A 115343-nucleotide genomic window follows, 5' to 3' on the forward strand; every position below is an offset into this window, starting at 1 on the left:
GTATTGCAATGATTTCTATTATGACCGCAACGATCATTGTCTCCATCAAAATATTAGCATCAAGATTATTTGCCTTACCGTAAGCCAAAACAATCACTGTGAACATTGCAAATGTGCAAGCTTCAATCAGTTTCGCACAGACTCCCTTGACAACAATGCCAGGAAAATCACGGATAACTTCAACGAGTGGACGTGATTCTTCTGCTTTTGTCTCTCTAATCTGAGCAAAGACAGGTGACTCATCAATTTTTAAGCGGATAAACAGCCCAACAATAACCAGTAACAGACTCAACAGGAACGGTATACGCCACCCGTAATCCATCATTGCCTCTGGAGAAAGTGTGGCATTTAACAACGCAAAGAGTGCTAACGGCAGAAGGAAACCAACCGGGGCACCAATTTGAACCCAACTGGAAAAAAATCCACGATGTTTGGGTTCAGAATATTCAGCAGTCATCAGTACTGCACCGGCTTGCTCTCCTCCGACCCCAAATCCCTGTAATACACGAATAAAAATAAGTAAAGCTGGAGCCCAGACGCCTATTTTCTCATATGTAGGTAATAACCCGATACAGAACGTCCCCAAACCAACAATTAATATGGTAATAACCAGTGCTTTTTTACGCCCAACCTTATCGCCAATATGGCCAAAGACAATTCCTCCTAATGGTCTAGCGAGAAAACCAACAGCATAGGTTGCAAAAGCAGCGAGAGTACTTATTAACGGATCGTCACTTGGGAAAAATAAATGACCAAAAAAGAGTACAGCTGCTGTCCCGTATGCAAAAAAGTCATAATACTCAGCAGCAGTACCAATTGCGGATGCTGAAGCCACTCGACGAATAATGGGCTTATTATCTACGTTATTTTTAATATCGACTGAACTAACCATAAGTTTAACCTTCTGTAGGGTATTGGGTTAATCAACATCTTTCGTACGTAAAAATTACATTTACCAGTTCCACAGCGTGCCATCTTCAAGACGGGCTACCGGCAGATATGCGGGATCGTACGGATATTTCGCTGCAAGTTTTTCGTCAAACTCAATACCGAGCCCTGGTTTGTCTCCTGGGTGCATATAGCCGTTATCAAAGGTCCAGTTATGCGGGAACACTTCCAGCATCTGTTCTGAGTACCCCATATATTCCTGCACCCCGAAGTTTGGTACCCACAGATCGAAATGCAGCGCAGCGGCCATGCAGACTGGCGACAAATCGGAAGGTCCATGAGAACCCGTGCGTACCTGATAAAGTGAAGCAAAATCAGCAATACGACGCATACCGGTGATACCGCCTGCATGGGTAATAGTGGTGCGGATATAGTCAATCAGCTGTTCTTCAATAAGCTGCTTGCAGTCCCAGATACTGTTGAAGACTTCCCCTACGGCAATCGGCGTGACCGTATGCTGGCGGATCAGGCGGAAGCACGCCTGGTTTTCAGCTGGGGTTGGGTCTTCCATCCAAAATAAACGGTATTGTTCAATGCTCTTGCCAAAACGGGCCGCTTCAATTGGCGTCAGGCGGTGATGCATGTCATGCAGAAGATGTTCATCAAAACCAAATTTGTTGCGAACGGCTTCAAACAATTTCGGTGTGAAATCGAGATATTTCTCCGTCGACCACAGTTGTTCTTCCGGCCACTGGCCTTTGGTCGCAGGTTCGTAGGCCAGGCCTTTACCTTTAGACATACCGTAGGTGGTCTTCATCCCCGGTACACCACACTGCACCCGGATCGCTTTAAACCCCATCTCTTTATGACGCGCGTAATCCTCCAGCACATCATCAATGGAATGACCCGTTGTGTGACAATACACCATGACGCCTTCGCGTGATGCGCCACCCAGCAACTGGTACAACGGCATATTCGCCGCCTTCGCTTTGATATCCCACAGGGCCATATCCACCGCAGAAATCGCCGACATCGTTACCGGGCCGCGACGCCAGTAAGCCCCCTTGTAGAAAAACTGCCAGATATCCTCAATTCGATGCGCATCACGCCCAATGAGCTGTGGACACACATGATCTTTCAGGTAGGACGCCACGGATAATTCACGCCCGTTCAGCGTGGCATCCCCTAATCCAGTGATCCCATCGTCTGTCGTGATTTTCAGCGTGACAAAATTACGCCCTGGACAGGTAACAAAAACTTCAGCCCCGACAATCTTCATTTTTTAATCCTTACATCTGTTCTTGTGATGCAGGAAATTTACCCAACTGAGCTACTACCATACAAGTATGAAGATCAAAAAAACGCTCACTGATCACAAAAAAGGCGCTATGCGCGCCCCCATCCGGCCACAATGATCAACATCCCACACAATGCCACTAACGCGCCGGACCAGTCGTACAGGCTCAATTTTACGCCATCGACAATGCGTAACCAGAGCAATGCAGTCACCACATAGACACCACCATACGCGGCATATACCCGCCCGCTCGCCGCCGGATGTAGCGTCAGCAACCAGACGAACAGCGCTAATGACACCCCAGCGGGAACCAGCAGCCAGGCCGTCGCCCCACGCTTAAGCCAGAGCCAGGGTAAAAAGCAGCCAATGATTTCGCATAACGCGGTGACGAAGAAAAGTAATGTTGTCTTAAGCATTGAAGTTATTCAGTTACCTTCGGTTTAACCATGATACGACAGAATATGTCCAACGTATCCATATGCGCCCAGTGGGTATGCCCTGGCGCAGGAATAGTGTAGAATTTAACCCTGTTTTATCGTTTTTTTCCCTTTCTCATTAAAGGAATTCGCCATGAAAATTACACTGACCAAACGCCTGTGCCTGACGGCGATGCTGACGCTGGCGGCGGCTGTGTACACCTCTTCCGCATTTGCTGAAACCAGTAAACTGGTCATAGAGTCCGGGGACAGTGCGCAAAGTCGTCAACAGGCCGCAATGGAAAAGGAACAATGGAACGATACGCGTCAGTTGCGTCAGAAAGTCAACAAGCGTACAGAGAAAGAGTGGGACAAAGCCGACGCTGCTTTTGATAGCCGTGATAAATGCGAACAAAGCGCGAACCTGAATGCGTATTGGGAGCCTAACACCCTGCGTTGTCTCGATCGTCGCACTGGCCGCACCGTTGCCCCATAATCATTGTGCTCACCAAAATATTGAAAGGATACGATATGGCAAGCGCCCTCAGTGTAAAGCTGCGCCCGCTGGAGCGTGAAGATTTACGTTTCGTCCATCAGCTTGATAACAACGCCAGCGTCATGCGCTACTGGTTTGAAGAACCTTACGAAGCGTTTGTGGAGCTGTCAGACCTGTATGACAAACACATTCACGACCAAAGTGAACGCCGTTTTGTGGTCGAGTGTGACGGTGAGAAAGCCGGGCTGGTGGAGCTGGTTGAAATAAACCATGTGCACCGCCGGGCTGAATTTCAGATCATCATTTCCCCGGATTACCAGGGCAAAGGTCTGGCAACGCGCGCGGCAAAGCTGGCGATGGATTACGGTTTTACCGTGCTTAACTTATATAAGCTGTATCTGATCGTTGATAAAGAGAACGAAAAAGCAATTCACATCTACCGCAAACTTGGCTTTATGGTGGAAGGTGAACTGATTCATGAGTTCTTTATTAACGGCCAATACCGTAACACCATTCGCATGTGTATCTTCCAACAGCAATATCTGGCCGACCACAAAACACCGGGTTCCAACCTGTTACAACCTACCGCTCAGTAAAAACGGTTAGTAGTAATCAATGGTGTTTTCAATCGAGTAATGATGCTCAACTGCCGGCTTTACGCTTTCGTCAACGATAACCAGCTGGCAGTTGACCGGATTAGCATACGAATCATACTCACAGGTTTGTTTGACGTTACCTAAAGGGCGATCGTTCAGCATGCTTACTGCCGTGTAATCCAGTTTTTTCAATGGATCGGCTGACGGTTTAGCGTCAACCTGCAGCGTATTGTCCTTACTGATGGTGGTTTTGCCGAGCGGGTAGCCTTCCGCGTCATACCGGTACTGCACCTTCATCTCTTTTCCCGTGGCGGACACAACAAAACCGTTATCGTCGGTATCCCACACTACGCCCGCAGAAGGCAGTTCCGCCAGTTGGCATTTCCCCTGTAAACGGATCCGTTTTTCCAGCGTTTCGGCGTCCCGATAGAAGTTCGCATCCAGCACTAATGCCATTCCCGTATTATTTTCGACATCATGCAATTCCAGCGTATCAAAACAGCCTTCCTGCGAGAGCGTACCTGTGACGCGCTTAGTCACTTCGCCTTTGTCGTTGAGCAGTGTCTGACTAAAATCTTTCACCGGGCCGCGTAACGGATCAAAATCAAATTCATTGGAGAAGCTGGCCATTTCCGGCGTAAAGGACACCAGCCCTTTGGCGTTATCACACCCAACCAACACGATACACAGGAAACCTAACAGGGTCTGTTTCTTCACATTTTTCACCGGGATAAGAAGATAATTCTCAATCATATTAGCAAATACAGTTATTTACACCAGAAATGCTAATCTTAGTTTATGTCGATCACGAAAGGAGTTGATGATGAAATACATAGCAGGAATTGCCGCGAGCTTATTATTGGTCGCTTCCCCGCAGATCCTGGCGGCACCCGCGTCCTGTGAGCGCGTGAAGAGTGATATCGAACAGCGCATTATGAATAATGGTGTCGCGGAATCCAGTTTCACGCTGAATATTGTTCCTAATGACCAGGCCGATCAGCCTGATTCACTGGTGGTCGGTCATTGTGCCAATGATACGCACAAGATCCTCTATACCCGAACCCACAGCGGTAACGCGCCCGCAAACAGTAGCCCTTCTCAGGACGGCCACGTGGCTGAACCGCAATAAATTTTTACCCTCCGTTCGCGGAGGGTCACTCCTGTTTGATATGCATTAATAAGATTTACCTATAAATAGGTAGACTCAACTTCATTGTTAGCAAGCTAGTTATTTCGTTATAAAGCAATATATATAACGACAATTACAATGGAGTGGGTTATGTCTGAAGATGAGCAATATGGAGGTATTAGCCGCAGGACGTTAGTGAAATCCTCGGCTATAGGTTCACTGGCACTTGCTGCCGGAGGCCTGTCACTACCCTTTGGTATTCGTGCCGCTGCTGCTGCCGTACAGCAATCAGTGCAACCTGTTGAAGATAAAGCTGTCTGGAGTTCCTGTACGGTTAACTGCGGCAGCCGTTGCCTTTTACGTCTGCATGTGAAAGATGATGCAGTCTACTGGGTTGAATCTGATACGACCGGCGATGATATCTACGGTAATCACCAGGTTCGCGCCTGCTTGCGCGGTCGTTCGATTCGCCGTCGTATGAACCACCCTGACCGCCTCAAATACCCGATGAAACGCGTTGGTAAACGCGGTGAAGGCAAATTTGAGCGTATCAGTTGGGATGAAGCACTGGATACCGTTGCCGGAAACCTGAAGCGTATTTTGCATGATTACGGTAATGAAGCCGTTCACGTTCTTTACGGTACCGGTGTGGATGGCGGTAATATCACGAACTCCAACGTCCCCTACCGTTTGATGAATTCCTGTGGGGGCTATCTAAGCCGTTACGGGAGTTACAGCACCGCACAAATCAGCGCCGCCATGGGATATATGTTCGGTGCTAACGACGGTAACAGCCCCGACGATATCGCCAACACAAAGCTGGTTGTGATGTTTGGTAATAACCCAGCCGAAACGCGTATGAGCGGCGGTGGCGTAACCTGGTATGTCGAGCAGGCGCGTGAGCGGTCAAATGCCAGAATGATCGTTATCGATCCACGCTACAATGACACCGCCGCAGGTCGTGAAGATGAATGGCTGCCTATTCGCCCAGGGACGGATGCTGCACTGGCCGCCGCAATCGGCTGGGTGCTGATCACAGAAGATCTGATTGATAAACCTTTCCTTGATAAATACTGCGTCGGCTACGATGAAACCACTCTCCCCGCCAGCGCACCGCGTAATGCGCACTACAAGGCCTATATATTAGGTGACGGCCCGGACGGAATTGCCAAAACCCCGCAATGGGCATCTCAGATTACCAGCATCCCCGCAGACAAAATCATCCAGTTAGCGCGTGAAATCGGTTCGGCAAAACCGGCTTACATCTGTCAGGGCTGGGGGCCGCAACGCCATTCCAACGGTGAACAGACAGCCCGAGCAATCACCATGCTCTCTGTTTTAACAGGAAACGTGGGAATTAACGGCGGTAACTCCGGTATGCGTGAAGGGACGTGGGATCTGGGCGTTGAATGGTTCTCCATGTTAGAGAACCCGGTCAAAACACAGATATCGGTGTTCACCTGGACGGATGCTATCGATCATGGCGCAGAAATGACAGCCACCCGCGACGGTGTACGCGGCAAAGATAAACTGGATGTGCCTATCAAGTTTATCTGGTGCTATGCCAGCAATACGCTCATCAACCAGCATGGCAATATTGCTCATACTCATGACGTTTTACAGGATGACAGTAAGTGCGAAATGATTGTCGGCATTGAGCACTTTATGACCGCATCGGCGAAGTACTGCGACATCCTGCTGCCGGATCTGATGCCTACTGAACAAGAAGACCTCATTTCACATGAATCCGCCGGGAATATGGGCTATGTAATCCTCGGACAGCCCGCTACCTCACCTAAATTTGAACGAAAACCCATTTACTGGATGTTAAGTGAAGTCGCGAAACGCCTGGGCCCGGACGTCTATCAAAAATTCACGGAAGGCCGCACCCAGCACGAGTGGGTGAAATATCTGCATGCCAAAACCAAAGAACGTAACCCGGAAATGCCGGATTACGAAGAGATGAAAACAACCGGTATTTTCAAGAAAAAATGCCCGGAAGAACACTATGTCGCCTTCCGTTCATTCCGCGAAGATCCTGCGGCAAACCCGTTGAAAACGCCCTCAGGGAAAATTGAGATTTACTCTGAAAGACTGGCCACCATTGCCGAGACATGGGAACTCAAGCAAGACGAGATTGTGCATCCGCTACCGGCTTATGCGCCAGGCTTTGACGGCTGGGACGACCCCAAACGCAAAACGTATCCGCTACAGCTCACCGGATTCCACTATAAGGCGCGAACTCACTCAAGCTACGGCAACATTGATGTTTTACAACAGGCATGCCCGCAGGAAATCTGGATTAACCCCGTCGATGCCCGTTCACGTGGCATTCATCACGGCGATACGGTACGGGTGTTTAACAGCAATGGTCAGATGCTGATCGCTGCGAAAGTCACACCGCGTATTTTGCCCGGCGTGACAGCCATCGGCCAAGGCGCATGGCTCAATGCTGATATGTTTGGTGACCAGATCGATCACGGTGGCTCTATCAACATTCTCACGTCACATCGCCCTTCTCCGTTAGCGAAGGGGAATCCATCACACAGTAATCTCGTTCAGGTTGAAAAGGCGTAAGGTGTAACCCATGACGACTCAATACGGATTTTTTATCGACTCCGCCCGTTGCACCGGTTGTAAAACTTGCGAACTGGCCTGCAAAGACTTCAAAAACTTAACGCCGGACGTCAGTTTCCGCCGTATTTACGAATACGCCGGCGGTGACTGGCAGGAAGATAACGGCGTCTGGCACCAGAACGTTTTCGCCTACTACCTCTCCATTGCGTGTAACCACTGTGAAGACCCGGCCTGTACCAAGGTGTGTCCGAGCGGCGCGATGCACAAACGTGAAGATGGTTTTGTGGTCGTGGATGAAGATGTGTGCATTGGCTGCCGCTATTGCCACATGGCCTGCCCGTATGGCGCACCGCAATACAATGCTGCCAAAGGGCACATGACCAAGTGCGATGGCTGCCATGAACGCGTTGCTGAGGGTAAGAAACCCATCTGTGTCGAATCCTGCCCGCTGCGTGCGCTGGACTTCGGCCCGATAGAGGAACTGCGTAAAAAACACGGCACCCTGGCCGCGGTTGCGCCGCTCCCTGGCGCGCACTTTACCAAACCAAGCATCGTCATCAAACCAAATGCCAATAGCCGCCCGACCGGGGATACCACGGGTTATCTGGCGAATCCGAAGGAGGTCTAAAATGGGAAGTGGATGGCATGAATGGCCGCTGGTACTGTTCACGGTTCTGGGTCAATGCGTAGCAGGCGCGCTAATCGTCACTGGGCTGGGTTGGTTTACCGCTAAAGACGATGTTGTAAGACAGCGCATTGTTCGCAGTATGTTTTTTCTTTGGCTGGTAATGGGCATCGCATTCCTGGCCTCGGTTATGCATTTGGGGTCTCCGTTACGCGCATTTAACTCGCTGAACAGAATCGGTGAGTCAGCGCTAAGTAATGAAATTGCCAGCGGCTCGCTGTTTTTTGCCGTCGGTGGTTTATGGTGGCTGGTCGCTTTTCTCGGTAAAATGCCTGCTGCATTAGGTAAAATATGGCTGCTGATAAGCATGCTGCTGGGCGTGGTGTTTGTCTGGGCGATGACCAACGTTTACCAGATAGATACCGTACCGACCTGGTATAATGGTTACACTACGGTGGCCTTTTTCATGACCCTGCTACTGAGCGGGCCACTCTTTGCCGCCCTGCTACTGCGTGCTGCTGGTGTTTCTTTTAATGCCAACGTGTTCGCGGGGATCAGTGTGCTGGCGTTGCTGGTTAGCGCGGGTGTGATTGTCCTGCAGGGACTTTCCCTCGGCACAATCCACAGCTCAGTGCAATTCGCCAATGCGCTGGTACCTGACTATGGCCGCTTACAGGTGTGGCGCATCGTCTTGCTGGCCGCAGGTCTTGGGTGCTGGATATGCCCGCTTATTCGCCGCAAAGACCCGCATGCCGCTGGACTGGCGTTAGGTTTACTTTTAGTCCTGGCCGGTGAAATCATTGGTCGTGGTTTGTTTTATGGTTTGCATATGACAGTCGGAATGGCTGTTGCAGGTTAACTCTCGGGTGCGGGGCAACCCGCACTGTTCAGGATTGTTTGCATGACCCATTTTTCACAATGTGACAACTTTTCAACCGCTGCGCGCGTTCTGGGCGCGTTGTTCTACTATGCACCAGATAGCGCTGAAGCATCTGCGATGGTCAGTGCGTTAAAAGCAGATGGCTGGCAAGCACAGTGGCCGCTGCCGGAAGCTACGTTGTCGCCGCTGGCTGCTCAGATGCAGACAGATAGCGATGAAACGCTCCCGCAAGCCTGGCAACGTTTGTTTATCGGCCCCTACGCATTGCCATCCCCGCCCTGGGGTTCGGTCTGGCTGGATCGCGAAAACGTGTTGTTTGGTGATTCCACGCTGGCGTTACGTCAATGGATGCGCGACAACGGCATTCAGTTTGCGCTGCAACAGAATGAGCCAGAAGATCACTTTGGTTCGCTGTTACTGCTAACCGCCTGGCTTGCCGAAAATGGCCGCCACACCGAATGTGAGCAGTTGCTGGCCTGGCACCTACTGCCGTGGTCGGCTCGCTTCCTCGATGTTTTTATCGAGAAGGCAGACCATCCATTCTACCAGGCATTGGGTAAACTGGCACGCCTGACGCTGGCACAATGGCAGTCGCAGTTGTTAGTGCCGGTGGCAGATAAACCACTGTTCCGTTAATGTCACCGACGGGCAGGATATTTCCTGCCCATTTCCCGCTGAGTTTCGCACGCTGAGCTTTTGCTTCTGCGGCTAATTACCCGCAAAATAGACCGTCTGAATTTTCCTGTCTGGCAACCCATGCATCGTTTACATGCTTATCCTGACCTGCGCACTCTGTTTCGGCGTCTACTGATCGCCGCGCTGATTGGTATCCTTGCAGCCCTGGCCGTTGCAGGATTTCGTCATGCGATGCAATTGCTTGAGTGGCTGTTCCTGAGTAACGATACGGGAAGCCTGGTCAACGCCGCGACAAATCTGCCGCCGTTCAGACGCATGCTGACACCTGCGCTCGGGGGGCTGGCGGCTGGACTTTTACTCTGGGGCTGGCAAAAATTTAATCGTTTACGCCCACAGGCTCCTACAGATTATATGGAAGCCCTGCAGACTGACGGACAGTTCGACGTCAGCGCAAGTCTGGTGAAATCACTGGCCTCTTTGGTCGTCGTGGCAAGCGGCAGCGCCATTGGTCGTGAAGGGGCAATGATTTTATTGGCCGCACTGGCGGCTTCGTGCTTCGCACAACGCTTCACACCGCGTTCAGAATGGAAATTATGGATTGCCTGCGGGGCGGCTGCGGGTATGGCTGGTGCGTATCACGCGCCGTTGGCGGGTAGCTTATTTATTGCCGAAGTGCTGTTTGGCACGTTGATCCTCGCCTCATTAGGGCCGGTGGTTGTCTCCGCCGTCGTCGCATTGTTAACCACCAATGCGCTTAGCGACAGCAACGCGCTGCTGTATACCGTTCATCTGACACGGGAACTGCATGTGCTGGAATATGTGATGATTATCAGCACTGGTCTGTTAGCCGGTCTCTGCGGACCTCTTTTTATGTGGCTTATGACCACCAGCCACAACGGTTTTTTGCGCTTAAAACTCGCACCGCCAGGCCAGTTAGCCCTGGGCGGGCTGATCGTTGGCCTGTTGTCGCTACTCACTCCTGCGGTCTGGGGCAACGGCTACAGCGTAGTGCAATCGTATTTACTCTCTCCTCCTTTGCTCGCCGTCATCAGCGGAATTTTCATTTGCAAATTGCTGGCCGTACTCGCCAGTAGCGGGTCAGGGGCACCCGGCGGCGTGTTTACACCAACGCTGTTTGTCGGTTTATCAATCGGTATGTTGCTGGGTCGGGTATGGGGATTCTGGCTTCCGGGGACGGATGACATTGCGGTACTGTTGGGTTTAACAGGAATGGCTACACTGCTGGCGGCGACGACCCATGCCCCCATTATGTCGACATTGATGGTCTGTGAAATGACCGGGGAGTATCGACTGCTCCCCGGCCTGTTGATTGCTTGCGTCGTGGCGTCAGTGCTGTCGCGAACGTTACGCCGTGACTCTATCTACAGACAACACGCTGCCGAGCATTGACAGACGAATGTACTGAGAAAGCTCGCGCTGTTCTGCTCGTGGCAAATAAGGCAATTCACCAATCAACGGTGCCGGTAATTTTTTGCTTAGCACGTCGATGATTTCGGCATAATGCGCCAGCCCCGGGTTAATACGGTTCGCTACCCAGCCAATCAACGGCAGCCCGTCACTGGCAATCGCCTGTGCGGTAAGAATGGCATGGTTAATACAGCCTTCCTGAATACCCACCACCATCAAAACCGGGAGTTGCTCCTGTACCACCCACTCCGATAACGGACGCAGATCGTTCATCAGACTACGCCAGCCGCCTGTGCCTTCAACAACAACGTGATCAACCTTCTCACTCAGGCTTGCCAGTCCATTGGATAACAGGGTGTAGTTAACCGGACCACTATGCGCCACGCTGCTTTCGTCTTCGCTCAGCGCGATAGGGTTAACCGCCTCGTACGGCAATTCGATGGATGACACGCTTTGCAGCACCAGCGCATCTTTATTGCGCATACCTTCCGGTGTCTCTTTGCTGCCTTTGGCGACGGGTTTGTAACCCGCCACACGTTTACCCCCTGACGCTAACGCTTGTAGTAATGCGCGGGAAACCACGGTCTTCCCAACAGAAGTGTCTGTACCTGTAATAAAGAAACGCTTCAGCATCACTAACTCCACCGTATGCTATGAAAATATAAGTCAGGAAAATAAAACAGTGGAGAAAGTCTAAGGTATGACGGCCAGAACCAGCTTGAGATAGCGCAATTTTTCGTACAACAGTTAAAAAATGTTAACCCTGTAATAGACGAATCAACAAAGAACCGTTATACATCGCGTCCTTAACGAGGGCGGCCCCCGCCATCGTCCCCTGATTCGAAAATTGCGTACTTTCGACAACAATGTGCTGGCTGTAGGCCGGAAGCGCCTGTTGACGAATGCTGTCAGCAATGGTCGGGAACAAAATGTCAGCAGCTTTACTGAGTGGGGATCCTATCAATATTTTTTGCGGGTTGAACAAATTCACCATGATGGCCAGGATACGACCGACATGGGTTCCAACGCCGCTAATAATATCTTTCGCCAATAAATCGCCCTGCATGGCCGCCTGACACAGTGCGTCTACCGTCAACGGTTGTCCGTGCAGAGAGGAGCTCATTGACTGCTTCAGTCGCACCTGCGCCAGTTCCAGCACGCTGTCGACGCTGGCGATCGTCTCCAGACACCCATGGTTACCGCAGTAGCAACGTTTGCCGTAAGGGTCCACCTGCGTATGACCTATTTCGACCAGACTGCTGCTGCCTGCATGCAGTAAATGACCATCAGTGATCACCCCGGCACCCACGTTGTGATCGATGACTACCTGAATAACATCACGCGCCCCGCGTGATGCACCAAACAGCGCTTCTGCCATGGTCCAGGCGCTGATATCGTGCTGAATGTACACCGGTACGCCGGTATGCCGCTCCAGCGTTTCGCCGAGCGGCATCTCTTTGACGTCATCATAGAACGGCATGCGATGTACGATACCGTTTTCTGTATCAATAATGCCGGGTAAAGTAATCGCGATAGAGGTCAGGCGCTCGAGTTTTTGCTGGTGACGGATAAAAAACTGATCGACTTGCGCAACAACCCGTTCCAGTAACGGTGTCTCGCTGACCAGCGCCATTTCAAGACAATCCTCGACCACCAGTTTGCTGCTCAGATCGCGCAGCGCCAGGAAAATCTCGCCACGACTAATACGAATAGAAAGGTAATGCCAGGCTTCTGTTTCAACCACCAGCCCTACAGCCGGACGTCCACGGTTACCGGCTTCTTTTATTTCCAGCTCCTGCACCAAATGCGCTTCCAGCATTTCTCGGACAATTTTGGTAATACTGGCAGGTGCCAATTGTGCCAGGCGAGAGAGATCAATACGCGATACCGGTCCCAGCTGATCAATCAGACGATAAACCGCGCCCGCATTGGTCTGCTTAATTTGATCGATATGCCCAGGCTGACTATCAGCAACCACCACTTACTCCCTTTATTTTCGCGCTCCGAAATAATCTGCGGACTATGGTGAAGCACTTCAATGGTTTCCGTCAACTTTTTACTTAGCCTTGTGATTTACTGCACATTTTCGACCATTTTTAAACTAAATTAACCGCGCTGCACCGCGGCTAAAAGCTGCTGGCGAAAACGTTGCGCTGCGTGGCTTTGTTCATGATGCTTCGGCCACACCAACCACATTTCGGAGACCGCATCGTCTTCCGCAATAGGGATCCAACACATTTCATACAATTGCACCCGTTTAAAAGAGGCTGGCAAAATGGAAACCCCCAACCCTGCGGCCACCAGTCCAATGATAGTCATCGCCTCACCGACTTCCTGGGTGATGGTTGGCTTCAGATCATAACGGCGCATCAGGCCGAGAATATCGTCATACAACCCCGTTCCAACATGCGGATCAAAAAAGACAAATGGCTCATTGGCCAGCTCCGCCAGCGTCACCACTGGTTTTTGCGCCAGAGGATGTGCGCGTGGGATCATCGCCATCAGCGGCTCATGCAAAATGACCTCCCGCGCCAATGTGTCCGGAAGTTGCGTATTGCGCAAGAGCCCCAAATCCAGTGCACCCTCGTTGAGCGGGGCAATTTGCTCGCGCGTATTCATTTCACGGGTTTGCATATGCACTGCTGGATAGCATTGGCGAAAAAGAGACAGCGTATCGGACACTGCCTTAATAAACGGGGCTGATGACGTAAAACCGATGCGCAGTTCCCCCACCTCTCCCAGGTGTAATCGTTCGGCACGGGCGGCAGCCTCATTTACCAGCCCCAGAATCTGCCGACTGTCCGCCAGAAACTGTTTTCCGGCAGCGGTAAGCGCTACGCTGCGGTTAGTCCGCGCCAGTAGCCGTGCACCCACCTGCTGTTCGAGGATCTGGATCTGCTGGCTTAGCGGTGGTTGCGAAATGTTTAACCGCGCCGCAGCCCGACCAAAATGCAGTTCTTCGGCAACGGCCACAAAGTAACGTAGGTGACGCAGTTCAATATTCATATTTTTAAGATATTATTTGAGATTATTAATATATTAGACAGAATATTGTGATTTTCATACTCTTGAGGCTGGTCCTGTAGACCCTATGGATTTCACGTCGCATTGCGTGGCTTGAAAAACGCAGGGTATAGATGTAAATGATTGAGCAAGGATTTTAAGTGAGCCGTACAACTACTGTCGATACCGCCCCGGCGGGCGATGTTGATGAACAGATAGTCAATCCGCCGGATGGTTTTATTAAACGCGGTACATCCCCTTTTATGCGCGTCACGCTGGCGCTTTTTTCTGCCGGGCTGGCGACATTTGCCCTTCTCTATTGCGTCCAGCCCATACTGCCCGTGCTGTCGCATGAGTTTGGCGTCTCTCCTGCCAGCAGTAGTATTTCGCTTTCCATCTCAACGGCCATGCTGGCAATCGGCTTACTGTTTACCGGCCCACTTTCCGACGCCATAGGCCGTAAACCGGTCATGGTTACGGCGCTGCTTTTGGCCTCCTGCTGTACGCTACTCTCTACAATGATGACCAGTTGGCACGGTATTTTAATCATGCGTGCTCTTATAGGACTTTCACTGAGCGGCGTCGCGGCCGTGGGAATGACCTATTTGAGTGAAGAAATTCACCCGAGCTTTGTCGCATTCTCAATGGGCTTATACATCAGCGGGAACTCGATTGGTGGTATGAGTGGTCGTTTGATTAGCGGCGTATTTACTGACTTTTTTAACTGGCGAATTGCGCTGGCGGCTATTGGCTGCTTTGCCCTCGCCTCCGCGCTCATGTTCTGGAAGATCTTACCGGAATCACGGCACTTCAGACCGACATCGTTACGGCCTAAAACGTTATTTATCAACTTCCGTTTGCACTGGCGTGACAGAGGACTTCCGCTGTTGTTCGCAGAAGGGTTCTTGCTGATGGGGTCGTTTGTCACACTGTTTAACTACATCGGCTACCGTCTAATGCTGTCTCCGTGGGAACTCAGCCAGGCTGTCGTCGGTTTGTTGTCCGTGGCTTATCTTACCGGCACCTGGAGCTCGCCAAAAGCCGGTTCCATGACCACCCGTTATGGGCGCGGCCCGGTAATGTTGTTCTCGACAGGCGTGATGTTGTTTGGGCTAATAATGACCCTGTTTACCTCGTTATGGCTGATTTTTGCCGGTATGTTGCTTTTTTCAGCCGGGTTCTTTGCCGCGCATTCCGTGGCCAGTAGTTGGATCGGGCCGCGAGCCAAACGTGCTAAAGGCCAGGCCTCTTCACTGTACCTGTTCAGCTATTATCTGGGCTCAAGCATTGCCGGGACACTGGGGGGTATTTTCTGGCACAGCTATGGCTGGAACGGCGTGGGCGGGTTTATCGCACTGATGCTGGTGCTGGCGCTATTGGTTGGTGCCCGTTTGCATCACCGTCTGCACGTATAATCCACGATGCCCAGGTTCCGGGCATCGCCTTCATCACCCTGGCTGTAACGTCTGAGCCGCCATCTGCAGAGCAACAACCGTCCCGTTCATCACTATATGCAGCAAAATTGGCATCAACAGACCGTTGCTTTTCAGTCTGGCCAGGATCAACACCTGCGACACAAGAAACAACATCAGCAACGTGCGTAGATCCACATACTGCGTATGCATGATGGCAAAAATGACCGATACCACCACTGACGACAGCCAGGTTTTATTATTGAACCAGTACTGGAACGCGTTGAATAAACAGCCTCTGAAAACAATTTAATCATAAACTGGCGCGATAAATATCAGGGTCAACGTAGATAACCACAACGCATAACTACTTAAGGATATTTGGCTGGTCACCCACGCTTCAGTTTGCCTGAGACCCAAAATCAATGGCAGGATAAGCTGAATAAACAGCAGCGCCGCGAACAAAATGGCAAACCACCTGGCGTTGAAAATGCCTTTGCCCAGTCCCTCTCTTTTTCTAAAGAAGAAATAATACAGCGGAACCAGCACAACAAATTCCAGCGCAAACAGCAGCGGAAAAAGTAACCCTTTGGCAAGCAGGTCCTGACTCGCGGGGAAAAACAATGGGGAAAATGTGAGGCCGAACATCAACAAAAACATAGAAAAACAGCCAGCCACCGCTTTTGTCCTGGCGATATACAGGTTGTCGGCATCCTGTGACATACGATCTCCTTGGGCTTATCGAAGATAAGTTGATGAATTACCAGAATATGATAAAGATTCCCATTATCACAAGCAACCTACCAACTTTTACGCAATGCCCCGGGTTGCAATGCCAGAAGCGTTATAATCCCTGTATGCCGGAACCTCATCAGCGACGCAGTGACGAATCCGCTAGCGGCAAGGAAAAACGGAAGCAGGCCCCTGCCGTTGAATTAACAAGGCTAATATCTCCCCCATGCAGTTCGAGCATTCTACGCACAATCAGTAAGCCCAGGCCGCCCCGCTCTGCCCGCTGCTCACGGGGAATTAACGCAGTCGGGCGCTGAAATAATACTTCTCGTATTGCCTCATCTACCCCTGGCCCGCTGTCCTGCACTTCGGCTAACAAACGGCCTTCATCACACCAGACTTTTAGCCGCACTTCGCCTCCGTCAGGCGTATGACGGATAGCGTTATCCAGCAAATTCGTCACGACCCTTTCCATCATCGATAAATCCGCATTCACCAGCGGTAACGGCCCCGTTACCTCAAGGTGCAACTGCAAATGACGTGTGGCAACGGGGAGATCAAATTTCTGTGCCACATCCTGGATCAGCTCGCCAATAGCAAATCGTTCACGCTGCGGTTTTATACCACCATGCTCAAGCCTCGCCAGCTCAAACAGCTGTTGTGACAGATGGCGAACCTTATGCCCCTGGCGCAGCGCGATGCTAAGATAATGTCGATTTTCCTCCGGGGTCATCGTATCGGCTTTCAACGACAGCATTTCCAGATAACCCAGCAGTGAAGTCAGCGGTGTACGTAAATCGTGCGAAATATTGGCAATAAACTCTCTGCGCTGACGATCGCTGTCCGCTAATAGATCCCACTGCTGGGCAATTTTCTGCGCTAACTCGATAAACGCATTGTCCAGCAACGCAATTTCATTCGCCGGTCCCGGTTCGGGATTTTTTTGCGCCAGCTGTTTGATGACGCTAATGCTGTCCAGCTCCAGTTTAGCCACCTGTCCGGTAAGCCTTTTCACCGGGTTCGTCACCCATCGCCATACCAGGAATCCTGCGATGGCAGCGGCTAATAAAACCAGGATTAACGTCCAGGCCACAGTATTCCAGAGCGTTTTTTGCCAGGCGGTATTCGCCAGCATATTCAGGTCTTCGCCCTGCAAAATAATGTACAAATAGCCATGCAGCTTGCCGTTAAAGAAAACTGGCGCGGCGCTGAAGACTTTTTGCTGGCTGCTGCGCGGATCGTTGCCGTAGACGGGCAGTTCGTCCGAGTTAAGGAAAACCTGAATCGGCTGCACGCTAATTTTCTGGCGCTGAATATGCCCAGGCGGAGCAGCGTCGGCGAGGATTTCACCTGACGGTGAAACCAGATACAGCTCCACGCTTGGGTTGAGCGTCATCAGGTGATCAAACACCCCCTTTAACGCCTGGCGATTAACCTGCCCACTGGCATCAATAAGTGACTCACTTTTGACAATCTTGCTGGCCAGTTCCAGCGAGAGCCTTTGCACCATGGCGTCGCCATACTGTTTACTGCTGCGGATCTGGACAACGCTGACGGCAACCGCGCAAATCAACATAATGGCGGTAAAGACCAGGGTCAGACGCTGGCTCAGCGACAGGCGATAAATCATGGCTGATGCCCCGCGTTAACCGCAGCAAGCTTATAGCCTCGTCCCCAAACGGTGAGAATAACTTCCGGCTCCGCCGCATCTTTTTCAATTTTGGTCCGCAGGCGATTGATATGGCTGTTCACCGTATGCTCATATCCTTCGTGCTGGTAGCCCCACACCTGATCTAACAGCGCCTGACGCGAAAAGACCTCCCCTGGATGGCGGGCGAAAAAGTAGAGCAGATCGAACTCACGCGGCGTTAAATCAAGGGATTTACCATGCTGGCGGACTTCCCTGGCTAATGGATCAATCTCCACGCCATGGACGGTAATAATCCCCGCCTCCATACGCAAGTTTTGACTCATCGCCGCCTGACGGCGAAACAATGCTTTTACCCGGGCCATCAACTCCAGCACCGAGAAAGGTTTGGCTAAATAATCATCTGCCCCCATTTCCAGCCCCAATACGCGGTGAGTTTCACTGGTGCGGGCGCTGATAATGATGACAGGGAGGTAGAAACTCATTTGGCGAATGCGACGACAAATCTCCAGACCGTCTACGCCCGGTAGCATCAGATCGAGGATAACCGCATCCCAGACATGCTTCTCAAGTCGCTCAAGCGCTCGTGCCCCATCAGCCTCATGAATAATTTCGTACCCCTCATCTTTCAGGCTAAGTTGCAAAAGTGCGGCAATATCGCTGTCATCTTCCACCAAAAATATCTTTTTTGCGCCTGCCATCAGTGTCACCTCCCTCTCGTCGTGCTGAAAGCTTACCTCAGGCAAGGGGCGGAAGTTATCACAAAATTTTTAACTTTTCGTGAGGATCCTGGGATACGCATACGCCCAGTATGTCGCTATACACTCGTCAGGCATCAACAGGGAAACGTCGCTTTGTTGCCCCTAACATGAAAATAAAAAGGAAACGTTATGCAGAAAAAACGTCCACTTCGGGAAGCTGATGTTACAGCCGAGTCCGTATTTTTGATGCAACGACGACAGATCCTTAAAGCACTTGGGATCGGCGCGGCGGCGGCATCGTTGTCTTCCCCGACACAGGCCAGTTTGTTGAATTGGTTTAAAGGCAACGATCGTCCACCTGCGCCGGCGGGCAAACCACTCGGGTTTACAAAGCCCGAGCACTGGCAAAAAAATCTGTCCCTGACGCCGGAAGACAAGGTGACGGGCTACAACAATTTCTATGAATTTGGTCTGGATAAAGCCGATCCAGCCGCCAATGCCGGTAGCCTGAAAACCGATCCCTGGACGCTGACCATCAGCGGTGAGGTGAACAAACCTTTAACGCTGGATCATGATGCGCTAACCACGCGTTTTCCATTAGAAGAGCGTATTTACCGGATGCGTTGCGTTGAGGCCTGGTCGATGGTTGTGCCATGGGTAGGTTTTCCTTTGCATAAATTATTGGCGCTGGTTGAGCCAACCAACCACGCCAAATACGTCGCCTTTGAAACGCGCTACGCCCCTGATGAAATGCCGGGCCAGAAAGATCGCTTCATTGGTGGTGGGTTGAAATATCCCTATGTTGAAGGTCTGCGTTTGGATGAGGCTATGCACCCGCTGACACTGCTGACCGTGGGCGTGTATGGCAAAACGTTACCGCCGCAAAACGGGGCGCCGATACGCCTGACCGTACCCTGGAAGTACGGCTTTAAAGGCATTAAATCGATAGTCAGTATTAAGCTCACGCGCGAGCAGCCGCCAACGACCTGGAATATGTCAGCGCCGAACGAATACGGTTTTTACGCCAATGTAAATCCACAGGTCGATCACCCGCGTTGGTCTCAGGCCACAGAGCGTTTTATTGGTTCGGGTGGCATTCTCGATGTACAGCGACAGCCCACGTTGCCTTTCAATGGTTATGCCGATGAGGTGGCCTCTTTATATCAGGGCATGGACCTAAGGGAGTATTTTTAAGTGAGGTTAACCGCAAAACAGATAGCCGCGCTGAAAGTACTGCTGCATCTCGCCGGTTTTTTACCTCTGCTATGGCTCTTCTGGGCCGCACAACATGGCGGGTTGGGTGCTGACCCGGGAAAAGATATCCAGCACTTTACGGGCATTACCGCGCTGAAGTTTTTTCTGGCTACCCTGCTGGTATCGCCGCTTGCGCGCTATGCAAAGCAGCCTTTGTTGTTTCGCACCCGGCGGTTGTTAGGTTTATGGTGTTTTGCATGGGCCACGCTGCATTTGACCAGCTATGCGCTGCTGGAGCTGGGTATGCAAAACCTGGGATTGTTAGGACGTGAACTGGTTTCACGCCCTTGGCTAACGCTGGGCATGACGGGTTGGGTTATCTTACTCCTGCTAACGCTGACCTCAACGCAAACCGCGCAACGTAAAATGGGCAAACGCTGGCAAACGCTGCACAACTACGTTTACCTGGCCGCCATTTTGCTTCCGCTGCATTACCTGTGGTCGGTAAAAGTGCTATCCCCGTTCCCCATTAGCTACGCCATTTGTTTTGTCGTGCTGCTGGCTTTTCGCTATAAGAAAGCTGTTACAGAAAACCGGGCATAAAGGTGTGTTTATGAAAAGTGAATGAATCACGGTAAACTTCTCACTACCCCTAAGCAGAACGAGAACAAAAAATGAGTAACAATGATAATTACCATCAGCTCACCCGCACGTTCCAGCGTCTCTCTCGCTTCTCCCATCTCTCGGCTATTGCCAGTTGGGACATGTTTACCATGATGCCGCCTGGCGGTAGCAAAGCCCGGGGTGAAGCGCTGGCTGAACTGAGCGTGCTTGAACATCAACTGTTAACCGATGCCAATGTGGCAAAGTGGATCGCCGCTGCACAGCAGGAAGATCTGAACGATGTCGAGCAGGCCAATCTGCGCGAAATGTCACGGCTACATCATCAAGCGTCCTTGCTACCCGAATCGCTGGTCGAAGCGAAATCACTGGCGGGCAGTCGTTGCGAACATGCCTGGCGCAGCCAACGCCCGGCCAATGACTGGGAAGGGTTTGCTGAAAACCTGAAAGAGGTGGTTAAGTACAGCCGCGAAGAAGCCCGACTGCGTGCTGAAGCAAAAGGGTGCTCGCCCTACGACGCATTGCTGGATGTCTTTGAACCAGAGATGACCAGCGCCCGGCTGGATATTCTCTTTGCCGACATCAAAAGCTGGCTACCCGAATTGCTCAATAAGGTGGTGGCCAAACAATCACAACAATCGCTTATCGCCCCCACAGGCCCCTTCCCGACTGCAGTTCAGCGTGAGTTGGGCCTTGAAACCATGGCGCAGTTAGGTTTTGATTTTACCGCAGGACGCCTGGACATCAGTGCACACCCCTTCTGTGGCGGTGTACCGGAAGATGTCCGTATTACCACCCGCTATGATGAAAATGAATTGCTCAGCGCGCTGTTTGGCGTCATTCATGAGACAGGTCATGCGCGTTATGAGCAAAATCTACCTCAGAACTGGTCAGGGCAACCTATTGCCCTGGCACGATCAACCGCCATCCATGAATCTCAGAGCCTGTTCTTTGAAATGCAATTAGGCCGCAGCCCGGCGTTTCTGAAACGGTTAATTCCCGCAGTAACCCGGCATTTTGGCGATCAACCCGCCTTTGAGGAAAGCAATTTCATCGCTTGGAACCAGCAGGTCAAACCAGGCTTTATCCGCGTTGATGCTGACGAGGTTAGCTATCCTGCTCACGTGATCCTGCGTTATGAAATCGAGCGTGCGTTAATTAACGGCGACATTGAGGTCGATGATATTCCTGCCTTGTGGAATGAAAAAATGCAGGCCTGGTTAGGGCTGTCTACAATCGGGAATTACCGTAACGGCTGTATGCAGGATATCCACTGGACCGATGGCGGTTTTGGTTACTTCCCTTCGTACACATTGGGGGCGATGTATGCAGCCCAGCTTTTCAGTGCGGCTAACCGTGCATTGCCAGACTTAAACCACGCCATTGCGCAAGGAAACTTTAGCGCCTTGTTTGACTGGTTGCGCCAGAATATCTGGCAACATGGCAGTCGTTTCACGACCGAGCAGCTCATTACCCAGGCAACCGGAGAACCGCTGAGCAGCCGCTATTTCCGCGCCCATCTGGAAGCCCGCTATCTGTAATCGTATACCGTGAGTCATTGTACAAACGGTTACACGTCGAAACCAATGACTCACGGAAGCCCAGAGATTACAGCGATATAGTTATTTCAACGGCCCCGCAGTGGGGTTGAATGAAAAACCAAATCGAGGGTATGAGAATGAAAAAAGTATTAGCTCTGGTTGTTGCCGCTGCTATGGGTCTGTCTTCCGCTGCATTTGCTGCTGAAACAACTGCGACTACCGCTCCGACTGCTGCTGCGACCACGAAAGCTGCACCGGCAAAAACCACTCATCATAAAAAACAGCACAAAGCAGCGCCGCAGAAAGCACAGGCTGCCAAAAAGCACGCTAAAAAATCCACGACTAAACCGGCTGTAGAACAAAAAGCGCCAGAGCAGAAAGCTCAGGCTGCCAAAAAACACACCAAAAAAGCCGCAACTAAACCAGCTGCAACCAAACCAGCCGCAGAGCAGAAAGCTCAGGCCGCTAAAAAACACACCAAAAAAGCAGTAAAACACGAAACCGCTAAACCTGCTGCTCAACCGGCTGCATAAAACATCTGTAGTAACCATGGCGTCCCCCATGCCATAGCATACGGCGCTAAATCAGTCTGATTTAGCGCCGCCTTTCGGAGGGTAAAATGGTGTCACATTACCGCTTTGAGTTCATTCTTATTACCCTGATAATTTGCGCTCTTATCGCCATGCATTTTTATCTTTCCTGAGTGTAGTTATCTGATTTTACTCCCACTTTCCCGCCGTCCCGTCTATAGTATTAACTGAGGGTTTGCTGTTAATAATCATAATTCCCCACCAGAGTGTGATATGCATAAAACCATTGCGGTATTACTGGGTTCAATTTGTCTATTTCCTGTCGTTGCACATGCGGAGCAGCCTGCAACGACCGCTGCTGAAGCCGATAACATAAAAACGCTGTTTTTTGGTCATGATGATCGTGTGAGGGTGACTGACCCGACACAATCACCGTGGGACGCTATCGGGCAACTGGAAACCGCCAGCGGTAACCTGTGTACGGCTACGCTCATTTCACCTCACCTGGCCCTGACCGCCGGGCACTGCTTACTCACCCCACCGAAAGGCAAGCCGGATAAAGCCGTCGCGCTACGTTTTGTGTCGAAAAAGGGTATCTGGCGCTATGAAATCCACGGCATTGAAGGACGGGTTGATCCCTCTCTCGGCAAGCGCTTAAAAGCAGATGGTGACGGCTGGATTGTCCCACCTTCTGCGGCACCGTGGGATTTTGGTCTGGTGGTGTTACGTTATCCCCCCTCCGGGATCGCGCCGCTACCGTTATTTGACGGTGATAAAGCCGCGTTAACCGCAGCGCTAAAAGCCGCTGACCGTAAAGTGACTCAGTCGGGGTATCCGGAAGATCACCTGGATGACCTGTACACGCATCAGGATTGCGTGGTAACTGGCTGGGCACAAAATACCGTCCTGTCACATCAGTGCGATACGCTCCCTGGCGATAGCGGCTCCCCATTGATGCTAAAGACAGATTCAGGCTGGCAATTGATTGGTGTGCAAAGCTCCGCTCCAGCAGCAAAAGATCGCTGGCGGGCAGATAATCGCGCCATTTCTGTGACGGGGTTTCGCGATAAACTCGAAGCACTGGCGAAGGGATAACACATGCTGCCCACATTTGCGGGCAGCACGAAGATTAGGCAAGTTTGATCATGATCATTCCGGCCAGCAGCAAGGCGACGCCAATCCAGCCTTTGTTATTCAGGCGCTGACCAAAAAGCACCCATCCTGCGGCTAACGTTGCGGCGATCCCGAATCCTCCCCACAGCGCGTAGGCGACAGAAAGATCGATTCCTTTTACCGCCTGGGACAGCGCACTAAATGCCGCTAATACCGCCACCAGCGACAACACGCCATAAGCCTTACGGCGGAAACCATCGGAAAATTTTAAGAAGACGTTAGCAACGATTTCAAGAACGATAGCCATTCCAAGCCAGGCACCGTGAACCCACTCAAACTGCTGCATGGGTCACCTCCCTCCTCGCTTTTGCTGGCTTGCGTGTACCCGATTTGATCAACACAATGCCTAACACCAGCGAGACCAGTCCAGCAACTTTCATCGTGGTCAAGGTTTCGTCGAATAACAGCACGCTAAACAGCGTAATAAATAAAATTCCGATACCTTCCCATAAGGCATAGGCCACACCAAGGGCGATTTTTTTAACGGCAAAACTGAGAAAAATATACGATAAGGCGATCATTACCAGCATTAAAATAAAGCCCGCATTACCATGGCCTACGCTGGCCCATTTCATTGACAGCGTACCGGTAATTTCAGCCGCAATGGCCAGACCTAATAATATCCAGTAAAACATGATGCTTCTCCTGCTTGAGAATATAGTCCTTTGGGCCTACTGCATGCAGTAAACCAAAAAATAGAATCAGATAGCTCAGCGCATAACGCCAGCTCAGGCAGAAGAAGGGACTAAAGCGCGTTGCGCCAGTGTTGCTCACCCGCAAGCAAGAAAGTGGAAGAGGTACGAAGAAGTGTAGGTAAACGCAAAAACATCCTGAACGTATTGTCCATAATATTACAATTATCCGCAGTGTTGCTTCTCATCATCGCGGATGATAATTGTCCTCGGTAGTTAAACACAGATGATTTGTATCATAGGTTCAATGCGAACTCAAAATCTTTTCACTTCTTTACCCGGCTCGTTTGATTTTTGTTATAACGGCTCGAGGCAGATCACATTATTATATAGATAAAAAACTCAGGGATTCACATGGCAAAACCGATCATCACGCTTAACGGCCTAAAAATAGTTATTATGCTTGGCATGTTGGTTATCATTTTAACCGGTATCCGATTTGCCGCCGAAATCATCGTACCGTTTATTCTGGCGTTATTTATCGCCGTCGTGCTTAATCCCGTAGTACAACGCATGGTTAAGCTCCGTATACCGCGTGTATTCGCCGTGTCATTGCTGATTGTTATTATTGTCATGCTAATGGTGCTGCTTCTGGCTTATTTAGGTACCTCCTTAAATGAGCTGGCACGGACACTGCCGCAATATCGTTCGTCCCTGGTTATCCCACTGAAAAATATCGAACCGTGGCTACAACGTGCGGGGATCGGGGTTTCCGTCGACGAGTTGGTGAAATATGTTGACCCGAACGCTGCAATGACGCTGGTCACCAATTTATTAACGCAACTCTCCAATGCGATGTCCTCGATATTTCTACTATTGCTGACCGTGGTTTTTATGCTGCTGGAAGTACCGCAACTCCCCGGCAAACTCAAACAAATGATGAGCCGCCCTCTTGAAGGAATGGCCGCGATCCAACGCGCTATCGACAGTGTCTCGCACTATCTGGTGCTAAAAACCGCCATCAGTATCGTCACCGGACTGGTCGCCTGGGGCATGCTTGCCGCGCTGGATGTCCGCTTCGCGTTTGTCTGGGGACTGCTGGCCTTTGCCCTGAATTATATTCCTAACATCGGTTCGGTGCTGGCAGCGATTCCCCCTATTGCTCAGGTACTGGTATTCAGTGGTTTTTACGACGCGTTGCTCGTGCTGGCAGGTTATCTTGTGATTAACCTGGTGTTCGGCAATATCCTCGAACCACGCATCATGGGGCGAGGGTTGGGGCTTTCTACGCTGGTGGTGTTCCTGTCGCTGATTTTTTGGGGCTGGCTGCTCGGCCCCGTTGGAATGCTGCTTTCAGTACCGCTGACCATCATCGTAAAGATTGCCCTTGAGCAAACAAATGGTGGTCAAAGCATTGCTGTCCTGCTGAGCGATCTTAACAAAGAATAAGTGTATGCCCTGCTCTCGCGGGGCTGTTCAACTACTGTTTGACACGGAATACCAGTGCAGCGCTCATCAGTGTGAATAGCGCAATAATCCAGGCCATGGTCCAGGGGGTGCCGTCACTCAATCTCGCCAGCAGTAAAGACGAGATGATGCCACTGCCATACTGTAATGAACCAATCAGCGCCGAAGCTGAACCGGCGATATTGGGAGCGGCATCCAGCGCGGCGGCCGTCGACGTTGCGGCAATGATTCCATTCATCGAAAACAGCAGAAACACAGTGATGATAATGGCAATAACTCCTCCTATTTCCAGCTTAACCAGCAACGCCAATGCAACAGCAGCCAGTGCCGCCAACATCGTCGCGTACTTCAGCAACTGTTCTAACGCATGCCGTTGCACCAACCGGCGGTTGACCGCACTCATCGCCATAACGCCAACAATATTTAACGCAAATAACCAGCCGTAATGCTGTGGATCGACATGGTAGTAGCGAATATAAACAAATGGCGAACCGGTAATAAACGCATACGCCCCCACATAATAAAAGGTCAGACTCAGGGTGTAGCGCATAAATTGACCATTGGTTAACAGAGTGCGGTAATGACGAAATGCGCCTGCCAGTGAGGCTTTTACGCGTCTTTCTTCAGGGAGTGTTTCCGGCAACCACAGCAGCGAGATAAACATCAGCACGCCAATGACCACCAGCAACCAAAAAATAGAGTGCCAGGTGCTCAGTCGAATAATTTGCCCACCAATCAATGGCCCTGCGATGGGGGCAATCGCCATAACCAGTACCAGGGTAGATAACATTTGCGCCGCACGAGTACGAGCAAAGAGATCACGAATCATGGCACGCGCCAGCATCGGCCCGGTGCAAGCCCCCAGCGCCTGAAAGACCCGCCAGAAAACAATTTGCGTGATATCCGTAGACAGCGCACACCCCGCTGAACCGATGATAAACAGCACCATGCCGATGAACAGCGGTTTACGTCGACCCAGATGATCGCTGATCGGTCCCCAGATCAGCTGCGCAATAGCAAACCCCACCAAAAAACCGGTAACAGTAAGCTCCACATTGCCGTTTAAATCCCCTGCCATGGTCGGCATCGCCGGGAGATAGATATCGGTTGAAAGTGAAGTAAAGGCCATCAAGCCGCTGAGGATAAGAATAAAAGAGAGACCGGTGTGGCTTGCAGTCGCAACCGACGAGCGCTGTTCACGTGTACGCATAGCGTCCTGTTATCTTAGGAAAAGTCAGGTGGCAGTATATACGGGGTGAATGGCAGTGATTAGATAGCGAAAGAAGCATAAGTTTATGAGTATCAATCATGAATCCCCCCCCTTTCTCACCAAATATATGGGACATACCTCGCATACTATCCTGCTAAAAATGAATTTTACTCATAGGTCTATGCTGATTTAACCGACTAATAGTGTGAACAGATTCTTGCTAATCTGCTGCCAATGCAAAAATGATGTTCAGGAGCGTTCCATGAATACAACCGTCTTAAATAATGGTGTTGAGATGCCTCTGCTCGGTTTTGGCGTATACCAAATGACCGACGCTAACGAGTGTGAGCAAGCCGTGCGGGATGCCATCGAAACAGGATATCGCCTGATCGATACCGCCGCCTCCTATCTGAATGAAACTCAGGTCGGCAATGCGCTGCAACAAAGCGGCGTACCTCGCGATGAACTCTTCATCACCACCAAGCTGTGGTTACAAGATACCAGCTACGCCGGCGCGAAAGCTCAGTTTGCGCGTTCGTTGCAGCGCCTTCAGCTTGACTACCTTGACCTGTATTTAATCCACCAGCCCTATGGCGACGTGCACGGCGCCTGGCGTGCTATGGAGGAACTCTACGAGGAAGGGAAAATTCGCGCGATTGGCGTCAGCAATTTTCACCCGGACCGTCTGGCCGATTTGGTGGCCTTCAACCGCATCATCCCGGCGGTGAACCAGATAGAGGTGAATCCCTTCCACCAGCAACCGCATGCCGTAGCCTGGATGCAGAGCCGCAATATTCAACCACAGGCCTGGGCGCCGTTCGCCGAGGGGCGCAACGACCTGTTTCAAAATCCGACACTGGCCACAATTGGTGAGAAGTACGGGAAAAGCATCGGTCAGGTGGTGCTGCGTTGGATTTATCAGCGCGGAATTATTTCTCTGGCGAAAACCGTGCGCAAAGCGCGTATGACAGAGAATATTCAGATACTGGATTTTGCCTTAACGGCTGAAGAAATGACGCAAATCGCCGCCATGGATGCCGGGATCAGCGCATTTTTCTCGCATCGCGATCCGGCTCGTGTGGAATGGATTACCCAGCGTAAACTGGATGTTTAACAAAAAAACGGCCTCCGCAGAGGCCGTCTTACTTTTAAGCACGCATTACAACGCTTTCAGAATCGCATCCACACTGGCTTTGGCATCGCCAAACAGCATATGGGTGTTTTCTTTAAAGAACAGCGGGTTCTGCACGCCTGCATAACCGGTGTTCATTGAGCGTTTGAACACGATAACATTCTGCGCTTTCCACACTTCCAGCACTGGCATTCCGGCAATTGGGCTGCGCGGATCGTCCTGCGCTGCCGGGTTTACCGTATCGTTCGCGCCAATAACCAGCACGGTATCGGTATCGGCGAAATCATCGTTGATCTCATCCATTTCCAACACGATGTCATACGGCACTTTGGCTTCCGCCAGCAGCACGTTCATATGACCAGGCAAGCGTCCTGCTACCGGGTGAATACCAAAACGGACTTTGATACCACGGGCGCGCAGTTTCTCAGTAATTTCCGCCACCGGATACTGCGCCTGCGCCACCGCCATACCGTAGCCCGGGGTGATAATCACGGAATGCGAGTTTTTCAGCATTTCAGCGGTATCTTCGGCATTAATCTCGTGATGTTCACCGGCTTCTTCGGCATCACCGGTTGAGGAGCCGTCAGTGCCAAACCCACCCGCAATAACGCTGACGAAAGAGCGGTTCATTGCCTTACACATAATGTAAGACAGGATCGCACCCGAGGAACCGACCAGCGCACCGGTAACGATCAACAGATCGTTGCTCAGCATAAAGCCTGCCGCTGCTGCTGCCCATCCTGAATAGGAGTTCAGCATAGAGACGACGACTGGCATATCGGCCCCACCGATGGATGCGACCAGGTGCCAGCCAAACGCCAGGGCGATAATGGTCATCACCAACAGCGCCAGGACCTGCAGGCCCAAGCTCTCGGTACGAACAAACACGACCAGCAGCAGGAAAGAAACCACCAGCGCCGCCAGGTTCAGCTTATGGCGGTTCGGCAGCATCAGCGGCTTAGATGAGATCTTGCCGCGCAGTTTACCAAACGCCACGATAGAACCAGTGAAGGTGACTGCACCGATAAAGATGCCGAGGAACACTTCAGTCAGGTGAATGTTCACCAGGATCGGTTCCAGACCGGTATCGTGATACAGATAGCTGTTGAAACCAACCAGTACGGCGGCCAGACCGACGAAGCTGTGCAGAATCGCCACCAGCTCCGGCATCTCGGTCATCTCGACTCTTTTCGCCAGACGAATACCAATTGCGCCACCGATGATCATTGCGACCAGAATCCAGGCGACGTTGCCGGTATCCGGGCCAAAAATCGTGGCAATCAGCGCAATCGCCATCCCGGCGATGCCGTAGTTGTTACCCTGTTGCGACGTTTCGTGTTTGGAAAGCCCCGCCAGACTAAAAATAAACAGGATTGCGGCAACAATGTATGCAGCTGTAACTAATCCTCCAGACATATGTTACCCCTTAGTTTTTCCGGAACATTTTCAGCATGCGCTGAGTCACGGTGAAGCCACCGAAAATATTAATGCTGGCAATAAGCACCGCGATAAAGCTCAGGAAACTCACCCAGCCGCCCTGGCCAATTTGTAATAATGCCCCCACGACGATGATCCCGGAGATAGCGTTAGTCACGGACATCAGCGGGGTATGCAACGCATGCGAGACATTCCACACCACGTAGTAACCTACCACGCAGGAAAGTGCGAACACCGTAAAGTGTCCGAGGAACTCTTTTGGCGCGACATCGGCTAGCCAGCCAAACAGAATCACCACCAGCGCCATCAGCGCATATTTGCGCCATGGGGATGCAGGTTTTTTCTCTACCTGTGGTGCAGGAGCAGCTTTAGGCGCCGCCTGTGGCTGAGCAGAAACCTGGATAGGGGGTGCAGGCCACGTAATTTCACCATCGCGAACCACTGTCACGCCACGCACCACCACATCGTCAAAATCAACGGTGATGTTGCCGTCTTTCTCTTTGCACAACAGTTTCAGCAGGTTGACAAGGTTGGTGCCATACAATTGCGAAGACTGAGTCGGTAAACGACCCGGCAAATCGGTATAGCCAATGACCTTGACGCCGTTCTCGGTGGTGGTCACCTGATTGGCAACGGTATACTCGCAGTTACCCCCGTTTTGCGCGGCGAGATCGACAATCACGCTGCCGGACTTCATCGAATCAACCATCTCTCGCGTGATCAGTTTCGGCGCAGGTTTCCCTGGGATCAGCGCGGTGGTAACGATGATGTCGACGTCTTTTGCCTGCGCGGCGAACAGCTCCATCTCCGCTTTAATAAACGCTTCGGACATCACTTTGGCGTAGCCATCGCCGCTGCCCGCTTCTTCTTTAAAGTCCAGCTCAAGGAACTCAGCGCCCATACTCTGAACTTGTTCTTTTACTTCCGGGCGTGTGTCAAAGGCGCGAACAATCGCCCCGAGGCTGTTTGCCGCACCGATAGCGGCCAATCCCGCCACACCAGCACCGATCACCATCACCTTGGCAGGTGGAACTTTACCCGCCGCGGTAATTTGCCCGGTAAAGAACCGACCGAACTCATGTGCCGCTTCAACAATTGCACGGTACCCGGCAATATTGGCCATCGAGCTTAAGGCATCCAGAGACTGCGCACGCGAAATACGCGGCACAGAATCCATCGCCATGACCGTCACATTTCGCTCAGCGAGTTTTTGCAGTAACTCTGGGTTCTGCGCAGGCCAGAGAAAACTCACCAGCGTGGTACCCGGATTAAGCAACGGAATCTCAAACGCTTCTGGCGCGTTGACCTTCAGGATAATCTCTGACTGCCAGACAGCATTCCCGTCAACAATTTCTGCGCCTGCTTGCACAAACGCCTTATCGTCAAAACTAGCCAGTTGACCTGCGCCGCTTTCAACCGCGACGCTAAAACCCAGCTTCAGCAGCTGCTCAACCGTTTTCGGTGTGGCTGCAACACGGGTTTCATTGGTTAACCGTTCTTTTGGTATGCCAATTCGCATAATGTTCCCTTCCATCTGTATTTTTGATGATGGTTTATCAATGTTCGCAAGAGGCATGCGCACACTCCCGAGAGAGCTCAGTGTTACCTCAATAAAATAAAACAGTAACAAACTCTGTATAACCTACTGAAAATGACGCCTGTGATCTAGCGCCAAAAAACAGTATTTATTATGAAATTTGCAAAACAGGAATGAATTCACTCGCAAGCAGGGATAATGCCCTTTAAATAGCCCGCAAAGGCTGATAATTCGCTCAAGCGAAGCGGCAAAACATGATTAAGCGCCACCGTAGAACAATTGATTAACATTAAATTAACTTATGAAATTCAACTGCTTTATCAGTTTTAGCCGCCAAACGCCGAATTTTTAGACATATCACTAAATGTTATCGATGTTGTTAGCATGGGTGGCACGATGAGTGAAAAATCACGCAGACACTGACACAATTTAAATGCAATAATCAGCCACGTTTCTAGTCAATAACAATACCAGTACCTGGTTTGCGCAAGGCGAAGGATTATTTTTATGAAGCTTAAGAACACTCTCCTGGCGTCCGCTCTTCTTTCTGCGACTGCTTTTTCTGTAAATGCAGCGACAGAATTGACGCCGGAGCAAGCAGCTGCCCTGAAACCCTATGACCGCATTGTGGTTACCGGTCGTTTTAATGCTATCGGTGATGCGGTAGACGCCGTATCCCGTCGTGCAGATAAAGACGGTGCAGCCTCCTTTTATGTTGTTGATACCTCAGATTTTGGCAGTGGCGGTAACTGGCGCGTCGTCGCCGATATCTATAAAGCCGACGCGGAAAAAGCAGAAGTCACCAAAAATCGCGTCATCAACGGCGTTATGGAATTACCCAAAGACCAGGCCGTTCTGATTGAACCTTTCGATACCGTTACGGTTCAGGGTTTCTTCCGCAGCCAGCCTGAAGTAAATGATGCCATCACCAAAGTGGCGAAAGAAAAAGGGGCTTACTCTTTCTATATCGTACGCCAGGTTGATGCCAACCAGGGTGGTAACCAGCGTATTACCGCATTCATCTACAAAGAAGATGCGAAAAAACGTGTTGTTCAAAGCCCTGATGCGATCCCTGCTGATTCTGATGCCGGACGTGCCGCGTTAGCAGCCGGTGGCGAAGCCGCGAAGAAAGTTGAAATTCCTGGCGTGGCAACAACCGCGTCGCCGAGTGCCGAAGTGGGTCGTTTCTTCGAAACTCAGTCAACTAAAGGCGGACGTTACACTGTCACCCTGCCTGACGGTACCAAAGTTGAAGAACTGAACAAAGCTACCGCCGCGATGATGGTGCCGTTCGACAGCATCAAGTTCACCGGTAACTATGGCAACATGACCGAAGTCTCTTACCAGGTTGCTAAACGTGCAGCGAAAAAAGGTGCTAAGTATTACCACATCACCCGCCAGTGGTCGGAACGTGGTAACAACATGACCATCAGCGCCGATCTGTATAAGTAACAGACAATAGTATTAATAAAAGGCGGCTTAATGCCGCCTTTAGCATTTTTAGTCACAAATCTGCCTATCCCCATTGCATGCGCTGTCTTCTCTCCGTAAAATCCCGCGCCTTGAGTCGCTTTCACCATTTTTATGCGATTTGCCAAAATAATTATTCTCTCACTCTCGTTTTTGTAACTGGATACAAATGGAAAAGAAATTGGGTCTGAGCGCACTGACAGCGCTGGTTCTAAGCTCAATGCTTGGCGCTGGTGTTTTCAGCCTGCCACAAAATATGGCTGCAGTAGCCAGCCCGGCAGCGTTATTGATTGGTTGGGCGATTACGGGTGCGGGGATCCTGCTGCTCGCGTTTGCCATGCTGATCCTGACGCGTATCCGCCCGGAACTGGATGGCGGCATCTTTACCTACGCGCGTGAAGGCTTCGGCGAACTGATCGGTTTCTGTTCCGCGTGGGGGTATTGGCTGTGCGCCGTTATCGCTAACGTTTCCTATCTGGTTATCGTCTTTTCCGCACTTAGCTTCTTTACCGATACACCTGCGTTGCGTTTGTTTGGCGACGGGAATACCTGGCAGTCTATTGTCGGTGCATCGGTACTGCTGTGGATCGTGCACTTTCTGGTGTTACGTGGCGTACAGACAGCCGCCAGCATTAATCTGGTGGCGACGCTGGCGAAGTTACTGCCGCTTGGCCTGTTTATCGTTCTGGCATTTATGTTATTTAAGCTCGACACCTTCAGCCTCGACTTTACCGGTGTGAAACTGGGTGTTCCTGTCTGGGAGCAAGTTAAAAACACCATGCTTATCACCCTGTGGGTGTTTATCGGTGTCGAAGGGGCTGTCGTGGTGTCCGCACGGGCGAGGAACAAACGCGATGTCGGACGCGCGACGCTGCTGGCAGTACTTGCCGCGCTTGGCGTCTACCTGTTGGTAACCCTGCTTTCTCTTGGCGTAGTCGCACGCCCGGAACTGGCTGAAATCCGCAACCCATCCATGGCTGGTCTGATGGTTAAAATGATGGGGCCATGGGGCGAAATCATTATCGCCGCGGGTTTGATTGTCTCTGTCTGCGGCGCCTATTTGAGCTGGACGATTATGGCGGCGGAAGTCCCTTTTCTGGCATCCACGCACAAAGCATTCCCGCGTATTTTTGCCCGTCAGAATGCGCAAGGCGCGCCATCGGCATCACTGTGGTTGACTAACATCTGCGTACAGGTCTGTCTGGTGCTGATCTGGCTCACAGGTTCTGACTACAATACGCTGCTGACTATTGCCTCAGAGATGATTCTGGTGCCCTATTTCCTCGTCGGCGCATTTTTGCTGAAAATAGCAACCCGTCCAATTCATCAGGCTGTTGGTGTCGGTGCATGCATTTATGGCTTATGGTTACTGTACGCGTCAGGTCCGATGCACCTGCTGTTGTCCGTGGTGCTGTATGCTCCGGGTTTGCTGGTTTTCCTTTATGCCCGCAAAACTCACGCGCACGACAACGTATTAAAACGCCAGGAAATGGCTTTGATCGGCCTGCTTCTTGTAGCAGCTGTTCCGGCGACCTGGATGCTGATGGGTTAAATAGTTGACCCATCGTTTGCGACTCATGGAGAACTCGATGGGTAAAAAGCCCGCTATGCCAATACTTATCACCGGAGGGGGCCGTCGCATCGGTCTCGCCATCGCGTGGCATTTTCTGAATCAAAAGCAGCCGGTGATCGTCAGCTACCGGACACACTACCCGGCGATTGATGGCCTGCAAGCGGCGGGGGCACAGTGTATTCAGGCTGACTTCGCGACCGACGAAGGTGTCCTCGCTTTTGCCAATGAAGTGAAAGCCCGTACCGAAGGTTTACGCGCTATTGTGCATAATGCCAGCGCCTGGGTTGCTGAAAAACCGGGGCTGCCGCTTTCTGAGGTGCTGTCCAGTATGATGCAGATCCACGTGAATACCCCTTACCTGCTTAATCACGCGCTGGAAGGCCTGCTGCGCGGACATGGGCATGCGGCCAGCGATATTATCCATTTTACTGATTACGTCGTCGAACGCGGCAGCGACAAGCATATTGCGTATGCTGCCAGTAAAGCGGCTCTGGATAATATGACCCGCTCATTCGCCCGCAAACTGGCCCCGGAAGTGAAAGTTAACGCAATCGCCCCCTCGCTAATCCTGTTTAACGAAGGTGACGATGCAGACTATCGCCAGCAGGCGCTGAATAAATCGTTGATGAAAACAGCGCCCGGTGAAAAAGAAGTCATTGATTTAATAGACTACCTGTTTACCAGCTGCTTTGTTACCGGCCGCAGTTTTGCCGTTGATGGTGGTCGTCACCTGCGCTAGTGCAGTTTTATCCAACAAAAGATCAGCAACCACGCGCTCAGGCTCCAGCAAACTACCGAGCCAATGAGCGCGACGGGTAAACGCATAAAACCGGTGAAGTACCACAGTGAAATGAGGTAGACAAAATAGGGAATAATTGACCACATGCTGAATACGATGGTTGTGCGTAATGCCTCTATTCCCCGCTCACTGGCCACAATATAGTGCGCTATCAGCGCAAAGGTCGGGAACAGTGGAATTAACCCCGCAATATAGTAATTCTTTGTTTTAGCCAGTAAACCAATCAGCACCACTACCAGCGCACCCAGCGCCGCTTTTACTACGAGCCCCATCGTTTTGCCTTAACACATCAATAACATCAGCCACTAGCATAACGGAAGCGTTCTCGTTTAGAAAAGATTAATGGAAGGAAAAACGATGGCGGTGTATGTTGGCGTTTTATATTCAAAATGAATGATATGAACACCATCGTATTTGTTGAAGATGATCCTGAAGTAGGTTCGCTGATTGCGGCCTATCTGGCCCGGCATGATATTGAGGTTATCGTTGAACCTCGTGGTGATATGGCCGAAGAGAAAATCCTGCAAGTGCAACCCGATCTGGTGTTGTTAGATATTATGCTTCCAGGTAAAGACGGTATGACTATTTGCCGTGATTTACGTGGGCGCTGGCAAGGTCCAATTGTCCTGCTGACTTCGCTGGACAGCGACATGAACCATATTCTGGCCCTCGAAATGGGTGCCTGCGACTATATCCTGAAAACCACACCACCGGCGGTACTGCTGGCTCGCCTGCGCCTGCATTTACGCCAAAACGAACATTCAGCCCAGGCAAAAGGGATTCAGGCTGCCACCATCACTCCGCACACCACACTGCGTTTTGGCGCACTGACCATTGACCCAACCAATCGGTCTGTGCTGCTCGGCGGTGAACAAGTCGCCCTCTCTACGGCGGATTTTGAGTTACTTTGGGAACTGGCAACCCATGCCGGGCAGATTATGGATCGCGATGCCTTGCTGAAAAACCTGCGCGGCGTAAGTTACGACGGTATGGACCGCAGTGTCGATGTCGCAATCTCCCGACTACGCAAAAAACTGCTCGATAACGCGACTGAACCCTATCGAATCAAAACGGTACGCAACAAAGGTTATCTGTTCGCTCCGCATGCCTGGGACGACGAGCCTCAGAAATAACCCACCGAATGAACCGCATAACCAATCGCGTGGACGCCATCAACGTGACAGTGTCACGTTGAATTGCATATCGATTTTTCTACCTCAACTGAACGTCAGCCCGTCATATTTTTTCCAGCGGTAGTTCAATGCGGAAATAATCCAACAGGCAATAAAGACACCAATAATGGCAAACCCGACGTTGCCCATGTGGTCACTTAAGTTACTGACCGTGTCCCACAGCCCGCCCTGTAGCGAAAACGCATCAGACAGCAGGCTCAATCCCTCCAGTCCGCCGATAAACAGCGCCACAATCACTGAGGTTCCGGTAATGGTCATATTGTAATACAGCTTACGTTGTGGCTTATTGAATGCCCAACCGTAAGCCTCAACCATCAGAATACTGTCGAGACAATCAATCAGCGCCATACCGCAGGTAAACAGCGCCGGGAAGACTAAAATGGACCAGACAGACATCCCGTTGGAGGCGCTTGAAGCCGATATGCCCAACAACGAGATTTCAGTCGCAGTGTCAAAGCCCAGACCAAATAAGAAGCCAACAAAATACATGTGCCAGTCTTTCCCAACCAACCTGAAGGCTGAGCGGAATAGCCAATTCAGCGGACCAGAAACCGTGACATCTTCGGTGGAGAGATCATAAATACCGGTGCGTTTCAGATGACGGAACGCTTTCCAGACCTGACAGAAAATGATGAGGTTGATGGTAGCCAAAATCAGCAGAAATGCGGCAGAAACGGTGGTGCCGATAATGCCACCAATATTCTGAAACCATACCATATGCTGCTTAAACACGCTGGTGGTCAGAGCAATACCCATACTTGCCAGCACGACGATGGTGGAGTGTCCCAGAGAAAACCATGCCCCCGTCGTCAATGCGCGTTTGTTTTGCTGCATGAGCTTTCGCGTCGCACTATCTATGGCCGCAATATGATCGGCATCGACTGCATGACGCAAACCATAACACCACGCGATCAGGCTCAGTGCCAGAAGTGACGTATTATGCCTAAACGCGGTGAATGCCCAGAGCCAGGCGACTATGTTTGCTCCGATGAGAAAAACCACCAGCAATATGAGGTTTGGCCGTTTTTTTATTAATGAAAACAACGAAGTCATTATTTCCGGCCCACTCGTTTTGTAATAAACAACACAACATCACCGCCGTTCACTGATAGATTAATAAAACGTTTATCAGCCTAATGATAACGTTTAAGAATTACCAGCCCAGTGTCTTAGATCAAAGTTGCCTGCTCTCTTCGTCCAGTTCAGCAATCGCTAGCTCCGCGACACGCAAGGTTATCGCCGCATTTTCCCCATCCTCCAGAAACCATGCAGAAGATAAACCACACCATGCGGCTATCCACATCAGCAGTCGCTGTCGTTCAATCCCGGCTATCTCAGAGACAAGTTGCACGCGTTGATTAAAAATATTTGGGTCTGTCGCGATAGCAACGCCGGGATCGGCAAGGTCAGGATTCGTGAATATATTGGCGTAATCAAACCCTCGCTCACCCAATAGCCCCTTGGGATCAATTGCCAGCCAGCCTGCCGGGCCAAAATCGAGGACATTGCCGTGGTGTAAGTCACCATGCAATACGACCTCATCCTGAGGTGAAGAGAACAACTCGTTTGCAATCTCTGCACAGCGCGTCATGACTCCACCATAGATTTTCGCCGCAGGAGCAAGATGGCGAAACCAGTGCCGCAGCGGCGTTAATACCGGTGTCGACGCATTGGCTGGTCGATGGAGTTGTCGGGCGGTATTGCAAAGAATACGGCATGCCCGCGCATCCTCCCCCGTTCGGGACATCGCGGATAACGAATCCGCTCCTGTTGCGCGGACTAGTAGGGTCGCGCCATGATCATGTGCTATCACTTGCGCGGCACCGCTGCCATTCCACCACACCATAAGCTCACCGCCAGTACGCTCATTTTCATCATCGGTGAGCTTAAGCATGGCTTTCCGCCCCTCCTTGATTGTGGTAACGGGTAATAGCGCTGATGTTCGCGTCATAACCGGATTGCCGTCAGGAATGAGCGCCCATTGGCGAAGCCAGGTTTGAAACATGCATTTTTCCACTGTGTTCCCTCATGTTAGCCAGGCGTCTACGCTCTTTTGCTGAATCGATTCTTGTAGTAATATAGCGCACACAGGGGATGGCATTCCCCCTTGAACCGCCATGTGGCTAATGATGCCTGCTTTATATTCCCGGACCGGGAAGAAGCAGGTGTACGTAGTTTTAGCCATGCTGCGCTGTGTATCCGGGATGAAAACCCATCTGAGGATGCGTCAATGCGCTCAAATCACTTTCTGCTCAATAATTCAATAACTGCACTCGGGCAATGGCTTGCCCTGGCTTTGCTCATCGCCGTACTAACCGGCACAGCTTCTGCATTATTCCTGTTTTCTCTTGATTGGGCCACCACGACCCGAGTCAACCACCATTGGCTTATCTGGTTACTTCCTGTCGCCGGCTTCATTGTAGGATGGATTTATCTGTTGTACGGAAGCGCCGTTGAGGGTGGCAATAACCTCGTTCTTGATGAAATCCACCATCCTCACAGCATCATCCGCCTTCGCATGGCGCCGCTGGTCTTTATCAGCACCGTGATTTCTCATCTGTTTGGTGCCTCAGTCGGGCGTGAAGGAACGGCAGTACAAATGGGAGCATCCATCGCCGATCAGTTTACGCGTCTGTTTAGACTGACACCTGACTCCCGGCGTCTTGTTCTGATGGCGGGCATCAGCGCGGGGTTTTCATCCGTATTTGGCACCCCGCTGGCCGGTGCAATCTTTGGTCTTGCGGGTATGGGGTTTGTCGCTGTCTTTGCCGGGGCCGCAAATACGCCTGTCGCTTCAACACTGATGGCCATTGAGTTATTTGGATCAGAAACGGGAATTTATGCCGCACTGGCCTGCGCGGTTGCCTGGCTGATATCTGGTTATACCGGTATTTATCGTTCTCAGCGGGTTGCCTGCCCGAAACACGGTTTTGTCCCGGAAAACATTAAACTGGCGGATATACCGCATTTCCTCGCGGCAAATACCCGCAAACAGGATTAAATCATTTGGCGATAAAAATGGGGGTTGCCCAATAAGGCGCTGGCTTTGTCGTTATCTCTCAGTCGACAAAGCCGCGCCCAGAAATAATGCCAACGTCATCCCACCTGCCGTGAACCGCTGGCATTATAATTAATCATCGTTTTCATAACCCAATAGCTTTCCTAACTTCCCTACCTTTTCTTTTTATGTTTATTGTTTCCCATGCCTTCTCTGAAAGCATCAGCCTGGGTTTCCGCTGCACGCTCGGTTGCGTAGTTAGCATTCACCGAACGCCAGTATTCTTTTTCCTCATGGTAGCAAGTATCACGACTTACGCCTGTTGCTACGCATCTGTCTACTCGTTGTTGTTCAGTCACGCAGCCGGATAGCAAGGATATAGCGGAGGTGAATAAAACCATCATCATTAACTTTTTCAAAATAGATACCTTAGAATTTCCAGCCCGCGCCCAGAACCACACTATTAGCTTGTGAACCAAAGATCTTAGAACCTTCATAGCCCGCATCGATAGTGAAACCTGCAATGGGGGTTAACTGAATACCCGCTCCATATGCAAAGCCAGTAGATGTATCTGTATCACCATCAGCCTTTATTGCTCCCCTTGCGATACCCGCCAATACGTAAGGTTTGAGGACATCGTTTATGCGATAACTTGCCCCCACCAGAGCAGAACCATATCCACGGTCAATATCGTTTTCATTGTCAGCGGAAATAGAGAGCGAGGAGATGACACCCAAATCACTTTCATCGGGCGTGTATCCATACTTCGCATTAAAACCACTAAGGCTTTTTCCTGCTGTTTTGGTATGAACATAACCGCCGGTAATCACATTTTCACCTGCCAGAACAGATGCCGACAATGCCAATACCACAATGAACAAACCACTGTTGAAATTTAACAATCCCATTACCATTCCTATCATCAATAAGTAACAAATCAGAATAATCAACTGAATTTATAATCACATCGCAAAAGTATATTAGGGTAATTTTCCAGCATTCAGAATTATCAAGAAGTAGTATTTCAAATGAAATTTTACATTAAATAAAAATCATAGCGGGTAGCGAAATAGAAAATAATTCAGGTAGATAAAGAATTGTAAATACCGGATTAACATGGCGTGCTAGAGTGCGATTTCCGCCAGAACTGATGAGAGGTTTACGCTATGCAGCAAATTGATTTTTTTATGATAGATGCCTTTACCACTACCACGTTTGGCGGAAACGCTGCCGCAGTATGCCCACTCACAGAATGGTTGCCTGATGAGACACTATTAAAAATGTCAAAGCAGCATAACCAGTCGGAAACCGCTTTTTTCGTCCCGATTCAGAAAGGTTTTGAATTACGCTGGTTTACGACTCAGGGCGAAATCAACCTCTGTGGCCATGCCACACTTGCTGCGGCACATGTCATCTTTGAACACCTTAATTACCCGAACACCATTATTCATTTTGAAACCCGATTTGTCGGCGCACTGACGGTAAGCCGCAATGGCAAATGGCTGACACTTGATTTTCCTGCATGGGAAACTGAATCTATTATCCCGCCGGCATTACTACTGCAAACGTTAGGTATCACGGAATACAAAGAAGTACGCATGGCGCGTGATTATATGGTCGTGATGGACAATCAGCAGCAAGTTGAAGCGGTTAAACCGGATATTAATGCCATGATCCCTCTCGGGAAAATGGTTTGCATAACCGCGCCGGGTGAAGGTGAATACGACTTTGTTAGCCGTTTCTTCTGCCCTGGAGCGGCTGTAGCAGAAGACCCGGTCACCGGCTCAGCGCACACGATGCTCATCCCTTACTGGGCCAGGCAGCTAAACAAAATGCAGATGCTGGCGCACCAGGGATTCGAACGCGGCGGAGAGTTACGCTGCCAGCTCGTTGGCGACCGTGTGTATATAGGCGGACAGGCAACGACCTATATGATTGGAAAGGTGTTTCTGCGCTAGTACCGCGCTAAGTTGCGCCCACGAAGAACTTACAACTGCAAGCAGACGGATGTAAACAGCCGTATCGGTCGGTATGAGTCAAAACTGGGAATACGTTTGGTATCGCCGTTTACAGAAGATGAGATAATGACAGCGTTACATTCGATGGAGAATCTTGAGGCTTTATTCGACACACTCGAATAATGGCCTCTGGCCTCTCTCATTTATCAAGCTGTTCGTTTATTTTCATCACAACCAATCAAAATCAAAAAAAAATTAACCCACTTCTGCTTTTAAATTTTTTAAAGAGGGTCAGTGTTGTTATTTCAGGTCTATATAACCTTATCAGTCAACTCAAAAATAAGTCGCCTGATTGTCGGTGAAAATACCCATATTTATATAAGTGGTTTCGTTTTTGTGTCGGTGCAGGGTATCGTTGTTGTATAAACGAACTGTTTCCACGTATGCAGGCCTATTGAGTTGTTGCTCTTGCGTTGAGTTAGGTCCATTAAATGACGATCCTGTACAGTCGCCTGGTCGCTCATAAGAATGCAGAAATGGTTTATACCGTGTAATCTGCCAGGATAAGTGCGTTGATGGTGGTCGGATTGATATTCCCCCGTGCGTCAGTGGATACAGTGATACCGTCCACCTGCTTCGGGGGCAACTGCACATTAGCTAACCTATTGAGTGTTCGGTGACTTTATGAAAAAGCTGTTTGTGCAGTTTTATCTCTTGTTGTTTGTCTGTTTTCTGGTGATGACCCTGCTGGTTGGCCTGGTGTACAAATTCACCGCCGAACGTGCGGGCAGACAGTCGCTCGACGATTTGATGAAAAGCTCGCTGTATCTGATGCGCAGCGAATTACGCGAAATCCCACCGCGTGACTGGGGGAAAACCCTGAAAGAGATGGATTTAAATCTGTCTTTTGATCTTCGCGTAGAACCGTTGAATAAATACCATCTGGATGCTCCCACTATGCAACGCTTACGGGAAGGCGATATCGTTGCACTCGACGATCAGTACACCTTTATTCAACGAATCCCGCGCAGCCACTATGTTCTTGCCGTCGGCCCGGTACCTTATCTCTATTTCCTGCACCAGATGCGCTTGCTGGACGTCGCGCTGATGGCCTTCATTGCTATTTCATTGGCCTTCCCTGTGCTGATCTGGATGCGCCCACACTGGCAAGAGATGCTGAGACTGGAGGCCGCTGCGCAGCGTTTTGGTGAAGGGCATCTTAATGAGCGGCTGCACTTTGACAGCGGCTCAAGCTTTGAGCGTCTGGGCGTGGCGTTTAACCAAATGGCAGACAATATCAATGCCCTGATTGCCAGTAAAAAACAGCTGATTGACGGCATTGCCCATGAGCTTCGCACACCGCTGGTGCGATTGCGTTACCGCCTGGAGATGAGCGATAACCTTACCGAGCAGGAATCGCAGGCGCTAAACCGCGATATTGGTCAACTGGAAGCGTTAATTGAAGAATTGCTCACCTATGCTCGTCTGGATCGGCCGCAAAATGAGCTAAAACTCAGTGTTCCGGACCTGCCCGTGTGGCTAACAACCCATCTGGAAGATGTACAAAGCGTCAATCCTGATCGTGCGGTACGGCTGCGCCATCTTCAGATCGGAGATTACGGCGCACTGGATATGCGTTTGATGGAGCGTGTGCTGGATAATTTGTTAAACAACGCTCTGCGTTATTGCCAGTCTACGGTTCAAGCCAGCCTGCAACTCAATGGGCGTCAGGCAACGCTGATCGTTGAAGATGATGGACCCGGTATCACGCCAGCTGCGCGCGAGCAAATTTTTGAACCGTTTGTACGTCTGGACCCCAGCCGTGACCGGGCGACAGGTGGCTGCGGGCTCGGCCTCGCCATCGTCCACTCCATCGCTCTGGCTATGGGCGGTACGGTGGTCTGTGATGAAAGTGAACTGGGTGGCGCCCGCTTCTCCTTCAGTTGGCCTGTCTGGCATAACATACCTGAATTTTCAGCTGCCTGACCTACCCTGCTCGGTGGTCAGGCTGAGCGTCTTGTGTTATAAAAAAGTATGTTGTAACTAAAATGGTAAACCTATGGCTCGCTACGATCTCGTTGAACGCTTAAACGGAACCTTTCGCCAGATGGAACAAGAACTGGCACACCTCATCGGGCAATTGCAACAGCAGACGCTGCTGATTGCTCGCGTGTTCTCTTTGCCGGAAGTGGTGAAAGAGGCTGAACACGCGCCACTGGAAACCATTGACGTTAAACAGCACTTGGGTAAAGAGGCGGAAAGCCTGGCACTACGCCACTATCGCCACCTGTTTATTCAACAGCAGTCCGAGAATCGCAGTAGCAAAGCGGCTGTCCGCCTGCCGGGGGTACTCTGCTATCAGGTGGATACCGCCACTCAAGTCGTGCTGGAAGAGCAAATACAACGTATTAATCAGCTTAAAACCACCTTTGAGCGCATTGTCACCGTCGAGTCTGGTCTGCCATCGGCCGCGCGTTTTGAATGGGTGCACCGCCACCTACCGGGGCTGATTACGTTGAACGCCTATCGGACGCTAACGGTCGTCAGAGAACCGGCTACCCTGCGATTTGGCTGGGCCAACAAGCACATTATTAAGAACCTGACGCGTGATGAGGTGCTGCAACAACTGGAAAAGAGCCTGACATCACCGCGCAGCGTGCATCCGTGGACACGCGAAGAGTGGCAGGCCAGGCTTGAGCGCGAATACCAGGACATCGCTGCCCTGCCACAACAGGCAAAATTGAAAATCAAACGCCCGGTCAAAGTACAGCCCATCGCCCGTGTCTGGTACAAAGGGCAGAAAAAACAGGTGCAATATGCCTGCCCGACGCCATTAATTGCGCTGATAAATAACGAAAACGGTATGACGGTGCCGGATATCGGAGGATTACTGAACTACGATGCTGACAATGTTCAGCACCGTTTTAAACCTCAGGCGCAACCGTTAAGACTGATTATCCCACGGCTGCACCTGTATGTAGCGGATTAACGACCCGGTCGCATGCTACCGACCATCAGTTCCGGGCGGACCCAACTGTCGAATTCGGCCTCGGTTAAATATCCCAGCGCCAGGGCTGACGCTTTTAAGGTCAGTCCTTCTTTATGCGCCTTTTTAGCAATCTCAGCCGCTTTATCGTAGCCAATATGGGTGTTTAGCGCGGTTACCAGCATCAGTGACTCGTTGAGCAACTGATCAATGCGTTCACGATTTGGCTCGATCCCTGTCGCACAGTGCTCGTTGAAGCTATCCATGCCATCAGCTAACAGGCGAACCGATTGCAGGAAGTTATAGATAACCATCGGGCGATAGACGTTAAGTTCAAAATTCCCTGACGCCCCACCGATATTAACGGCAACATCGTTACCCATGACCTGACAGCACAGCATAGTCAGGGCTTCACATTGTGTCGGGTTGACCTTACCCGGCATGATGGAACTGCCCGGTTCATTTTCAGGAATAGAAATTTCGCCAATGCCGCAGCGCGGACCGGATGCCAGCCAGCGTACATCATTGGCGATTTTCATCAGCGATGCGGCCAGGCCTTTGAGCGCACCGTGGGCATGTACCAGTGCATCACAGGTGGCTAGCGCTTCGAATTTATTCGACGCGGTGACAAAAGGTGCAGAGGTCAACACCGCCAGTTCATCCGCAACCCGCTCGGCATATTCCGGGTGAGTGTTCAGCCCGGTCCCTACCGCCGTACCGCCCAACGCCAGTTCAGCAACGTGCGGTAGACTATGTTCGATATGCTTCAGGTTATGTTCCAGCATTGCCACCCAGCCGGAGATCTCCTGGCCCAGCGTCAGGGGCGTCGCATCCTGTAAATGGGTTCTGCCGATTTTGACAATGTCGGCGAAGGCATGCGATTTTTCACGTAACGTGGTGGTCAACACCTTCAGTTGAGGGATCAGATGCTCACGCAGAGCCAACAGCGCGGCGACATGCATTGCCGTGGGAAAAACATCATTTGAACTTTGGCTTTTGTTGACGTCATCGTTCGGATGTATTTTTCGCTCCATCCCCCGCACGCCGCCCAACAATTCGCTGGCCCGGTTTGCCAGCACCTCATTCATATTCATATTGCTTTGCGTGCCGGAGCCGGTCTGCCAGATAGCCAGCGGAAACTCATCGCGATGCTTATCTGCCAGCACCTCGTCTGCAGCCTGCATGATGGCGGAGGCTTTCTCCGCAGCCAGCAACCCCAAATCCTGGTTAACCTTCGCAGCGGCCCGCTTAGTCAGCGCCAGCGCGTGGATCAGCGAGACCGGCATTTTCTCTGTTGAAATGCGAAAATGCTCCAGCGATCGTTGAGTTTGCGCGCCCCAGAGTTTATCGGCCGGAACATCGATCGCACCCATTGAATCATTCTCGCGGCGTACCGTTACCATTACCTGCTCCTTATATTAACAATTGATTAGGTTATGTTTCGACATTGCCCACTTGCATTGGTCTTATGAGTATTAACGAGGAAAAAACTGTCGTTTGGTGGTTCGTGCGGTAAAAAAAACCGCCCCGTAGGGCGGCTGACGTTACTTAACGCAGCGTGCGCACTGCGACGTCTGAATTTGCTGGAAGAAATCGTTGCCTTTGTCATCCACCAGGATAAACGCCGGGAAATCTTCCACTTCAATTTTCCAGATGGCTTCCATCCCCAGCTCGGGGTATTCCACGCACTCCAGACTCTTGATACTGCCCTGGGCCAGCACAGCCGCTGGCCCACCAATGCTGCCTAAGTAGAAACCACCATGCTTATGACAAGCGTCAGTAACCTGCTGGCTGCGGTTTCCTTTTGCCAGCATGATCATACTCCCGCCCGCGGCCTGAAGCTGATCAACATAGGAATCCATGCGACCGGCGGTGGTTGGGCCAAGCGAGCCAGATGCATAACCTTCCGGCGTTTTTGCCGGTCCGGCGTAATAGATTGGGTGATCTTTAACATACTGCGGCAAACTTTCGCCGTTATCCAGCCGTTCTTTCAGTTTCGCATGCGCTATGTCACGTCCAACGATGATCGTACCATTCAGCGACAAGCGGGTAGATACCGGATATTGCGACAACTGCGCCAGAATATCTTTCATCGGGCGGTTCAGGTCGACACGCACCGCTTCGCCTTCGCCTGCCTGACGCAGTTCTTCCGGGATATATTTGCCAGGATTGTGTTCCAGTTTTTCGATCCAGATACCTTCGCGGTTGATCTTAGCTTTGATGTTTCTATCAGCTGAGCAAGAAACACCCATACCAACCGGACACGACGCGCCGTGACGCGGCAGGCGGATCACGCGGATGTCATGAGCGAAGTACTTCCCGCCAAACTGCGCGCCCAGTCCCAAATTCTGCGCTTCAATCAGCAGTTCTTTTTCCAGTTCAACATCACGGAATGCCTGACCGTGCTCGTTACCTTCGGTCGGCAGCTCATCGTAGTATTTCGCCGAAGCCAGTTTCACCGTTTTCAGCGTGGCTTCTGCGGACGTTCCGCCAATCACAAACGCGATGTGGTACGGCGGGCAAGCTGCGGTTCCCAGCGTACGCATCTTCTCCACCAGGTAATTTTTTAATTTGCCTGGTGTGAGCAGCGCTTTGGTTTCCTGGTACAGATAGGTTTTGTTCGCTGAACCGCCGCCTTTGGCAATACACAGGAATTTGTATTCATCACCGTCGACGGTATACAAGTCAATCTGTGCTGGCAGATTGGTACCGGTGTTCACCTCTTTGTACATATCCAGCGCAGCGTTTTGTGAATAGCGCAGGTTATCTTCGATGTAGGTGTTATAAACCCCACGCGCCAGCGCCGCTTCGTCACCGCCGCCGGTCCAGACACGCTGTCCTTTTTTACCCACGATTATCGCTGTGCCGGTGTCCTGACATGTCGGCAGAATGCCCTTTGCCGCGATATCAGAGTTACGCAGGAATTGCAGGGCAACATATTTATCGTTTTCGCTGGCCTCCGGGTCGCGCAGAATGTCTGCAACCTGCTGCTGATGTGCAGGACGCAGCATAAACGATGCGTCATGGAACGCCTGGCGCGCCAGCAAAGTTAAGGCCTCTGGCGCAACTTTGACAATCTCCTGCCCTTCAAATTCGGCAACGGAAACATGGTCGCTGGTCAGCAGATAGTATTCGGTATCATCCTTTTTGAGGGGAAAAGGATGCTGATAATGAAAGGGTTTGTTTGACATTGTGCTCTCACTTACTGCTCGGTCTGGTTATTCTCTGGGCAGATGTTCCATTGCCCTGCTTCCCTGGCGCAGATCGGGTTGTAGAAGGTATGGCTTTCTGCAACCTGAATTACTCAGGGTATTAAAAGCGAGTCACCATATCCTACACAATTTTTTAACAAAAACTGAGACTAGTACGACTTTTTGCACGTGCAGGTTACTTCGTCCGGGGTTTCTTGGTTTAATAGCCAGAGATTTTTCAACATTGAAACAGGGCATTGATAATGCAAAAACTGATCAACTCAGTGCAACACTACGCCTGGGGAAGCAAAACTGCGTTAACGGAACTTTATGGCATTGCCAACCCAACCCAGCAGCCAATGGCCGAGCTGTGGATGGGTGCTCATCCGAAAAGCAGCTCTCAGGTTCAAGGGGCCGATGGCCAACCCGTTGCTCTGCGCGATGTTATCGAGCACGATAAATCCGCACTGTTAGGCGATGCCGTAGCAAAACGCTTTGGCGAACTGCCCTTCCTGTTTAAAGTGCTCTGCGCCGCTCAACCGCTTTCTATCCAGGTCCATCCGAACAAGCACAACTCTGAGATAGGATTCGCCAAAGAAAACGCAGCCGGGATCCCAATGGATGCCGCGGAGCGTAACTACAAAGATCCGAACCACAAGCCGGAGCTGGTTTTTGCCCTGACGCCATTCCTGGCGATGAATGCGTTTCGCGAATTCTCTGACATCGTTGCGTTATTACAACCGGTTGCTGGCGCGCATCCTGCCATTGCTCACTTTTTGCAGGAACCCGGTGCCGAACGCCTGAGCTACCTTTTCTCCAGCCTGTTAAATATGCAGGACCAGGAAAAATCGCATGCACTGGCAATACTGAAATCAGCCCTTAACAGCCAGCAAGGCGAACCGTGGCAGACTATTCGCCTTATCGCTGATGTCTACCCGAACGACAGCGGCCTTTTCTCACCACTGCTGCTGAATGTGGTGAAGCTAAATCCTGGCGAAGCGATGTTCCTGTTCGCCGAAACGCCGCACGCCTATCTGCAAGGTGTGGCACTTGAGGTCATGGCAAACTCAGATAACGTGCTGCGTGCTGGGCTGACGCCAAAATATATTGATATTCCGGAGCTGGTGGCCAACGTTAAATTTGTCGCAAAACCGGCGAACCAACTGTTGACCACTCCGGTCAAAACCGGTGGTGAACTCGACTTCCCGATCCCGGTTGATGATTTCGCCTTCTCCCTGCATGAACTGTCTGCCGGGGAAGCCGTAATTAGCCAGCACAGCGCAGCGATTTTGTTCTGCATAGAAGGTGAAGCGCTCCTGAGCAAAGGCGATCAACGTCTGGTACTAAAACCGGGTGAATCCGCATTTATTAGTGCGAATGAATCGCCAATAAGTGTCAGCGGCGTCGGCCGTTTAGCGCGTGTTTACAACAAGCTCTAGCAAGATACTGATATTTTTAACAACTCTTGCTAAGCTAGTAGAGAGTTAAACACATGTCACTCCTCCAGGCGTTCTCAAACGCCTGGTTTTATTTTATGGATATCGAAATGAAAAAATCGCTGGTAGCTGCGGGTGTGGTGGTTGCGCTGGGTATCGTCTGGACGGGCGGCGCCTGGTACACCGGAAAGAAACTGGAAACGCATCTCGCCGAGATGGTGACGCAGGCAAATGATCAGATCAAACGCTACTCACCAGAGGCAGGAATTGAACTGAGTTATCAAAACTATCAGCGCGGCGTGTTCAATAGCCAACTGCAACTGGTAGTGAAACCCATCGCCGGACAGGAAAACGCATGGCTGAAAGCAGGCCAAACTATCGTTCTGGATGAAACGGTGGATCACGGCCCCTTCCCGCTAACCCAGCTTAAGTCATTGAACCTCATTCCTGCTATGGCTTCGGTGAGAACAACGCTGGTGAACAACGATGTCACTAAACCATTGTTTGATATTGCCAAAGGCGAGTCTCCTTTCGTCATCAACTCCCGTATTAGCTATAGTGGTGACACCCGTTCCGATCTCTCCCTCAAACCGTTGAACTACGAGAAAGGCGACGAAAAAGTGGCCTTTAGCGGCGGGGAATTCCAGTTCACCGCAGATAAAGACGGTAACGCGGTTTCCCTGACGGGCGCTGCGCAAAGCGGTCAGGTTAATGCAGTCAACGAATACGACCAGAAGGTGCAAGTTACCTTTAATAACCTGACAACCGAAGGGTCCAGCAGCGTCGCCAGTTTTGGTGAACGCATCGGTGACCAAAAGCTGGCACTCGATAAGCTGTCGATATCGGTCGAAGGCAAAGAGCTGGCCGTGCTGGAAGGCATGGGTATTGATGGTAAATCCGATCTGATTAACGATGGAAAAACCGTGAACAGTCAGCTGGATTACACCCTGAACAGCCTTAAATTACAGGGCCAGGATTTGGGTAGCGGTAAGCTGACGCTGAAAGTGGGTCAGATTGACGGTGAAGCCCTGCATCAGTTCAGCCAACAGTACAGTGCCCAAACCAAGGCGCTGATGTCGCAGATTGATGTCGTCCAAAACCCAGAGCTGTATCAGCAGAAAGTCACGGAAGCATTCTTTAATGCGCTGCCCATTCTGATGAAGGGTGAACCCGTAATCACCATTGCGCCGTTAAGCTGGAAAAATGCGAAAGGCGAAACGACGTTTAACCTGTCGCTGCTGCTCAAAGATCCAACTGCGACCAAAGAAGAGCCACAAACGCTGGCTCAGGAAGTGGATCGCTCCGTCAAATCACTGGACGCGAAGCTGACTATTCCTGTGGATATGGCGACTGAGTTCATGACACAGATAGCCAAAATTGAAGGTTATCAGCAGGAGCAAGCCGCGGGGCTGGCGAAACAGCAGGTCAATGGTCTGGCTGCGATGGGGCAGATGTTCCGCATTACCACGATGCAGGACAACACCATCGGCTCCAGCCTGCAGTACACCAATGGCCAGGTAACGCTCAACGGGCAGAAGATGCCGCTGGATGAGTTTGTTGGTATGTTCGGTATGCCGACCCTTGGCGAACCGGATGCTCCGGCTGTTCCCCAACAGTAATTCTTCTCTGAACCCAGCCCGATAATACCGGTTATCGGGCTTTTGATCTTCGGCAAGCTACTTCTGCGTCACCAGTCGGGCGGAAAGCGTCAGATTGCGGGAATGGCTGTCATCATGACCAATACGCTGCAGTATACGTTCAGCCAGGGTATAACCCATTTCGCGTGCCGGGGTACTGGCCCAGATAATAGGAATGTCATCCAGCGCGTTTTCCGCCACATCCGCAAATCCCGCCAGTGAAACTTGTTGTTCAAAATAGCGATCGACGCCAATTTCACCGCTCTGCCGCCCCGCTCTCATCAGACCAAACCAGGCGCCAACGGCGATGGTTTCGTTGTAACACACAACGGCGCTGATCGTCGGGTTGCGGCGTAACAGTGCAGTAACGGCTTCGGCTGCCTGCTTCTGACTGGATGAACACTCCAGAACCCAATCACTATGAAACGGTAAACCATATTTTAGCAGCGTCGCACAATAGCCGCCGACACGCTCCGCGCGGGTTAAAGAAGAACTCTGTCCACCCAGCCACGCGATTCGCTGGTGACCGTGCCGAATGAGATGCTCAACCAACAATTGCGCTGCCTGCATGTTGTCGGGGCGGACCGTGTCGACGTCATCCAGGTAACTGGCTCGTGAGGCAAATACGACAGGAATCCCTTTTTCTTCAGCCAACTGTCGCAGTGCATCACTGCTGTCAGCGGCACCCGCAATGACTACGCCATCCACGCCCTGATTGAGGAGCATCGCGAAACGCTGCGCCAATTGCTCACCATCTTTACCGCCGTGTAAAAGAAAGACCATCCGACCCTGTGCTTCTAATGCTTCCGTCAGGCCTGCCGTCAGTTCAGCATAAAATGGCGCAGACAGATCGCGTACAATCAGCCCGACCACACCACTCTGACCGCCACGCAGCACCGATGCCTGACGATTACGTACGAACCCCAACTGCTCAATGGCAGCGTTTACCCGCTCCCCGGTTGCGGATGAGATACGCCCTTTTCCACTAAGCACCAATGAGACTGTACTGACCGAAACTCCCGCAGCCAGCGCAACATCATGGATGGTTATTTTTTTGGCTATAGCCATAAAAACAGAAAACTCCCTGATAACGTGACGGATAAAACGTTTTATCAATCGGTTATAGTTATACGCCCTATTATCATTCGATAATGTGATTTATACCGCACTAAAATTAGGTAAAACGTTTTATCTTCTCGCCATCATTTGTCACCAAGCTTTCACGAGGAGCCGTTAGATGACGACGAGAACCACCCCCAAAATAACGTTATGGGAATTTTTCCAGCAGTTGGGCAAAACCTTCATGTTGCCCGTGGCTCTGCTCTCCTTCTGCGGGATCATGTTGGGGATCGGCAGTTCGTTAAGCAGCCATGATGTCTTAACGCTGATCCCCGCATTAGGTAACCCGGTGCTTCAGGCTCTTTTTACCTGGATGAGTAAAGTCGGCTCTTTCGCCTTTAGTTTCTTACCCGTGATGTTCTGTATTGCTATTCCTCTCGGTCTGGCGCGCGAGAACAAAGGTGTGGCGGCATTTGCTGGGTTTGTTGGCTACGCGGTCATGAACCTTGCCGTTAACTTCTGGTTGACGGCGAAAGGGATTTTACCCACCACAGATGCGGCAATCCTGAAGGCCAATAATATCCAAAACATCCTGGGTATCCAGTCGATCGACACCGGGATCCTCGGGGCCGTCATCGCCGGGATCATTGTCTGGATGCTGCATGAGCGCTTCCACAATATCCGTCTGCCGGACGCATTGGCTTTCTTCGGCGGCACCCGTTTTGTCCCCATCATCTCTTCACTAGTCATGGGGCTGGTTGGGTTAGTTATCCCTCTGATCTGGCCTGTATTTGCGATGGGTATTACCGGGCTTGGCAATATCATCAACAGCGCAGGTGAATTTGGTCCGATGCTATTTGGTACCGGCGAACGTCTTCTGCTGCCTTTTGGCCTGCACCATATTCTGGTGGCCCTCATTCGCTTTACTGAAGCGGGCGGTACCCAGGAAGTGTGTGGTCATAGCGTCAGTGGCGCACTCACTATTTTCCAGGCACAGCTAAGTTGCCCAACCACGCAAGGCTTCTCTGAAAGCGCAACCCGCTTCCTGTCTCAGGGCAAAATGCCGGCATTCCTCGGCGGTTTACCGGGTGCAGCATTAGCGATGTATCACTGTGCTCGTCCTGAGAATCGACATAAAATTAAAGGGTTATTAATTTCTGGTCTGATTGCCTGCGTCATTGGCGGTACCACTGAACCACTGGAATTCTTGTTCTTGTTTGTCGCCCCGGTTCTGTACGTGATCCACGCCTTATTGACCGGCCTCGGCTTTACCGTGATGGCGGTGCTCGGTGTGACTATCGGCAACACTAAAGTAAAATACACCTCATTAAGAATTGAGGCGTAAAAACAGCTATACCTGTCGCCCCAATGGATTACCAAGGAGGTGATGACCAATGTCTGCACATGTTACAATCTTAAGAAATACAGTACTTCCAGTGAAATTCAATACCATGAATCGTCCACGCTTATATTCATATATCCGTTACTCCAGCGAACGACAAGGTAAAGGTAGTTCGATTGAGCGTCAGAAGAGCTACATTGCTGAAATGGCAAAACAGATTGCTACTGAGTACGATCTGGAGATTTTCGAGGAATACCAAGATTTAGGGGTATCCGCGTACAAGGGTAAAAACGTTCAGGAAGGAGCTTTATCGGATTTCATAGACCAAGTTGAATCCGGTTTGATCCCAAAGGGGTCTTTCCTCTTGATTGAATCCCTTGATCGCTTCTCACGCCAGAACGCCATGCAAGCGGTTAACCTTTTCACCAGCTTATTACTTAATGGCATCACGGTAATTACCGGGATTGATAAACAGGTTTACAGACAGACTGAAGTAAACACCGAGACATTGCAGCAACTGATGTTTAGCGTGATGTTGTTCAGCCGTGCAAACGAAGAAAGTTCAACCAAATCACACCGCACCATTGCAAGTGCTCTGTCCAAGATCAGACGTCACCAGGAACGGAAACCAGGTGATCCTGTAGTCGCAATTAAAGAGTTAGGCTCGGATAAATGGTGGACAGATTCAAGTACTGGATATGTCAATCCGCATCCAGTCCTGTTCCCCATAGCAAAAAAAATTATCCAGTTAAAACAAGACGGTTGGTCAAATCGGATGATCCTTCAACATCTGAAAAACAACTACGATGGACCGGTTATTGGCAACAAAAAATCAAAAGGTATATGGAATATGCAGCATTGTTCCAGAATCCTTGAACCTGCCATTTATGGACGAAAAGTAATCACTGTAAACAATGCAGAATACGTTCTGGATGATTATTACCCTGCGATCATCAGCAAAGATGAATATGAAGCGTTAAAGCTCCAAGTTGGAAACAAAGGATTTGCCCCGAATCGCGAGAGTAATCCAGAAATACCATTACTTTCCGGTATTGGTATTTTGCACTGTGCGCACTGCTCATGTTACATGGTTAAGGCTAAATCAACCCTTAAAAACCATCCACATGCTTACCGTTACCAATGTGCATCCAGAGATTTACATCAAGATTGTAATAAGTGGGGATTCAGGGCAAGCACCCTTGAAAGGACGATTTTACAACTAATAGCCGATAGAATATTCTTACAGACGAAATATCAACCATCTGGTTTAGAAGGGAAAATAGCGGACATACAATCGCAAATTGAGAACTATGTATTGGCTATAGGTTCAGCTAAAAGCCCTGAGATCATTAATAGCCTCACTTCGCAAATTGATCAACTAGAACAAGAAAAACAAAGTCTGATAGTGGAAAAAAGACTATACGATGAATCAATCGTGCAAATGAACACTGAAGGTTGGGACAAGTTCAGGAAGTTTGACATTGATGACGCACTTAACCCTTTACGCACAAAAATAAGAGCAAACATTAAGACCGTTATTATGCGCGTAGATTGCTCCAGAATAGATAAGAAACACAACTTGTTTACCATCACATACCGCGATCAGCATAAACAGCGTATCGTTATCGAAAACAACTCAGGCTGGAAGAAGGGTAAGATTTATGTTGAAGCGCAGACTATCAACGATATTCAAATTCTTGAATCTGAAGGTTTGATACTGCATGACCATATTGACATATTGATCAACCGAGACAAGTTCATGACGGAAGCGAAAAAACGACTAGATCATCCCCGAACACTGATCGATGAACTGACGGAATAAAGGTAAGTGTTAGTGCCATTGTAAAATTGCCCCACAGAAATGTTAGCGTAATCCATCGCTATATAGCCATGAATCGCTCTGTATCTTGTCAGAGCGATTAAAGCAGACTTCAGGCATCGTTCAATATAAAACCCCCGTAAAACTTGATACAGAGCGTTGTAGAGCAAGGGTTCAAAATTACATCGTATTCATTCTGTCTACGAACTGTACTTATTGCACCGCTCCTTATCGAAACACCTCTATGGTTGCCGGAAACCCCGCACAAAGTAGATTGTTATGTCTTTCAATCGCAGTATTCAAGACTAACCGCTGCCCGCCGCCCGACGTTAACACCAAGCATATGAACCATTTTAAAACCCTTTAAAAACAATACCCTTCGCATCTTCCCCCTCTTCTCCCCATGTTAATCGATCGTTTTTACAGATCAATTATACGATATTGATAGATTTCATAGATCAATGTAAGATCATGATTCTTCGGTTAGTGTTTCTCGTAAACAAGACTCACGGAATGAATACTCTGTCCACGATGGAGTGCGAAAGAAAGAAGGTATCCAGAATGACAATTCTTATTAAAACGTTAAAAATCATGGCGTCAGGTGTTGTTTTCGTTTCAGGTTTAACCACCGCCTCCAGTACCGTGTATTTCTTGCCAGAGGCAAAATCAATGGGTGTCGCCAGCAGCGACAAAAACGCACTGATGTTTCTCGGGATGGACAGGGATGTAAATCTGAAGGGAATATGCTTCGCGATGACAAAGCAATCATCATCAATCGTTCCGCTGGTAGATATCACTGCTACAACTGATAACGGCAGATTCACGATGCACGGGTTACGCCCTAATGTCAGTGATTCTAAAGAAGTCGCTTGTTCCTTCGGGTCCGAAGCTGGTGATTTCTTGACTGCCATTTCGAAGTCAACAACCGTTAACGTGAAGCTGGACTTCAATGGCGAGATCCGCAATTACAGTTTCGACACTACAGAGTTCGGAAAGGTATTGACTGCGAATGGGCAAGCCGTGGGGGAAAAAGCAGCTAAAGACTACGCTCAGGGAGTACGTGCACCCGTTTTCTATAGCAGCGGTAGCGAAGCTCCCAAAAACAATGCAGTAACCTCAAACGTCGATACACACAGTTATAAAGCAAGCGATGAGAAACTTAATTCGGTCTGGAAAAGCCTTAGCCCTGAAACCCGAAAACGATTGCTTCCTTCTCAAAGAGAATGGATAAAGCACAAATCCGGCTGCAATAATGAACAGAAATGTCTTACCGACATGACGAACAATCGCATTCGTGAACTGGAGTCTGAATATGGAAAATAATGCACTGACTTTGGTTTTAAAAAACGATTGGGTAGCATCGTCTTCTGGTAATACCTATACCGGAAAATACACAGTTGGACGGTTTCACCTGACAGATGCGTTCATCGTTGTGTATATGAAGCTGATACATGGAATTGAAATACCCGATTTATGGGTCAGTAGCAGTTTCACTAACATACCAGATACCGATACCCGTAGGGTTATGTATATGGAAGGCTGTGATATGTTATCGAAAGATACAATGAACGAAATCCGTAATGCAGTGAAGTCCCCGCCTGACAAGCTGAAAATATATCGTAATGGAGAGCGTATTGTTAAGATAGAAGTTATGGAAGAACGAAATGAAATCACCCTATGAACGTTATATTAAAATAGCAGTCATAACCGTCGCAATAGCCTACGGCATCAATCTCCTTTACGGGCTGACGCCCCCCCCATATCAGCCTAAAACCCCCGAAGTGAAGGCCAAGGTAAATGCTGATACCGTAACTCAGCAACAACCTGAGCAACCATCCAAACCATCGATAATCGATATACTTCCGCGAATGTATACAACAGGGGAAGTTTATGCGCGGTTTGAACAACATGAATTCAGGGCAACAAATGACTTCAAAAAATGTCAGTTAATGGTAACAGGAAAAATAACTGGTATCGGTACTGTTACTTTCAGAAAAAATCCTGTAGTAACATTGGGTATTCCCGGTTCAGATGAAGGCCTGAAGTTCATATTTGAAGATACGAATTACAATAACGATAAAGTTGCTGCATTGAATATTGGGGATCTGATTATAATCGCCGGGAAGAATGCACGACCTGGAACCTTTGGTGGTATCTTTCTTGATGACTCGAAGATAATGACTGATATGATTTCAAAGAAGAAACGACAAATTTTGGTTGTCAATGGTGGCGTTTACGACCGGGAAATTTGCCAGAAGTAGCGTTGTCCTTGCCCTTGAAATGGAGGGGGAGAATCCCCTCCATCACCCCTTCAACAGGTATTGGCGCAAGCAGGAATCGAGTTTGAAGGGAGCTGCATTGCAAATTGTTTTGCGAAGCATCGCCAGTAAGATGGTACACGAATTGTGCTTCATAACATTAAAGCAGGGCCTGCCCTGCAAAATGACCAATCCCCATAGACAAAAGCATAGCCATGGTACTCCAGAACGTAATTCTTATGATCGCCCTGACAGGAGAGGCTTTACTCAAAACCGAAGATATATAGCCAAGGACCGCCAGTGAAAAAAGGGTGGAAAGGATTATCAACAAAAAAGCCAGTTTCAGAGGGGAGAGCCATGCCACGATTAAGGGTAACACCGCACCAGCGGAAAAACTCAGGGCAGAAAAGACAGCTGCCTGTAGGGGCTGTGCAGAATTTATATCCGTCAACCCCAGTTCTTCACGGGCATGAGCATCCAGGGCATCTTTGACCATAAGTTGCTCCGCAACCTGCCGGGCAAGCTCTGGCTCCAGTCCACGTTGCATATAAAGTGAAGTCAGTTCCCGCACCTCTCCCTGATAATCAGTTTCCAGCTCCCTTTTTTCCTGGGCAAGTGCTGCGTTTTCGGTATCCGCCTGAGATGAGACGGAAACATATTCCCCTGTAGCCATTGACATAGCTCCGGCAACCAGTCCTGCAACACCTGCAAGTAAAACACCGGAAGGACTGCTATTTGCAGATGCAACCCCAAGAACAAGGCTCGCTGTCGAAACAATTCCGTCATTTGCCCCCAGTACAGCTGCCCTCAGCCATCCCACTTTTTCGATACTATGTCGTTCAAGATGCATATATTTTTTCCTTCAAATACGCATACTCATCGGAATTACGGATAAATAGAAAATGCATTGACGGATAAATGCGCGGTTATAGTCTGTTTTAGCCAACCATTACAGGGCATCTTATCCATCATAAACCTACAGCACTATTCGGTAACGGGATTTTTCCTTTGGCTACGAACGGTGAGGAAGATATGCAGCAACCCCATCGCACCATGTGCCCAGAAATAGGTTTCAATAAATACAGTCAGAAACTTATGCACATGCAGGACGGTTTCTGTCAGCACAGGTGACGTGCCAAGAGCAGTATTGAGAGCAAACCAGAATCCACCACATAATGCAACGCCCAATAGTGCAAGTACACCAAGCCCCTGAACCAGAGCAGCAATCCCACCAGCATGAGCTTCAGGAAGACGGAATGATATCAGCATTTTGATATCTTCAACCACACCTCGAAAATCAAGGACCACCCAGGCAAAATAGTAACGAAATCCTCGTTGTGTCAGCATCCATGCAAGCATGACAAACCCAAGGACAATCAGTGATAACCCAGTGATAACATGGAACCATGTTACGAACCCAGTGAGAGTATAGTCACTAAGCGCATCGCTTTCGGTAAGGTTTGAATTAATAATCTGCAATAAAATCAATACAGCTACGATGATATGCAGCACACGTAGAAATGGTGTGTTTTTGTGAGGAAGAGCATTACGTAAATTTTCGTTCATAATTTAGCCACTTTTTTAAGGTTGGTTGACCACTCAATATTATGCCTTTTTATTAATGATAACCTTAACTTCTCAAAACCAAGATGCACTCAGTAATATCCAAACCATGTTCAAAGGCCCAGTACTCGACAGGTAAATTCAGGTTCCTGAGTGGTTCTTATCGTCGCCAGATAGCCACGAAACAACGCAATGCTGTACAGAATGCTTATATCTGAACGCTTGAAATTCCAAAAGCGACGTGGATCGTACGGCACTTAATCCGACGACCGATGAAGAGTGCAGCCATGACAAAATCCATTCACCAAGCCACATTAGGTGACGTCGGAAATGATCTTCTTACGGCAAAGCACATGGCTTAGAATCCCTGTTCCAGCCTCGAAGAGGATACTGATGATTTATTTGCCGGAAAAAAGCATCTTAATGAGGGTCTCATACCGATGATGAAGACATTACGGGCATCAGTGTGTTAATCAACGGGGAGCAGGTCATCATGACCAACAAACAAAACACAGACTGACGCGTGACCACCAAATATAATTTGGCCCCCTGAATCCACCCCGCGCAACACCAATAGGTACTTAACTTATGTTGAGGCAACAAACTAAAATATGTAGCATTGATAATGCATGTTTGTTACCCCAACATTTTTATATGTATTTTGCAGATAAGATAACGTTGTGAAATTTCCTCACCAGTGCATAGCTATCTGCTTGATTACAGGCACGTGTATCATGTCAGTTCAGGGATATCTTTCCAGCATATCTACCTTCACCGAATAATTCCCGGTCTCAGTCAACACCTAGTTTATTGTGGTATTTTCTCATCAGACTGCCTAGTTTCTGTGCTGCAATTTTCCCGGCGTCAAGACCTTCCTTCTCAGCGGTACTTTCAACGGCAGTTACCTCATCAATTAGAAGTGACATGCCTGCAACATACGTTTCCCTGTCATACCCTTCTACAGGGCTGTTCAGGATGGACTCTGCTGTTGCTTTCAGTTCCCGCATATCTTTCCTGAAGGATGTAACGTCCTCCTCCTTAAGTGCTGCGCGGTAGCTTTTATTCATCATCTTCATGGCATGTTCAACACCGTCAGAACCAGCCATTACACAGGGGGATAAAAGAAGGGTGGCTCCTATCACAACAGTACGCATAATTTTTCTCATAATAGCCTCCATATTGTTTACTCTCGTTTTCACAGTCAGAAGGGGTAATATTGCGCAAAAAAATAATCCCTTCCCAATCCTCTCAAAAAACAGCAGCATTCATATTATTTTTCAGGATTATTTGCCCCCGCAACCAGGACTATTATCACCTTTAAAATAAGGGTCAACATGTGTCATAACATTTAAAACATGATGATTATCTAAAACTGATTTCCTGGCCAAAACAGCAATGTCATGTCCTACTTTCACTGATAAATCACCATCAATTTCCAGATGAACATCAACCACAACAAGGTCCCCCATTTTTCTGGTCTTGAGGTCATGGATGCCTTCGACCCCAGGCGTGGACAATAATGTTGTTTTTATACTATTTTCAGTTTCAATATCCACGGCCCTGTCCATCAAGTCATGAAGCGAATCTGACATAAATGAATATCCCATTCTGGTCACAATCAGTCCCACAACCAGTGCAGCTACCGGATCAAGCAATTTAAACCCTGATAAACTACCAATAATACCAATAGCCACCACCAAAGATGAGGCGGCATCAGAGCGGGCATGCCAGGCATTGGCAACCAGCATAGTGGATTTTACTCGGGTTGCTACTGCCAGCATATAGCGAAAAAGAAGCTCTTTGATAACCAGTGCGGCTAAGGCCACCCACAGAGCAACAATATGTACCTGAGGAATATCATCTGGTTGTTGCATTTTATTTGCTGCTGACCATAACATCCCGATGCCAACAATGAATAAAATTGTCCCCAGAATTAATGATGCACCATTTTCATAACGATGATGCCCGTAGTGATGGTCATCATCGGGATTTTTTTTACTTTTATGATTAGCAATAAGCACCACAAAGTCTGAAACTAAATCAGACAGAGAATGGATACCATCCGCAATAAGCCCCTGAGATCCGGAAAATACGCCAGTAATCACTTGCCCGGATGTCAGAAAACAATTAACAAGCACACTAACCCATGTGCTTTTACGGGCCGCGAGGAAACGCTCATGAGAACTAATATCAATATCATCCGTAAGTTTGTTTACCTGCACCTGAAACTCCTAATAACAGCATCTACAGTTAATACTAAGCAGCCAATACTACCCGGCCAAGTTCAGTTTTGGTATATGAAATTTTGAGGTACTGTGGTGAAAATATAAAAATGGTGAGATTTATTCCTGTAAAGACCGCGCCATGGTGGCGATAACATCTATTTATCATAACGCCTGAACATTAATTTATTCTGAACAGAAGAGAGAAGAAAAGTTGACAGTTATCACAACTATACACTTACGCCCAGTGTGGATGGGTTCAACAAACTAAAATTGCAAACCCGATTAACTGAGGAATTGAGCGCTCTCGAAGAGGAGTTGCTTTCGGGTAGCTGTCAACCATTGCAAAATGGTAAACAACATCCTTTGGGTCCCCAACTGTGTGGCCACTGTAGTGACTGTGGTGGGTGATAGAACTGGTCACATTGATGCCAGACTTTTTCGTGCCGCATGTATGGCACACTGAATTTGATTAAGACCTGCTGAAATGAAACCGGAGTGCTTCAGCTACAGAAACTGACCAAATCGTATACCCCAAGCAAGATCTGAATACCATCCGAACAATATCTCTTTTAGGTATACCTGATAAAGACCATGATAAGAAGTCTCAATACAATCAAATTCAACCCTATTGACTACAAAACAATGTAATGTATCATATGGGTATTGATTTGATACTTAAAAGAGAATACATAATGAATGTCCGTATCTACTGCCGTGCATCTACCGAAGGCCAACATGCTGATCGTGCATTAGTTAGCCTGCGCGAATTTGCGCAAAGCAAAAACTGGCAAGTAGCCGGAGAATACATTGAGAATGCCAGCGGTGCGAAGCTGGAGCGTGTGGAACTAATGCATCTTCTTGAAGAAGCACAACCTGGCGATCTGCTTCTTATTGAAGCGATTGACCGTCTCAGTCGTCTTCAACATGAAGAATGGGCTGAACTCAAAGCTACGCTGAACAGTAAAGGGCTGGTTATTGTATCAATGGATTTGCCAACAAGCTGGCAGATGGTTGAAATGTCTGGTAGTGACCTAACCAGCGGCATTTTGAGAGCAGTTAATGCCATGCTGATCGATATCCTCGCGACAATGGCACGACAAGATTATGAAACCCGGCGTAAACGCCAGGCACAAGGGATCGCAAAAGCAAAACAGGCAGGTTTGTATACGGGGAAAGAAAAAGATATGCAAGCCCGTGAAGTGGTTCGGGAAATGCTGGCACAGAACGTTAAACCAGCCCACATCATGAAAGCAGCAGATATCAGTCGCGCCACTTTTTACCGAATCAAGAAGGAGTTAGTAAGCTAATTATATTCGATTCTGACCGGATGAATGCGCAGACAGAACGTACTCGAATCTGACCATCCGTCCTGAGCGAAGAGGACGTTCGTTGTTTATTACTACCGGATCCACTTTGATAAAATCTGCGTATTTAATTGACAGCGAGCAGGCCAACCTGCGGAACGTTCAGGCTGATACGACTGTAAGAAGGAAAAAAATCTTTCATTTTAGCTTCATCATATTTTGTGTGAGCACCTCGAAAGGTACAACATCACCAATTGTGTAATTGAGTTGAAAATATTGCCTAAGCTCAACGCCCCCCATAATGCGGGGTGAACCAGACTGATTGGCAGTTCGGTTAATCATTGCCGTGATGGAAGACATGCCATCATGAAGAACAATCTTGATGTTCTCACCGTCTTTACCAAACTTTTGAGAACTTACTACCGGCACATTAAAGAATCCTCTTCGCCAGTACGTATCTGTCATGTTGAAAGTGAATTGTTTAATACTGCTATGTGTGATGATTTCAGCTTCAGTTGATATTACTTCCTCACTCTTCAGTTCTGGCCTCTGAATTCCATTCCATTCAGGGTTAATGGCACTAATGATGGAATCCTCAAGACCAGCAGCAAGATTTAAGTGAAATTGCCCGTAGTGCATAAGTCCCGAATCTGGAAGCACTAAGATATCAACGGCAACATTATTAGATAGCATCTCAATGATGTTAGCGTTATTTTTTATATTCGTAGATTGGGAAGGGCCTGGACGTGAATAATGGTACATCCTGTTACGTAGTAGACGAGTGGTTTTACCAACGTATTTTACCTCACCATCACAAACAAATGCATAGAGGTTGTTCTTAACATCTGTGAATCTGTCATCGAGATGGTACTTCAGGCTACCGTCTATAATCTGCCAGAATCCCACCTTGATAAAACCAATCTCAGTCAAACGATTCATGTTAGGGTTCCATATGGAATAGTAAAAGCATTATACATGCTGAACTCCTCACTGTAGCTTAACAAAATTTGATGTCAGTAATGTCCGCTCTTGACTCGGAGCGGAATGTCAAATTGGGTCCGGCTTTGTGACAAATGTTACCAACGGTGCAAATCTGAGCTAATACATTTTATTATTCGGTTCTGACCGTACAGTGATCATTGAACAAAACATTCTGCGGGTTGTGAATTCATAACACACTCACTACGTTCGTGTCCTTCGCTTCAAATGTTGAAGTAATACCCTGAATTACGAGCGAAGCGAGTTCCGTCAAGCGAAGCGAAGACGGATAGTTTACATTTGGTTAAAAACCAGCCCAAAAACTACATTTTTCTCTATATATAAAATATAATAATATAATTATGTAGTTTAGCTGTTAACACTCACTTCGTTCGTGTCCCTCGCTTCGCTCGGAATTTTGAAGTAATGTATACTTCTATAAGCAAAGCAATTATCATTCAGTAATCAAACACATGACCGAAGCAACAAGTTAATCATGTATTGATCATGCCCTCAAATGTCCTGAGTGCGATTCTAAGCGCTTTTCATGACATGGGTAATGCAATCGTATAACTTACAAAGAAAAACGCACTACGGGCTTCCTGTGCGATATTTACGAATCCAGTGCTTTACGACTCAACTTTGATGTTGAATACAAGCGCGTTCCCTTCCCTGTTTGCGACTTCCCGCGTTCTTTTGCCAGGTAAGAAAGCCAAAATATCGGACCTTCGAGTGATGAAGGATCGTCAAGATGAATGACGTAGTGATCGCGATAGTCCTTCGTAGCTTTAGACAAGTTTACCAGCGTTGCTTCACCACCTGTCAGTTTCATCCAGATCTCAGTAATAATACCAGCGATCCCTCTTTCTGGCGTTCCAAACCATCTTACCAGACGATGTGGAAGCGCAATCCAGCAATGGTAATGTGGCTGTAATGCCTTTTCCTGCTCGCAAACCCAACCGTAAGCAAAATCGATGATAGGTTTCGATAAGCCGTTATTCCCAGACTCCAGGCGGGCACGTAATCGTTTGAACAGTTTGCGTATGTATTTGTTACCCGCTTCAACAGAAGTCAACGCAGGGAGGTGAAGATCAAAACGGGTAAGGAACACTCGACTGTAGCGCTTCTGGATTGCTTTCAGTTCGTTGATTGTTGACATAAGTATGTCATGCCGAACACCAGAACCGATTCTGGTGTTAATACGGTATTCGTGGCCATCATGAACAAAGGAGTTGCCATTAATTGTTTTGTAACGTCCGTGTTCATGGTAGACGGTACGAAAACTTGTTGCCGATAAAACCGACGATTCGAATAGGGTTTGTGATTGTTGCATCATTGTTAAATTAACCTTTTTGTACTCAGAAAGAGATCACACCCCCTACATAGTTACTACCTAAAACCACGGTAAAACGATGGCATTTGCGATAGCGCAAAGCCGCCTTGCATCTGACGTTGGGGATGTTTTCGAGGAGAGAAATACTACGGAACAAAGTTTACGGAAATATTTATAATAACTCATTATCATATCAGAAGGAGTGAAAGGGGGCAACGGAAATCATGCCTTGATAAAAGAGGGATGATGATAGTGTGGGGTGTTGGTAACAACGGAGAAATTCAAAGGGATTTACAATCTTGTCTTTGGCTTCCTTCCGGCATACACAGTTGAGTGGGAGCTGTAATTTTCAACATTGCAGTAACCTGATTGTTCACAGTGTACATCGGCAAATATCAATTATACCCATTACACTTCAGTGAACACAGACGGTAACCTGATTGACTTCGTGGTGTTCGGTATCCTGCACGGATTGTCCACCAAGTGGTACCTGGTCCCTGTTGTCGCGGCCATCTGGTTTGCGGTGTACTACGTTATCTTCCGCTTCGCGATCACCCGCTTTAATCTGAAGACACCGGGCCGTGATGTCGAAGTTGCCAGCAATATAGAGAAAGTGATGGCAGGCACCCCCGGTAAATCTGGCTACAATGTCCCGGCAATTCTGGCGGCACTGGGTGGCGCAGAGAATATCGTTAGTCTGGACAACTGCATTACGCGTTTGCGTTTGTCGGTCAAAGATATGTCACGCGTCAATGTCCAGGCACTGAAAGACAACCGGGCCATTGGCGTGGTACAGCTCAATCAGCATAACCTTCAGGTCGTTATTGGCCCGCAGGTCCAGTCAGTGAAAGACGAAATCGCGGTTCTGATGAATACAGTACAGGCGTGAGGACAACGACATGTTTGATTTTTCAAAGGTTGTGAACAGGCAGGGAACATGGTGCACCCAGTGGGATTATGTCGCTGACCGTTTTGGCACTGCCGATCTGCTGCCGTTCACCATCTCTGATATGGATTTTGCTACGGCCCCTTGCATTTTGGAGGCGCTGACCCAGCGCCTGTCACACGGTGTATTAGGATACAGCCGCTGGAAAAATGACGAATTTCTGGCGGCCATTAGCCACTGGTTTCAAACTCGTCACCATACCCGGATCGACACTCAATCGCTGGTATATGGCCCCTCAGTTATCTATATGGTCTCTGAACTCATACGTCAGTGGTCGTCTGTTGGCGACGCGGTCGTTGTCCATACGCCAGCTTACGATGCATTCTACAAGGCTATCGAAGGCAACCAGCGCACAGTGCTCCCCGTCGCTCTGGAAAAGCGGAGCGACGGTTGGTATTGCGACATGGCAAAGCTGGAGGCAGCTCTTTCACGACCCGAGAGTAAAATTCTTCTGCTGTGCAGCCCACAAAATCCAACGGGCAAAGTGTGGACGCGCGAGGAACTGGAAACCATGGCTGACTTATGCCAGCGATATGGTGTCAACGTCATTTCCGATGAAATCCATATGGATATGGTTTGGGGAGACCAACCGCATATCCCGTGGATCAATGTTGCACGCGGTGACTGGGCGCTACTCACCTCCGGCTCCAAGAGTTTCAATATCCCGGCATTAACCGGCGCGTATGGGATCATCGAAGACGCTAATAGCCGCAACAATTATCTCAGTGTGCTAAAGGGACGCGACGGACTGTCTTCTCCTGCGGTGCTGGCACTCACCGCACATATTGCCGCCTATCAGCAAGGTGAGCGCTGGTTGGATGCCTTACGAGATTATCTTGCCGGCAACCTGCATTACGTTGCTGATGAACTTAATACCGCATTCCCTGAACTTAACTGGCAGATCCCACAATCCACCTATCTGGCCTGGATAGACTTACGTCCGCTCAAGGTTGATGACCAGGCGTTACAAAATGCGCTTATCCACCAGCAAAAAGTGGCGATCATGCCGGGATCGACTTACGGAGAGGAAGGGTGCGGTTTTGTACGCCTGAATACCGGATGCCCCCGTTCAAAACTTGAGAAAGGCGTTCAGGGATTAATTAACGCCCTGCGCTCTCTGCGCTAACTAAAGTTGCGCAATGAAATTAATCATTGCGCAACATAGCTTTTTATCCCGATTTATTCTTATAATACTGCGCACTTTACCTAAAAACATGAGTGCGACCATGATTGATACTTCCCTTCCATTAACCGACGTCCATCGCCACCTTGATGGGAACATCCGTGCCCAAACGATCCTGGATCTTGGTCGTCAGTTTAATTTAACGCTTCCTGCTCAAACACTTGAAACGCTGATCCCTCACGTGCAGGTAACATCGACTGAGCCTGATTTGGTCAGTTTTTTGTCAAAGCTTGACTGGGGTGTGAAAGTGCTGGCATCGCTGGATGCCTGTCGTCGCGTCGCATTTGAAAATATTGAGGATGCCGCCCGTAATGGTCTGCATTACGTTGAACTACGCTTTTCTCCAGGCTACATGGCTATGGCGCATCAACTCCCCGTTGCAGGTGTGGTTGAAGCCGTTATTGCCGGCGTACGCGAGGGCTGTAAGGCTTTCGGCGTTGAAGCCCGTTTAATAGGTATCATGAGCCGTACCTTCGGCGAAGCAGCCTGTCTGCAGGAACTGGATGCACTGTTAGCGCACCGTGATCACATCACGGCACTGGATTTGGCCGGCGATGAACTCGGTTTCCCGGGGAGTTTGTTCCTGTCCCATTTCAACCGTGCGCGCGACGCAGGTTGGCATATCACGGTTCATGCAGGTGAAGCGGCAGGCCCGGAAAGCATCTGGCAAGCTATCAGAGAACTGGGAGCAGAGCGTATTGGCCACGGCGTAAAAGCCGTCGAAGATCGCGCCCTGATGGATTTTCTCGCCGAGCAGCGTATCGGCATTGAATCCTGCCTGACATCGAATATTCAAACCAGTACCGTCGCCTCACTGACGACGCATCCGCTGAAAACATTCCTTGAGCACGGAGTGCTGGCGAGTCTGAATACGGACGATCCGGCGGTTCAGGGCGTGGATATTATTCACGAATACACCGTAGCCGCTCCGGCTGCAGGATTGACGCGTGAACAGATTCGCCAGGCGCAAATCAATGGTCTGGAAATGGCGTTTCTGAGCAATGTAGAGAAACAAGCACTGCGTGAGAAAGTCGCCGCAGCGTAGTGGTTTTATTGCCGGATGGCGCTAACGCTTATCCGGCCTACGTTACAATGTAGACCGGATAAGATGCCTGGACATTATCAGGCAAGGCACAGCGTCGATCGGTGTTTCGCTGATTCAATGCCCAGCTCAATCAGTTCCATGATTTGAATGGCTTGTCTGGCTGGAACCGGGTTCTCGCCATTACCATTCAGCGCATCACGGATACCCGCATAGTACGCCGGATAATTGCCTGGCACGGTTAACCAGGTTTCTTCCACCTGCTCATCACCTTCCATGCGTGTCAGTACACCATCACGCATGTCATAACCCCAGTCTTCCTGCGGCAGGCGCTCACCATTTTTAAGCCGTTCCTCTTGTGGGTCCAGACCATACTTCACATAGCTGCCACGCGATCCGTGAACGATATAACGAGCAGACTCAGCGGCTGCCAGCATCGTTCCGTGCAGAATCACCCGACGCTGCGGATACGTCAGGATGGCATGGAAGTAATCTGTCGACTGCGCCCCCGGGCGGAGCTGTGCCAGATCGACCGTCAGACTCACGGGTAAGCCAAACAGGTTAATTGCCTGATCTAAAAGATGCGGCGCTAAGTCATACCAGATACCACTTCCCGGGCCACCCTGTTCACGCCAGCGGTCACGGACCTGCGGACGGAAGCGATCGAAATGAGATTCAAAATAAGCCACCTCACCCAACGCGCCATCCGCCAGCAAGGCTTTCAGCGTCAGAAAATCGCTGTCCCAGCGACGGTTATGGAAGACAGAAAGCAGGCGACCTACGCTTCTGGCCAGCGCATCCAGCTCGCGTGCTTGTGACAGTGTCACAGTAAAAGGTTTATCAACAACCACGTGCTTACCTGCTTCCAGCGCCGCTTTCGCCAGCGGGAAGTGTGTATCATTGGGTGTAGGGATCACAATCAGGTCGATACTCGGATCGTTAAACAGGTGTTTGGGCTCAGTAACAACTGCCACTGAAGGCCAGTCCGCCTTCACTTTTGTTTCATCACTACTGGACACCGCAACCAGTTCCAGACCCGGAGTGCCCACGATCAGGGGGGCATGGAAAGTTTTACTGGCATAACCGTAACCGATTAGCCCAACGCGGATGTTGTCACTCATGTTTTTGCCTCTCAATTCAGATCTGGCTATTTCACACCATAGACAGTAGCGCCACAATAGTTTAATAACCTTTGCGCTACAAAGGTTGTTGCTTAACTTAAGTCAAACATATGCCACTTAGAGTTAACTTGCCGCGAAAAAGTCATCGAAATCGTTCCCAATGCTCTTGCTGTATTATTTATTGATAAGTAACATTTGCTCCCTGTGTTTATGGATAAATCAAAGCAAATGTCGTCAGTAATGAATCGTCTTATTGAGTTAACAGGTTGGATTGTTCTCGTGGTCTCCGTGATCCTGTTGGGTGTTGCCAATCATATTGACAACTACCAACCACCGGAACCCGTCGCTGCAGTACAGAAAAAATAAATATACGCAGCCCGTTATAACCTGGCAGTTAACTCCGCGATGGTTGCTGGGTAAGGCTGTAAAAGATCAGTTTTTATCAAAAAAAAGCGAATTATGCCGCATCCCGCTCCAGCGCGTATTGCCTGCGATCGTGAAGCGCGTTACCCTTTCCACAGGCGCGAATAGCGCCTGGTTTCCCACAGGGTTGAAAACTCTTCTTACATTTGCGCGCAAGTTCGCGTTTACCTGTACAACGTTGGTTGTTTTTTAATATTTACTACTCCGTTAGTATTAATTTATTAATATGGATTGCCTTTTATGACTGTTCAGGATTACTTATTAAAATTCCGCAAAATCAGTTCGCTAGAAAGTCTGGAAAAATTGTTCGATCATCTTAACTACACACTGACTGACGATAGCGACATTATCAATATGTATCGCGCTGCAGACCACCGCCGTGCCGAGCTCATTTCGGGAGGCCGCCTGTTCGATGTCGGTCAGGTACCCAAATCCGTCTGGCATTACGTGCAATAAACAAGAAAGTAGCGCCTGGCGTTAAAAGCTTTATAATAATCGCCCCAAAATGAACGGCATGTCTGTTCGCGCGCGTAAACCTGGAGATGAAATGACTACAACACCGGCACAACGTATCGGAGGCTGGCTACTTGGGCCATTGGCCTGGCTGTTAGTCGCGTTGTTAAGTGCTTCGCTGGCGTTACTGCTGTATGTCACTGCGTTGGCTACACCGCAGACATTCCACACGCTGAGCGAGCAAAGCACGACGAATTTGCTGCTATGGGGCGTCTCCTTTATTACCGCTATCGCCATGTGGTACTACACGCTGTGGCTAACCATCGCGTTTTTCAAACGCAGAGTCTGTGTGCCAAAGCACTATATTATATGGCTGCTGATCTCCGTGTTGCTGGCGATTAAAGCGTTTGCATTCTCTCCTGTTCCGGATGCGTTTGCCGTACGTCAGCTGCTGTTCCCATTGTTGGCGGCTGCGCTGCTGGTGCCCTATTTCAAACGCTCGCAACGCGTTAAGACAACGTTTGTGAACCCGTAATAACCCTACAGTTAACCTGTTGTCGCCTGTTGTAGATTGTCAGATAATAGGCGGCTTTTTTATTTCAGGCCGAAAAATGACTGATTACCTGCTGCTGTTTGTCGGAACTGTACTGGTCAATAACTTTGTACTGGTCAAGTTTCTGGGCTTATGCCCCTTTATGGGCGTTTCCAAAAAACTGGAAACCGCAATGGGTATGGGCCTCGCCACGACCTTTGTAATGACGCTGGCATCCATTTGCGCATGGCTGATTGACACCTGGATCCTCATCCCGCTCGATCTCATCTACCTGCGCACGCTGGCCTTTATTCTGGTCATCGCCGTGGTGGTGCAATTTACCGAGATGGTTGTACGCAAAACCAGCCCTGCGTTGTATCGCCTGCTGGGGATCTTCTTACCGCTGATCACCACTAACTGCGCGGTATTAGGTGTAGCGTTGCTGAACATCAACCTCGGGCACAATTTTTTACAGTCGGCGCTGTACGGTTTTTCCGCCGCCGTCGGCTTCTCACTGGTGATGGTTCTGTTCGCCGCAATTCGCGAACGCCTCGCCGTGGCAGACGTTCCTGCCCCGTTCCGCGGTAATGCGATTGCGCTGATTACCGCTGGTTTAATGTCTTTGGCCTTTATGGGCTTTAGTGGTTTGGTGAAGTTGTAATGAATGCTATCTGGATTGCCGTTGCCGCAGTGAGTCTGCTGGGTCTGGCGTTCGGCGCTATTTTGGGTTATGCCTCTCGTCGATTTGCCGTCGAGGATGACCCGGTCGTGGAGAAAATTGATGAAATTCTCCCGCAAAGCCAGTGTGGACAGTGCGGTTACCCGGGCTGCCGTCCTTATGCTGAAGCGATTGGCTGTCAGGGCGAAAAAATCAACCGTTGCGCCCCTGGTGGCGAAGCGGTGATGCTAAAAATTGCGACCCTGTTGAACGTCGATCCGCAACCTATTGATGGTGATGAGCAGGATGCTACCCCCGTTCGTATGCTGGCGGTCATTGATGAAAATAACTGTATCGGCTGCACGAAATGTATTCAGGCCTGCCCGGTCGATGCCATCGTGGGCGCGACGCGTGCCATGCACACGGTGATGAGCGATCTGTGCACCGGATGCAATTTGTGCGTTGATCCGTGTCCGACCCAATGTATCGAATTACGCCCGGTCGCCGAGACACCTGACAGCTGGAAGTGGGATTTAAACACTATTCCTGTGCGCATCATTCCTGTGGAACAACATGCTTAAGTTATTCTCCGCATTCAGAAAAAATAAAATCTGGGACTTTGATGGCGGCATTCACCCACCAGAAATGAAGACCCAGTCTAACGGGACACCGCTGCGGCAGGTTCCGCTGGCTCCGCGCTTTATTATTCCGTTGAAGCAGCATATTGGCGCTGAAGGTGAACTGTGTGTCAATGTGGGCGATACCGTGCTGCGTGGTCAGGCGCTAACCCGTGGGCGCGGCAGAATGCTGCCCGTGCACGCCCCAACCTCCGGCACCGTTGTTGCCATTGCCCCGCACTCCACCGCGCATCCTTCGGCTTTAGCTGAACTTAGCGTCATCATTGATGCGGACGGTGAAGATCGCTGGATTGAGCGTGACGGTTGGGCAAATTATCGTGCCCACAGCCGCGAGGAGCTCATAGCCCGTATTCACCAATTCGGTGTTGCCGGACTCGGCGGCGCCGGTTTTCCAACTGGCGTCAAATTGCAAGGTGGCGGTGATAAAATTGAAACACTGATCATCAACGCCGCTGAATGTGAACCCTACATCACCGCCGATGACCGCTTAATGCAAGATTGCGCGGCTCAGGTAGTCGAAGGTATCCGCATACTCGCTCATATTCTTCAACCGCGTGAAGTCCTGCTGGGCATTGAAGATAACAAACCACAAGCCATCTCCATGCTGCGCGCTGTGTTGGCTGATTCTCACGATATCAGCTTACGTGTCATCCCCACCAAATACCCGTCAGGCGGCGCCAAGCAACTGACGCAAATCCTGACCGGGAAGCAGGTGCCTCACGGTGGACGTTCCTCCGATATCGGGGTGCTGATGCAAAACGTGGGGACTGCCTATGCTGTCAAGCGGGCCGTTATTGACGGCGAGCCAATCACCGAGCGAGTGGTCACGCTAACGGGCGAAGCAGTCAGCCGCCCGGGCAACGTTTGGGCGCGATTGGGTACACCTGTTCGTCACCTGCTTAACGATGCAGGTTTCTGTCCTTCTGCTGACCAGATGGTGATCATGGGCGGTCCGCTGATGGGCTTTACCCTGCCCTGGCTGGATGTTCCCATCGTGAAGATCAGCAACTGCCTGCTTACGCCCTCTGCCAGTGAAATGGGTGAACCGCAGGAAGAAAAAGGCTGTATTCGCTGTAGCGCCTGTGCCGATGCCTGCCCTGCCGATCTTCTGCCGCAGCAACTTTACTGGTTCAGTAAAGGCCAGCAGCATGATAAAGCGACAACCCACAACATTGCTGACTGCATTGAATGCGGGGCATGTGCATGGGTATGTCCAAGCAATATCCCGCTGGTACAGTACTTCCGCCAGGAAAAGGCGGAGATTTACGCCATCAGTCAGGAAGAAAAACGTGCTGCAGAAGCAAAAGCCCGCTTTGAGGCCCGACAAGCCCGACTTGAGCGTGAAAAAGCGGCACGTCTTGAACGGCATAAAAGCGCAGCTGTACAACCTGCAGCGAAAGATCATGATGCCATCGCTGCGGCACTGGCTCGCGTGAAAGAGAAACAGGCTCAGGCTATGCAGCCGGTTGTCATCCAGGCGGGTGAAAAACCTGATAACAGCGCAGTGATTGCCGCACGTGAAGCGCGAAAAGCGCAGGCCCGCGCCGCACGCAGTGAAAATCCGTCAAAAGATGAGAACAGCAGCGCGGGGACGGACCCACGCAAAGCCGCCGTCGAAGCTGCGATTGCCCGCGCCAAAGCCCGCAAACTTGAGCAACAAGCCGCCACGGAACCCGCCGAGCCGGTTGACCCGCGCAAAGCCGCCGTCGAAGCCGCAATTGCCCGCGCCAAAGCCCGCAAGCTTGAGCAACAAGCCACCACGGAACCCGCCGAGCCGGTTGACCCGCGCAAAGCTGCCGTCGAAGCCGCAATTGCCCGCGCCAAAGCCCGCAAGCTTGAGCAACAAGCCGCCACGGAATCTGTCGAACCGGTTGACTCGCGCAAAGCGGCCGTTGCCGCCGCTATTGCACGCGCTCAGGCCAAGAAAGCCGCACAGCAGCAGGTTGTAAACGAGGAATAAATGGTATTCAGAATAGCTAGCTCCCCTTATACCCATAACCAGCGTCAGACATCGCGTATCATGATGCTGGTTCTGATTGCTGCATTACCAGGGATTGCCGCTCAATGGTGGTTCTTCGGCTGGGGTACATTGTTCCAGATAGCACTGGCATCGGTCAGTGCCATCGCCGCCGAAGCGGGCGTGCTTAAATTACGTAAACAGCCCGTTGCCGCGATCCTGAAAGACAACTCCGCCCTGCTTACAGGGTTGCTGCTTGCCGTCAGTATTCCCCCTCTGGCTCCGTGGTGGATGGTGATCCTGGGTACCGTCTTCGCCGTTATCATTACCAAGCAACTGTATGGCGGTCTTGGGCAGAATCCATTTAACCCGGCAATGATTGGTTATGTCGTGCTGTTGATCTCATTCCCGGTGCAGATGACAAGCTGGCTGCCACCGCATGAAATTGCCGCTACGGTGCCCGGATTTTTTGATGCTTTAAACGTTATCTTTAGCGGACATACCGCTGGCGGCGGCGATATGAACACGCTACGCATGGGCATCGATGGTATTAGTCAGGCAACACCGCTGGACACCTTTAAGACCTCCCTGCACGCGGGACACACTGTTGAACAGGTGATGCAGTATCCGATTTACAGCGGCATGCTCGCGGGCGCAGGCTGGCAGTGGGTAAACCTTGCCTGGCTGGCGGGTGGTATCATACTGTTATGGCAGAAAGCGATTCGCTGGCATATCCCGGTTAGTTTTCTGCTGTCACTTGCCGTTTGTTCAACGTTAGGCTGGTTTTTCTCTCCGGCGTCGCTGGCATCACCGCAGTTGCATCTGCTTTCCGGCGCCACCATGCTGGGCGCATTCTTTATTCTTACCGATCCCGTTACGGCATCAACAACCAACCGGGGTCGCCTGATTTTTGGCGCGCTTGCGGGTCTGTTGGTCTGGCTGATTCGTAGTTTTGGTGGATATCCTGATGGCGTGGCCTTTGCCGTGTTACTGGCAAATATCACCGTTCCACTGATTGATTATTACACCCGTCCTCGTGTGTACGGACATCGCTAAGGACAACATATGCTGAAAACGATTCGTAAACACGGCATCACTCTGGCACTGTTTGCCGCGGGCTCTACAGGGTTAACGGCGGCGATTAATCAGTTAACCAAGTCTACCATTGATGAGCAAGCGGCCCTGCAGCAAAAGGCGTTGTTTGATCAGGTACTGCCTGGCGATCGCTACAATAACAATCTGCCAGAAAGTTGCTATCTGGTGAATGCTCAGGCATTAGGCAAAGGTACACATCGTGTCTATATTGCTCGCCAGGACGACCGTCCGGTTGCGGCAATTCTGGAGGCCACGGCCCCCGATGGTTATTCCGGTGCAATTCAACTGCTGGTTGGTGTAGATTTCACGGGTACCGTGTTGGGTACACGGGTTACCGAACACCATGAAACGCCGGGGCTGGGCGATAAAATCGAACTGCGCCTGTCCGACTGGATCACCCATTTTAGCGGCAAAACAATTTCTGCGGATAACGACTCTCACTGGGCGGTGAAAAAAGATGGCGGCGACTTTGACCAGTTTACCGGCGCGACCATTACGCCCCGGGCAGTGGTTAATGCTGTGAAACGTGCAGGCCTGTTTGCGCAGACGCTGCCTGCGCAACTTCCTCAACTTAGCGCCTGTGGAGAATAACCATGAGCGAAATTAAAGACGTCATTGTTCAGGGGCTTTGGAAAAATAACTCCGCCCTTGTCCAGCTACTCGGTATGTGCCCGTTGCTGGCCGTTACCTCTACCGCAACCAATGCGTTAGGTCTGGGGCTTGCGACTACGCTGGTGTTGACCCTGACAAACCTGACTATTTCAGCGCTGCGCCGCTGGACACCGCCCGAAATCCGTATTCCCATTTATGTCATGATCATCGCCTCCGTAGTAAGTGCGGTACAAATGCTTATCAATGCCTACGCCTTTGGCCTGTATCAATCACTGGGTATCTTTATCCCCTTGATTGTGACCAACTGCATTGTTGTGGGCCGTGCTGAAGCCTTTGCCGCGAAAAAGGGCCCTGCTTTATCCGCGCTCGATGGTTTTTCTATTGGCATGGGGGCGACCGGCGCCATGTTTGTTCTCGGATCGCTGCGTGAAATAATAGGTAACGGTACATTGTTCGACGGCGCAGACGGGCTGCTGGGCAATTGGGCCAAAGTCCTGCGCGTGGAGATCTTCCATACTGACACACCATTTCTGCTGGCCATGCTACCGCCGGGTGCATTCATTGGCCTGGGGCTGATGCTGGCGGTTAAATATCTGATTGATGAAAAGATGAAGAAGCGCCGTGCCGAGGCCGCAATGGCAGCAGACCCGGCGGGTGAAACAGGGAATGTGTAATGAACAAAACGAAACGGCTGGAAATACTGACACGCCTGCGTGATAACAATCCGCATCCGACAACCGAACTTAATTTTACATCACCGTTTGAACTGCTGATTTCGGTCTTGCTCTCCGCGCAGGCCACCGATGTCAGCGTCAATAAAGCGACGGCTAAGCTATACCCCGTCGCCAATACCCCTGCAGCCATGCTCGAGCTCGGTGTTGAGGGGGTTAAGTCGTATATCAAGACGATTGGTCTGTTCAACAGTAAAGCAGAGAACGTGATTAAGACCTGTCGTATCCTGCTGGAGCAGCATAATGGCGAAGTACCCGAAGACAGGGAGGCACTGGAAGCGCTGCCCGGCGTTGGTCGTAAAACGGCCAATGTGGTATTGAATACCGCCTTCGGCTGGCCAACGATTGCCGTAGATACCCATATTTTTCGGGTCTGTAATCGTACACAATTCGCCCCAGGTAAAAACGTCGAACAGGTCGAAGAGAAGCTGCTGAAAGTTGTCCCCAGTGAATTTAAAGTCGATTGTCACCACTGGTTAATTCTTCATGGTCGCTACACCTGCATAGCCAGAAAACCACGCTGCGGCTCCTGTATTATCGAAGATCTGTGCGAATTCAAAGAAAAAGTCGATATCTGACAGTATGGGCCATAACGTTGGCCCCTCTTGCATAACGATTAGTTATGCACTTCTCAATCGTTCATTTCCCGACAATGATGCCGTACCTTCCGGCATATCTAATGTAATATTCTTGTGAACTAACACCTGAGCAGGTTAATCGTTTTTTTAATAGTAGAAATTTCTATCCATCCGTGATCAAGATCACCCTGATAACATTATGTAAAATATTTATTATTTTGCAGTTAAAATGACAATCAGATGACCTGACGGGTTCGTTTCGATACAAAACATTACACTGGCTATTTTTCAGATAATGGACCATATCACTACCTTCAAGGCAAAATAGCAGAACATATCGCCACATTCCCATTTTAACCCCATCCTGACAGTGTAAAAATCTGCCATTCTTCAAATGAAGAAATTTAACGCTGGATAACATTTCTCAGCCCCGACGATTTCACCATCAGAGTTATATGTAACAGATTATTACAAACCCCTTGTCTGAATGGTCAAGATAGTGAACATTACTTGCCGTTTCCCCTCCCACTATAACAATCGGACGGATGAACTTGACTCATCACGTACCAGAACACCCCCGTTGATATGGGATGTAAAAAAAGAGGTAAAAGTGTCTACTGCAAACAATAAACCAACAGAAAGCGTCAGTTTAAACGCCTTCAAACAACCAAAAGCGTTCTATCTCATTTTCTCAATTGAGCTGTGGGAACGTTTTGGTTATTACGGCCTGCAAGGGATTATGGCCGTCTACCTGGTGAAGCAACTGGGTATGTCAGAAGCGGATTCCATCACTCTTTTCTCCTCCTTTAGCGCCCTGGTGTATGGCCTTGTTGCCATTGGTGGCTGGTTAGGTGATAAAGTTCTGGGCACAAAGCGTGTGATTATGTTGGGTGCCGTTGTCCTGGCCATCGGTTATGCACTGGTTGCATGGTCTGGTCATGATGCGGGTATCGTTTATATGGGTATGGCGGCCATCGCGGTCGGCAACGGCCTGTTTAAAGCAAACCCATCTTCCCTGCTTTCTACCTGCTATGCCAAAGATGACCCGCGTCTTGATGGTGCATTCACCATGTACTACATGTCCGTCAACATCGGTTCATTCTTCTCTATGCTGGCAACACCGTGGCTGGCAGCGCGTTACGGTTGGAGCACCGCGTTCGCCCTGAGCGTCGTGGGTATGCTGATTACCGTTGTTAACTTCGCCTTCTGCCAGCGCTGGGTTAAACAGTACGGTTCCAAACCTGACTTTGAACCTATCAACTTCCGCAACCTGCTGCTGACCATTGTTGGGGTTGTGGTGCTTATCGCTATCGCAACATGGCTGCTGCACAACCAGGGCATCGCACGTATGGTTCTGGGTGTTATCGCCATGGGTATCGTGGTTATCTTTGCGAAAGAAGCGTTCTCCATGCAGGGTGCTGCGCGTCGTAAGATGATCGTCGCCTTTATTCTGATGCTGGAAGCCATTATCTTCTTCGTGCTGTACAGCCAGATGCCGACGTCCCTGAACTTCTTTGCGATTCGTAACGTTGAACACTCTATTCTGGGTATTGCTTTCGAACCAGAACAGTATCAGGCACTGAACCCGTTCTGGATCATCATCGGTAGCCCAATTCTTGCCGCTATCTATAACAAGATGGGTGACACTCTGCCGATGCCGACCAAGTTCGCTATCGGTATGGTGCTGTGCTCCGGCGCATTCCTGATCCTGCCGCTGGGTGCGAAATTCGCGACCGATGCAGGTATCGTTTCGGTTAACTGGCTGATCATCTGCTACGGTCTGCAAAGTATCGGTGAGCTGATGATTTCTGGTCTGGGTCTGGCGATGGTGGCACAGTTGGTTCCACAGCGTCTGATGGGCTTCATCATGGGTAGCTGGTTCCTGACCACTGCCGGTGCAAACATCATCGGTGGTTACGTGGCTAACATGATGGCGGTTCCGGAGAATGTGACCGATCCGTTGATGTCCCTTGAAGTCTACGGTCGCGTGTTCCTGCAGATTGGTGTTGCTACCGCAGTTATCGCCGTACTGATGCTGCTGACGGCGCCGAAACTGAACCGCATGACGCAAGATGACGACGTCAGTGAGAAAGCCGCTAAGGCCGCAACAGCGTAATTCTCAGGGAAACTTAATTTCAGGCCGCTAACTGTTGTTAGCGGCTTTTTTTTTGCTCCAGGTAGCACTACCATACGGTATACCTCAGCCAAAAGGAGTTACCGATGAAACTGTTCTACAAACCGGGCGCTTGTTCTCTTGCTTCCCACATCACACTTCGTGAGAGCGGTAAAGATTTCACGCTGGATGGTGTTGATCTGATGAAGAAACGTCTGGAAAACGGCGACGATTTTTTCGCGGTAAACCCGAAAGGACAAGTTCCCGCACTGTTGCTGGATGACGGTACACTACTGACCGAAGGCGTCGCCATCATGCAATATCTGGCAGATACCGTTCCAGACCGTCATCTCCTGGCCCCTACCAGCAGTCTCTCCCGCTACAAAACTATCGAATGGCTTAACTATATCGCTACAGAGCTACATAAAGGTTTTACCCCACTGTTCCGCCCGGATACGCCAGAGGAGTACAAACCAACCGTTCGCGCATTGCTTGAGAAAAAAATGCAGTATGTGAACGAATCGCTGAAAGACAACCCGTGGATTTGCGGCGCACGCTTCAGCATTGCTGATGCCTATCTGTTTACCGTGCTGCGTTGGGCGTATGCGGTTAAGTTGAATATGGCAGGATTAAGCCATATCGAGGCGTATATGACGCGCATGGCGGAGCGTCCGGCAGTTGCCGCAGCGCTTAAAGCGGAAGGATTAAATTAATTGCCGTTACCGGGTAGCGCTTGCGCTTACCCGGCCTACCGACAAACGTAGGCCCGATAAGCGTGAGCACCATTGCACATTGATTACAGCTGAGTGGCGCTAAAGTAGTGTTCTGGTTTCGCGATACGATCCTGTGCGGCCACCACCTGCAGTTCATACTCCTGCATCTCTTTGGTGGCGATCATAATTTCGTACACCGCCGCAGTCACATGCTCCAGCGCCTGCTGCAATGAAGCCCCCTGCAACAGTTTAACCAACAGCAAGCCACTGGTGACGTCACCAACGCCGACCGGTTGACGTGCGCCAAAATCAACAAGCGGACGGCTGATATGCCACGCCTGATCGGCGGTGACTAACAACATCTCAAAGCGATCTGCGCTGATACCTGCACGGGCAAGATGCTTAACCAGCACAATTTCCGGCCCCTGAGCAATCAGTTCACGGGCAGCCATCACCGCCTCATCAACATTGTTAACCGCATGCTCGCACAGAATTTCGAGCTCAATCAGATTTGGCGCGATAATGTCGCTGGCCGGAAGTGCGTGACGAACATGAAATTCCGCAACGCCGGGCGCCACGATGCACCCTTTTTCAGGATGCCCCATCACTGGATCGCAAAAGAATTTCGCCTGAGGATTTGCCGCTTTCACTTTGCGCACAATACCCAGAATATGCTCGCCCTGCTCTGCGGAACCCAGATAACCACTCAGCACCGCATCACAGGTCTGAAGTTTATCGATATCAGCAATGCCCTGAACAATTTCTGTCAGGTGGCTGGGCGGCATAACACAGCCGGTCCATTTACCGTACTGCGTGTGATTAGAAAACTGAACGGTGTTGAGCGGCCAGACGTTCGCGCCAAGACGACGCATCGGAAATTCGGCAGCACTGTTGCCGGCATGGCCAAAAACAACGTGGGACTGGATGGCGAGGATATTCTTCATTTTACTTACCACAACCCTAAAAAAATAAAGGGGCGTAGTTCCCCACGCCCCTGCTGACTTTTACTTATTTCCAGCAAATCAGACAGTAGTTCTTTTTGCCACGGCGCAGTAAGGTGTAGCGGCCGAACAAAATATCACTGTCCTGGAAGAAATATTCCGGGTCAGATTGTTTCTCACCATTAATGGTGACCGCATTAGACGCAATGGTCTTACGCGCCTGACCGCGAGAAGGCTGCAGCTCAGAATCCACCAGCGCCTGCATCAGGTCGGCACCCTTGTCCATTTCGATCATCGGTACACCATCCTGCGCCAGCTGTTCGAAGTCCGCTTCGCTCAGGTCGCTCAGGTTACCATTGAACAGGCTTTCGGTAATGCGTTTCGCCGCCACTAAACCTTCTTCGCCGTGAACCAGACGCGTTACCTGCTCAGCCAGAACATACTGGGCACGCGGCGCTTTTCCGCTGTTCTTATCTTCTTCTTCCAGCGCATTGATCTCTTCAATGTCCATAAAGGTGAAGAATTTCAGGAAGCGATAAACGTCCGCATCAGCCGTGTTGATCCAGAACTGGTAGAACTTGTATGGGCTGGTTTTCTTCGGATCCAGCCAAACTGCGCCACCTTCCGTTTTACCGAATTTGGTACCGTCAGCTTTAGTGATCAACGGAACCGTCAGACCAAATACCTGATTCTGATGCAGGCGGCGGGTCAGATCGATACCAGAAGTAATGTTACCCCACTGGTCAGAACCACCAATTTGCAATGCCACGCCATGCAGTTTATTCAGGCAGGCAAAATCATAACCTTGCAGCAGGTTGTAAGAAAACTCGGTAAAGGAGATCCCCTGATCGTCACGGTTCAGACGCTGCTTAACCGCTTCTTTGTTGATCATCTGGTTTACGGAGAAGTGTTTGCCGATATCACGCAGGAAAGTCAGTACGTTCATACCGCCAAACCAGTCGTAGTTGTTCGCAGCAATCGCCGAGTTGTCGCCACAGTCGAAATCGAGGAACGGTGCAACCTGTTTGCGGATTTTATCCACCCACTCTTGCACGGTATCTTCAGTATTCAGTTTACGCTCGGCGGCTTTAAAGCTCGGATCGCCAATCAGACCCGTTGCACCACCCACCAACGCAACAGGCTTATGGCCTGCCTGCTGGAAGCGTTTCAGGCATAACAATGGAACCAGATGCCCCAAATGCAAGCTGTCAGCGGTAGGATCGAAGCCGCAATAGAGCGCGATCGGGCCTTGCGCCAGTCGCTCTGCTAACGCTTCCTCGTCCGTCACCTGGGCCACCAGCCCCCGCTCTTGCAATTGTTTAATCAAGTTACTGCTTGCCATCAAAATCTCCATGTATAAAACGACTGCACCTTTGCCGGTACACGACTTTTCGCCTGATGCGAAAGAGACATAGAATAAAGCGCCGGATTCATCAGCACCAGCGCTTAAAACAAGAATTTTGCATCTTTAGGGGGCCAGACGGTCAATTTTCCACGCGTCATCTTCACGTTGGTATAAAAAACGGTCGTGCAGACGGTTTTCGCCACCCTGCCAGAACTCCATTTGTTCAATGCTCACGCGAAAGCCGCCCCAGAAACTTGGCAACGGCACTTCCCCTTGCTGAAACTTCTGCTTCAGCTCAAGAAATTTACTTTCCAGAATTCCACGTGCGGAGATCCGACTGGACTGCTTAGAAACCCAGGCGCCAATCTGGCTATCGCGCGGGCGACTGTGGAAATATTTTACCACCTCAAGCGTGGACAAGCGTTCGGCCTTGCCGATGACCATCACCTGCCGTTCCAGCGTATGCCAGGGGAATAACAGACTGATGCGCGGGTTGTTCTCAATCTGGTGCGCCTTACGGCTGCCCATGTTGGTATAAAACACCAGCCCTTTGTCATCATAATGTTTGAGCAACACGATTCGCTGGTACGGCTGACCGTGTTCATCGACTGTTGCGACGACCATCGCGGTAGGGTCTGCCAGTTTGGCATCACAGGCTTGCCCCAGCCAGCGCTCAAACAGCGCGAGGGGTTCGGCGGGAAGATCGCGGCGGCGAAGACCGCCTTTCGTGTATTCACGGCGCAGATGCGCGATTTGCTGCAATTCGTCGTTATCAGACATGATGTTGGGCTACGGATTGTCAGTGGGTGACGCTATTGTGCGCCGCCCAGGTGAAAATCTCAACGCTTCGGGTTCTGTAACTGACAGTTATTCAGCACAATTCTGTCTCGTTTATAGACCGTCGCATTGTCTCCTTTAGACCAGAAGACGTAGATACCATCTGTGTAGCGTGCACCCGATGCCGACACGCCCTGTTTGAGATTCAATAGTTGATTATCATAAACAAAGCTCGCCACCTGCCGGGTATTATTCAATTTTACGGTAAGCGGTTTTTCATCACAGCGATATTCGAGCGTATCCGTTTGCATACGCTCGACAAATTGGTTGTACACACTACAACCGGTAAGCAATACGGGCAGACACACTAATAACAGTTTTTTCATAGCCATATCCTGAAGACTTTCCTGGTCCCGGAGGGCAAAAACACCCTCCCTAACATCCCTAGTTTATCGGTATAGCGCGTGGAATAATTTCAGTTAACTCTGAGTTCGTGGATTCGCGGGGAAAATAGCCCCTAAAACGCTGGGCTCAGATGCGCCGGTCACCGAAGGCAGGTTCCCCGGCAGTCCCGCAAGTGTACGCCACGCAAGCCAGGCAAAGGCTAACGCTTCCATATCATCACCACTGATCCCGGCTTCATCGGTGGAGGTCACTTCCGTACCCGGCAACAGCGCCGCCAGACGCATCATAAGAAGTGGATTACGGCTTCCGCCGCCACATACCATCAACCGTTCACACCCTCCGCTCAACAGAACCTGCTCGGAAATCGTCACGGCCGTCAGTTCAGCCAACGTCGCCTGTACGTCTCGTGGGCAAATACCCGGAAACTGGGTCAGATGGCGTTCAATCCAGCCATAATTGAAATATTCGCGCCCCGTACTCTTTGGCGCTGGTGCGGAAAAATACGGGTCGTTAAGCATCGTTTGTAACAGCGGCAGAATCACTGTACCCGAACAGGCCCACTGCGCATCTTTATCATAAGGTTGGCCACATTGCCGCCAAACCCACGCATCCATCAGCATATTGCCCGGACCGGTGTCATATCCCCGAACCGGTTGTTTTGGAATGAGCAGTGACAGATTGGCAATACCACCAATATTTAACACCATCCGGCGTTCCGTTGGATGCGCCAGCAACGCCTGGTGAAAAGCAGGAACCAGCGGTGCCCCCTGTCCGCCTAACGCCATATCGCGCCGACGAAAATCACCGACCACCGTTACCCCGGTACGCGCAACAATCTGGTTGTTATCACCAATTTGTAGAGTATGTGGCGCAATTCCTGTCGGTTCATGCCACACGGTTTGCCCATGACAGCCGATCGCGACAATATCCTGTGGTTTCAATTTTTCCTGCTGCAGCAACGCATTCACTGCATCGGCGAACAAACGCCCCAACTGCGTGTCCAGTTGACCGTATTGGGAAAGCGTCAGTTGCTGCCCCTGACAGATATCCAGAATGGCCTGTTTTACATGAACGGGGATGGGCCATGTCAGACTTGCCTGCTGCGCAACCATCGTTTCATCTATCGCCGCCAGCACAACATCCACACCATCAAGGCTGGTTCCAGACATCACTCCGATAAAACGGCCCGATTTCATACGTCATCCTTTTAAGCAAATTAGCCTTGACACTCCACCATAAAGTGTCGACTAATTCCATGCTTCCTTGATGATTTTTGCGGGTTAATCTTCCCAGTAACCCCTAAATTCCATTAACGTGATGAATGATTCGTTTATACTCGGTTAACCCGATTTCGGTTAAGATTTTCATATTGTTCCAGTAGAACATGTGACCTTAGACTCACAAATGCCATATAATTTAGCCATGAGGAGTGCTTTATTAGCGTTTCGTGGTGACAAAGGAGATTTGTAAATGATTAAACGTGTGCTGATTGTTTCATTAATGGGCGTATCTTTAGCGGGCTGCGTTAACAATGATAGCCTTTCAGGTGACGTGTATACCGCATCCGAAGCGAAACAAGTTCAGAACGTGACCTACGGTACGATTGTTCATGTTCGTCCGGTGCAAATCCAGGGTGGTGACGACGCAAACGTGATTGGCGCTATTGGTGGTGCTGTGCTGGGTGGGTTCCTCGGTAACACCGTAGGCGGCGGTACCGGTCGTTCATTAGCGACAGCTGCGGGTGCGGTTGCCGGCGGCGTAGCAGGCCAGGGCGTACAAGGTGCGATGAATAAAACCCAGGGCGTAGAACTGGAAATTCGTAAGGATGACGGTAATACCATCATGGTGGTTCAGAAGCAGGGTGCGACCAAATTCTCTGCGGGTCAACGCGTTGTTATGGCTAACAATGGTAGCCAGGTTACCGTGTCTCCACGTTAATCGAATTCACGTGTGGTCAGCCTCTGGCCACACGTCGTTTTGATCGCTTTAGCCCTGCGACTGCAGTTCAATGATATTGTGTTCCAGTCTGGCGACCAGTTTTATCAGCAGATCAATTTCCTCAGCTGAAATCCCTTCCAAAATTTCGCCGCGCGTTTTGTTGATAACGGCTTCCATATCAGCAATCAGCGGTTCGGCCTTCTCCGTTAATTTGATTCTCTTTGCCCGACGATCGCTGGCGCAAGTCTGTCGTGAAATGAGTCCCTTTTCTTCTAACTGGTCGAGCGTACGCACCAATGAAGGCTGCTCAATACCAATCGCTTTAGCCAGCTGAATCTGTGATTGATCCGGTGGCAACTGATGAATGTTGTGCAGCGTAACCCAATGCGTCTGCGTCAACTCCAGAGGTTTCAGGCGATGGTCAATCAGAGCACGCCAAATGCGCACCAACCGTGCCAGATCAGAACCTAATGGCGATTCCAATTTCATCTCCTTATAATTAGCTTGCTAAGTTATTGTGCTGATTTTAGAATAGTGTGCAGCATTTGTATTCCCAAAACAAATGTATTGCCAAATTTGCTTACCGGTTGACATTTTTTCAGACATTATGCCTTACAGAGACACATTGTCCCTTTTTTTGCTAAACCTATAGCAACGCTCTTTTCGCCAAGGATTTTGCCCGTGAAGTTTATGTTTAATGCAACAGGATTGCCCCTACAAGATTTAATGATCGGAGCATCTGTCTACTTCCCCCCTATTTTCAAGGCGTTTGTTGCAGGATTTATCCTCTGGCTAGTTGTTCATCGCCTGCTTCGCGACGGGATCTATTCTGGCGAAATCTGGCATCCCCTGCTAATGGATCTGTCCCTCTTTACGCTTTGCGTGTGTCTGGCCTTTGTCATGTTGATTGCGTGGTGATTATGTCGCTTAAAACCATTAAATACTTCTCCACTATTATAGTCGCTGTTATCGCCGTCCTCGCCGGGTGGTGGATGTGGAATTACTATATGCAATCGCCATGGACGCGTGACGGAAAAGTCCGCGCTGAACAGGTCAGCATCACACCGCAAATCTCTGGCAGCATTAGTGAACTCAACATTAAAGATAATCAACTGGTTAACAAAGGCGATGTTCTTTTTGTTATCGACAAGACCCCTTTCCAGATTGCTGAGCTGAACGCACAGGCTCAGTTGGCCAAAGCGCAGTCCGATCTGACCAAAGCCAGTAATGAAGCCAAACGTCGCCGCAATTTGTCGCAAAATTTCATCTCGGCCGAAGATTTGGACAGCGCACTGCTCAATGTTAAAGCCATGCAGGCGACCGTTGCTGCAGCCCAGGCCAGTTTGCGCCATGCTCAGTGGCAACTGGCGCAAACGGTAGTCAAAGCCCCGGTCACAGGCTGGGTCACCAATCTATCAACCCGTACCGGGGACTACGCCTCAACGGGTAAACCTCTGTTTGCCCTGGTCGACAGCCACTCTTTTTATGTCATGGGCTATTTCGAAGAAACCAAGCTACGCCATATTCAAGACGGGGCACCTGCTCTTATCACGCTCTACAGCGGCAACATTAAGTTACAGGGTCACGTTTCCGGCATTGGTCGCGCCATTTATGATCAGAGTGTGGAAAGCAATTCCGGTCTGGTTCCTGACATCAAACCAAACGTTCCGTGGGTTCGTCTGGCGCAGCGGGTTCCCGTTCGTATCGAATTTGATACCCTTCCGCACGATGTTACGCTGGTTTCGGGGACAACCTGTAGCGTGTCCATCGGTCAGCAAAAATGAAACTGCCCCGCCTGACACCCGCCAGTCTGCCATGGTTTAAAGCCACGAGCGGACAGTGGCGTTACGCGCTGCGTAATACTATTGCGATGTGTCTGGCGTTAACCTTCGCCTATTACCTCAATCTGGATGAACCCTACTGGGCGATGACATCAGCAGCGGTAGTCAGTTTTCCAACCGTTGGAGGCGTGATCAGCAAAAGCCTGGGGCGTATCGCGGGCAGTTTACTCGGTGCGACGGCCGCATTGATTATAGCCGGCCATACCCTCAATGAACCCTGGCTGTTTCTGTTGAGCATGTCAGTCTGGATCGGTTTTTGTACCTGGGCGTGTGCACATTTCACCAACAACGTGGCCTACGCTTTTCAACTGGCAGGCTATACCGCGGCGATTATTGCCTTTCCAATGGTGCATATTACAGAGGTTACGCAGCTGTGGGATATCGCCCAGGCACGCGTGTGCGAAGTCATCGTCGGGATCCTCTGTGGCGGCCTGATGATGATGATCCTGCCCAGTACATCCGATGGCACCACGCTGCTGAGCGCATTGAAAAATATGCATGCACGTTTGCTGGAGCATGCCAGTTTACTCTGGCAGCCAGAAACCACAGATGCCATCCGCACCGCCCATGAAGGGGTGATCGGTCAAATCCTGACAATGAATCTGCTGCGAATTCAGGCGTTCTGGAGCCACTACCGTTTTCGCCGTCAAAATACCTTACTCAATGCGTTGTTACACCAACAGTTGCGGTTGACCAGCGTTATTTCCAGTCTGCGGCGGATGCTACTGAACTGGCCTAATCCTCCGGCTAATACCCGGGATATCATCGAGCAGTTGCTGACCGCGTTAGTCAAACCTGATACCGACAGCTACGCCGTCGCGCGGATTATCGCCCCGCTGTGCCCCGTCGATCAGCATGACTATCGGCACGTCGCCTTCTGGCAGCGTCTGCGCTATTTTTGCCGTATCTATCTGCAAAGCAGCCATTATCTGCGCTTACTGGAAAAGGGTGTCACGGTCGATCGTATCAATATTGAGCGCACGCCGGGTCTTGCCCGTCATACCGATAGCGCGGAGGCTCTCTGGAGCGGATTGCGCACCTTTATTACGCTGATGGCAATCGGCGCGTGGAGCATTGGCGCACAATGGGAGTCAGGCTCCGGGGCTCTGACGCTTGCCGCTATCAGTTGCGTGTTGTACTCCGCCGTAGCGGCCCCCTTCAAATCACTCTCTTTGCTGATGCGCACGCTGGTCCTGCTGTCGCTGTTCAGTTTTGCGGTGAAATTCGGTCTGATGGTCCAAATTACCGATCTCTGGCAGTTCATTCTGTTTCTCTTCCCGCTGCTTGCCACCATGCAGTTGTTAAAACTACAGATTCCGAAACTGGCGGGACTTTGGGGACAGCTGATCGTCTTTATGGGATCGTTTATCGCGGTGACCAATCCTCCCGTCTATGATTTTGCAGGTTTTTTGAATGACAATACGGCGAAAATCACTGGCGTCGCGCTGTCGTGGCTGGCTTTTGCCATTCTGCGGCCAGGTTCTGATGCGAGAAAAAGCCGCCGCCATATTCGCGCGTTACGGCGTAACTTCGTCGATCAACTTAGCCGCCACCCTTCACTCAGTGAAAACGAGTTTGAGTCACTGACCTATCATCATGTCAGCCAGCTCAGCAACAGCCAGGATGCACTGGCGCGACGTTGGTTGCTACGCTGGGGAGTGGTGCTACTGAACTGCTCACACGTAGTGTGGCAACTTCGCGTCTGGGAGGCACGCTCAGATCCGCTGGCGCGCGTCAGGGATGTGTGTATCTCACTGCTACGCGATGTAATGAGTGAGCGTGGCGTGCAGCAACGTCCGCTGAATGCCACGCTTAATGAACTCCAGCGCATCTGTGATGCACTGGCCCATCATCATCAGCCCGCTGCGCAGGAGTTATCGGCCCTTATCTGGCGACTACACTGCTCACTTTCACAACTTGAGCAAGCGCCGCCACCGGGCACGCTGAGTCGCTGATTACTTGATAACACCGCAGGCGTAGCGCGCCCCGCCGCCGCCAAGTGGTTTCGGCTGATCGGACATATTATCGCCGCCAACATGGATCATCAGCGCTTTACCTTTAATTTCATCAAGTGATTTCAACCGGGGGGCTGTCACTGCCGTCGTGGCATTCCCTTCATTATTTACCACCAGCAAAGGCAGGTCGCCCATGTGGCCTGCACCTTCCGGACCTTCATGCTTGCCGGTTTTATGCGGGTCGTAATGACCGCCAGCCGATTCTGCTGCCGAGGCTTTCCCCTCTTTAATCGCGGGCTGGCAACTGCCGTTAGCATGCACATGAAAACCATGTTCACCCGGCGGCAGTGCTTTAAGATCAGGCGTAAACTCCAGCCCTTTTGCGGATTCGGCAATAGTGACAGTACCAATTTCCTGGCCAACGCCCTGCGACGTCACCAGATTCATCACCACTTTCTCACTGGCAGCCTGTGCACCAGCACAGGCCAGTAACGTGATGATGGCTAAACTCAAACGCTTCATACAACCTCCGTCATCCAGGTGTCTGACTGATAAGTGTAATCCAGTGACACAAATTTGAACGACGGAACGCTGAATACGTGATTAAGGCACGTCGTAACCGAGCGCCGCTTTACGAATACGGAACCACTGCTGGCGAGACATGTTCAATGACTCTGATTCAATTGCAGCACGCACACGTTCGATTTTACCCGAGCCAATAATCGGCAGCGGCTGCGACGGCAGACGCAGGATCCACGCATACACCACCTGTTCTATGGACTGCGCATTCAGTTCTTCTGCTATCACGGCCAGTTCATTGCGCAGCGGCTGGAAGGCGTCATCATTGAACAGACGCCCACCTCCCAGGCAAGACCAGGCCATTGGGCGGATACGCAGCTGTTGCAGTTGATCTAACGTCCCATCCAACAGGAGAGGTTGATGCACCGGTGAAATTTCGACCTGATTGGTTGCCAGGGTAAAGGGTAATCGTGATTGCAGCAGTGAAAACTGTGCTGGCGTGAAGTTAGAGACACCAAAATGGCGCACCTTACCGCTATGATGTAATGTCTTGAAAGCTTCCGCCACATCGTCTGCATCCATTAACGGATCGGGGCGGTGGATCAACAGCAGATCAAGGCGATCGGTTGCCAGCAGCTTCAGCGATTGTTCGGCACTGGCAATAATGTGGGCGCTGTCAGTGATGTAATGACCCAGCGCGTTTTCCTCTTTCGCCGTCGTGGCAATACCGCATTTGGTAACAATCTGCATTTTTTCACGCAGGTGCGGCGCCAGTTTCATCGCCTCGCCAAACGCCGCCTCACACTGGTATCCGCCATAAATATCCGCGTGATCGACAGTCGTGACACCCAGATCGAGATGTTCCTCAATAAAGCTGACTAGCTGACGCGCGGACATATTCCAGTCCATCAGGCGCCAGTACCCCATCACAAAGCGCGAAAATTCCGGACCTTGCGGCGCAATTGTAATACGCTGAACCATAGCAGCTTCCTTATAAGTGAATGTGCATCGAGTATACGCAATTACGCTTTTAAAAGAGTGAAGGTTGTTGCGGTTCTTCCGGCGGGTTGGATTTGTTTGCACGTAATTTACGCATCAGGCGCTGGCGACAAAGCCGCAGTACCTCCTGCTTTTGGGCATCGCTCATTTTCTGCCAGTTAAAACGCTCATCCCGACTGCGAAAACATCCACGACAAAAACCGCGATCGTCAGACTGACATATACCGCGGCATGGGCTCTGGACGGGGAAAAACTCCAGCTGTTCGGCCACATCCCCTCCTTTTGTAAGATTGATATACCTATTGAAGACGGTAACTGAAAATCTGGCAAGCGCTATTGCATTAGACCGACTGGTCTATTACACTCCCCGACATGAACAAAGTAACTGAACACGATACACGCGAACATCTTTTGGCGACCGGCGAACGACTGTGTATGCAGCGCGGTTTCACCGGTATGGGTTTAAGCGAGCTACTGAAAACCGCTGAGGTTCCCAAGGGTTCGTTTTATCACTATTTTCGCTCAAAAGAAGCGTTCGGTGTGGCGATGCTGGAGCGTCATTACGCGGCCTATCATCAGCGACTGGCTACGCATTTTGAGACGGGCGCAGGGAACTACCGTGACCGTATTCTGGCCTACTATCAGGAAACTCTGAACCAGTTTAGCCAGCACGGCATCATCAGTGGCTGTTTAACCGTTAAATTGTCCGCCGAAGTGTGCGATCTTTCCGAAGATATGCGTACAGCAATGGACAAAGGCGCCCGACACATTATTACGCTGCTGGCGCAGGCGCTGGAAAAAGGTCAGGCGAACCATTGTCTGTCATTTGTTGGCGAACCTTTGCAGCAGGCGCAGGTGTTGTATGCACTGTGGCTGGGAGCCAACCTGCAGGCCAAAATGTCGCGTAGTGCCACGCCGCTGGAAAACGCGCTGGCTCACGTCAAAACCATCATTGCAGCGCCTGTCGTTTAACAGGCGTTTTTATTTAATTTATCACTAGACGACCGGTCTATTCAGGAGTGTAACATGTCATCTGAAAAACTCTTTTCCCCGCTGAAGGTGGGTGCGATCACCGCGGCAAATCGCGTGTTTATGGCCCCACTGACCCGTTTGCGCAGCATCGAGCCTGGCGACATCCCTACTCCGCTGATGGCCGAGTACTATCGTCAACGCGCCAGTGCGGGTCTGATCATTAGCGAAGCGACACAGATTTCTGCCCAGGCGAAAGGTTATGCCGGAGCGCCAGGTTTGCACAGTGATGCACAAATTGCTGCGTGGAAAAAGATTACGGCGGCTGTACACGCTGAGCAGGGCCATATCGCCGTTCAGCTGTGGCATACCGGACGTATCTCCCACTCCAGCCTGCAGCCAAACGGTCAGGCTCCGGTTGCGCCGTCCGCCATCAGTGCCGGAACCCGAACGTCTCTGCGCGATGAAAATGGACTGGCCACACGTGCCGATACCTCAATGCCGCGTGCGCTGGAAACCGAAGAAATCCCGGGCATCGTGAATGATTTCCGCCAGGCGATTGCCAATGCGCGTGAAGCCGGTTTTGACCTGGTAGAGCTGCACTCTGCTCACGGTTACTTACTGCACCAGTTCTTATCGCCAACCTCGAACCAGCGTACCGATCAATACGGCGGTAGCGTTGAAAACCGCGCCCGTCTGGTACTGGAAGTCGTCGATGCAGGTATTAAAGAATGGGGTGCCGATCGCATTGGTATCCGTGTTTCCCCTATCGGCTCGTTCCAGAACGTCGACAATGGTCCAAATGAAGAGGCTGATGCTCTGTACCTGATCGAACAACTGGGCAAGCGCGGCATTGCTTATCTGCATATGTCCGAGCCAGACTGGGCTGGTGGCGAACCGTATTCAGACGCGTTTCGCGAGAAAGTTCGCGCGCGCTTCCACGGTCCTATCATTGGTGCTGGCGCCTACACCCCTGAAAAAGCAGAAGCGCTGATCGAGAAAGGTCTGATCGACGCCGTTGCTTTTGGTCGCGCCTATATTGCTAACCCGGATCTGGTGGCGCGTCTGCAACGTAAAGCGGAACTGAATCCACAACGTGCCGAGAGCTTCTACGGCGGCGGCGCGGAAGGTTACACCGACTATCCTACCCTCTAACGTCACAATCTCCGTTCTGCCATTGATAGCGGCGTAACAACGCCGCTATACTAAAACAACATTTTGAATGTATTAGCCATTTTTGAAGGGGAAGAAAGATGCGTTTACTTCATACCATGCTGCGCGTGGGTGACCTGCAGCGTTCCATCGAGTTTTATACCAACGTGTTGGGCATGAAGCTGCTACGTACCAGCGAAAACCCTGAATATAAGTACTCTCTGGCATTCGTCGGATACGGCCCTGAAACCAGCGAAGCTGTGATCGAACTGACCTATAACTGGGGCGTTGATAAGTATGAACTGGGTACCGCATATGGTCACATTGCCCTGAGCGTAGATAACGCGGCAGAGGCCTGTGAACGTATTCGTCAAAACTGCGGGAACGTGACGCGTGAAGCAGGTCCGGTAAAAGGCGGTACGACGGTCATCGCGTTTGTTGAAGATCCAGATGGCTATAAAATTGAACTGATCGAAGAAAAAGACGCCGGCCGCGGTCTGGGCGACTAATCTCTCCTCGGGCGCAGATCGTCTGTGCCCGTAGTTTTATACTCATCATTTTGCCATAATACGCGCTGCAATTTTCCCGTATTAAGAGACCCAGATGTCCGATAACGCTCAACTTTCCGGTCTGTGTGACCGTTTTCGTGGTTTTTATCCTGTCGTCATTGATGTCGAAACAGCAGGATTTAACGCCAAAACCGATGCGCTGCTTGAAATTGCCGCCATCACACTGAAAATGGATGAACAGGGCTGGCTGATGCCGGACATGACGTTACATTTCCACGTTGAACCGTTTGAAGGGGCGAATTTACAACCCGAAGCGCTGGCATTTAACGGCATCGACCCGAGCAACCCGTTGCGTGGCGCCGTCAGCGAGTACGACGCGCTGCATGCCATCTTTAAAATGGTACGTAAAGGTATCAAAGATAGCGGCTGTAATCGGGCGATCATGGTGGCGCACAATGCGACATTTGATCACAGTTTTATGATGGCTGCGGCAGAACGCGCCTCACTGAAACGTAATCCGTTTCACCCCTTCGTCACCTTTGATACGGCAGCATTAAGCGGCCTGTCATTGGGGCAAACCGTACTGTCAAAAGCCTGTCTGGCTGCAGGTATGGAGTTTGATGGGACTCAGGCGCACTCGGCGCTGTATGACACAGAACGAACAGCCGTTCTGTTCTGCGAGATTGTTAACCGCTGGAAACGTCTCGGCGGCTGGCCTCTGCCAGTGCCCGAAGAGGCGTAACGGCGGCATAAAAAAAGCGACCTGCTGAGGTCGCTTTTTTATTTTTGCTGGTTACTCAGCGTCCGGCTCTTCGGTTTTGTATTTCGCTGCAGTTTCTTTAATCAACTGCTGCAACTCACCGCGCTGGTACATTTCAATTAAAATGTCACAGCCGCCTACCAGTTCACCATCAACCCACAGCTGTGGGAAAGTCGGCCAGTTGGCATATTTCGGCAGCTCGGCGCGAATATCCGGGTTCTGCAGAATATCAACATAAGCAAAACGTTCGCCACAGGCGGACAACGCCTGCACAGCCTGAGCAGAGAAACCACAGCTTGGCAGTTTTGGGGAACCTTTCATGTACAGGAGAATCGGGTTTTCAGCGATCTGGCGCTGGATTTTTTCGATAGTGGTGCTCATTATCTTGCTTCCTTAAACTTCTTTTACGGCAGTAGTCTGACATTGTAGCGGGTCAGGCAGGCAACGGAAAATAACATTTTCATTACGCGATATTATTTTATCGCCTGTCGTTAAAAGTTGCATTCACAATCTCACTTATCCGCGTAAAGCCTGGGGATTTGATTATCTGTTCACCAATTACGCCTTGAATTGCTGTTTTTTTTTGCGGTCGGTTACGAAACGTAGTTTTAAACGAAAAAAGCTATTAACTTTCCCTCTTTCTATAGATTAGAATCGTCAAGTTTTGAAAATCACACGCAGGCGCGATAGACCTGCCTTACCAGAGGACTGCTCAGTGGCGCGGATAAACCGAATCTCGATCACGCTCTGTGCTTTACTTTTTACCACACTGCCTTTTACGCCTATGGCTCATGCTTCCAAGCAGGCCAGGACGACACCTACCGCTTCCCACACTGTCAAGACGGTAGATAAAAAGAAAAGCGCAACAACCAGCCAGAAAGCAACAAAAACCAACAAGAAAACGGCGACAAAAAACACCAGTAAAACCAGTACGAAAACGGCCTCCTCCTCCAAAAAACGCACAGCGACTCCGGCAAAATCGACGAAAACAGCAAACCGTCGCAGTAAAACAGCGGCAATACAAACCCCCGCCGTCACCTGGACTGAAAAATGTACCCCGCGCAAAGGTCATAAGCCACGTTGTGTAAAAGTGAAGACGACTGCGCCAACAGCCGTTGCGGATGTGCATAAAGTGAAAGTACAGAAAGCGACCAAAACCGCCATGTCTACCCTGATGAACCAAATCGGTAAACCTTACCGTTGGGGGGGCACCTCACCCAGAACCGGTTTTGATTGCAGCGGGCTGGTTTATTACGCATACAAAGATCTGGTGAAGTTCCGCATTCCACGTACCGCCAATGAAATGTATCACCTGCGCGACGCTGCGCCGATTGAACGTGGTGAACTGAAAAACGGTGATCTGGTCTTCTTCCGCACGCAAGGTCGCGGTACCGCCGACCACGTTGGCGTCTATGTCGGCAATGGTAAATTTATCCAGTCCCCACGCAGCGGTCAGGAAATTCAAATCACCTCTCTGAGCGAAGATTACTGGCAACGCCACTACGTGGGCGCTCGCCGTGTGATGACGCCGAAAACAATTCGCTAAAAACTTACCCTACAGAATATGCTGTAGGGTAAGTTCTTCTTTTGCATAACCTTTCAATTTGCTACCCTATCCTTACTCACAATGAGGCTATTGTGTGTACTCACTATAAATAATAAGGAGAGAAGCAATGTCGTTCGAATTACCTGCATTACCGTATGCCAAAGATGCTCTGGCACCGCACATTTCTGCCGAAACGCTGGAATATCACTATGGCAAACACCATCAAACCTACGTGACCAATCTGAATAACCTGATTAAAGGCACCGCGTTTGAAGGTAAATCACTGGAAGAGATCGTACGTAGCTCTGAAGGTGGTGTATTCAATAACGCAGCACAGGTATGGAACCACACGTTCTACTGGAACTGCCTGGCACCAAACGCTGGTGGCGAGCCGACCGGTAAACTGGCCGAAGCGATTGCCGCCTCCTTTGGCAGCTTTGCAGACTTCAAAGCACAATTCACCGATGCCGCTATCAAGAATTTCGGTTCTGGCTGGACCTGGCTGGTAAAAGGAACGGATGGCAAACTGGCTATCGTGTCCACCTCCAACGCAGGTACGCCGCTGACGACTGACGCGACGCCGCTGATGACCGTTGACGTGTGGGAACATGCTTACTACATCGATTATCGTAATGCCCGTCCTGGCTACCTGGAACACTTCTGGGCACTGGTGAACTGGGAATTTGTTGCGAAAAACTTCGCAGCATAAAATGACAACGCAGAAGGAGTTCCCTTCTGCGTTTTTTTGTTTTTAGTTCGTTGCGTTGCAGACGTCTTCCGCTTGTTTCCTTGCCGAGACAAAGACCAGCAGTAGCGCAAGTCCCGCCACAATCGCCCCCATTACCGGGACGAAACTGTAGCCCAACCCTCCGGAGATTACCGCCCCACCAGCCGCCGCTCCCAGGGCATTCCCCAGATTAAACGCGCCAATATTGACTGACGATGACAATCCAGGTGCTTCGCTGGCAACGCGCATCACACGCATCTGCAGCGGCGGAACCACCGCAAACGTTGCAGCACCCCATACCACCATACTCACGGCCGCACCCAGCTCATTACGAGCAAGGAAAGGTATCGCCAGCATAATAACCATCAGCAGCAGTAAAAAGCCTTTCAGCGTACCGTTAACCGAACGGTCAGCCAGTTTACCCCCCAGATAGTTACCGATAGAGAACCCAACGCCAATCAGCACCAGCATACCGGTGACAAACGCCGGCGTAGCATGAGTAATGCTATGCAGCACGGGTGAGATGTAGGTATAAAGCGTAAACATCGCCCCGGCCCCCAGAACGGTCGTCAGTAAAGCTGACACCACTTGTGGACGCATTAACACCGCCAGTTCTTTGCGCACATCAGGGCGCTCACCTGCCCCGCCTTTCGGTAATGAGAAGTACAGACTGACCATCGCGATAACACCCAGTCCCGCCGTCGCCATAAAGGACATACGCCAGCCGATGGTTTCCCCAAGCCAGGTTGCCGCGGGAACACCGCCAATATTCGCGATAGTTAACCCCATAAACATAGTCGCAACGGCGCTGGCCTGTTTATGTTTAGGGACAACGCTTGCCGCCACAACCGAACCGAGGCCAAAAAATGCCCCGTGGTTAAGACTGGTCAAAATGCGCGACAGCATCAGCGTCGTGTAATCCGGAGATATCGCCGAAAGCACATTACCCAACGTAAAAATGGCCATCAGAAAGATAAGCGCATTGCGACGCGCACGATGGGACAGCAGTAAGGTCATCAGCGGTGCGCCAACCATCACGCCTACCGCATACGCGCTGATTAACATCCCTGCGGCCGGAATGGAAACATCCACGCCTTTGGCAATGACGGGTAGCAATCCCATGGGAGAGAATTCGGTCGTTCCAATGCCAAACGCACCTATCGCCAGCGCCAGTAAAGGATAATTTATTTTCATCTATCGACTCCGTAACGTCGAGCCTTGGCACGACACATCATAAGAGTCAAAAGCATGACATTGATCGCAAAATTAATAAAGTTAACAAAACTGCAAAAGACTTTTGCTTATTTGCAAAAAATAGGAAGGGAAAGACAAGCAGGAAGGATGAGGGAGAGCGAACTCCCTCGGGGGAAATCAGTGCAGTGCTGCAGTCAGGCCACCCGCAACAATCAGGCCCAGAACAATTATGGTCGTCACTAACGAAAATTTCAGATCGGTGCTCATCAAGTTTTCTCCTTTTTATTCCCACACAAAAAGTGATATTGCGCATTTTTACACACTTGAAAGCAAAAATCTCTCACGATTTATATTGATAACTGCTTTTAACTCTTCCCCTTTTCGTTAAGATCAGACAAAATTCCACGCTTACTTGATTAGCGTACCGGCCATTGACCCCTTCCTGACGTTCCGTGTCGTTTTCCCGGCGTGCCGCAACCCTGACGTTGCGTTGAGGGTGTGTGAAGGCAAACGTTTACCTGGAGTATTCTCAGGAGCTTAGGATATGGTCTGGAGTGAGATGTAATGGCAACTATTAAAGATGTAGCGAAGCGAGCAAACGTTTCCACTACAACCGTATCACACGTAATTAACAAAACGCGCTTTGTCGCAGAAGAAACGCGCAACGCTGTCTGGGCAGCGATTAAAGAACTGCACTACTCCCCTAGCGCAGTTGCGCGTAGCCTGAAGGTGAATCACACCAAATCGATCGGTTTGTTGGCAACCAGCAGTGAAGCTGCCTATTTCGCCGAAATTATCGAGGCTGTTGAGAAGAATTGTTTCCAGAAAGGCTATACGCTGATTCTGGGCAACGCCTGGAACAGTCTTGAAAAACAGCAGGCCTACCTGTCTATGATGGCGCAAAAGCGCGTAGATGGCCTGTTGGTAATGTGTTCAGAGTACCCGGAATCACTGCTTTCCATGCTCGAAGAGTATCGCCATATTCCAATGGTGGTCATGGACTGGGGCGAGGCAAAAGCCGACTTTACCGATACCGTCATTGATAACGCTTTTGAAGGTGGTTACATGGCAGGCCGGTATCTGATTGAACGCGGTCATCGTGAGATCGGCGTAATCCCGGGCCCCATGGAGCGTAATACCGGCGCAGGCCGCCTGGCTGGCTTCATGAAAGCAATGGAGGAAGCGCTGATTAAAGTTCCCGAAAACTGGATTGTCCAGGGTGATTTCGAACCTGAATCCGGCTATCGCGCTATGCAGCAAATCCTCTCCCAGTCGCATCGCCCAACCGCCGTATTCTGTGGTGGCGATATTATGGCGATGGGTGCGCTGTGTGCCGCAGACGAGATGGGACTGCGCGTGCCGCAGGATATCTCAGTTATCGGTTACGACAACGTGCGCAACGCCCGTTACTTCACCCCTGCGCTGACAACCATCCATCAGCCAAAAGATTCACTGGGTGAAACGGCCTTCAACATGCTGTTAGACCGAATCGTGAATAAACGTGAAGAATCGCAGTCTATCGAGGTGCACCCACGCCTGGTAGAACGTCGTTCCGTTGCCGACGGTCCATTCCGCGATTATCGTCGTTAAGCCTGTTGTGCGGGAGCCTCATCCGGCTCCCGCAGCCACTCTTTATTCAGCGTCTCACTATCCCCTAAGTAGTCCAGTAACCAGCTCAGTGCTGGCGACGTATCGTTCTGCTGCCAGGTCAGGCAACAAGCGGCATCCGGGAACGGATTTTCCAGCTGTAACGCCACCCATTTTCCGCTATCGATCCACGGTTTGGCAAAATGCGTCGGTACCATCCCGACACAAAGCCCGGCTGACAAGCAGGTGGCCGAGGATTCCCAGTCAGGAACCACAACGCGTTTTTGGTTGTCCAGTAACCATGTAATACGCTTCGGCAGTGTGCGGGAGGTGTCTTCGCGTACCAGCGATGGCCAGTTGCGCAACATATCGTCACTGAGCGGTCCCGGCATCGCCGCCAACGGATGATGACTGGCTACCACGCAACTCCAGCTCAGCATTCCCATGTCGCGGAACGTATAGCGTCCCCCTACCGGAATGGCCTGCGTTGCGCCGATAGCTAACTCCACGCGACCGTCCGACAGCGCGTCCCAGACGCCATTAAACACCTCCTGAAAGACCAGAAGTTCCACATCATCGAAATGGCGGTAGAAATCCACAATCATCTGCCGGGTCCGTTCTGGACGCACAATGTTATCTACCGCTATCGCCAGTTGTCCTCGCCAGCCATTGGCAATTTGTTGACATTGCTGACGGGTGATCTGCATTTTTTTGATAACAGACCGGCCTTCTTTTAAAAACCACGCGCCAGCAGGCGTTAATTCCACGTCCCGATGACGACGTTCAAAAAGAGGCACAGCCAGCCACTCTTCCAGTTGGCGCACAGTGTAGCTTACCGCCGAAGGTACGCGGTGCAACTCCTGAGCAGCGGAGCTAAAGCTACCGTTACGCGCCACCGCATCAACCACCTCAAGTGAATATTCCGACCACATATTCTGCCTGCAAAAAATTTGAAATCAGTAAGCAAATATTAGCGTTTCACAGCGAGAATTACACTCACTACACTCAGCGGCAATGTTCTATTGCTAAAAAGAGAAACGATAATGCAACCAGGAAAAGGGTTTTTAGTCTGGCTGGCAGGTCTTAGCGTGCTGGGTTTTCTGGCAACCGATATGTATTTGCCCGCCTTTGCGGCTATTCAGGCCGATTTACAGACACCCGCCTCCGCCGTGAGTGCCAGCCTTAGTTTGTTCTTAGCGGGTTTTGCCGTTGCACAACTTTTGTGGGGGCCACTCTCCGACCACTATGGTCGTAAACCGATTTTGATGCTGGGCTTATCCATCTTCGCGCTGGGCAGCCTGGGCATGTTGTGGGTAGAAAACGCCACCGGCTTACTGGTGCTGCGCTTTATTCAGGCCGTTGGTGTCTGTGCGGCTTCGGTTATCTGGCAGGCGCTGGTTACCGATTATTATCCTTCACAAAAAGTAAACCGCATCTTTGCCACCATTATGCCGCTGGTCGGATTGTCTCCTGCTCTTGCACCATTATTAGGCAGTTGGATCCTGGTACATTTTTCCTGGCAGGCCATTTTTGCCACCCTTTTTGCAATTACCCTGGTCCTGATACTGCCGGCCCTGCGCTTAAAACCAACGGCAAAAGCGCGCGATGACAGCCAGGATAAATTGACGTTCGCTACGCTGCTGCGCTCCAAAGCATACCGTGGAAATGTACTGATTTACGCAGCATGTTCTGCGAGCTTCTTCGCATGGCTGACGGGTTCACCGTTTATCCTTAGCGAAATGGGCTACAGCCCGGCGGTGATTGGTCTGAGCTATGTCCCGCAAACTATTGCATTTTTGATCGGTGGTTACGGCTGCCGTGCGGCACTGCAAAAATGGCAAGGTCGCCAGCTTCTGCCGTGGTTACTTATCCTGTATGCCATTAGCGTTATCGCCACCTGGGCTACTGGCTTTATTCACCACGTTGCGTTGGCTGAAATCCTGATCCCATTCTGTGTGATGGCCATTGCGAACGGGGCAATCTACCCTATCGTTGTCGCCCAGGCGCTGCGTCCATTCCCGCAGGCAACAGGGCGTGCCGCTGCGCTGCAGAACACGCTGCAACTGGGGTTATGCTTCCTGGCAAGCCTGGTCGTTTCGTGGTTAATCAGCACGCCGCTGCTCACCACCACCAGCGTTATGCTGACGACAGTGCTGCTGGCCGCGCTAGGTTACAAAATGCAGTCACAGACTGACAACACATCATTGCCGGATGAGAGCGCGCAAATTGCCCACGGTGAGTCACATTAATCATTGTTGCGGGCATTTAGTTAGCCCGCTAACAATTATCGGTTGAATAGCCAAAAATTCAGGCCTATACTGATTTTCGGTTGTTAATAAAACGATAAGATTTATAGAGTAACGGGAACAAGCAGGTTCCCGTTTTTCCATGGATGGCCTTTTCGGCAAGGGTTCCTCCCTTCCTCTGTTCTACGTCGGATTATAGATTCGCGGATTAATTCCGTGAGATTTCTCACAAAGCCCAAAAAAGCGTCTACGCTGTTTTAAGGTTCTGATCACCGACCAGTGATGGAGAAGCTATGAGTTCATCATGTATAGAAGACGTCAGCGTACCGGATGATGACTGGTACCGAATCACCAATGAGTTATTGAGCCGTGCAGGCATTACCATTAATGGCCCGGCACCGGCAGATATTCGCGTTAAAAACCCCGACTTTTTCAAACGCGTGTTGCAGGAAGGATCGTTGGGTTTAGGTGAAAGTTATATGGACGGCTGGTGGGAATGCGATCGGCTGGATATGTTTTTTAACAAAGTCCTGCGTGCAGGTCTTGAAAGCCAACTCCCCCGCCACTTCAGAGATACGCTACGTATCGCAACAGCCCGTCTGTTTAATTTACAAACCAAAAAACGTGCATGGGTCGTCGGCAAAGAACACTACGATCTTGGCAACGATCTCTTTACCCGCATGCTTGATCCCTACATGCAATATTCCTGCGCCTACTGGAAAGATGCCGATACCCTGGAATCTGCCCAGCAGGCGAAGCTAAAAATGATTGCCGAGAAATTGCAATTGAAGCCAGGTATGCGCGTACTCGATATTGGCTGCGGCTGGGGAGGCTTGTCCCAGTTCATGGCGTCACAATACGGGGTGAGCGTGACTGGCGTGACGATTTCAGCAGAACAGCAAAAAATGGCGCAGACGCGCTGTGAAGGGCTGGATGTCACGATTTTGCTGCAGGACTACCGCGACCTGAATGACCGGTTTGACCGTATCGTTTCCGTCGGTATGTTTGAGCATGTGGGACCGAAAAACTACAACACCTATTTTGACGTAGTTGACCGCAATTTAAAGCAAGATGGTCTTTTTTTACTGCATACCATCGGCTCTAAAAAAACCGACAATAATGTTGATCCGTGGATCAATAAGTACATCTTCCCGAACGGCTGTTTACCGTCAGTTCGCCAGATTGCCAACGCCAGCGAGCCACATTTCGTGATGGAAGACTGGCATAACTTTGGGGCGGATTACGATACCACCTTGATGGCCTGGCATGCGCGTTTCATGACCGCCTGGCCAGAAATTGCCGGCAACTATAGTGAACGCTTTAAACGGATGTTCAGTTATTACCTGAATGCGTGTGCTGGCGCATTTCGCGCGCGCGACATTCAGCTTTGGCAGGTGGTGTTCTCTCGTGGCGTTGAACACGGGCTCCGCGTTCCTCGTTAGACAGTATCGCCCCCGAACGACCGGGGGCTTTTTATTCCGACTTAAACGCCCGCTTCGCCAGTAACGTTACTTATAGCGCTTTCACGCGCGGCCAGTACACGTTCAACCGTATCAACAACGGCCTGTGTTTGCGGATCAATTTCGATATTGACTCGTGCACCCAGTTTTTTCTTGCCCAGCGTCGTACGTTCCAGCGTTTCCGGAATCAAATGCACGCAAAAGCGTGTCGGTGTTACTTCGCCTACCGTCAGGCTAATACCGTCAATACCGATAAATCCTTTGTACAGGATATATTTCATCAGCGACGGATCCTGAACTTTAAACCATACCTGACGATTATTTTCAGAGGTCAGAATCTTGGATACTTCAGCGGTAGTCATAATATGGCCTGACATCAGATGTCCGCCGATCTCATCGCTGAATTTTGCCGCACGTTCAACGTTGACCAGATCCCCGACTTTCAGGTCACCCAGATTGGTGATTCGCAGCGTCTCTTTCATCAGATCGAAGCTTATCTGGTTACCGTTAATTTCGGTCACTGTCAGACAACAGCCGTTGTGTGCCACCGATGCGCCGGTCTCCAGCCCATCCAACATGTATTCAGGTAACTCCACTACATGTGTGCGAAAATTCGGTTTTTCATCAATCGACACCAGTTTCGCGGTGCCCTGCACAATACCCGTAAACATACCTGTAACTCCTGAACTCAATTAAGACATCTCTGCTGTGCACAATAGCAGGTGGAAAATCAGGTTGCCAGCAATGCGCCACTCCCGCCTATTTTTTCACTGGAGAAATACGGATTCCTCGCTACAATAGACTGAAATTTCCCCTGCATTTTCTTCTTGCTGCCATATAAGGCGGCTTTTTTAGTCTCTCAAATAACAACAATATAGTGGTGTACACGTGCAAAAGTATGTAAGTGAAGCGCGTCAGTTATTAGCTCTGGCAATTCCGGTGATTCTTGCGCAAATCGCTCAAACCGCAATGGGATTCGTCGATACCGTGATGGCCGGCGGATACAGCGCGACGGACATGGCAGCCGTTGCTATCGGTACGTCCATCTGGCTACCCGCAATTCTGTTTGGTCACGGGCTGTTGCTGGCGCTGACGCCAGTGATTGCGCAACTTAACGGTTCCGGGCGCCGCGATCGTATTGCTCATCAAATACGTCAGGGTTTCTGGCTGGCGGGGATGGTATCCGTTCTGATTATGATTGTGCTTTGGAATGCGGGGCACATTATCCGCTCTATGCATAACATTGATCCTGCACTGGCCGACAAAGCCGTTGGCTATCTGCGTGCGCTGCTATGGGGTGCGCCCGGATATTTATTCTTCCAGGTTGCCCGTAACCAGTGCGAAGGTCTGGCCAAGACCAAACCGGCAATGGTAATGGGTTTTCTCGGCCTGCTGGTGAACATTCCGGTTAACTATGTTTTCATCTATGGCCATTTGGGTATGCCAGAACTGGGCGGCGTCGGCTGCGGTGTGGCAACGGCGGCGGTGTATTGGGTGATGTTTGCCGCCATGCTTTCTTACGTAAAACGCGCCCGATCAATGCGTGATATCCGTAATGCGCGTGGCTTCCAGAAACCTGACACCGCGGTGATGAAACGCCTGGTACAGCTGGGTTTGCCCATTGCGCTGGCATTATTTTTTGAAGTCACGCTGTTTGCCGTGGTGGCGCTGTTGGTCTCCCCACTGGGGATTGTCGACGTCGCCGGACACCAAATCGCACTGAACTTCAGCTCACTCATGTTTGTCTTGCCGATGTCTTTGGCTGCTGCCGTCACCATTCGTGTGGGATACCGCCTGGGTCAGGGATCAACGCTGGATGCACAGACCGCAGCCAGAACCGGCTTAGGTGTCGGCGTGTGTATGGCGGTGATGACCGCCATTTTCACCGTCACATTGCGCGAGCACATCGCCCTGCTCTACAACAATAATCCTGAAGTTGTCACACTGGCAGCACAGCTGATGTTACTGGCTGCCGTGTACCAGATATCGGACTCAATTCAGGTTATTGGCAGCGGGATCCTGCGTGGCTATAAAGATACCCGTTCCATTTTCTTTATCACCTTCACCGCGTACTGGGTGCTGGGTTTGCCAAGTGGATATATTCTTGCGCTCACCGATCTGGTCGTCGACCGCATGGGGCCAGCGGGCTTCTGGATGGGCTTTATTATTGGCCTGACCTCTGCCGCGGTGTTGATGATGCTGCGGATGCGTTTTCTGCAACGCCAACCGTCAGCCGTCATTCTGCAACGTGCAGCACGATAACACCGTCATAGCCGCCGGGTTAAAATGGGCTGGCATGGCAGACGTTGATGTGTTCTTTACTGATGGGATGTACCAGACGCAGTTCGCTGGCGTGTAACATCAGCCGTGACGTCTGCTCCGTGCCAGGCCACTCACGTCCACCATAAAGATCGCAGCCGCAGATCGGATGACCCAAATGCTGACAGTGAAGACGTAGCTGATGGGTTCGTCCGGTCTCCGGCATCAGTTGTACCCGCGTCAGGGGCAGTGATCTTCCATCCTTCAGTCGCTGATTGAAGCGCTCAATCACCCGAAAACGGGAACGTGCAGGTTTACCGCTAATGGCACTAATCGACATCAACGGAAACAGTGCGGGATCTTTGACAATGGGAGCATCAATCACACCGTCATCCTGTTTCAGGTGTCCACATAACAATGCGCTGTACACCTTAGTCACCGAGCGCTGGCTAAACTGCTGACAGAGCGCAGCATTGATTGCTTTATTGCGTGCAACGACCATCAGACCCGATGTACCAAAATCAAGCCGGTGCACCAGCGTACAGCCCGGGAATATCTGTACCAGGCGATAGTGCACCGAATCAAAATTTTGCGGATTTTTCCCCGACAGACTCAGCAACCCACTGGGTTTATTGATAAGCAGCAGATGTTCATCCTGGTAAAGGATCTCTATTTCGTCATGGCACGGCGGAGCAACAAAGGTATCGAGAATCGTAGACATCAGACAACCAGACTAAAAAGTGGGGGTGGATCATAACGAATTTTCAACCGGCTGGCGAATCAAGCCAACCCTGCGTCACAATACATATGAACAACCTGGTTATATCGTCCAACATCCATAGTTGGTAATTCTGCTGAACAGTTCTATAGTCGAGACTGCTTCTCAGTTACAGGATTCACTAATGCGATTTAACGGACTGACTAAAGGTTTCTTCATTTTCATTCTTGCCCTCGTAACATGGGCGTTTTTCGATGTGTTGTCCCCCTACTTCTCTGCAATCTTGTGGGCCGCAATTCTGACAACTATCTTTAATCCGGTAAAAAACAAACTGCGCAGCGCGCTTGGACAACGTAACGGTCTGGCATCGTTCATCACTATCGGGATTATCTGTTTGATTGTTTTTATTCCTCTGATGGTGATCCTGTCGTCGTTGGCAATCGAACTGAATGTGGTTTACACCAAGTTGCAGCAAAACGATACGCAGTTTCCGGAAGTGGTCAGTTCTATTCTTTCTTATCTTCCTGACTGGGCCAGAGGGTTCCTCGCAGAACACAATCTGGATGATGTCGCGCAGATCCAGAAAAAACTCTCCGACATTGCGCTGCAGGGCGGGCAGTACCTCGCAGGCAGTGCTTTCCTGATTGGTAAAGGGACCTTCGGCTTCGCCATCAGCTTTGGCATCATGCTGTACCTGCTGTTTTTCCTGTTGAAGGATGGACCGTATCTGGTGCGTCAGATTCTGGACTCCTTACCGCTGTCTGATTTTGCCAAACAGCACCTGTTTGCCAAATTCGTGGGTGTCACGCGGGCGACTGTCAAAGGCACCGCGGTTGTCGCTGTCGTACAGGGCACGCTGGGCGGCATTGCTTTCGCCATTGTCGACATCGATGGCAGCATCTTGTGGGGCGCACTAATGGCATTCCTCTCGCTGGTACCAGCGGTTGGCTCGGCGATAGTCTGGGTCCCTGCGGCTATTTTCCTCTTTGCCACCCACCAGCTGTGGCAAGGGCTGTTTATTGTCGGATTCTTCGTCATTATTGTCGGACTGGTAGACAATATCCTGCGCCCGCTACTGGTAGGGAAAGACACCAAAATGCCGGACTACCTGATATTGATTACCACCCTCGGCGGGATGGAGATTTACGGTATCAACGGCTTTGTGATTGGCCCGCTGATTGCCGCACTGTTTTTGGCCAGCTGGAATCTGTTCTCCGGACGTGACCATGAGGGCAACGTAGAAGGCATCGATGAAGCCTTCATGGAAGAAGGAAAAACCCCTCCAGATTTATGATGGCATGACGATAACAAGGGGCGGCCGCGGGTCGCCTTTTGTTTTTACGCAAAATCATACGTTTCCTATAATTTCAATCATGCTTATTCATTAATCGTCGCAGAAGGAACGAAAAAGTGCGAATAGCCACAATCACCAACTGGGCTTACAGTGCGACGGTATGCCTGACCATTGCCTCCGGCGTTGTTATGCTGATGGCATCCGGAGCAGACAATACTGAACGTCAGGTGGTAGAGCAGCGATATAAATTTGATCAGCTCACCGAAGAGGTGGAGCTCGATGCCTGGTCATTGTCCGATTTAGCTCGCGAGTACGTGATCGCTAAAGATCCCGAGGCGCTGAACGCCTACCAGCAGAAGGCGTCGTCGCTACAAGAGGTCGAGCAGCGGTTAACAAAATTAAAAGACGTCGGCGCGACAGGTGAAGAGCTGGCGCTGCTGCATGAAGGATTACAAATTGTCGATGCGCTACAGGAAGAGCAAGCAATGGCGCTCGCCAGTATGACCCGCGGAGAAACGTCACAGGCAATCGCCCTGCTCTACGGCAAAGCCTATGAACAGGAGCTGGAACGGGCGCAGGTGCGGATAGATCATTTTCGGCAGTTGCTCGATAACCGTGTACGTAACAGCATTGATGATGCCACCAGGACATCCCGCATACTGCGTACGCTCTCTGAAGTTATGGTCGGATTAACCGCGCTGCTGTTTTTGTTTGTCCTCGGCTTTATTTTGAAACGCCGCGTACTGCGTCCGGTTGTGCGTCTGAGCGACGTGGTTCACCGTCTCGCATCGCAGGATTATGCCGTAGAAACGCCTAACTTTAATCAGATTGATGAGATTGGCGATATGGCGCAAGCCATTCGCATTTTTCGCGAGAACGGCCTGGCACGGCAGCGACTGGAGAAAGAGCGGGATGCCGACTGGGCAATCCGCGAACTGTTGGCTCGTATGACCCAGCGTTTACAGGGCTGCGAAAACTTTGCCGATGTTATCAATGTCGCACAGCTTTTTGCCCCGAACATTGCCCCAGGCGTTGCCGGACGGCTCTACATTCTTGATCGGGAAGCCTGGCACATGCGCTGTGCCGCCGAGTGGCTCTCACCGCAAGGCAAAGCTGCCCCTTTCCATCCGGATGAATGCTGGGCTGTGCGCCGTGGACAAAGTCATCCTCCCGTGCAAGGTGAGCCGGATATCACCTGCTACCACCTGCCTGAGTCGTGTCAGGATCATACGCTGTGTATACCACTGATCGCCCAGGGGGAAGCCATCGGCCTGCTCTCATTCCAGAATCTCAGCGACAATTCTGCCCCTTCACGTGCTTATCTGGAACTGATGGCCGAAGCACTTGGACTGGCATTAGCCAACCAACGTCTGCGCGATGCACTACTGGAAAAAGCGCTTTATGATCCTCTGACCGGTCTGCGCAATCGCCATCACCTTGAAGACACTCTGCGCACCCAGATGAGTCAGGCTATCCACAACCAGGAACCGATCAGTTGCCTGATGATCGATATCGATCACTTCAAAAGCATCAACGACCGTTTTGGTCATGAGGCAGGTGATGGGGTAATAAAAAGTATCGCAGCAATTATTCAGCGCGTTGTTCACGACCACGGAATGGCCTTCCGCTACGGTGGTGAAGAGTTTCTGGTTCTGCTTGCCGGTATGGATGAAGAAGCGGCCAATCGCTTTGCGACGGACATTTACAACGGCGTGCGCGAGTTGACGCTCAGCTTTGGCGTCTCTGATATCGGTCACGTTGATGTGTCTATTGGTGTCGCCAGCTACCCGCAGCACGCCCAGAGCGATAACCTGTTACGTGCCGCGGATGTCGCGTTGTATCGTGCAAAAGAGCTGGGGCGTTCGCGCATAGTGAGCTTTGGGATGCTGGAAGCGAGCTAAAAAGCGGGGCGTAAGCCCAGACGGGTACTTCCTAAACTATCCCCCGAGGAAGTCTCCCGTTAATTGGTATATTCATCGATAAGTGACTGGTGAGTTTTCTGGATTACATCCTGAATATAGGCAGTTGCCTGCTCACCTGGCACACCTGCAGAAGAGAATTTTATACAGGAGTCAAGACTGGCGTAACTGTCTTTTTTATACTGGCACCAAAGTTTCAAATTATTAGCACGTAAGCGTCTAAATTTAACTAACTGAATTCGGCCTGGCGGTGAAACTTTGTGTATGCTTCTTATTCTGCGCAGACCTGAAAGTGCCGTGTTTCTAATTAGTGCACGCTGGGCGCAATATATCATCTGACTGGCGCTAAATTGAAGCGTTGCACTCGCCTGATCCCAGGCAGCAATGTCGACAAGGGGAATATCTCCGGACCAATAGTGATGTTTATGCTCATATACATTTTGTAGTAAGCGGCAGCCATATTTAAACATTATCGCGTAACGCTGTAATTTCTCGACGTATTCATATTCATGCCACTGTTCTGCCAGCGCTATCTGCTCAGCAAACTGGCGATCCATAGCTTCGGCATTCTTAATGTGCGGTGTAATAATCCAGGTGTATGCTTCTTGTAGAGCGCGCTCTGCACCCTTCATACTTACGGTGATTTTATCGTATACGTCGCGATTGCTTATCATCGCACGCAAAAAAGGATCGCTACTCCGTTTTTGATAAGGCGTCCCGTAGCCATAGGTCCCGGGCAGCAGACTACCGGCATCGACAAACGCATCGGTAACCACGGTTAATCGGCATTCTGGCAATAAAAAATCATTTGGCGAAACGGTGTGCGGATCACGTCCATCGGTAAACAGTTCCAGACCGAGTCTGGAAAAAAATGTAGCGACAAGCTCAGAACAAAATGCGCCTCGCGTTCCGTTATCAAAACGACAGGACTCGATTGCTTGCGCAACATGTTTTGCCAGTAAATTTGGAAAATCTGGTAACGTTATGGCCTCAAGAAGTCTCGGTACAGCAGAGTAGGTTTTATAAAAATCATTTTCTTGTAGATCTTTCGAAGCCTGAATCATCCTGGAGAGATCAATATTTTCGCATTCAGGATGGCGCAATAAAATCCATTCTCTCGGATTTTCGGGGATGCAAATAACCCTTTCTGCAGTGGACTGTCCACCGGGATACAGACTCATTGGCAATAAAAAAGTAAATCCAACTCCCGATGTATCCGATTCGGCAAGATATAGACTTTCAATGCCTGAATCACCACCATGAATCCAGATAGCGGCATGAGAGTATGGTCCGCCGCTCGCTTTCACAATTAGTGAACTGAATGGACTGTTTCCACAAACTAACAAAACGTCACCTGGACGCAGCTTTTTCTCCCACAGCAATGGTCCACTACTTTGCAGTGCCGCGAGATCGCGTTTCACAGGAACGTCTTTATGCATTGTACTTCCTTGTCGAAAATTATCGCCATGATTACAAGGGGACTTCCAAACATAACAATGGATGCCCTACCCGTAAAGCCAAAATGACGTTGCCCACCCCAACCGGGCAGAGCATTACTTTACCTCAGCTCCTTGCAGTGATATGTTGATCAGATGAATATAAAACACGATTGCAACGGTTTTAATCACAAGCGTTGGTGGCTGCCTTCTTAAAGGCGGTCAGAATGTGTTTATCCATTTTTAAATAACCGCCGAAAGGCGGTTATTTGCATTTTGAGACCCCTTTCGGTTTTATGCTTAAGGAGTCTTCTATGTACAACAAATCCATCATCCTTACCGGCGACCGTCCTACTGGGCCATTGCATCTTGGCCACTATGTAGGTTCCCTGCGCCAACGTGCGATACTGCAACACGATTATCAGCAGTTTGTGCTGGTCGCAGACCTGCAAGGTCTGACCGATAACGGCAGCAATCCACAAAAGATCCAAGATAACATACCCGAAGTGCTGGCCGATTATCTCGCTGCAGGTATTGATCCCTCACTCACCACCTTTTGTTTACAATCGGCACTACCTGCCCTTGCCGAACTCACCGCACTGTATATGAATATCGTTACCGTGGCTCGCATCGAGCGTAACCCAACGGTCAAAAATGAAATTGCGCAAAAAGGTTTCGCCCGTTCGCTTCCGGTCGGTTTCCTGGTTTACCCGATCAGCCAGGCAGCAGATATTACGGCGTTCAAAGCCAGCCTGGTCCCCGTCGGCGACGATCAGTTGCCGATGATTGAGCAAACTAATGAAATCGTGCACAAGATGAACAGCCTGTTACCGGCCCCCGTTCTGCATCACTGTAAAGCTATGTTAAGCGAAACCAGTCGTCTTCCGGGTATCGACGGCAACGCCAAAATGTCGAAATCACTTGGCAATACGCTGCTCCTGTCGGCAAGTGAAGAGACTATCCATCGCGCCGTCGGCGCAATGTACACTGATCCTAACCACCTAAAAGTGTCCGATCCGGGGCAAATTGAGGGCAATGTCGTGTTCACCTACCTGGATGCTTTTCACCCGGATAAGGCCAAAATCGCAGCAATGAAAGTGCATTATCAGCAAGGAGGATTGGGTGATCGGGCATGCAAAAATGAGCTGGAGATGTGCCTGCAAGAACTCATCGCACCTATGCGTGAGCGTCGGGCAACCTATATTCAGGATAAAGGTATGCTGATGGCGATGCTTAAAAAAGGCAGCGAGCAGGCCTACGACATCACCCAGCAAACGCTAAGAGAAGTAAAACAAGGATTGGGATTGTCGGTATTTTAATCTGAATTGGTGTCCCTCCCGGCGGATAATAACCACCGGGAGGGTTGACTGTGTTTAGGTATATTTCCGTTATATTTTTACCAACACTACGCGATAATACTTAGCTGTGATTAAATTTCGCCCTGCCAAATGTAAAATAGCGTTCCTAACTATTTACATGATCTGCACATAGCACAAATACATAATCAAAGAGGATGAGTAATCTCTATCCTTCCTCGCCTTTTCCACCCTTATAAAGTCGATTATATAACCTTAGCGAGTTTTAAAATGATTAACCGTAAAGCCACTGCATTATCTCTGACTGCGATTAGCATTTTATTTTCATCCGCTGTCTTTGCAGATGATTCAGGCAGTGTTAGCGACCAAATGACGGTAAAACTGACCGTAGAAAAATCCTGCAAGGTCAGCGTTGATGATATGGATTTTGGTTCTCATGGCAGTAATGATGGGGCGGTTACCGCTTCAGCCAAAGCTTATGTCACTTGTACTAACGGCACCGGATATAGGCTCGGAACGGATAAAACGCATGATTTCGAAATGAGTTCTAACGACACCGCCGATACCACAAAAGTAGCCTACACCCTGTCCACCGACCATCCAGGGGGCACCTCCCTGGTGGATAATGGCATTTCAGGCATTGGTACCGGTGAACAACAGGCACTGCCCATCTTCGGGAAAGTAACGGCAAATGCCCTGAAACAGGCCCCGGCTGGGGACTATACCGATACCGTAACCTTAACCGTAACGTATTGATTCATTCTTAAAGGTGCAGCATATGAAACGATTTTTTTTATGGGGCGGTATTAGCGTCTTGAGCCTGGCCTGCGCAATAAATTCATATGCTGCCACCCTGCAGGTATACCCGGTAACGCTGGGGTTCTGTGGAAAAGAATCAGCTCAGGCTATCTATGTACGAAACACCGGTAGCGCCGCTATCGGGGCGCAGATCCGCGTCTATGCGTGGAACCAGCAAAATAATAAAGACAATCTGGCCGAGACCCCGGACGTAATGGTTAGCCCTCCTATGACCACAATCCCAGTCTCCCGCCAGCAATTGATCCGGGTTATCTTAGCAACGCCGGGCAGTGGTGATACCGAGCAGGCCTATCGTATTATCGTTGATGAACTCCCGAGTGAAAATAATATGGCTGATAAAGATGGGGTACGTTTCCTGCTGCGTTATTCCATTCCCGTATTTGTCAATTGTAAAGATACCCAACCCATCAGTAGCCAACTGGCTATATCAATCGATCGTTCTGCCCATCCATTAATGTTAAAAATAAAAAACAATGGTGCCCAGCATGTTAAATTAAGCGATGTTTTCCTTGTTTCGGGCACAAAAAATGTTGCCATGAGCAAAGGATTACTCGGTTATGTATTACCGCATAGTGAAAAGGAATGGCCGTTACCGAATGGAATAACTACTGCGTCATCTTTATCACTTAATTTGAATGACAATGCTAAAACGCAGATCGTTAAAATTATACCTTAAATCCGTTATTGTTTTTTTATTGGTATGTCCCACAGTCCAGGCTGCGGAAAATGAGACGCTGTATCTGACTGCAACGATAAATGAGCAACCGATTAAGGGGTTTATTAAGGCCAGGAACATCAATAACAAACTCTATATTGCTGGTCAGGATATGGATAAACTTAACCTGAAAGTGTCATCTCTGCCGGAGCAAAAAGGGTATTTTGATATCAGTTCACAGGATGGCCTCAGTGTTACTTTCGACAACCTGAATCAAAGCCTGACCATTACCGCCAGTAAAAACTGGCTCGACAAAGAAAGCCATCTTTCCAGCAGCAATGGTTCGCGCCTTATCCGTACGTCCGAGTTGTCACCCGAAGTGCGGGGGCTCGCGTTAAATTACGATTTATTTGCCAGCAACGAAGATGGCGTACAAGAGACTTCAGCCTATAGCGAATTTCGCACCTTTGGCGTTGGTCCTGGTTTTTTCTCCACATCCTTCAATACGCAAGAGTCGAGCAGCAGCAACGAAGCGCAAACGGGAACACATCGCCTGATGAGCAGCTGGAACTACGAAAACGTGGATAAACTGCTCACATTCAGGCTCGGGGATGGTTATACATCCGCACAATCATGGACGAATAGCGTCCGTTTTGGTGGCATTAGCCTTGCGCATAACTACAGTACTCAACCCAACTTTAACACCTCATCGCAGGATATTCTGACCGATAGCGTCGTGCTACCGTCCACCGTTGATCTGTACGTCAAAGGAATCAGAACCTCCTCACAGAAGGTTCAGCCCGGGCAATTTACGCTTAATACAGCACCGGTTTTTACTGGCAGCGAAGGCGCGCAAGTGGTAATTACCGATGTGAATGGTAAACAACGTGTGGTGGATTTGAATCTCTACGGCACCAATCAACTCCTTTCGGATGGGCTAACAACCTGGGGTATGAGCCTAGGCTGGGTACGGGAAGATTACACTTACCGTTCTTTTGGCTATGATCCTCAGTTGGTCGGCGTGGGCGACTGGCGTCACGGACTGAACGACACCACCACCGTCGGCATGCATACCGAGCAGAGTGGCAGTCTGCATAATCAGGGGGTAGGTTGGGATTATTTGCTCTCTCCGTCGCTCGGTACACTTCATGCTAATGCAGCCGCCAGCCGTTATCAGGCGAACAGTGGCAACCAATGGGGTTCCGGCTGGCAGTGGAACAATCAGATTTTTAATTTCTCGCTCTCACACTCGCAGGCGAGTCGAGGGTTTCGCGACATTTCATCCATAGCGGATAACGACATTGCCACCCGTGAAGATTCTGCCTTTGCCAGCATATCGTTTGATAAGACGGGTACTTTCGGTGCTAGCTGGGTCAGCCAGACATTCCCCGAGTATGCGGAACGCTATCTGGGAATTTCCTGGTCAAAAAGTTTTGAAAACCAGGTCAATCTTTCATCCAGCATCACACAATCACTTGGCGACGAACACAACACCACCGTGTACGTCACATTCAGTATTCCGCTATTTCGTCATCAGGATTACCTCTCACTGCAGAATAATCATGATAAAGACGGAGATTCCGTGCAGGCCAACCTGTCGCACTCGCTGGAATCCAATAAACCGGGCTGGGGCTGGAATCTTTCTGCGCAACAAGGCAAGAATCAAAACATCCATGCCAGCCTCCAGCGCCGCAACACCTGGAGCGATCTGGCGTTAGGCTACAATCGCGATGAACAACACAATAACGACTACGGCTCAATGACCGGTGCCGTAGGTCTGTTTATGGGGCACTTTTACGCCACTCGCGAATTGGGTGGCGCCTTCGCCCTCGTCGATACGGCGAACGTAGCCAATGTACCGGTTTATCTGGAGCATCGCCCGGTTGGTCATACTGATAATAATGGCATGCTGTTCCTGAATAACCTGAATCCGTATCAGGCAAACCATATCGATATCGACCCTCTCGGTCTCGATGAAGACTATCGCGCGCCCTACACCAATGAAATCCTGATCCCACAAACCGGACGCGGCGCCGTCGCCAGCTTTAACATTTATCGCACGCATGCCGTTCTACTGAGCGTCACGACACCCGATGGCAAAAATGTGCCCTTCTCCGCACAAGTTAACGTGCAGGATAGTCATGGACAGGCACCTGCTCTGGGCACTGCGCAATCCATTGTCGGCTATGAAGGTAAAATTTATCTGGAAGATCCCCCTGCTGGCGGAGCGCTGCGCATTCAATGGGCATCTTCTTCTTGTTCGCTAAAACTGCCGACGCAATTTAGCGCCTCTCGCGCAGTGGAGAAAATAAACGCACTATGTCAGTAATTCGTTCACTCTGGTTTCTCATCCTTTTCGTGGTACTGATATTTACATTCAGTCCAGTCGCCGTAGCCGCTAATTGCTGGAACGGCAGCCCCGCAGGACTGGATTTTGGTACCGTAACCGCCGGACAAACTGGCACCACCGCAACCCGTCTTTCGTTTACCTGCAATAACTACGATGGTCAGGCTGAGTATGTCCGCGCCTGTCTGAAGGTTATGGCGAACAACCCGCTGGCGATGAGCCAGAACGAACCTTCAAGTACCCCGCTCTATTTTTCGGTTTACTCGATTTACGATCAGCATTCGCCGCTAAGTCAAAATAATAACGTCTATGCTCAAATCGATTTTGCCTTGTCGGCAGGCGGGACGGCTGAACATGATATACCGCTTATCGGCAAGATAAATCCCGGTCAGACGAATGTCAGCGCCGGGATGTACTATGACTACGCCACGGCAACACAAATTGCCTACACCTCAGCCAGTTCATTACAAGCGCTCCCGGCCTGTGGCGCCCTGAATGGGACAACCATTACAGACCAGATTCGCGCCTCTGCTACGGTGAAAAATGGCTGTGAGGTGGTCAGCGTGGACGATATGGCATTCGGCAGCAAAAGCCCCGCTCAGGGCGATCTGCTTCAGGCGACATCCACAGCGAATATTACCGTCCAGTGCCCAACCGGGACGGACTATTCCGTCAGCATCGGTCATGGTCTGCACCCCGAGGGGAACCAACGCGCACTGTGCCATAACGGTGAGTGCGTAAGCTATGCCCTGTATCAGGATGCTGCCCATTCTATAACGTGGACGCCGGACAACCCGGAAAAGCAGTATTCCGGTGATGGGCAAGCGCAGAGCCTGGTGGTTTACGGTTCAGTC

112 protein-coding genes, 5 pseudogenes and 1 riboswitch (2 of these 118 cut by a window edge) are annotated in these 115343 nt (G+C 50.3%); of the genes and pseudogenes, 69 read left to right on the top strand and 48 right to left on the bottom strand.

All coding sequences use genetic code 11. The annotated features are described in order from the left end of the window. From HV261_RS14890 to HV261_RS14900, 3 genes are all read right to left on the bottom strand, one after another. Positions 1–892 carry the 5' portion of an MFS transporter gene (locus tag HV261_RS14890; protein ID WP_048211708.1) on the bottom strand. Its footprint begins 443 nt before the window's first position, so only the first 892 of its 1335 coding nucleotides appear in the window; the start codon lies at positions 890–892; the stop codon falls past the left edge of the window. 60 nt (positions 893–952) lie between these two features. Continuing rightward, positions 953–2167, bottom strand: coding sequence for a starvation-sensing protein RspA (rspA, locus tag HV261_RS14895; RefSeq protein ID WP_005121148.1), 1215 nt, complete (start codon positions 2165–2167; stop codon positions 953–955). A 107-nt stretch (positions 2168–2274) separates the two neighbouring features. Beyond that, a complete protein-coding gene (locus tag HV261_RS14900; RefSeq protein WP_005121149.1) occupies positions 2275–2601 on the bottom strand; it encodes a YnfA family protein in 327 nt (108 codons plus the stop codon). Positions 2602–2755: 154 nt separating this feature from the next. Here HV261_RS14900 and HV261_RS14905 point away from each other — a divergent pair, with 154 nt between their 5' ends. Further along, positions 2756–3097, top strand: coding sequence for a DUF1283 family protein (locus HV261_RS14905; RefSeq protein WP_137383113.1), 342 nt, complete (start codon positions 2756–2758; stop codon positions 3095–3097). 35 nt (positions 3098–3132) lie between these two features. Beyond that, entirely contained in the window at positions 3133–3693 is a 561-nt protein-coding gene (gene speG / locus HV261_RS14910) for a spermidine N1-acetyltransferase (RefSeq protein ID WP_101743063.1), read from the top strand. A gap of 6 nt (positions 3694–3699) precedes the next feature. Here the strand turns inward: speG and HV261_RS14915 are convergent, their stop codons facing one another. Then, the gene (locus tag HV261_RS14915; RefSeq protein WP_271440534.1) at positions 3700–4410 is read right to left on the bottom strand and encodes a YnfC family lipoprotein; all 711 of its coding nucleotides are present in this window, start codon (positions 4408–4410) and stop codon (positions 3700–3702) included. A gap of 106 nt (positions 4411–4516) precedes the next feature. Between HV261_RS14915 and HV261_RS14920 the strand changes: the two genes are divergently transcribed. The 6 genes from HV261_RS14920 to clcB all read left to right on the top strand — a co-directional run bounded on the left by HV261_RS14920 (position 4517) and on the right by clcB (position 10950). After that, positions 4517–4822, top strand: a complete 306-nt coding sequence (locus HV261_RS14920) for a DUF1161 domain-containing protein (protein ID WP_137383118.1) — start codon at positions 4517–4519, stop codon at positions 4820–4822. Between the two features lie 138 nt (positions 4823–4960). Beyond that, the gene (gene ynfF / locus HV261_RS14925; protein ID WP_137383115.1) at positions 4961–7399 is read left to right on the top strand and encodes a selenate/tellurate reductase subunit YnfF; all 2439 of its coding nucleotides are present in this window, start codon (positions 4961–4963) and stop codon (positions 7397–7399) included. A gap of 10 nt (positions 7400–7409) precedes the next feature. Next, on the top strand, positions 7410–8027 hold the full coding sequence (locus HV261_RS14930; protein ID WP_048211714.1) for a DMSO/selenate family reductase complex B subunit: 618 nt from the start codon (positions 7410–7412) through the stop codon (positions 8025–8027). Between the two features lies 1 nt (position 8028). Further along, positions 8029–8883: a dimethyl sulfoxide reductase anchor subunit family protein gene (locus tag HV261_RS14935; protein WP_202038687.1), complete on the top strand. Its 855-nt coding sequence runs from the start codon at positions 8029–8031 to the stop codon at positions 8881–8883. A 42-nt stretch (positions 8884–8925) separates the two neighbouring features. After that, positions 8926–9540 carry a Tat proofreading chaperone DmsD gene (gene dmsD / locus HV261_RS14940; protein ID WP_202038688.1) on the top strand — a complete coding sequence of 205 codons (615 nt, stop codon included), beginning with the start codon at positions 8926–8928 and terminating at the stop codon, positions 9538–9540. 120 nt (positions 9541–9660) lie between these two features. Next, positions 9661–10950, top strand: coding sequence for a voltage-gated ClC-type chloride channel ClcB (gene clcB, locus HV261_RS14945; RefSeq protein WP_202038689.1), 1290 nt, complete (start codon positions 9661–9663; stop codon positions 10948–10950). On the opposite strand, the gene bioD is transcribed toward clcB, so the two are convergent. The 3 genes from bioD to ynfL form a co-directional block, all read right to left on the bottom strand. Then, positions 10906–11601, bottom strand: coding sequence for a dethiobiotin synthase (bioD, locus tag HV261_RS14950; RefSeq protein WP_137381230.1), 696 nt, complete (start codon positions 11599–11601; stop codon positions 10906–10908). The two genes, clcB and bioD, sit on opposite strands and share 45 nt — an antisense overlap. A gap of 124 nt (positions 11602–11725) precedes the next feature. Continuing rightward, positions 11726–12946 (bottom strand): sugar metabolism global transcriptional regulator Mlc, encoded by a 1221-nt coding sequence (gene mlc, locus HV261_RS14955; protein ID WP_137381231.1) that lies wholly within the window; start codon positions 12944–12946, stop codon positions 11726–11728. 128 nt (positions 12947–13074) lie between these two features. Continuing rightward, a complete protein-coding gene (ynfL, locus tag HV261_RS14960; RefSeq protein ID WP_202038690.1) occupies positions 13075–13974 on the bottom strand; it encodes a multidrug efflux transcriptional activator YnfL/SxtR(Kp) in 900 nt (299 codons plus the stop codon). 158 nt (positions 13975–14132) lie between these two features. Here ynfL and ynfM point away from each other — a divergent pair, with 158 nt between their 5' ends. After that, positions 14133–15386 (top strand): multidrug efflux MFS transporter YnfM/SxtP(Kp), encoded by a 1254-nt coding sequence (gene ynfM, locus HV261_RS14965; RefSeq protein ID WP_137381233.1) that lies wholly within the window; start codon positions 14133–14135, stop codon positions 15384–15386. 33 nt (positions 15387–15419) lie between these two features. Here ynfM and HV261_RS14970 read toward each other — a convergent pair. From HV261_RS14970 to HV261_RS14980, 3 genes and pseudogenes are all read right to left on the bottom strand, one after another. Beyond that, a pseudogene (locus tag HV261_RS14970) lies at positions 15420–16106 on the bottom strand (CPBP family intramembrane glutamic endopeptidase). Between the two features lie 148 nt (positions 16107–16254). Beyond that, positions 16255–17745, bottom strand: coding sequence for a sensor histidine kinase (locus tag HV261_RS14975; RefSeq protein ID WP_202038691.1), 1491 nt, complete (start codon positions 17743–17745; stop codon positions 16255–16257). Further along, the gene (locus HV261_RS14980) at positions 17742–18464 is read right to left on the bottom strand and encodes a winged helix-turn-helix domain-containing protein (RefSeq protein WP_202038692.1); all 723 of its coding nucleotides are present in this window, start codon (positions 18462–18464) and stop codon (positions 17742–17744) included. Before HV261_RS14980 ends, HV261_RS14975 begins: the two co-directional genes overlap by 4 nt. Before the next feature lie 189 nt (positions 18465–18653). Here HV261_RS14980 and msrP point away from each other — a divergent pair, with 189 nt between their 5' ends. From msrP to HV261_RS15005, 6 genes are all read left to right on the top strand, one after another. Then, positions 18654–19658: a protein-methionine-sulfoxide reductase catalytic subunit MsrP gene (gene msrP, locus HV261_RS14985; protein WP_202038693.1), complete on the top strand. Its 1005-nt coding sequence runs from the start codon at positions 18654–18656 to the stop codon at positions 19656–19658. Further along, positions 19659–20261 carry a protein-methionine-sulfoxide reductase heme-binding subunit MsrQ gene (gene msrQ / locus HV261_RS14990; protein WP_202038694.1) on the top strand — a complete coding sequence of 201 codons (603 nt, stop codon included), beginning with the start codon at positions 19659–19661 and terminating at the stop codon, positions 20259–20261. A 71-nt stretch (positions 20262–20332) separates the two neighbouring features. Further along, positions 20333–21820, top strand: a complete 1488-nt coding sequence (locus tag HV261_RS14995; RefSeq protein ID WP_202038695.1) for a carboxypeptidase M32 — start codon at positions 20333–20335, stop codon at positions 21818–21820. A 137-nt stretch (positions 21821–21957) separates the two neighbouring features. Further along, on the top strand, positions 21958–22353 hold the full coding sequence (asr, locus tag HV261_RS15000; protein ID WP_202038696.1) for an acid resistance repetitive basic protein Asr: 396 nt from the start codon (positions 21958–21960) through the stop codon (positions 22351–22353). Positions 22354–22439: 86 nt separating this feature from the next. After that, a complete protein-coding gene (gene ydgU, locus HV261_RS28090; RefSeq protein WP_049259791.1) occupies positions 22440–22523 on the top strand; it encodes a small membrane protein YdgU in 84 nt (27 codons plus the stop codon). Between the two features lie 100 nt (positions 22524–22623). Then, entirely contained in the window at positions 22624–23445 is an 822-nt protein-coding gene (locus HV261_RS15005; protein ID WP_202038697.1) for a trypsin-like serine peptidase, read from the top strand. A gap of 34 nt (positions 23446–23479) precedes the next feature. Here the strand turns inward: HV261_RS15005 and mdtI are convergent, their stop codons facing one another. The 3 genes from mdtI to HV261_RS28000 all read right to left on the bottom strand — a co-directional run bounded on the left by mdtI (position 23480) and on the right by HV261_RS28000 (position 24439). Next, the gene (gene mdtI, locus HV261_RS15010; protein WP_040233868.1) at positions 23480–23809 is read right to left on the bottom strand and encodes a multidrug/spermidine efflux SMR transporter subunit MdtI; all 330 of its coding nucleotides are present in this window, start codon (positions 23807–23809) and stop codon (positions 23480–23482) included. After that, positions 23796–24161 carry a multidrug/spermidine efflux SMR transporter subunit MdtJ gene (gene mdtJ / locus HV261_RS15015; protein ID WP_161958620.1) on the bottom strand — a complete coding sequence of 122 codons (366 nt, stop codon included), beginning with the start codon at positions 24159–24161 and terminating at the stop codon, positions 23796–23798. Before mdtJ ends, mdtI begins: the two co-directional genes overlap by 14 nt. Positions 24162–24268: 107 nt before the next feature. Further along, positions 24269–24439 (bottom strand): protein YdgV, encoded by a 171-nt coding sequence (locus HV261_RS28000; protein ID WP_086523670.1) that lies wholly within the window; start codon positions 24437–24439, stop codon positions 24269–24271. A gap of 130 nt (positions 24440–24569) precedes the next feature. On the opposite strand from HV261_RS28000, the gene HV261_RS15020 reads away from it, so the two are divergent. Continuing rightward, complete coding sequence (locus HV261_RS15020; protein ID WP_137381241.1) at positions 24570–25604, top strand: AI-2E family transporter; 1035 nt, start codon at positions 24570–24572, stop codon at positions 25602–25604. A 31-nt stretch (positions 25605–25635) separates the two neighbouring features. Here the strand turns inward: HV261_RS15020 and HV261_RS15025 are convergent, their stop codons facing one another. Beyond that, on the bottom strand, positions 25636–26832 hold the full coding sequence (locus HV261_RS15025; RefSeq protein WP_202038698.1) for a multidrug effflux MFS transporter: 1197 nt from the start codon (positions 26830–26832) through the stop codon (positions 25636–25638). Between the two features lie 262 nt (positions 26833–27094). On the opposite strand from HV261_RS15025, the gene HV261_RS15030 reads away from it, so the two are divergent. Further along, positions 27095–27946, top strand: a complete 852-nt coding sequence (locus tag HV261_RS15030) for an aldo/keto reductase (protein ID WP_202038699.1) — start codon at positions 27095–27097, stop codon at positions 27944–27946. Positions 27947–27991: 45 nt separating this feature from the next. On the opposite strand, the gene pntB is transcribed toward HV261_RS15030, so the two are convergent. Both pntB and pntA read right to left on the bottom strand, forming a co-directional pair. After that, positions 27992–29380, bottom strand: coding sequence for a Re/Si-specific NAD(P)(+) transhydrogenase subunit beta (gene pntB / locus HV261_RS15035; protein ID WP_202038700.1), 1389 nt, complete (start codon positions 29378–29380; stop codon positions 27992–27994). 10 nt (positions 29381–29390) lie between these two features. After that, the gene (gene pntA / locus HV261_RS15040; RefSeq protein ID WP_202038701.1) at positions 29391–30920 is read right to left on the bottom strand and encodes a Re/Si-specific NAD(P)(+) transhydrogenase subunit alpha; all 1530 of its coding nucleotides are present in this window, start codon (positions 30918–30920) and stop codon (positions 29391–29393) included. A 525-nt stretch (positions 30921–31445) separates the two neighbouring features. Here pntA and ydgH point away from each other — a divergent pair. The 3 genes from ydgH to folM all read left to right on the top strand — a co-directional run bounded on the left by ydgH (position 31446) and on the right by folM (position 34720). Next, positions 31446–32390: a DUF1471 family protein YdgH gene (gene ydgH, locus HV261_RS15045; RefSeq protein WP_202038702.1), complete on the top strand. Its 945-nt coding sequence runs from the start codon at positions 31446–31448 to the stop codon at positions 32388–32390. Between the two features lie 187 nt (positions 32391–32577). After that, a complete protein-coding gene (locus HV261_RS15050; protein ID WP_155021031.1) occupies positions 32578–33960 on the top strand; it encodes an amino acid permease in 1383 nt (460 codons plus the stop codon). A 37-nt stretch (positions 33961–33997) separates the two neighbouring features. Continuing rightward, positions 33998–34720 carry a dihydromonapterin reductase gene (gene folM / locus HV261_RS15055; protein ID WP_202038703.1) on the top strand — a complete coding sequence of 241 codons (723 nt, stop codon included), beginning with the start codon at positions 33998–34000 and terminating at the stop codon, positions 34718–34720. Here the strand turns inward: folM and HV261_RS15060 are convergent. Next, on the bottom strand, positions 34717–35052 hold the full coding sequence (locus HV261_RS15060; protein WP_005121178.1) for a GlpM family protein: 336 nt from the start codon (positions 35050–35052) through the stop codon (positions 34717–34719). The two genes, folM and HV261_RS15060, sit on opposite strands and share 4 nt — an antisense overlap. 126 nt (positions 35053–35178) lie before the next feature. Between HV261_RS15060 and rstA the strand changes: the two genes are divergently transcribed. Continuing rightward, positions 35179–35913: a two-component system response regulator RstA gene (gene rstA, locus HV261_RS15065; protein ID WP_202038704.1), complete on the top strand. Its 735-nt coding sequence runs from the start codon at positions 35179–35181 to the stop codon at positions 35911–35913. Between the two features lie 84 nt (positions 35914–35997). On the opposite strand, the gene HV261_RS15070 is transcribed toward rstA, so the two are convergent. Then, positions 35998–37026, bottom strand: coding sequence for a HoxN/HupN/NixA family nickel/cobalt transporter (locus HV261_RS15070; RefSeq protein WP_202038705.1), 1029 nt, complete (start codon positions 37024–37026; stop codon positions 35998–36000). 121 nt (positions 37027–37147) lie between these two features. After that, positions 37148–37978 (bottom strand): aminoglycoside phosphotransferase family protein, encoded by an 831-nt coding sequence (locus tag HV261_RS15075; protein WP_442781056.1) that lies wholly within the window; start codon positions 37976–37978, stop codon positions 37148–37150. A 76-nt stretch (positions 37979–38054) separates the two neighbouring features. Next, positions 38055–38116: riboswitch (Fluoride riboswitch) on the top strand. Between the two features lie 87 nt (positions 38117–38203). Here HV261_RS15075 and HV261_RS15080 point away from each other — a divergent pair. Continuing rightward, positions 38204–38974, top strand: a complete 771-nt coding sequence (locus HV261_RS15080; RefSeq protein ID WP_202039703.1) for a chloride channel protein — start codon at positions 38204–38206, stop codon at positions 38972–38974. Between the two features lie 170 nt (positions 38975–39144). On the opposite strand, the gene HV261_RS15085 is transcribed toward HV261_RS15080, so the two are convergent. Then, complete coding sequence (locus HV261_RS15085; RefSeq protein ID WP_137381251.1) at positions 39145–39390, bottom strand: hypothetical protein; 246 nt, start codon at positions 39388–39390, stop codon at positions 39145–39147. 10 nt (positions 39391–39400) lie between these two features. Next, entirely contained in the window at positions 39401–39880 is a 480-nt protein-coding gene (locus tag HV261_RS15090) for an outer membrane beta-barrel protein (RefSeq protein ID WP_271440555.1), read from the bottom strand. Between the two features lie 258 nt (positions 39881–40138). On the opposite strand from HV261_RS15090, the gene HV261_RS15095 reads away from it, so the two are divergent. The 3 genes from HV261_RS15095 (at position 40139) to tus (ending at position 43919) form a co-directional block, all read left to right on the top strand. After that, complete coding sequence (locus HV261_RS15095; RefSeq protein WP_202038707.1) at positions 40139–40930, top strand: PhzF family protein; 792 nt, start codon at positions 40139–40141, stop codon at positions 40928–40930. Positions 40931–41614: 684 nt separating this feature from the next. Continuing rightward, positions 41615–42916 carry a two-component system sensor histidine kinase RstB gene (gene rstB / locus HV261_RS15100; protein WP_202038708.1) on the top strand — a complete coding sequence of 434 codons (1302 nt, stop codon included), beginning with the start codon at positions 41615–41617 and terminating at the stop codon, positions 42914–42916. Positions 42917–42989: 73 nt separating this feature from the next. Next, positions 42990–43919, top strand: coding sequence for a DNA replication terminus site-binding protein (tus, locus tag HV261_RS15105; RefSeq protein WP_202038709.1), 930 nt, complete (start codon positions 42990–42992; stop codon positions 43917–43919). On the opposite strand, the gene fumC is transcribed toward tus, so the two are convergent. Together fumC and fumB are read right to left on the bottom strand one after the other, a co-directional pair. Further along, entirely contained in the window at positions 43916–45319 is a 1404-nt protein-coding gene (fumC, locus tag HV261_RS15110) for a class II fumarate hydratase (RefSeq protein ID WP_202038710.1), read from the bottom strand. The genes tus and fumC overlap by 4 nt on opposite strands. Before the next feature lie 141 nt (positions 45320–45460). Then, positions 45461–47107, bottom strand: a complete 1647-nt coding sequence (gene fumB / locus HV261_RS15115) for a class I fumarate hydratase (RefSeq protein ID WP_202038711.1) — start codon at positions 47105–47107, stop codon at positions 45461–45463. Positions 47108–47370: 263 nt separating this feature from the next. On the opposite strand from fumB, the gene manA reads away from it, so the two are divergent. After that, a complete protein-coding gene (manA, locus tag HV261_RS15120) occupies positions 47371–48546 on the top strand; it encodes a mannose-6-phosphate isomerase (RefSeq protein WP_202038712.1) in 1176 nt (391 codons plus the stop codon). A gap of 107 nt (positions 48547–48653) precedes the next feature. Next, positions 48654–50162, top strand: coding sequence for a YdgA family protein (locus HV261_RS15125; RefSeq protein WP_202038713.1), 1509 nt, complete (start codon positions 48654–48656; stop codon positions 50160–50162). 57 nt (positions 50163–50219) lie between these two features. Here HV261_RS15125 and HV261_RS15130 read toward each other — a convergent pair whose 3' ends face one another. After that, complete coding sequence (locus tag HV261_RS15130) at positions 50220–51248, bottom strand: Mal regulon transcriptional regulator MalI (RefSeq protein WP_137381259.1); 1029 nt, start codon at positions 51246–51248, stop codon at positions 50220–50222. A 169-nt stretch (positions 51249–51417) separates the two neighbouring features. Between HV261_RS15130 and malX the strand changes: the two are divergent. From malX to HV261_RS15155, 5 genes and pseudogenes are all read left to right on the top strand, one after another. Then, positions 51418–52548 (top strand): annotated as a pseudogene (gene malX, locus HV261_RS15135) (PTS maltose transporter subunit IICB); the annotation flags it as partial. An 85-nt stretch (positions 52549–52633) separates the two neighbouring features. Beyond that, positions 52634–54403, top strand: coding sequence for a recombinase family protein (locus HV261_RS15140; RefSeq protein ID WP_013096884.1), 1770 nt, complete (start codon positions 52634–52636; stop codon positions 54401–54403). Positions 54404–54961: 558 nt separating this feature from the next. Beyond that, entirely contained in the window at positions 54962–55723 is a 762-nt protein-coding gene (locus HV261_RS15145; RefSeq protein WP_023280005.1) for a lysozyme inhibitor LprI family protein, read from the top strand. Next, entirely contained in the window at positions 55713–56081 is a 369-nt protein-coding gene (locus tag HV261_RS15150; protein WP_023280004.1) for a hypothetical protein, read from the top strand. The genes HV261_RS15145 and HV261_RS15150 overlap by 11 nt, the downstream gene beginning before the upstream one ends. Then, positions 56065–56661, top strand: coding sequence for a hypothetical protein (locus HV261_RS15155; RefSeq protein WP_016537359.1), 597 nt, complete (start codon positions 56065–56067; stop codon positions 56659–56661). Before HV261_RS15150 ends, HV261_RS15155 begins: the two co-directional genes overlap by 17 nt. Before the next feature lie 157 nt (positions 56662–56818). On the opposite strand, the gene HV261_RS15160 is transcribed toward HV261_RS15155, so the two are convergent. From HV261_RS15160 to HV261_RS15175, 5 genes and pseudogenes are all read right to left on the bottom strand, one after another. Beyond that, a complete protein-coding gene (locus HV261_RS15160) occupies positions 56819–57508 on the bottom strand; it encodes a VIT1/CCC1 transporter family protein (protein WP_000549951.1) in 690 nt (229 codons plus the stop codon). A gap of 134 nt (positions 57509–57642) precedes the next feature. Then, on the bottom strand, positions 57643–58224 hold the full coding sequence (locus tag HV261_RS15165) for a cytochrome b/b6 domain-containing protein (protein WP_001004932.1): 582 nt from the start codon (positions 58222–58224) through the stop codon (positions 57643–57645). 94 nt (positions 58225–58318) lie between these two features. Next, positions 58319–58549 (bottom strand): annotated as a pseudogene (locus HV261_RS27725) (IS3 family transposase); the annotation flags it as partial. Between the two features lie 463 nt (positions 58550–59012). Next, positions 59013–59387, bottom strand: a complete 375-nt coding sequence (locus tag HV261_RS15170; RefSeq protein ID WP_013096889.1) for a cytochrome b562 — start codon at positions 59385–59387, stop codon at positions 59013–59015. 117 nt (positions 59388–59504) lie between these two features. Continuing rightward, positions 59505–60443, bottom strand: coding sequence for a cation diffusion facilitator family transporter (locus HV261_RS15175; protein ID WP_001198019.1), 939 nt, complete (start codon positions 60441–60443; stop codon positions 59505–59507). Positions 60444–61138: 695 nt separating this feature from the next. On the opposite strand from HV261_RS15175, the gene HV261_RS15180 reads away from it, so the two are divergent. Next, on the top strand, positions 61139–61753 hold the full coding sequence (locus HV261_RS15180) for a recombinase family protein (protein ID WP_049003478.1): 615 nt from the start codon (positions 61139–61141) through the stop codon (positions 61751–61753). 195 nt (positions 61754–61948) lie between these two features. Here HV261_RS15180 and HV261_RS15185 read toward each other — a convergent pair whose 3' ends face one another. Further along, positions 61949–62689, bottom strand: a complete 741-nt coding sequence (locus tag HV261_RS15185) for a GIY-YIG nuclease family protein (RefSeq protein WP_049003480.1) — start codon at positions 62687–62689, stop codon at positions 61949–61951. 652 nt (positions 62690–63341) lie between these two features. Then, on the bottom strand, positions 63342–64064 hold the full coding sequence (locus tag HV261_RS15190) for a YagK/YfjJ domain-containing protein (protein WP_137348489.1): 723 nt from the start codon (positions 64062–64064) through the stop codon (positions 63342–63344). 418 nt (positions 64065–64482) lie between these two features. Here HV261_RS15190 and HV261_RS15195 point away from each other — a divergent pair. The 3 genes and pseudogenes from HV261_RS15195 to add form a co-directional block, all read left to right on the top strand. Next, positions 64483–64950 (top strand): annotated as a pseudogene (locus HV261_RS15195) (glucose PTS transporter subunit EIIB); the annotation flags it as partial. A 10-nt stretch (positions 64951–64960) separates the two neighbouring features. Next, positions 64961–66133, top strand: a complete 1173-nt coding sequence (locus tag HV261_RS15200; RefSeq protein ID WP_202038714.1) for a MalY/PatB family protein — start codon at positions 64961–64963, stop codon at positions 66131–66133. A gap of 100 nt (positions 66134–66233) precedes the next feature. Beyond that, the gene (add, locus tag HV261_RS15205; protein ID WP_202038715.1) at positions 66234–67235 is read left to right on the top strand and encodes an adenosine deaminase; all 1002 of its coding nucleotides are present in this window, start codon (positions 66234–66236) and stop codon (positions 67233–67235) included. A gap of 77 nt (positions 67236–67312) precedes the next feature. Here the strand turns inward: add and HV261_RS15210 are convergent, their stop codons facing one another. After that, positions 67313–68353, bottom strand: coding sequence for an oxidoreductase (locus HV261_RS15210; RefSeq protein ID WP_048211743.1), 1041 nt, complete (start codon positions 68351–68353; stop codon positions 67313–67315). A gap of 240 nt (positions 68354–68593) precedes the next feature. On the opposite strand from HV261_RS15210, the gene blr reads away from it, so the two are divergent. The 12 genes from blr to gstA all read left to right on the top strand — a co-directional run bounded on the left by blr (position 68594) and on the right by gstA (position 78856). After that, on the top strand, positions 68594–68719 hold the full coding sequence (gene blr / locus HV261_RS15215) for a division septum protein Blr (protein WP_040233850.1): 126 nt from the start codon (positions 68594–68596) through the stop codon (positions 68717–68719). A 297-nt stretch (positions 68720–69016) separates the two neighbouring features. Continuing rightward, complete coding sequence (gene ydgT / locus HV261_RS15220; RefSeq protein WP_003832804.1) at positions 69017–69232, top strand: transcription modulator YdgT; 216 nt, start codon at positions 69017–69019, stop codon at positions 69230–69232. Positions 69233–69323: 91 nt separating this feature from the next. Beyond that, positions 69324–69764 (top strand): DUF2569 domain-containing protein, encoded by a 441-nt coding sequence (locus tag HV261_RS15225; RefSeq protein ID WP_116361209.1) that lies wholly within the window; start codon positions 69324–69326, stop codon positions 69762–69764. Positions 69765–69840: 76 nt separating this feature from the next. Further along, on the top strand, positions 69841–70422 hold the full coding sequence (gene rsxA, locus HV261_RS15230) for an electron transport complex subunit RsxA (protein ID WP_005121199.1): 582 nt from the start codon (positions 69841–69843) through the stop codon (positions 70420–70422). Next, on the top strand, positions 70422–71000 hold the full coding sequence (gene rsxB, locus HV261_RS15235; protein ID WP_005121200.1) for an electron transport complex subunit RsxB: 579 nt from the start codon (positions 70422–70424) through the stop codon (positions 70998–71000). Before rsxA ends, rsxB begins: the two co-directional genes overlap by 1 nt. Beyond that, positions 70993–73017 carry an electron transport complex subunit RsxC gene (gene rsxC / locus HV261_RS15240; protein WP_202038716.1) on the top strand — a complete coding sequence of 675 codons (2025 nt, stop codon included), beginning with the start codon at positions 70993–70995 and terminating at the stop codon, positions 73015–73017. Before rsxB ends, rsxC begins: the two co-directional genes overlap by 8 nt. Next, entirely contained in the window at positions 73018–74070 is a 1053-nt protein-coding gene (gene rsxD, locus HV261_RS15245) for an electron transport complex subunit RsxD (RefSeq protein WP_202038717.1), read from the top strand. It abuts the gene before it with no gap. A 9-nt stretch (positions 74071–74079) separates the two neighbouring features. Further along, positions 74080–74700 carry an electron transport complex subunit RsxG gene (gene rsxG, locus HV261_RS15250; RefSeq protein ID WP_202038718.1) on the top strand — a complete coding sequence of 207 codons (621 nt, stop codon included), beginning with the start codon at positions 74080–74082 and terminating at the stop codon, positions 74698–74700. Between the two features lie 2 nt (positions 74701–74702). Beyond that, positions 74703–75395, top strand: a complete 693-nt coding sequence (gene rsxE / locus HV261_RS15255) for an electron transport complex subunit E (RefSeq protein ID WP_048211748.1) — start codon at positions 74703–74705, stop codon at positions 75393–75395. After that, positions 75395–76030 carry an endonuclease III gene (gene nth / locus HV261_RS15260; protein ID WP_202038719.1) on the top strand — a complete coding sequence of 212 codons (636 nt, stop codon included), beginning with the start codon at positions 75395–75397 and terminating at the stop codon, positions 76028–76030. Before rsxE ends, nth begins: the two co-directional genes overlap by 1 nt. A 610-nt stretch (positions 76031–76640) precedes the next feature. Then, positions 76641–78146: a dipeptide/tripeptide permease DtpA gene (dtpA, locus tag HV261_RS15265; RefSeq protein WP_202038720.1), complete on the top strand. Its 1506-nt coding sequence runs from the start codon at positions 76641–76643 to the stop codon at positions 78144–78146. Positions 78147–78250: 104 nt separating this feature from the next. Further along, positions 78251–78856 carry a glutathione transferase GstA gene (gene gstA / locus HV261_RS15270; protein ID WP_202038721.1) on the top strand — a complete coding sequence of 202 codons (606 nt, stop codon included), beginning with the start codon at positions 78251–78253 and terminating at the stop codon, positions 78854–78856. Between the two features lie 83 nt (positions 78857–78939). Here the strand turns inward: gstA and pdxY are convergent, their stop codons facing one another. The 5 genes from pdxY to anmK all read right to left on the bottom strand — a co-directional run bounded on the left by pdxY (position 78940) and on the right by anmK (position 83520). Beyond that, positions 78940–79800, bottom strand: a complete 861-nt coding sequence (pdxY, locus tag HV261_RS15275) for a pyridoxal kinase PdxY (protein WP_137381269.1) — start codon at positions 79798–79800, stop codon at positions 78940–78942. A gap of 64 nt (positions 79801–79864) precedes the next feature. Further along, positions 79865–81139, bottom strand: a complete 1275-nt coding sequence (gene tyrS / locus HV261_RS15280; RefSeq protein WP_020996426.1) for a tyrosine--tRNA ligase — start codon at positions 81137–81139, stop codon at positions 79865–79867. Between the two features lie 126 nt (positions 81140–81265). Further along, entirely contained in the window at positions 81266–81922 is a 657-nt protein-coding gene (gene pdxH, locus HV261_RS15285; protein ID WP_048211753.1) for a pyridoxamine 5'-phosphate oxidase, read from the bottom strand. A gap of 59 nt (positions 81923–81981) precedes the next feature. Next, on the bottom strand, positions 81982–82311 hold the full coding sequence (mliC, locus tag HV261_RS15290) for a C-type lysozyme inhibitor (protein WP_202038722.1): 330 nt from the start codon (positions 82309–82311) through the stop codon (positions 81982–81984). A gap of 87 nt (positions 82312–82398) precedes the next feature. Beyond that, positions 82399–83520, bottom strand: a complete 1122-nt coding sequence (gene anmK / locus HV261_RS15295) for an anhydro-N-acetylmuramic acid kinase (protein WP_202038723.1) — start codon at positions 83518–83520, stop codon at positions 82399–82401. Between the two features lie 274 nt (positions 83521–83794). On the opposite strand from anmK, the gene slyB reads away from it, so the two are divergent. Further along, the gene (slyB, locus tag HV261_RS15300; protein WP_003029175.1) at positions 83795–84262 is read left to right on the top strand and encodes an outer membrane lipoprotein SlyB; all 468 of its coding nucleotides are present in this window, start codon (positions 83795–83797) and stop codon (positions 84260–84262) included. Positions 84263–84310: 48 nt separating this feature from the next. Here slyB and slyA read toward each other — a convergent pair whose 3' ends face one another. After that, positions 84311–84751 (bottom strand): transcriptional regulator SlyA, encoded by a 441-nt coding sequence (slyA, locus tag HV261_RS15305; protein WP_019076732.1) that lies wholly within the window; start codon positions 84749–84751, stop codon positions 84311–84313. Positions 84752–84943: 192 nt separating this feature from the next. Here slyA and HV261_RS15310 point away from each other — a divergent pair, with 192 nt between their 5' ends. From HV261_RS15310 to HV261_RS15320, 3 genes and pseudogenes are all read left to right on the top strand, one after another. Continuing rightward, positions 84944–85180 carry a DUF1656 domain-containing protein gene (locus HV261_RS15310; protein ID WP_202038724.1) on the top strand — a complete coding sequence of 79 codons (237 nt, stop codon included), beginning with the start codon at positions 84944–84946 and terminating at the stop codon, positions 85178–85180. Positions 85181–85182: 2 nt separating this feature from the next. Beyond that, positions 85183–86046: an efflux RND transporter periplasmic adaptor subunit gene (locus tag HV261_RS15315; protein ID WP_137381274.1), complete on the top strand. Its 864-nt coding sequence runs from the start codon at positions 85183–85185 to the stop codon at positions 86044–86046. After that, positions 86043–88083, top strand: a pseudogene (locus HV261_RS15320) (FUSC family protein). The gene HV261_RS15315 and the pseudogene HV261_RS15320 overlap by 4 nt, the downstream one beginning before the upstream one ends. On the opposite strand, the gene sodC reads toward HV261_RS15320, so the two are convergent. The 3 genes from sodC to HV261_RS15335 all read right to left on the bottom strand — a co-directional run bounded on the left by sodC (position 88059) and on the right by HV261_RS15335 (position 89847). Continuing rightward, complete coding sequence (gene sodC / locus HV261_RS15325) at positions 88059–88580, bottom strand: superoxide dismutase [Cu-Zn] SodC (protein WP_137381276.1); 522 nt, start codon at positions 88578–88580, stop codon at positions 88059–88061. The pseudogene HV261_RS15320 and the gene sodC sit on opposite strands and share 25 nt — an antisense overlap. An 81-nt stretch (positions 88581–88661) precedes the next feature. After that, entirely contained in the window at positions 88662–89558 is an 897-nt protein-coding gene (locus tag HV261_RS15330; protein WP_202038726.1) for an aldo/keto reductase, read from the bottom strand. A 49-nt stretch (positions 89559–89607) separates the two neighbouring features. Next, a complete protein-coding gene (locus HV261_RS15335; RefSeq protein ID WP_137381278.1) occupies positions 89608–89847 on the bottom strand; it encodes a DUF1289 domain-containing protein in 240 nt (79 codons plus the stop codon). Between the two features lie 101 nt (positions 89848–89948). Here HV261_RS15335 and HV261_RS15340 point away from each other — a divergent pair, with 101 nt between their 5' ends. From HV261_RS15340 to rnt, 4 genes are all read left to right on the top strand, one after another. Continuing rightward, positions 89949–90548: a TetR/AcrR family transcriptional regulator gene (locus HV261_RS15340; protein WP_202038727.1), complete on the top strand. Its 600-nt coding sequence runs from the start codon at positions 89949–89951 to the stop codon at positions 90546–90548. Between the two features lie 54 nt (positions 90549–90602). Further along, a complete protein-coding gene (locus HV261_RS15345) occupies positions 90603–91700 on the top strand; it encodes an alkene reductase (RefSeq protein ID WP_202038728.1) in 1098 nt (365 codons plus the stop codon). Between the two features lie 98 nt (positions 91701–91798). Further along, positions 91799–92206, top strand: coding sequence for a lactoylglutathione lyase (gene gloA, locus HV261_RS15350; protein WP_202038729.1), 408 nt, complete (start codon positions 91799–91801; stop codon positions 92204–92206). A gap of 94 nt (positions 92207–92300) precedes the next feature. Then, positions 92301–92948 carry a ribonuclease T gene (gene rnt / locus HV261_RS15355; protein ID WP_137381280.1) on the top strand — a complete coding sequence of 216 codons (648 nt, stop codon included), beginning with the start codon at positions 92301–92303 and terminating at the stop codon, positions 92946–92948. 51 nt (positions 92949–92999) lie between these two features. Here the strand turns inward: rnt and grxD are convergent, their stop codons facing one another. Further along, positions 93000–93347 carry a monothiol glutaredoxin 4 gene (grxD, locus tag HV261_RS15360; RefSeq protein WP_003832760.1) on the bottom strand — a complete coding sequence of 116 codons (348 nt, stop codon included), beginning with the start codon at positions 93345–93347 and terminating at the stop codon, positions 93000–93002. A gap of 334 nt (positions 93348–93681) precedes the next feature. On the opposite strand from grxD, the gene HV261_RS15365 reads away from it, so the two are divergent. Continuing rightward, positions 93682–94512, top strand: a complete 831-nt coding sequence (locus tag HV261_RS15365; RefSeq protein ID WP_137381281.1) for a C40 family peptidase — start codon at positions 93682–93684, stop codon at positions 94510–94512. 127 nt (positions 94513–94639) lie between these two features. Further along, positions 94640–95221, top strand: coding sequence for a superoxide dismutase [Fe] (gene sodB, locus HV261_RS15370; RefSeq protein WP_048211764.1), 582 nt, complete (start codon positions 94640–94642; stop codon positions 95219–95221). 42 nt (positions 95222–95263) lie between these two features. On the opposite strand, the gene HV261_RS15375 is transcribed toward sodB, so the two are convergent. Next, positions 95264–96433, bottom strand: coding sequence for an MFS transporter (locus HV261_RS15375; protein ID WP_202038730.1), 1170 nt, complete (start codon positions 96431–96433; stop codon positions 95264–95266). A gap of 177 nt (positions 96434–96610) precedes the next feature. After that, complete coding sequence (gene cydH / locus HV261_RS15380) at positions 96611–96700, bottom strand: cytochrome bd-I accessory subunit CydH (protein ID WP_003029209.1); 90 nt, start codon at positions 96698–96700, stop codon at positions 96611–96613. 297 nt (positions 96701–96997) lie between these two features. Between cydH and purR the strand changes: the two genes are divergently transcribed. Further along, complete coding sequence (purR, locus tag HV261_RS15385; RefSeq protein ID WP_137381283.1) at positions 96998–98023, top strand: HTH-type transcriptional repressor PurR; 1026 nt, start codon at positions 96998–97000, stop codon at positions 98021–98023. Here purR and punR read toward each other — a convergent pair. Continuing rightward, on the bottom strand, positions 98020–98952 hold the full coding sequence (gene punR / locus HV261_RS15390) for a DNA-binding transcriptional activator PunR (RefSeq protein WP_202038731.1): 933 nt from the start codon (positions 98950–98952) through the stop codon (positions 98020–98022). The two genes, purR and punR, sit on opposite strands and share 4 nt — an antisense overlap. Before the next feature lie 111 nt (positions 98953–99063). Between punR and punC the strand changes: the two genes are divergently transcribed. Further along, positions 99064–100269: a purine nucleoside transporter PunC gene (gene punC, locus HV261_RS15395; protein ID WP_202038732.1), complete on the top strand. Its 1206-nt coding sequence runs from the start codon at positions 99064–99066 to the stop codon at positions 100267–100269. Between the two features lie 290 nt (positions 100270–100559). Beyond that, positions 100560–101708 (top strand): cyclopropane fatty acyl phospholipid synthase, encoded by a 1149-nt coding sequence (gene cfa / locus HV261_RS15400; RefSeq protein ID WP_202038733.1) that lies wholly within the window; start codon positions 100560–100562, stop codon positions 101706–101708. A gap of 41 nt (positions 101709–101749) precedes the next feature. Here cfa and HV261_RS15405 read toward each other — a convergent pair whose 3' ends face one another. Beyond that, positions 101750–102397, bottom strand: coding sequence for a riboflavin synthase subunit alpha (locus HV261_RS15405; protein ID WP_202038734.1), 648 nt, complete (start codon positions 102395–102397; stop codon positions 101750–101752). 217 nt (positions 102398–102614) lie between these two features. Here HV261_RS15405 and mdtK point away from each other — a divergent pair, with 217 nt between their 5' ends. Further along, entirely contained in the window at positions 102615–103988 is a 1374-nt protein-coding gene (gene mdtK, locus HV261_RS15410) for an MdtK family multidrug efflux MATE transporter (protein WP_202038735.1), read from the top strand. 19 nt (positions 103989–104007) lie between these two features. Here the strand turns inward: mdtK and HV261_RS15415 are convergent, their stop codons facing one another. Then, entirely contained in the window at positions 104008–104706 is a 699-nt protein-coding gene (locus tag HV261_RS15415; RefSeq protein ID WP_202038736.1) for an RluA family pseudouridine synthase, read from the bottom strand. Positions 104707–104887: 181 nt separating this feature from the next. Between HV261_RS15415 and HV261_RS15420 the strand changes: the two genes are divergently transcribed. Both HV261_RS15420 and HV261_RS15425 read left to right on the top strand, forming a co-directional pair. Then, positions 104888–105997, top strand: a complete 1110-nt coding sequence (locus HV261_RS15420) for an AI-2E family transporter (protein WP_202038737.1) — start codon at positions 104888–104890, stop codon at positions 105995–105997. Between the two features lie 116 nt (positions 105998–106113). Further along, the gene (locus HV261_RS15425; protein ID WP_202038738.1) at positions 106114–107898 is read left to right on the top strand and encodes a sensor domain-containing diguanylate cyclase; all 1785 of its coding nucleotides are present in this window, start codon (positions 106114–106116) and stop codon (positions 107896–107898) included. A 59-nt stretch (positions 107899–107957) separates the two neighbouring features. Here HV261_RS15425 and HV261_RS15430 read toward each other — a convergent pair whose 3' ends face one another. Then, positions 107958–109355 (bottom strand): hypothetical protein, encoded by a 1398-nt coding sequence (locus tag HV261_RS15430; protein ID WP_202038739.1) that lies wholly within the window; start codon positions 109353–109355, stop codon positions 107958–107960. Positions 109356–109666: 311 nt separating this feature from the next. On the opposite strand from HV261_RS15430, the gene trpS reads away from it, so the two are divergent. From trpS to HV261_RS15455, 5 genes are all read left to right on the top strand, one after another. Next, entirely contained in the window at positions 109667–110671 is a 1005-nt protein-coding gene (gene trpS, locus HV261_RS15435) for a tryptophan--tRNA ligase (RefSeq protein ID WP_202038740.1), read from the top strand. 267 nt (positions 110672–110938) lie between these two features. Continuing rightward, positions 110939–111424 carry a Csu type fimbrial protein gene (locus HV261_RS15440; protein WP_202038741.1) on the top strand — a complete coding sequence of 162 codons (486 nt, stop codon included), beginning with the start codon at positions 110939–110941 and terminating at the stop codon, positions 111422–111424. Positions 111425–111446: 22 nt separating this feature from the next. Next, on the top strand, positions 111447–112163 hold the full coding sequence (locus HV261_RS15445; RefSeq protein ID WP_202038742.1) for a fimbrial biogenesis chaperone: 717 nt from the start codon (positions 111447–111449) through the stop codon (positions 112161–112163). Between the two features lie 151 nt (positions 112164–112314). After that, a complete protein-coding gene (locus HV261_RS15450) occupies positions 112315–114471 on the top strand; it encodes a fimbria/pilus outer membrane usher protein (RefSeq protein WP_326929154.1) in 2157 nt (718 codons plus the stop codon). Continuing rightward, positions 114462–115343, top strand: partial view of a Csu type fimbrial protein gene (locus tag HV261_RS15455; protein WP_202038744.1) — the 5' portion only. The gene runs 66 nt beyond the window's last position; only the first 882 of its 948 coding nucleotides appear in the window; the start codon lies at positions 114462–114464; its stop codon lies off the right edge, out of view. Before HV261_RS15450 ends, HV261_RS15455 begins: the two co-directional genes overlap by 10 nt.

This window comes from Citrobacter sp. RHBSTW-00671 (assembly GCF_014103415.1).
Taxonomy (GTDB): Bacteria; Pseudomonadota; Gammaproteobacteria; order Enterobacterales; family Enterobacteriaceae; genus Citrobacter.

Coding starts and splice junctions, on each gene's coding strand:
- HV261_RS15200 (WP_202038714.1), top strand. CDS start 64,961: ATGTTTGATTTTTCAAAGGTTGTGAACAGGCAGGGAACATGGTGCACC.
- HV261_RS15405 (WP_202038734.1), bottom strand. CDS start 102,397: ATGTTTACGGGTATTGTGCAGGGCACCGCGAAACTGGTGTCGATTGAT.
- tus (WP_202038709.1), top strand. CDS start 42,990: ATGGCTCGCTACGATCTCGTTGAACGCTTAAACGGAACCTTTCGCCAG.
- cydH (WP_003029209.1), bottom strand. CDS start 96,700: ATGAGCACCGATCTGAAATTTTCGTTAGTGACGACCATAATTGTTCTG.
- anmK (WP_202038723.1), bottom strand. CDS start 83,520: ATGAAATCGGGCCGTTTTATCGGAGTGATGTCTGGAACCAGCCTTGAT.
- HV261_RS15430 (WP_202038739.1), bottom strand. CDS start 109,355: ATGCATAAAGACGTTCCTGTGAAACGCGATCTCGCGGCACTGCAAAGT.
- pdxH (WP_048211753.1), bottom strand. CDS start 81,922: ATGTCTGATAACGACGAATTGCAGCAAATCGCGCATCTGCGCCGTGAA.
- HV261_RS15450 (WP_326929154.1), top strand. CDS start 112,315: ATGGATAAACTTAACCTGAAAGTGTCATCTCTGCCGGAGCAAAAAGGG.
- HV261_RS15345 (WP_202038728.1), top strand. CDS start 90,603: ATGTCATCTGAAAAACTCTTTTCCCCGCTGAAGGTGGGTGCGATCACC.
- rsxA (WP_005121199.1), top strand. CDS start 69,841: ATGACTGATTACCTGCTGCTGTTTGTCGGAACTGTACTGGTCAATAAC.
- HV261_RS15150 (WP_023280004.1), top strand. CDS start 55,713: ATGGAAAATAATGCACTGACTTTGGTTTTAAAAAACGATTGGGTAGCA.
- ynfF (WP_137383115.1), top strand. CDS start 4,961: ATGGAGTGGGTTATGTCTGAAGATGAGCAATATGGAGGTATTAGCCGC.
- add (WP_202038715.1), top strand. CDS start 66,234: ATGATTGATACTTCCCTTCCATTAACCGACGTCCATCGCCACCTTGAT.
- rsxB (WP_005121200.1), top strand. CDS start 70,422: ATGAATGCTATCTGGATTGCCGTTGCCGCAGTGAGTCTGCTGGGTCTG.
- rsxC (WP_202038716.1), top strand. CDS start 70,993: ATGCTTAAGTTATTCTCCGCATTCAGAAAAAATAAAATCTGGGACTTT.
- purR (WP_137381283.1), top strand. CDS start 96,998: ATGGCAACTATTAAAGATGTAGCGAAGCGAGCAAACGTTTCCACTACA.
- gloA (WP_202038729.1), top strand. CDS start 91,799: ATGCGTTTACTTCATACCATGCTGCGCGTGGGTGACCTGCAGCGTTCC.
- HV261_RS14935 (WP_202038687.1), top strand. CDS start 8,029: ATGGGAAGTGGATGGCATGAATGGCCGCTGGTACTGTTCACGGTTCTG.
- sodB (WP_048211764.1), top strand. CDS start 94,640: ATGTCGTTCGAATTACCTGCATTACCGTATGCCAAAGATGCTCTGGCA.
- pdxY (WP_137381269.1), bottom strand. CDS start 79,800: ATGAAGAATATCCTCGCCATCCAGTCCCACGTTGTTTTTGGCCATGCC.
- asr (WP_202038696.1), top strand. CDS start 21,958: ATGAAAAAAGTATTAGCTCTGGTTGTTGCCGCTGCTATGGGTCTGTCT.
- HV261_RS15075 (WP_442781056.1), bottom strand. CDS start 37,978: ATGTTTCAAACCTGGCTTCGCCAATGGGCGCTCATTCCTGACGGCAAT.
- HV261_RS14930 (WP_048211714.1), top strand. CDS start 7,410: ATGACGACTCAATACGGATTTTTTATCGACTCCGCCCGTTGCACCGGT.
- HV261_RS15090 (WP_271440555.1), bottom strand. CDS start 39,880: ATGGGATTGTTAAATTTCAACAGTGGTTTGTTCATTGTGGTATTGGCA.
- ydgU (WP_049259791.1), top strand. CDS start 22,440: ATGGTGTCACATTACCGCTTTGAGTTCATTCTTATTACCCTGATAATT.
- blr (WP_040233850.1), top strand. CDS start 68,594: ATGAATCGTCTTATTGAGTTAACAGGTTGGATTGTTCTCGTGGTCTCC.
- fumC (WP_202038710.1), bottom strand. CDS start 45,319: ATGGTAACGGTACGCCGCGAGAATGATTCAATGGGTGCGATCGATGTT.
- punR (WP_202038731.1), bottom strand. CDS start 98,952: ATGTGGTCGGAATATTCACTTGAGGTGGTTGATGCGGTGGCGCGTAAC.
- HV261_RS14980 (WP_202038692.1), bottom strand. CDS start 18,464: ATGGCAGGCGCAAAAAAGATATTTTTGGTGGAAGATGACAGCGATATT.
- HV261_RS15165 (WP_001004932.1), bottom strand. CDS start 58,224: ATGAACGAAAATTTACGTAATGCTCTTCCTCACAAAAACACACCATTT.
- HV261_RS15330 (WP_202038726.1), bottom strand. CDS start 89,558: ATGGTTCAGCGTATTACAATTGCGCCGCAAGGTCCGGAATTTTCGCGC.
- rstB (WP_202038708.1), top strand. CDS start 41,615: ATGAAAAAGCTGTTTGTGCAGTTTTATCTCTTGTTGTTTGTCTGTTTT.
- HV261_RS15420 (WP_202038737.1), top strand. CDS start 104,888: ATGCGATTTAACGGACTGACTAAAGGTTTCTTCATTTTCATTCTTGCC.
- HV261_RS14920 (WP_137383118.1), top strand. CDS start 4,517: ATGAAATACATAGCAGGAATTGCCGCGAGCTTATTATTGGTCGCTTCC.
- HV261_RS15020 (WP_137381241.1), top strand. CDS start 24,570: ATGGCAAAACCGATCATCACGCTTAACGGCCTAAAAATAGTTATTATG.
- fumB (WP_202038711.1), bottom strand. CDS start 47,107: ATGTCAAACAAACCCTTTCATTATCAGCATCCTTTTCCCCTCAAAAAG.
- HV261_RS15440 (WP_202038741.1), top strand. CDS start 110,939: ATGATTAACCGTAAAGCCACTGCATTATCTCTGACTGCGATTAGCATT.
- HV261_RS15030 (WP_202038699.1), top strand. CDS start 27,095: ATGAATACAACCGTCTTAAATAATGGTGTTGAGATGCCTCTGCTCGGT.
- HV261_RS15170 (WP_013096889.1), bottom strand. CDS start 59,387: ATGAGAAAAATTATGCGTACTGTTGTGATAGGAGCCACCCTTCTTTTA.
- HV261_RS15095 (WP_202038707.1), top strand. CDS start 40,139: ATGCAGCAAATTGATTTTTTTATGATAGATGCCTTTACCACTACCACG.
- sodC (WP_137381276.1), bottom strand. CDS start 88,580: ATGAAGCGTTTGAGTTTAGCCATCATCACGTTACTGGCCTGTGCTGGT.
- HV261_RS14975 (WP_202038691.1), bottom strand. CDS start 17,745: ATGATTTATCGCCTGTCGCTGAGCCAGCGTCTGACCCTGGTCTTTACC.
- HV261_RS15005 (WP_202038697.1), top strand. CDS start 22,624: ATGCATAAAACCATTGCGGTATTACTGGGTTCAATTTGTCTATTTCCT.
- HV261_RS15225 (WP_116361209.1), top strand. CDS start 69,324: ATGACTACAACACCGGCACAACGTATCGGAGGCTGGCTACTTGGGCCA.
- HV261_RS15070 (WP_202038705.1), bottom strand. CDS start 37,026: ATGACTTCGTTGTTTTCATTAATAAAAAAACGGCCAAACCTCATATTG.
- HV261_RS15060 (WP_005121178.1), bottom strand. CDS start 35,052: ATGGGGCTCGTAGTAAAAGCGGCGCTGGGTGCGCTGGTAGTGGTGCTG.
- HV261_RS15160 (WP_000549951.1), bottom strand. CDS start 57,508: ATGCATCTTGAACGACATAGTATCGAAAAAGTGGGATGGCTGAGGGCA.
- rspA (WP_005121148.1), bottom strand. CDS start 2,167: ATGAAGATTGTCGGGGCTGAAGTTTTTGTTACCTGTCCAGGGCGTAAT.
- nth (WP_202038719.1), top strand. CDS start 75,395: ATGAACAAAACGAAACGGCTGGAAATACTGACACGCCTGCGTGATAAC.
- gstA (WP_202038721.1), top strand. CDS start 78,251: ATGAAACTGTTCTACAAACCGGGCGCTTGTTCTCTTGCTTCCCACATC.
- trpS (WP_202038740.1), top strand. CDS start 109,667: ATGTACAACAAATCCATCATCCTTACCGGCGACCGTCCTACTGGGCCA.
- HV261_RS15125 (WP_202038713.1), top strand. CDS start 48,654: ATGAAAAAATCGCTGGTAGCTGCGGGTGTGGTGGTTGCGCTGGGTATC.
- grxD (WP_003832760.1), bottom strand. CDS start 93,347: ATGAGCACCACTATCGAAAAAATCCAGCGCCAGATCGCTGAAAACCCG.
- HV261_RS15180 (WP_049003478.1), top strand. CDS start 61,139: ATGAATGTCCGTATCTACTGCCGTGCATCTACCGAAGGCCAACATGCT.
- HV261_RS15190 (WP_137348489.1), bottom strand. CDS start 64,064: ATGATGCAACAATCACAAACCCTATTCGAATCGTCGGTTTTATCGGCA.
- rstA (WP_202038704.1), top strand. CDS start 35,179: ATGAACACCATCGTATTTGTTGAAGATGATCCTGAAGTAGGTTCGCTG.
- pntB (WP_202038700.1), bottom strand. CDS start 29,380: ATGTCTGGAGGATTAGTTACAGCTGCATACATTGTTGCCGCAATCCTG.
- HV261_RS15375 (WP_202038730.1), bottom strand. CDS start 96,433: ATGAAAATAAATTATCCTTTACTGGCGCTGGCGATAGGTGCGTTTGGC.
- slyB (WP_003029175.1), top strand. CDS start 83,795: ATGATTAAACGTGTGCTGATTGTTTCATTAATGGGCGTATCTTTAGCG.
- HV261_RS15415 (WP_202038736.1), bottom strand. CDS start 104,706: ATGTCTACGATTCTCGATACCTTTGTTGCTCCGCCGTGCCATGACGAA.
- msrP (WP_202038693.1), top strand. CDS start 18,654: ATGCAGAAAAAACGTCCACTTCGGGAAGCTGATGTTACAGCCGAGTCC.
- mdtI (WP_040233868.1), bottom strand. CDS start 23,809: ATGCAGCAGTTTGAGTGGGTTCACGGTGCCTGGCTTGGAATGGCTATC.
- ydgT (WP_003832804.1), top strand. CDS start 69,017: ATGACTGTTCAGGATTACTTATTAAAATTCCGCAAAATCAGTTCGCTA.
- rsxE (WP_048211748.1), top strand. CDS start 74,703: ATGAGCGAAATTAAAGACGTCATTGTTCAGGGGCTTTGGAAAAATAAC.
- pntA (WP_202038701.1), bottom strand. CDS start 30,920: ATGCGAATTGGCATACCAAAAGAACGGTTAACCAATGAAACCCGTGTT.
- HV261_RS15185 (WP_049003480.1), bottom strand. CDS start 62,689: ATGAATCGTTTGACTGAGATTGGTTTTATCAAGGTGGGATTCTGGCAG.
- HV261_RS15140 (WP_013096884.1), top strand. CDS start 52,634: ATGTCTGCACATGTTACAATCTTAAGAAATACAGTACTTCCAGTGAAA.
- HV261_RS15445 (WP_202038742.1), top strand. CDS start 111,447: ATGAAACGATTTTTTTTATGGGGCGGTATTAGCGTCTTGAGCCTGGCC.
- mliC (WP_202038722.1), bottom strand. CDS start 82,311: ATGGCTATGAAAAAACTGTTATTAGTGTGTCTGCCCGTATTGCTTACC.
- ynfL (WP_202038690.1), bottom strand. CDS start 13,974: ATGAATATTGAACTGCGTCACCTACGTTACTTTGTGGCCGTTGCCGAA.
- ydgH (WP_202038702.1), top strand. CDS start 31,446: ATGAAGCTTAAGAACACTCTCCTGGCGTCCGCTCTTCTTTCTGCGACT.
- slyA (WP_019076732.1), bottom strand. CDS start 84,751: ATGAAATTGGAATCGCCATTAGGTTCTGATCTGGCACGGTTGGTGCGC.
- HV261_RS15315 (WP_137381274.1), top strand. CDS start 85,183: ATGTCGCTTAAAACCATTAAATACTTCTCCACTATTATAGTCGCTGTT.
- clcB (WP_202038689.1), top strand. CDS start 9,661: ATGCATCGTTTACATGCTTATCCTGACCTGCGCACTCTGTTTCGGCGT.
- rnt (WP_137381280.1), top strand. CDS start 92,301: ATGTCCGATAACGCTCAACTTTCCGGTCTGTGTGACCGTTTTCGTGGT.
- HV261_RS14995 (WP_202038695.1), top strand. CDS start 20,333: ATGAGTAACAATGATAATTACCATCAGCTCACCCGCACGTTCCAGCGT.
- cfa (WP_202038733.1), top strand. CDS start 100,560: ATGAGTTCATCATGTATAGAAGACGTCAGCGTACCGGATGATGACTGG.
- folM (WP_202038703.1), top strand. CDS start 33,998: ATGGGTAAAAAGCCCGCTATGCCAATACTTATCACCGGAGGGGGCCGT.
- HV261_RS15080 (WP_202039703.1), top strand. CDS start 38,204: ATGCGCTCAAATCACTTTCTGCTCAATAATTCAATAACTGCACTCGGG.
- HV261_RS15210 (WP_048211743.1), bottom strand. CDS start 68,353: ATGAGTGACAACATCCGCGTTGGGCTAATCGGTTACGGTTATGCCAGT.
- HV261_RS15130 (WP_137381259.1), bottom strand. CDS start 51,248: ATGGCTATAGCCAAAAAAATAACCATCCATGATGTTGCGCTGGCTGCG.
- HV261_RS15050 (WP_155021031.1), top strand. CDS start 32,578: ATGGAAAAGAAATTGGGTCTGAGCGCACTGACAGCGCTGGTTCTAAGC.
- HV261_RS15340 (WP_202038727.1), top strand. CDS start 89,949: ATGAACAAAGTAACTGAACACGATACACGCGAACATCTTTTGGCGACC.
- dmsD (WP_202038688.1), top strand. CDS start 8,926: ATGACCCATTTTTCACAATGTGACAACTTTTCAACCGCTGCGCGCGTT.
- punC (WP_202038732.1), top strand. CDS start 99,064: ATGCAACCAGGAAAAGGGTTTTTAGTCTGGCTGGCAGGTCTTAGCGTG.
- HV261_RS15145 (WP_023280005.1), top strand. CDS start 54,962: ATGACAATTCTTATTAAAACGTTAAAAATCATGGCGTCAGGTGTTGTT.
- rsxD (WP_202038717.1), top strand. CDS start 73,018: ATGGTATTCAGAATAGCTAGCTCCCCTTATACCCATAACCAGCGTCAG.
- HV261_RS15025 (WP_202038698.1), bottom strand. CDS start 26,832: ATGCGTACACGTGAACAGCGCTCGTCGGTTGCGACTGCAAGCCACACC.
- tyrS (WP_020996426.1), bottom strand. CDS start 81,139: ATGGCAAGCAGTAACTTGATTAAACAATTGCAAGAGCGGGGGCTGGTG.
- HV261_RS15155 (WP_016537359.1), top strand. CDS start 56,065: ATGAAATCACCCTATGAACGTTATATTAAAATAGCAGTCATAACCGTC.
- HV261_RS14900 (WP_005121149.1), bottom strand. CDS start 2,601: ATGCTTAAGACAACATTACTTTTCTTCGTCACCGCGTTATGCGAAATC.
- bioD (WP_137381230.1), bottom strand. CDS start 11,601: ATGCTGAAGCGTTTCTTTATTACAGGTACAGACACTTCTGTTGGGAAG.
- HV261_RS14905 (WP_137383113.1), top strand. CDS start 2,756: ATGAAAATTACACTGACCAAACGCCTGTGCCTGACGGCGATGCTGACG.
- manA (WP_202038712.1), top strand. CDS start 47,371: ATGCAAAAACTGATCAACTCAGTGCAACACTACGCCTGGGGAAGCAAA.
- rsxG (WP_202038718.1), top strand. CDS start 74,080: ATGCTGAAAACGATTCGTAAACACGGCATCACTCTGGCACTGTTTGCC.
- speG (WP_101743063.1), top strand. CDS start 3,133: ATGGCAAGCGCCCTCAGTGTAAAGCTGCGCCCGCTGGAGCGTGAAGAT.